Annotated in this window: 107 protein-coding genes, 2 tRNA genes, 1 other RNA gene and 1 riboswitch (2 of these 111 only partly in view); of the genes, 69 read left to right on the top strand and 41 right to left on the bottom strand. The window is 41.7% G+C overall.

Annotated features, from left to right (window positions below; all coding sequences use genetic code 11):
* Positions 1-387 carry the 3' portion of a bifunctional pyr operon transcriptional regulator/uracil phosphoribosyltransferase PyrR gene (gene pyrR / locus ACFOSV_RS01070; RefSeq protein ID WP_377902499.1) on the top strand. The gene continues 162 nt to the left of window position 1, outside the view, so only the last 387 of its 549 coding nucleotides appear in the window; the start codon falls outside the window, past its left edge; its stop codon occupies positions 385-387.
* A 1-nt stretch (position 388) separates the two neighbouring features.
* Entirely contained in the window at positions 389-1,312 is a 924-nt protein-coding gene (locus ACFOSV_RS01075; RefSeq protein WP_377902775.1) for an aspartate carbamoyltransferase catalytic subunit, read from the top strand.
* A gap of 47 nt (positions 1,313-1,359) precedes the next feature.
* On the opposite strand, the gene ACFOSV_RS01080 is transcribed toward ACFOSV_RS01075, so the two are convergent.
* Positions 1,360-1,977: an outer membrane beta-barrel protein gene (locus tag ACFOSV_RS01080; RefSeq protein WP_377902501.1), complete on the bottom strand. Its 618-nt coding sequence runs from the start codon at positions 1,975-1,977 to the stop codon at positions 1,360-1,362.
* Positions 1,978-2,074: 97 nt separating this feature from the next.
* On the opposite strand from ACFOSV_RS01080, the gene ACFOSV_RS01085 reads away from it, so the two are divergent.
* The 4 genes from ACFOSV_RS01085 (at position 2,075) to ACFOSV_RS01100 (ending at position 6,526) form a co-directional block, all read left to right on the top strand.
* Complete coding sequence (locus ACFOSV_RS01085) at positions 2,075-2,797, top strand: ABC transporter ATP-binding protein (RefSeq protein WP_377902503.1); 723 nt, start codon at positions 2,075-2,077, stop codon at positions 2,795-2,797.
* The gene (locus tag ACFOSV_RS01090) at positions 2,784-4,415 is read left to right on the top strand and encodes a putative ABC exporter domain-containing protein (protein WP_377902505.1); all 1,632 of its coding nucleotides are present in this window, start codon (positions 2,784-2,786) and stop codon (positions 4,413-4,415) included. The genes ACFOSV_RS01085 and ACFOSV_RS01090 overlap by 14 nt, the downstream gene beginning before the upstream one ends.
* 89 nt (positions 4,416-4,504) lie before the next feature.
* Complete coding sequence (locus ACFOSV_RS01095; protein ID WP_377902507.1) at positions 4,505-5,872, top strand: pyridoxal-phosphate dependent enzyme; 1,368 nt, start codon at positions 4,505-4,507, stop codon at positions 5,870-5,872.
* 3 nt (positions 5,873-5,875) lie between these two features.
* Complete coding sequence (locus tag ACFOSV_RS01100) at positions 5,876-6,526, top strand: hypothetical protein (RefSeq protein ID WP_377902509.1); 651 nt, start codon at positions 5,876-5,878, stop codon at positions 6,524-6,526.
* A gap of 12 nt (positions 6,527-6,538) precedes the next feature.
* Here the strand turns inward: ACFOSV_RS01100 and ACFOSV_RS01105 are convergent, their stop codons facing one another.
* A complete protein-coding gene (locus tag ACFOSV_RS01105; protein WP_377902511.1) occupies positions 6,539-7,270 on the bottom strand; it encodes a lysophospholipid acyltransferase family protein in 732 nt (243 codons plus the stop codon).
* 298 nt (positions 7,271-7,568) lie between these two features.
* Between ACFOSV_RS01105 and rpsA the strand changes: the two genes are divergently transcribed.
* Positions 7,569-9,335 carry a 30S ribosomal protein S1 gene (gene rpsA / locus ACFOSV_RS01110; protein ID WP_377902513.1) on the top strand — a complete coding sequence of 589 codons (1,767 nt, stop codon included), beginning with the start codon at positions 7,569-7,571 and terminating at the stop codon, positions 9,333-9,335.
* Positions 9,336-9,602: 267 nt separating this feature from the next.
* Here rpsA and ACFOSV_RS01115 read toward each other — a convergent pair.
* Positions 9,603-9,673: transfer RNA gene (locus ACFOSV_RS01115), tRNA-Cys, on the bottom strand.
* 407 nt (positions 9,674-10,080) lie between these two features.
* On the opposite strand from ACFOSV_RS01115, the gene ACFOSV_RS01120 reads away from it, so the two are divergent.
* The 24 genes from ACFOSV_RS01120 to ACFOSV_RS01235 all read left to right on the top strand — a co-directional run bounded on the left by ACFOSV_RS01120 (position 10,081) and on the right by ACFOSV_RS01235 (position 39,448).
* A complete protein-coding gene (locus ACFOSV_RS01120) occupies positions 10,081-11,292 on the top strand; it encodes a c-type cytochrome (RefSeq protein ID WP_377902515.1) in 1,212 nt (403 codons plus the stop codon).
* A gap of 39 nt (positions 11,293-11,331) precedes the next feature.
* Positions 11,332-14,418 (top strand): TAT-variant-translocated molybdopterin oxidoreductase, encoded by a 3,087-nt coding sequence (locus ACFOSV_RS01125; RefSeq protein WP_377902517.1) that lies wholly within the window; start codon positions 11,332-11,334, stop codon positions 14,416-14,418.
* Positions 14,419-14,435: 17 nt separating this feature from the next.
* Entirely contained in the window at positions 14,436-15,800 is a 1,365-nt protein-coding gene (gene nrfD, locus ACFOSV_RS01130; protein WP_377902519.1) for an NrfD/PsrC family molybdoenzyme membrane anchor subunit, read from the top strand.
* Between the two features lie 2 nt (positions 15,801-15,802).
* Positions 15,803-16,333 (top strand): DUF3341 domain-containing protein, encoded by a 531-nt coding sequence (locus ACFOSV_RS01135; protein ID WP_377902521.1) that lies wholly within the window; start codon positions 15,803-15,805, stop codon positions 16,331-16,333.
* A gap of 13 nt (positions 16,334-16,346) precedes the next feature.
* Complete coding sequence (locus ACFOSV_RS01140; RefSeq protein ID WP_377902523.1) at positions 16,347-17,036, top strand: c-type cytochrome; 690 nt, start codon at positions 16,347-16,349, stop codon at positions 17,034-17,036.
* 2 nt (positions 17,037-17,038) lie between these two features.
* Complete coding sequence (locus tag ACFOSV_RS01145; protein ID WP_377902525.1) at positions 17,039-18,331, top strand: quinol:cytochrome C oxidoreductase; 1,293 nt, start codon at positions 17,039-17,041, stop codon at positions 18,329-18,331.
* Between the two features lie 18 nt (positions 18,332-18,349).
* Positions 18,350-19,381: a cytochrome c oxidase subunit II gene (locus ACFOSV_RS01150; RefSeq protein WP_377902527.1), complete on the top strand. Its 1,032-nt coding sequence runs from the start codon at positions 18,350-18,352 to the stop codon at positions 19,379-19,381.
* A 16-nt stretch (positions 19,382-19,397) separates the two neighbouring features.
* Positions 19,398-21,281, top strand: a complete 1,884-nt coding sequence (locus ACFOSV_RS01155; protein WP_377902529.1) for a cytochrome c oxidase subunit I — start codon at positions 19,398-19,400, stop codon at positions 21,279-21,281.
* Positions 21,265-22,335, top strand: coding sequence for a COX15/CtaA family protein (locus ACFOSV_RS01160; protein WP_377902531.1), 1,071 nt, complete (start codon positions 21,265-21,267; stop codon positions 22,333-22,335). The genes ACFOSV_RS01155 and ACFOSV_RS01160 overlap by 17 nt, the downstream gene beginning before the upstream one ends.
* An 8-nt stretch (positions 22,336-22,343) precedes the next feature.
* Complete coding sequence (cyoE, locus tag ACFOSV_RS01165) at positions 22,344-23,249, top strand: heme o synthase (RefSeq protein WP_377902533.1); 906 nt, start codon at positions 22,344-22,346, stop codon at positions 23,247-23,249.
* Between the two features lie 8 nt (positions 23,250-23,257).
* On the top strand, positions 23,258-23,839 hold the full coding sequence (locus ACFOSV_RS01170; RefSeq protein WP_377902777.1) for a cytochrome c oxidase subunit 3: 582 nt from the start codon (positions 23,258-23,260) through the stop codon (positions 23,837-23,839).
* Between the two features lie 26 nt (positions 23,840-23,865).
* A complete protein-coding gene (locus ACFOSV_RS01175; protein ID WP_377902535.1) occupies positions 23,866-24,642 on the top strand; it encodes a cytochrome c oxidase subunit 3 in 777 nt (258 codons plus the stop codon).
* Positions 24,643-24,659: 17 nt separating this feature from the next.
* Complete coding sequence (locus ACFOSV_RS01180) at positions 24,660-24,989, top strand: cytochrome C oxidase subunit IV family protein (RefSeq protein WP_377902537.1); 330 nt, start codon at positions 24,660-24,662, stop codon at positions 24,987-24,989.
* A 73-nt stretch (positions 24,990-25,062) separates the two neighbouring features.
* Entirely contained in the window at positions 25,063-25,731 is a 669-nt protein-coding gene (locus ACFOSV_RS01185; RefSeq protein WP_377902539.1) for an SCO family protein, read from the top strand.
* Positions 25,718-26,272, top strand: a complete 555-nt coding sequence (locus ACFOSV_RS01190) for a DUF420 domain-containing protein (protein WP_377902541.1) — start codon at positions 25,718-25,720, stop codon at positions 26,270-26,272. Before ACFOSV_RS01185 ends, ACFOSV_RS01190 begins: the two co-directional genes overlap by 14 nt.
* A gap of 12 nt (positions 26,273-26,284) precedes the next feature.
* On the top strand, positions 26,285-26,536 hold the full coding sequence (locus tag ACFOSV_RS01195) for a hypothetical protein (protein WP_377902543.1): 252 nt from the start codon (positions 26,285-26,287) through the stop codon (positions 26,534-26,536).
* Positions 26,537-26,590: 54 nt separating this feature from the next.
* Positions 26,591-30,295, top strand: a complete 3,705-nt coding sequence (locus ACFOSV_RS01200; RefSeq protein WP_377902545.1) for a sensor histidine kinase — start codon at positions 26,591-26,593, stop codon at positions 30,293-30,295.
* A gap of 42 nt (positions 30,296-30,337) precedes the next feature.
* Positions 30,338-33,802, top strand: a complete 3,465-nt coding sequence (locus ACFOSV_RS01205) for a hypothetical protein (protein WP_377902547.1) — start codon at positions 30,338-30,340, stop codon at positions 33,800-33,802.
* 64 nt (positions 33,803-33,866) lie between these two features.
* Entirely contained in the window at positions 33,867-34,571 is a 705-nt protein-coding gene (locus ACFOSV_RS01210) for an SDR family oxidoreductase (RefSeq protein ID WP_377902549.1), read from the top strand.
* A 2-nt stretch (positions 34,572-34,573) separates the two neighbouring features.
* Positions 34,574-36,556, top strand: a complete 1,983-nt coding sequence (gene ispG, locus ACFOSV_RS01215) for a (E)-4-hydroxy-3-methylbut-2-enyl-diphosphate synthase (protein WP_377902551.1) — start codon at positions 34,574-34,576, stop codon at positions 36,554-36,556.
* Between the two features lie 197 nt (positions 36,557-36,753).
* A complete protein-coding gene (locus ACFOSV_RS01220) occupies positions 36,754-36,945 on the top strand; it encodes a DUF6728 family protein (RefSeq protein ID WP_377902553.1) in 192 nt (63 codons plus the stop codon).
* Positions 36,946-37,014: 69 nt separating this feature from the next.
* The gene (locus ACFOSV_RS01225; protein WP_377902555.1) at positions 37,015-37,365 is read left to right on the top strand and encodes an MmcQ/YjbR family DNA-binding protein; all 351 of its coding nucleotides are present in this window, start codon (positions 37,015-37,017) and stop codon (positions 37,363-37,365) included.
* Entirely contained in the window at positions 37,362-38,315 is a 954-nt protein-coding gene (locus ACFOSV_RS01230) for an ABC transporter ATP-binding protein (RefSeq protein WP_377902557.1), read from the top strand. Before ACFOSV_RS01225 ends, ACFOSV_RS01230 begins: the two co-directional genes overlap by 4 nt.
* Entirely contained in the window at positions 38,315-39,448 is a 1,134-nt protein-coding gene (locus tag ACFOSV_RS01235) for an App1 family protein (RefSeq protein WP_377902559.1), read from the top strand. The genes ACFOSV_RS01230 and ACFOSV_RS01235 overlap by 1 nt, the downstream gene beginning before the upstream one ends.
* Here the strand turns inward: ACFOSV_RS01235 and ACFOSV_RS01240 are convergent.
* From ACFOSV_RS01240 to ACFOSV_RS01255, 4 genes are read right to left on the bottom strand one after another with little or no spacing between them, the layout of a single operon-like run.
* Positions 39,421-39,873: a c-type cytochrome gene (locus ACFOSV_RS01240; RefSeq protein WP_377902561.1), complete on the bottom strand. Its 453-nt coding sequence runs from the start codon at positions 39,871-39,873 to the stop codon at positions 39,421-39,423. The two genes, ACFOSV_RS01235 and ACFOSV_RS01240, sit on opposite strands and share 28 nt — an antisense overlap.
* 11 nt (positions 39,874-39,884) lie before the next feature.
* Positions 39,885-40,397 carry an FKBP-type peptidyl-prolyl cis-trans isomerase gene (locus ACFOSV_RS01245; RefSeq protein WP_377902563.1) on the bottom strand — a complete coding sequence of 171 codons (513 nt, stop codon included), beginning with the start codon at positions 40,395-40,397 and terminating at the stop codon, positions 39,885-39,887.
* A 5-nt stretch (positions 40,398-40,402) separates the two neighbouring features.
* On the bottom strand, positions 40,403-41,122 hold the full coding sequence (locus ACFOSV_RS01250) for a class I SAM-dependent methyltransferase (RefSeq protein ID WP_377902565.1): 720 nt from the start codon (positions 41,120-41,122) through the stop codon (positions 40,403-40,405).
* Positions 41,103-43,520, bottom strand: coding sequence for a YfhO family protein (locus ACFOSV_RS01255; RefSeq protein ID WP_377902567.1), 2,418 nt, complete (start codon positions 43,518-43,520; stop codon positions 41,103-41,105). Before ACFOSV_RS01255 ends, ACFOSV_RS01250 begins: the two co-directional genes overlap by 20 nt.
* A gap of 159 nt (positions 43,521-43,679) precedes the next feature.
* Between ACFOSV_RS01255 and ffh the strand changes: the two genes are divergently transcribed.
* Positions 43,680-45,017, top strand: a complete 1,338-nt coding sequence (gene ffh / locus ACFOSV_RS01260; protein ID WP_377902779.1) for a signal recognition particle protein — start codon at positions 43,680-43,682, stop codon at positions 45,015-45,017.
* Between the two features lie 108 nt (positions 45,018-45,125).
* On the opposite strand, the gene ACFOSV_RS01265 is transcribed toward ffh, so the two are convergent.
* On the bottom strand, positions 45,126-45,869 hold the full coding sequence (locus ACFOSV_RS01265) for a LytR/AlgR family response regulator transcription factor (RefSeq protein ID WP_377902569.1): 744 nt from the start codon (positions 45,867-45,869) through the stop codon (positions 45,126-45,128).
* Positions 45,866-46,939 carry a sensor histidine kinase gene (locus tag ACFOSV_RS01270; RefSeq protein WP_377902571.1) on the bottom strand — a complete coding sequence of 358 codons (1,074 nt, stop codon included), beginning with the start codon at positions 46,937-46,939 and terminating at the stop codon, positions 45,866-45,868. Before ACFOSV_RS01270 ends, ACFOSV_RS01265 begins: the two co-directional genes overlap by 4 nt.
* 261 nt (positions 46,940-47,200) lie before the next feature.
* Here ACFOSV_RS01270 and ACFOSV_RS01275 point away from each other — a divergent pair, with 261 nt between their 5' ends.
* Entirely contained in the window at positions 47,201-49,708 is a 2,508-nt protein-coding gene (locus tag ACFOSV_RS01275) for a TonB-dependent receptor domain-containing protein (RefSeq protein WP_377902573.1), read from the top strand.
* A 116-nt stretch (positions 49,709-49,824) separates the two neighbouring features.
* On the opposite strand, the gene ACFOSV_RS01280 is transcribed toward ACFOSV_RS01275, so the two are convergent.
* Entirely contained in the window at positions 49,825-50,802 is a 978-nt protein-coding gene (locus ACFOSV_RS01280) for a pyruvate dehydrogenase complex E1 component subunit beta (RefSeq protein ID WP_377902575.1), read from the bottom strand.
* A gap of 221 nt (positions 50,803-51,023) precedes the next feature.
* On the opposite strand from ACFOSV_RS01280, the gene ACFOSV_RS01285 reads away from it, so the two are divergent.
* The gene (locus tag ACFOSV_RS01285; protein WP_377902577.1) at positions 51,024-51,527 is read left to right on the top strand and encodes a metallophosphoesterase family protein; all 504 of its coding nucleotides are present in this window, start codon (positions 51,024-51,026) and stop codon (positions 51,525-51,527) included.
* A gap of 40 nt (positions 51,528-51,567) precedes the next feature.
* Here ACFOSV_RS01285 and ACFOSV_RS01290 read toward each other — a convergent pair whose 3' ends face one another.
* Entirely contained in the window at positions 51,568-51,711 is a 144-nt protein-coding gene (locus tag ACFOSV_RS01290) for a hypothetical protein (protein ID WP_377902579.1), read from the bottom strand.
* Between the two features lie 163 nt (positions 51,712-51,874).
* Between ACFOSV_RS01290 and hisS the strand changes: the two genes are divergently transcribed.
* Positions 51,875-53,236: a histidine--tRNA ligase gene (gene hisS / locus ACFOSV_RS01295; RefSeq protein WP_377902581.1), complete on the top strand. Its 1,362-nt coding sequence runs from the start codon at positions 51,875-51,877 to the stop codon at positions 53,234-53,236.
* Here the strand turns inward: hisS and ACFOSV_RS01300 are convergent.
* Positions 53,233-53,514 (bottom strand): hypothetical protein, encoded by a 282-nt coding sequence (locus ACFOSV_RS01300; protein WP_377902583.1) that lies wholly within the window; start codon positions 53,512-53,514, stop codon positions 53,233-53,235. The two genes, hisS and ACFOSV_RS01300, sit on opposite strands and share 4 nt — an antisense overlap.
* Before the next feature lie 196 nt (positions 53,515-53,710).
* Between ACFOSV_RS01300 and ACFOSV_RS01305 the strand changes: the two genes are divergently transcribed.
* Both ACFOSV_RS01305 and ACFOSV_RS01310 read left to right on the top strand, forming a co-directional pair.
* Entirely contained in the window at positions 53,711-54,046 is a 336-nt protein-coding gene (locus tag ACFOSV_RS01305) for a YbaB/EbfC family nucleoid-associated protein (RefSeq protein WP_377902586.1), read from the top strand.
* Positions 54,043-55,038: a glycosyltransferase family 2 protein gene (locus tag ACFOSV_RS01310; RefSeq protein ID WP_377902588.1), complete on the top strand. Its 996-nt coding sequence runs from the start codon at positions 54,043-54,045 to the stop codon at positions 55,036-55,038. Before ACFOSV_RS01305 ends, ACFOSV_RS01310 begins: the two co-directional genes overlap by 4 nt.
* Here the strand turns inward: ACFOSV_RS01310 and ACFOSV_RS01315 are convergent.
* A complete protein-coding gene (locus ACFOSV_RS01315) occupies positions 55,035-55,253 on the bottom strand; it encodes a PspC family transcriptional regulator (RefSeq protein WP_377902590.1) in 219 nt (72 codons plus the stop codon). The genes ACFOSV_RS01310 and ACFOSV_RS01315 overlap by 4 nt on opposite strands.
* 125 nt (positions 55,254-55,378) lie before the next feature.
* Between ACFOSV_RS01315 and ACFOSV_RS01320 the strand changes: the two genes are divergently transcribed.
* The 4 genes from ACFOSV_RS01320 (at position 55,379) to ACFOSV_RS01335 (ending at position 66,259) form a co-directional block, all read left to right on the top strand.
* Positions 55,379-57,103, top strand: coding sequence for a TPR end-of-group domain-containing protein (locus ACFOSV_RS01320; RefSeq protein ID WP_377902592.1), 1,725 nt, complete (start codon positions 55,379-55,381; stop codon positions 57,101-57,103).
* Positions 57,104-57,573: 470 nt separating this feature from the next.
* Positions 57,574-60,828 (top strand): SusC/RagA family TonB-linked outer membrane protein, encoded by a 3,255-nt coding sequence (locus ACFOSV_RS01325; protein ID WP_377902781.1) that lies wholly within the window; start codon positions 57,574-57,576, stop codon positions 60,826-60,828.
* A 50-nt stretch (positions 60,829-60,878) separates the two neighbouring features.
* Complete coding sequence (locus tag ACFOSV_RS01330) at positions 60,879-62,612, top strand: RagB/SusD family nutrient uptake outer membrane protein (protein ID WP_377902594.1); 1,734 nt, start codon at positions 60,879-60,881, stop codon at positions 62,610-62,612.
* A 122-nt stretch (positions 62,613-62,734) separates the two neighbouring features.
* A complete protein-coding gene (locus ACFOSV_RS01335) occupies positions 62,735-66,259 on the top strand; it encodes a VCBS repeat-containing protein (RefSeq protein ID WP_377902596.1) in 3,525 nt (1,174 codons plus the stop codon).
* Here the strand turns inward: ACFOSV_RS01335 and ACFOSV_RS01340 are convergent.
* A complete protein-coding gene (locus ACFOSV_RS01340; RefSeq protein ID WP_377902599.1) occupies positions 66,256-67,017 on the bottom strand; it encodes a creatininase family protein in 762 nt (253 codons plus the stop codon). The genes ACFOSV_RS01335 and ACFOSV_RS01340 overlap by 4 nt on opposite strands.
* Positions 67,018-67,092: 75 nt before the next feature.
* Between ACFOSV_RS01340 and ACFOSV_RS01345 the strand changes: the two genes are divergently transcribed.
* The 4 genes from ACFOSV_RS01345 to ACFOSV_RS01360 all read left to right on the top strand — a co-directional run bounded on the left by ACFOSV_RS01345 (position 67,093) and on the right by ACFOSV_RS01360 (position 70,944).
* Positions 67,093-68,073 (top strand): N(4)-(beta-N-acetylglucosaminyl)-L-asparaginase, encoded by a 981-nt coding sequence (locus ACFOSV_RS01345; protein ID WP_377902601.1) that lies wholly within the window; start codon positions 67,093-67,095, stop codon positions 68,071-68,073.
* On the top strand, positions 68,073-68,813 hold the full coding sequence (locus ACFOSV_RS01350) for a copper homeostasis protein CutC (protein ID WP_377902603.1): 741 nt from the start codon (positions 68,073-68,075) through the stop codon (positions 68,811-68,813). Before ACFOSV_RS01345 ends, ACFOSV_RS01350 begins: the two co-directional genes overlap by 1 nt.
* Entirely contained in the window at positions 68,813-70,363 is a 1,551-nt protein-coding gene (locus ACFOSV_RS01355; protein ID WP_377902605.1) for an FG-GAP repeat domain-containing protein, read from the top strand. The genes ACFOSV_RS01350 and ACFOSV_RS01355 overlap by 1 nt, the downstream gene beginning before the upstream one ends.
* A 119-nt stretch (positions 70,364-70,482) precedes the next feature.
* Positions 70,483-70,944 carry a CBS domain-containing protein gene (locus ACFOSV_RS01360; RefSeq protein WP_377902607.1) on the top strand — a complete coding sequence of 154 codons (462 nt, stop codon included), beginning with the start codon at positions 70,483-70,485 and terminating at the stop codon, positions 70,942-70,944.
* Here the strand turns inward: ACFOSV_RS01360 and ACFOSV_RS01365 are convergent, their stop codons facing one another.
* From ACFOSV_RS01365 to ACFOSV_RS01380, 4 genes are all read right to left on the bottom strand, one after another.
* The gene (locus tag ACFOSV_RS01365) at positions 70,945-72,117 is read right to left on the bottom strand and encodes a trans-sulfuration enzyme family protein (protein ID WP_377902609.1); all 1,173 of its coding nucleotides are present in this window, start codon (positions 72,115-72,117) and stop codon (positions 70,945-70,947) included.
* A gap of 84 nt (positions 72,118-72,201) precedes the next feature.
* Positions 72,202-72,303, bottom strand: a riboswitch (SAM riboswitch).
* Positions 72,304-72,360: 57 nt separating this feature from the next.
* Positions 72,361-72,921, bottom strand: coding sequence for an aminoacyl-tRNA hydrolase (gene pth, locus ACFOSV_RS01370; RefSeq protein ID WP_377902611.1), 561 nt, complete (start codon positions 72,919-72,921; stop codon positions 72,361-72,363).
* A 78-nt stretch (positions 72,922-72,999) separates the two neighbouring features.
* A complete protein-coding gene (locus ACFOSV_RS01375; protein WP_377902613.1) occupies positions 73,000-73,602 on the bottom strand; it encodes a 50S ribosomal protein L25/general stress protein Ctc in 603 nt (200 codons plus the stop codon).
* A 25-nt stretch (positions 73,603-73,627) separates the two neighbouring features.
* Entirely contained in the window at positions 73,628-74,554 is a 927-nt protein-coding gene (locus ACFOSV_RS01380; protein ID WP_377902615.1) for a ribose-phosphate pyrophosphokinase, read from the bottom strand.
* Between the two features lie 188 nt (positions 74,555-74,742).
* On the opposite strand from ACFOSV_RS01380, the gene ACFOSV_RS01385 reads away from it, so the two are divergent.
* Complete coding sequence (locus ACFOSV_RS01385; protein ID WP_377902617.1) at positions 74,743-77,736, top strand: hypothetical protein; 2,994 nt, start codon at positions 74,743-74,745, stop codon at positions 77,734-77,736.
* 110 nt (positions 77,737-77,846) lie between these two features.
* Positions 77,847-80,561 (top strand): M14 family metallopeptidase, encoded by a 2,715-nt coding sequence (locus tag ACFOSV_RS01390; RefSeq protein WP_377902619.1) that lies wholly within the window; start codon positions 77,847-77,849, stop codon positions 80,559-80,561.
* A 59-nt stretch (positions 80,562-80,620) separates the two neighbouring features.
* Here ACFOSV_RS01390 and ACFOSV_RS01395 read toward each other — a convergent pair whose 3' ends face one another.
* Entirely contained in the window at positions 80,621-81,484 is an 864-nt protein-coding gene (locus tag ACFOSV_RS01395) for a dienelactone hydrolase family protein (protein WP_377902621.1), read from the bottom strand.
* A 73-nt stretch (positions 81,485-81,557) separates the two neighbouring features.
* Between ACFOSV_RS01395 and ACFOSV_RS01400 the strand changes: the two genes are divergently transcribed.
* Complete coding sequence (locus tag ACFOSV_RS01400; RefSeq protein ID WP_377902623.1) at positions 81,558-82,274, top strand: EcsC family protein; 717 nt, start codon at positions 81,558-81,560, stop codon at positions 82,272-82,274.
* A 27-nt stretch (positions 82,275-82,301) separates the two neighbouring features.
* Here the strand turns inward: ACFOSV_RS01400 and ACFOSV_RS01405 are convergent.
* Positions 82,302-82,377: transfer RNA gene (locus ACFOSV_RS01405), tRNA-Gln, on the bottom strand.
* Positions 82,378-82,689: 312 nt separating this feature from the next.
* Between ACFOSV_RS01405 and ACFOSV_RS01410 the strand changes: the two genes are divergently transcribed.
* The gene (locus ACFOSV_RS01410; RefSeq protein ID WP_377902625.1) at positions 82,690-82,935 is read left to right on the top strand and encodes a hypothetical protein; all 246 of its coding nucleotides are present in this window, start codon (positions 82,690-82,692) and stop codon (positions 82,933-82,935) included.
* A gap of 55 nt (positions 82,936-82,990) precedes the next feature.
* Here the strand turns inward: ACFOSV_RS01410 and rplI are convergent, their stop codons facing one another.
* The 4 genes from rplI to ACFOSV_RS01430 form a co-directional block, all read right to left on the bottom strand.
* Positions 82,991-83,434, bottom strand: coding sequence for a 50S ribosomal protein L9 (gene rplI / locus ACFOSV_RS01415; RefSeq protein ID WP_377902627.1), 444 nt, complete (start codon positions 83,432-83,434; stop codon positions 82,991-82,993).
* A 36-nt stretch (positions 83,435-83,470) separates the two neighbouring features.
* The gene (rpsR, locus tag ACFOSV_RS01420) at positions 83,471-83,722 is read right to left on the bottom strand and encodes a 30S ribosomal protein S18 (RefSeq protein WP_377902629.1); all 252 of its coding nucleotides are present in this window, start codon (positions 83,720-83,722) and stop codon (positions 83,471-83,473) included.
* Positions 83,719-84,090, bottom strand: a complete 372-nt coding sequence (rpsF, locus tag ACFOSV_RS01425; RefSeq protein ID WP_377902631.1) for a 30S ribosomal protein S6 — start codon at positions 84,088-84,090, stop codon at positions 83,719-83,721. Before rpsF ends, rpsR begins: the two co-directional genes overlap by 4 nt.
* A gap of 146 nt (positions 84,091-84,236) precedes the next feature.
* Positions 84,237-85,163 carry a hypothetical protein gene (locus ACFOSV_RS01430; RefSeq protein ID WP_377902633.1) on the bottom strand — a complete coding sequence of 309 codons (927 nt, stop codon included), beginning with the start codon at positions 85,161-85,163 and terminating at the stop codon, positions 84,237-84,239.
* A 20-nt stretch (positions 85,164-85,183) separates the two neighbouring features.
* Here ACFOSV_RS01430 and ACFOSV_RS01435 point away from each other — a divergent pair, with 20 nt between their 5' ends.
* Complete coding sequence (locus ACFOSV_RS01435) at positions 85,184-85,765, top strand: SAM-dependent methyltransferase (RefSeq protein ID WP_377902635.1); 582 nt, start codon at positions 85,184-85,186, stop codon at positions 85,763-85,765.
* Here the strand turns inward: ACFOSV_RS01435 and ACFOSV_RS01440 are convergent.
* Both ACFOSV_RS01440 and apaG read right to left on the bottom strand, forming a co-directional pair.
* Complete coding sequence (locus ACFOSV_RS01440) at positions 85,762-86,544, bottom strand: O-methyltransferase (protein ID WP_377902637.1); 783 nt, start codon at positions 86,542-86,544, stop codon at positions 85,762-85,764. The two genes, ACFOSV_RS01435 and ACFOSV_RS01440, sit on opposite strands and share 4 nt — an antisense overlap.
* A 1-nt stretch (position 86,545) precedes the next feature.
* Positions 86,546-86,932 carry a Co2+/Mg2+ efflux protein ApaG gene (gene apaG / locus ACFOSV_RS01445; RefSeq protein WP_377902639.1) on the bottom strand — a complete coding sequence of 129 codons (387 nt, stop codon included), beginning with the start codon at positions 86,930-86,932 and terminating at the stop codon, positions 86,546-86,548.
* 55 nt (positions 86,933-86,987) lie between these two features.
* Here apaG and ung point away from each other — a divergent pair, with 55 nt between their 5' ends.
* A complete protein-coding gene (gene ung / locus ACFOSV_RS01450; RefSeq protein WP_377902640.1) occupies positions 86,988-87,650 on the top strand; it encodes a uracil-DNA glycosylase in 663 nt (220 codons plus the stop codon).
* 30 nt (positions 87,651-87,680) lie between these two features.
* On the opposite strand, the gene lepB is transcribed toward ung, so the two are convergent.
* The 7 genes from lepB to ACFOSV_RS01485 form a co-directional block, all read right to left on the bottom strand.
* Positions 87,681-88,754, bottom strand: coding sequence for a signal peptidase I (gene lepB, locus ACFOSV_RS01455; RefSeq protein ID WP_377902641.1), 1,074 nt, complete (start codon positions 88,752-88,754; stop codon positions 87,681-87,683).
* A gap of 14 nt (positions 88,755-88,768) precedes the next feature.
* Positions 88,769-89,491, bottom strand: coding sequence for a 4-hydroxy-tetrahydrodipicolinate reductase (dapB, locus tag ACFOSV_RS01460; RefSeq protein ID WP_377902642.1), 723 nt, complete (start codon positions 89,489-89,491; stop codon positions 88,769-88,771).
* Positions 89,491-90,030 (bottom strand): DUF5683 domain-containing protein, encoded by a 540-nt coding sequence (locus ACFOSV_RS01465; RefSeq protein ID WP_377902643.1) that lies wholly within the window; start codon positions 90,028-90,030, stop codon positions 89,491-89,493. The genes dapB and ACFOSV_RS01465 overlap by 1 nt, the downstream gene beginning before the upstream one ends.
* A 54-nt stretch (positions 90,031-90,084) precedes the next feature.
* Positions 90,085-90,996 (bottom strand): ParB/RepB/Spo0J family partition protein, encoded by a 912-nt coding sequence (locus ACFOSV_RS01470; RefSeq protein ID WP_377902644.1) that lies wholly within the window; start codon positions 90,994-90,996, stop codon positions 90,085-90,087.
* Between the two features lie 2 nt (positions 90,997-90,998).
* Entirely contained in the window at positions 90,999-91,781 is a 783-nt protein-coding gene (locus ACFOSV_RS01475; RefSeq protein WP_377902645.1) for a ParA family protein, read from the bottom strand.
* 172 nt (positions 91,782-91,953) lie between these two features.
* Positions 91,954-93,750 (bottom strand): membrane protein insertase YidC, encoded by a 1,797-nt coding sequence (gene yidC, locus ACFOSV_RS01480; RefSeq protein WP_377902646.1) that lies wholly within the window; start codon positions 93,748-93,750, stop codon positions 91,954-91,956.
* A 35-nt stretch (positions 93,751-93,785) separates the two neighbouring features.
* Positions 93,786-95,411: a CTP synthase gene (locus tag ACFOSV_RS01485; protein ID WP_377902647.1), complete on the bottom strand. Its 1,626-nt coding sequence runs from the start codon at positions 95,409-95,411 to the stop codon at positions 93,786-93,788.
* A gap of 272 nt (positions 95,412-95,683) precedes the next feature.
* On the opposite strand from ACFOSV_RS01485, the gene ACFOSV_RS01490 reads away from it, so the two are divergent.
* Both ACFOSV_RS01490 and ACFOSV_RS01495 read left to right on the top strand, forming a co-directional pair.
* Positions 95,684-96,433 (top strand): hypothetical protein, encoded by a 750-nt coding sequence (locus ACFOSV_RS01490; RefSeq protein WP_377902649.1) that lies wholly within the window; start codon positions 95,684-95,686, stop codon positions 96,431-96,433.
* A 78-nt stretch (positions 96,434-96,511) separates the two neighbouring features.
* Positions 96,512-96,916, top strand: coding sequence for a hypothetical protein (locus ACFOSV_RS01495; RefSeq protein ID WP_377902651.1), 405 nt, complete (start codon positions 96,512-96,514; stop codon positions 96,914-96,916).
* Positions 96,917-96,947: 31 nt separating this feature from the next.
* Here ACFOSV_RS01495 and ACFOSV_RS01500 read toward each other — a convergent pair whose 3' ends face one another.
* Together ACFOSV_RS01500 and ACFOSV_RS01505 are read right to left on the bottom strand one after the other, a co-directional pair.
* Complete coding sequence (locus ACFOSV_RS01500; protein ID WP_377902653.1) at positions 96,948-97,346, bottom strand: hypothetical protein; 399 nt, start codon at positions 97,344-97,346, stop codon at positions 96,948-96,950.
* Positions 97,343-97,915: an RNA polymerase sigma factor gene (locus tag ACFOSV_RS01505; protein ID WP_377902655.1), complete on the bottom strand. Its 573-nt coding sequence runs from the start codon at positions 97,913-97,915 to the stop codon at positions 97,343-97,345. The genes ACFOSV_RS01500 and ACFOSV_RS01505 overlap by 4 nt, the downstream gene beginning before the upstream one ends.
* 105 nt (positions 97,916-98,020) lie before the next feature.
* On the opposite strand from ACFOSV_RS01505, the gene ACFOSV_RS01510 reads away from it, so the two are divergent.
* The 4 genes from ACFOSV_RS01510 to ACFOSV_RS01525 all read left to right on the top strand — a co-directional run bounded on the left by ACFOSV_RS01510 (position 98,021) and on the right by ACFOSV_RS01525 (position 101,099).
* The gene (locus ACFOSV_RS01510; RefSeq protein WP_377902657.1) at positions 98,021-98,356 is read left to right on the top strand and encodes a DUF6249 domain-containing protein; all 336 of its coding nucleotides are present in this window, start codon (positions 98,021-98,023) and stop codon (positions 98,354-98,356) included.
* A 114-nt stretch (positions 98,357-98,470) separates the two neighbouring features.
* Positions 98,471-98,941, top strand: a complete 471-nt coding sequence (locus ACFOSV_RS01515) for a hypothetical protein (RefSeq protein ID WP_377902659.1) — start codon at positions 98,471-98,473, stop codon at positions 98,939-98,941.
* Positions 98,938-100,392, top strand: coding sequence for a CCA tRNA nucleotidyltransferase (locus ACFOSV_RS01520; RefSeq protein WP_377902661.1), 1,455 nt, complete (start codon positions 98,938-98,940; stop codon positions 100,390-100,392). Before ACFOSV_RS01515 ends, ACFOSV_RS01520 begins: the two co-directional genes overlap by 4 nt.
* Positions 100,389-101,099 carry a tetratricopeptide repeat protein gene (locus tag ACFOSV_RS01525; protein ID WP_377902663.1) on the top strand — a complete coding sequence of 237 codons (711 nt, stop codon included), beginning with the start codon at positions 100,389-100,391 and terminating at the stop codon, positions 101,097-101,099. Before ACFOSV_RS01520 ends, ACFOSV_RS01525 begins: the two co-directional genes overlap by 4 nt.
* A gap of 264 nt (positions 101,100-101,363) precedes the next feature.
* Here ACFOSV_RS01525 and ACFOSV_RS01530 read toward each other — a convergent pair whose 3' ends face one another.
* From ACFOSV_RS01530 to ACFOSV_RS01555, 6 genes are all read right to left on the bottom strand, one after another.
* On the bottom strand, positions 101,364-102,785 hold the full coding sequence (locus ACFOSV_RS01530; protein WP_377902665.1) for a S41 family peptidase: 1,422 nt from the start codon (positions 102,783-102,785) through the stop codon (positions 101,364-101,366).
* A 47-nt stretch (positions 102,786-102,832) separates the two neighbouring features.
* Positions 102,833-103,534, bottom strand: a complete 702-nt coding sequence (locus ACFOSV_RS01535; RefSeq protein WP_377902667.1) for a cell division ATP-binding protein FtsE — start codon at positions 103,532-103,534, stop codon at positions 102,833-102,835.
* On the bottom strand, positions 103,534-103,737 hold the full coding sequence (locus tag ACFOSV_RS01540) for a fructose-6-phosphate aldolase (protein WP_377902669.1): 204 nt from the start codon (positions 103,735-103,737) through the stop codon (positions 103,534-103,536). Before ACFOSV_RS01540 ends, ACFOSV_RS01535 begins: the two co-directional genes overlap by 1 nt.
* 44 nt (positions 103,738-103,781) lie before the next feature.
* Positions 103,782-104,441: a fructose-6-phosphate aldolase gene (fsa, locus tag ACFOSV_RS01545; RefSeq protein ID WP_377902671.1), complete on the bottom strand. Its 660-nt coding sequence runs from the start codon at positions 104,439-104,441 to the stop codon at positions 103,782-103,784.
* 70 nt (positions 104,442-104,511) lie between these two features.
* An RNA gene (ffs, locus tag ACFOSV_RS01550) (signal recognition particle sRNA small type) lies at positions 104,512-104,598 on the bottom strand.
* Positions 104,599-104,702: 104 nt separating this feature from the next.
* Positions 104,703-104,948 carry a hypothetical protein gene (locus ACFOSV_RS01555; protein WP_377902673.1) on the bottom strand — a complete coding sequence of 82 codons (246 nt, stop codon included), beginning with the start codon at positions 104,946-104,948 and terminating at the stop codon, positions 104,703-104,705.
* A 214-nt stretch (positions 104,949-105,162) separates the two neighbouring features.
* Between ACFOSV_RS01555 and ACFOSV_RS01560 the strand changes: the two genes are divergently transcribed.
* The 12 genes from ACFOSV_RS01560 to hisF all read left to right on the top strand — a co-directional run.
* Positions 105,163-106,572, top strand: coding sequence for an anthranilate synthase component I family protein (locus ACFOSV_RS01560; protein WP_377902675.1), 1,410 nt, complete (start codon positions 105,163-105,165; stop codon positions 106,570-106,572).
* Positions 106,573-106,574: 2 nt separating this feature from the next.
* On the top strand, positions 106,575-107,141 hold the full coding sequence (locus ACFOSV_RS01565; protein ID WP_377902677.1) for an anthranilate synthase component II: 567 nt from the start codon (positions 106,575-106,577) through the stop codon (positions 107,139-107,141).
* A gap of 20 nt (positions 107,142-107,161) precedes the next feature.
* Positions 107,162-108,172, top strand: coding sequence for an anthranilate phosphoribosyltransferase (gene trpD / locus ACFOSV_RS01570; RefSeq protein WP_377902679.1), 1,011 nt, complete (start codon positions 107,162-107,164; stop codon positions 108,170-108,172).
* Between the two features lie 6 nt (positions 108,173-108,178).
* Positions 108,179-108,994 carry an indole-3-glycerol phosphate synthase TrpC gene (trpC, locus tag ACFOSV_RS01575; RefSeq protein ID WP_377902681.1) on the top strand — a complete coding sequence of 272 codons (816 nt, stop codon included), beginning with the start codon at positions 108,179-108,181 and terminating at the stop codon, positions 108,992-108,994.
* A 1-nt stretch (position 108,995) separates the two neighbouring features.
* Entirely contained in the window at positions 108,996-109,637 is a 642-nt protein-coding gene (locus ACFOSV_RS01580) for a phosphoribosylanthranilate isomerase (RefSeq protein WP_377902683.1), read from the top strand.
* 8 nt (positions 109,638-109,645) lie between these two features.
* Positions 109,646-110,824 carry a tryptophan synthase subunit beta gene (trpB, locus tag ACFOSV_RS01585; RefSeq protein WP_377902685.1) on the top strand — a complete coding sequence of 393 codons (1,179 nt, stop codon included), beginning with the start codon at positions 109,646-109,648 and terminating at the stop codon, positions 110,822-110,824.
* Positions 110,825-110,901: 77 nt separating this feature from the next.
* Entirely contained in the window at positions 110,902-111,681 is a 780-nt protein-coding gene (gene trpA, locus ACFOSV_RS01590) for a tryptophan synthase subunit alpha (RefSeq protein WP_377902687.1), read from the top strand.
* Entirely contained in the window at positions 111,678-112,697 is a 1,020-nt protein-coding gene (locus tag ACFOSV_RS01595) for a bifunctional 3-deoxy-7-phosphoheptulonate synthase/chorismate mutase (protein WP_377902689.1), read from the top strand. The genes trpA and ACFOSV_RS01595 overlap by 4 nt, the downstream gene beginning before the upstream one ends.
* A gap of 249 nt (positions 112,698-112,946) precedes the next feature.
* Positions 112,947-113,732, top strand: coding sequence for a phenylalanine 4-monooxygenase (locus ACFOSV_RS01600; RefSeq protein ID WP_377902691.1), 786 nt, complete (start codon positions 112,947-112,949; stop codon positions 113,730-113,732).
* A gap of 92 nt (positions 113,733-113,824) precedes the next feature.
* Positions 113,825-114,421 carry an imidazole glycerol phosphate synthase subunit HisH gene (hisH, locus tag ACFOSV_RS01605; RefSeq protein ID WP_377902693.1) on the top strand — a complete coding sequence of 199 codons (597 nt, stop codon included), beginning with the start codon at positions 113,825-113,827 and terminating at the stop codon, positions 114,419-114,421.
* A 118-nt stretch (positions 114,422-114,539) separates the two neighbouring features.
* Entirely contained in the window at positions 114,540-115,259 is a 720-nt protein-coding gene (gene hisA, locus ACFOSV_RS01610; protein ID WP_377902695.1) for a 1-(5-phosphoribosyl)-5-[(5-phosphoribosylamino)methylideneamino]imidazole-4-carboxamide isomerase, read from the top strand.
* A gap of 65 nt (positions 115,260-115,324) precedes the next feature.
* Positions 115,325-115,343, top strand: the 5' portion of a protein-coding gene (gene hisF / locus ACFOSV_RS01615) for an imidazole glycerol phosphate synthase subunit HisF (RefSeq protein ID WP_377902697.1). Its footprint extends 737 nt past the window's final position; only the first 19 of its 756 coding nucleotides appear in the window; its start codon is at positions 115,325-115,327; its stop codon lies beyond the right edge, outside the window.

The following is a 115,343-nucleotide window of genomic DNA, read 5'->3' on the forward strand; positions in this document are numbered from 1 at the left end:
GAAATCTCAGGAATTCGAGTGCCTTCAGGCTATCTCGACGCCACCTTCCATAGAGATGATTTCCGTAGAAGAGACCTTCCCCTGAAGGCAAATGAAACCAAAATTGATTTCCTCATTGAAGGGAAAAAGGTGATTTTGGTCGATGATGTCCTATACAAAGGAAGATCCGTACGAGCGGCAATGGATGCCATGATTGCTTTTGGGAGACCTCAAAAAGTGGAGCTCATGGTTTTGGTAGATCGGAAGTTGACTAGAGATTATCCCATCATGCCTGATTACTTTGGGCTAAGGGTAAATACTCTCGAAAGTCAATATGTGATGGTGGAATGGCAGGATAAAGGTTTTGAAAAAGATGCAATTTGGCTCACCGAAAAAGTAAATGACTGATATGTCCCGGCTCAGCAGTAGACACCTCCTCGGAATCAAAGACCTCACTTCAGAGGATCTTCAGCTGATTCTCGAAACCGCCGCCAATTTTAAAGAAGTAATCAATCGACCCATCAAGAAGGTTCCTTCGCTTCGGGACATCACTATCGCCAACGTTTTTTTTGAGAATTCTACGCGTACCAAGCTTTCCTTCGAGTTGGCAGAGAAGCGACTCTCTGCAGATGTTGTCAATTTTTCCTCGAGCAATAGCTCGGTAAAAAAAGGGGAGAGCCTTGTGGATACGGTGAATAATATCCTGTCTATGAAAGTGGACATGGTGGTAATGAGACATTCAAGTCCTGGAGCACCTCATTTCCTTAGTAGAAATGTCAAAGCCAATATTATAAATGCTGGTGATGGGACGCATGAGCACCCTACACAGGCGCTGTTGGATTCTTTTTCAATTCAGGAAAAGCTAGGCGATGTAGCCGGCAAAAAGGTGGCGATCATCGGAGATATTCTGCACTCCAGAGTAGCACTTTCCAATATTTTTTGCTTGCAAAAACTTGGGGCAGAGGTCATGGTCTGTGGACCGATTACTTTGCTGCCCAAGCATATCGCGAGTCTCGGAGTGAAAGTGGAACTGGATGTAAAAAAAGCGCTCCAATGGTGTGATGTGGCCAATGTGTTGCGTATTCAGCTCGAACGTCAGCAGATCAAGTATTTTCCAAGCATGCGTGAATACTCTCTATATTATGGGATTGATAAAGCCATGCTCGATGAGCTGGATAAGGAAATCGTCATCATGCACCCTGGTCCAATCAATAGGGGAGTGGAATTGAATTCTGATGTAGCCGACTCAGAGCAGTCCATCATTCTCCATCAGGTCGAGAATGGGGTGGCCGTGAGAATGGCGGTTCTCTATCTTTTGGCTGGCGCGAATTAAAAAAAGCGATGATTTGATCATCGCTTCTCTTTGAAATTCAAGGCTTTTTATTGTTTCCATTGCCTCCATCTTCCTCCACCCACATAGAAGCCAAGGGTGAAAGCGAAATACTGATTGACTGCTTCTCCGATTACATTTCCTGCAGTGTCTTGTAGATTACTATTAGGTACAAAGTTGTATTCAGCTGCCATTCTAAACTTATTAAGTTCCACCCCAGCTCGGAGCATGGGAGCCCATTTGAAATCCGCTTCGAGGTTACCAATATCATCGATTTGATCGAAATCGCCGTTTTTGATATCAATACTGCTTAAGGCGAAATAGCCATAACCAACTCCTATGAATGGAGCTACATTGCTATTGTCCTTGTGAAAGTAATAGTCAAATGTACCTCCTACAGAAAGATTGGCGGATACCTCTCCTTCATAGTCTTCTGTAATATCAAAATAGGTCACATCTTTAGCCAAACCAGCAACTCCAAGGCGAATTCCTACACTCATGTTATCCTTGAGATTGACCTTGGGTTCTAAATACAGGACACCGCCTATGCCGCCTCCGTCTGGAATGGCGATACCTAAGTCCATTCCCATTCTGAATCTTCCTGCTTGCTGCGCTTGTGTGGAATGAAGAATCAAACCAAAAAGGATAATTGTGAATAGTTTTCTCATAATGTTTGGGTTAGTTTTGCTTTGGCACTTCAAAAAAGATTCCAAATATTCCCAAACTTTCATTTTTCTAGTAGGTTTACCAGATTAAAACTGAGCCATGCTATCAATCACCAATCTTGTCAAACGATACGGAAAGCAAAATGCCGTAGATGACATCACCTTTGAATTAGGAGGAGGAGAAGTTGTTGGCCTTCTTGGTCCAAACGGCGCCGGAAAGAGTACAACCATGAAATGCATTGTTGGTCTCTTGAGAAAAACTTCGGGAGAGATAATCATCGGTGGCCATGATCATCTCAGTGTAGCTGCAAAACGTCTTTTCAGCTATATACCAGAAACACCCTACGTTTATGATCTTCTGACAGTTCGTGAGCATCTTCAATTTATTGCTCAGGCATACGATGTCAAAGACTGGAAGGGTAAAGCCCAAGATCTGCTAGATCTATACGAGTTGGACGATAAGGCTGACAAGCTCGGGCGGGACCTCTCAAAGGGAATGCGCCAAAAGGTGTCCATCTGTTGTGCTTTGTTGCCGGACCCACAGGTTTTGTTTTTTGATGAACCCATGATTGGTCTGGATCCTAAAGCCATCAAAAATACTCGGCAGGTATTCCGAGATCTGAAAAACCAAGGGAAGACTATTCTTGTGAGTACTCACCTGATCGATAGTGTGGAAAGTATCGCCGATCGGATTATGATTCTGAAAAGCGGAAAAATAATTGGAAACGACACCATCGCCAATCTTAAAACTCAAATGATGCAAAGTGAAGCATCGACTTTGGAAGATTTGTTTTTAGAGCTGACCAAGGATGAAGGAAATTAAGCTGCTATTCCGAAAGGATCTTTTGATTCTTTGGAATAATATCAAAATGATCCTCAAGAATCCGCTAAGGCTTATTCCCTATGCGGCAATTGTGGGCTATTTCTTTTTTATCTACTGGCTAAGATTTGACAGCTTCGACGAGAAAAGTACAGCTGACATGCCCGAGATTGAGGGCATGCCTGAGGTTGATTTTGCCGTTCAGAATATTATAGGTGGTGCCACCATTTTAGGTTTGGTTCTACTTATTTACCAGCTCTATCGGGCCACGAAAAATAACGTTAGTTTTTTCAAAATGGCAGATGTCAATTTGCTTTTCACCGGCCCTGTGAAACCTGAAAATCTCCTGATTTATTACATGGGAAGGTCTATTCTCCCTTCTCTTGGTGGGGCCATCTTGTTTGTGGCCTATGGGGCAAGTCAAATGGCCGAGCAGTGGGATCTCACTGCTGCAAATGTGATTTTCCTGATTTTCGGATTTGCGCTTTTCTTTTTTATGATCTCTCCAATCCGCTTTTTGGTGTACACCCTACACACGAAATATGGGGTGATGGAGTACATTCGAAATGGTGTGATTTTGCTTGGTGTGGTACTATCGGCTATGATTCTGATTCCGGGACTGATGGCTGAAAAATTTTGGCAGGGGATGTTTAGCTGGATCGCCTCACCTTGGTTTGATTTCTTTCCTCTAGTGGGATGGAGTAGAGGCATCCTAAGTTACCTGTCTCATCAAAATGCTGTGCTTTCTCTTGCCTTTATCGGGATTTATGGAGTGGCTTATTTTGTCGTACTTAAGCTAGTGCTGCAGTATTCAGGGTATTATTACGAGGACGTATTGGAGGCAACCAAGTCCAATGAAGAGAAGCTCGAAAAGGTAAGAGGGAAAAAGGAGCAAAGCGAGGCCAACCTCTCGTTGAATACAAAAAAGAAACTTGCTCTTGAAAATTTCGGGACTGGGGGTACGGCTTTTTATTGGAGAAACTACGTGCATGCTTCCCGTCAGGACTACCATCCCTTGTTCGGACTATATGCCTTGATTTTTGCTGGTATTGGAATTATTTGTGCCGTCCTTTCACTTTTTGATTGGTTTTCGCATATCGTGGTTTACGTGTATATGCTCATTTTGCTCATGATCTATTTCCTCTCCGGGATCGGTCGTACTTCAGTTGGTGATTTGAAAAAGCCCTATTTTTTTTTGGTGCCGGCTAGTTGGAGTTCAAAATTTTGGAATACCATTAAACTGGATATCGTGCAGATTTTACTCTTTAGCACAGTGATGATCGTGCCTTCTATATTTATTGCTGGCTTGGATTGGCTCCTCATTCCTTCTTTTTTGGTTGCAATAGTTGCCTTCTACCTGACGGGTTTTGGAATCAATTTGATTCCTCAGATCGGCTTGGAGGAAAGCTGGGATAAGTTTTTGATTAAACCCTTGATGATCGGAGGAATTTTGCTTTTTGGCTTGTTGCCGGCTTTGGTGATTAGCATACTTGTGTTTGCCATTACCAAGCAATTTGTATGGACTATGCTGTCCATTTCTATCGCTATGAGCTTGGTAGCCTTGCTTTTGCTTCATGTTGCTTTAGATATTTTGAAGCGTTTAGAATTTAAAGAACTCTGATTTTCTTGAATTTTAATGAGGAAATACGGGTTGACTAAAATTGAGGGAAGAAAATTCTCTTAATTTTGGGACTCCAAATATGACTGACTATGATTTATAATTCCATCATCGAGACCATCGGAAATACCCCTATGGTTCGGCTCAATAAAGTAAACAAAGGAATCAAGGGAGAAATCCTTGTGAAAGTAGAATACTTCAACCCTGGAAACTCCATGAAAGATCGTATGGCGATCAAAATGGTAGAGGATGCCGAGAAGGCTGGTATTTTGAAGCCAGGAGGAACTATCATAGAAGGAACATCTGGTAACACTGGTATGGGATTGGCTCTGGCCGCTGTTGCCAAAGGCTACAAGTGTATTTTCACTATGGCTGATAAGCAGTCCAAAGAAAAAATTGACATCCTCAAGGCAGTGGGTGCTGAAGTCATCGTTTGTCCTACAAACGTTGCTCCAGAGGATCCAAGATCCTATTACTCGGTAGCACGAAAGCTCAACGCGGATATCCCAAATTCATTTTATCCTAACCAATACGATAACATGTCCAATACGGCTGCTCACTATGAGACCACTGGACCAGAGATTTGGAAGGATACCGAAGGAAGAATCACTCATTATGCAGCTGGTGTTGGTACCGGCGGCTCGATGTGTGGAACGGCTACCTATTTGAAGGAACAAAACAAGGATATTGTTACTGTGGGAATTGATACTTACGGTTCAGTATTTAAAAAATATAAGGAGACAGGGATTTTCGATGAAAAGGAAGTGTATCCCTATCTCACTGAAGGAATTGGAGAAGATATTCTTCCAAAGAATGTGAATTTTGACGTGATCGATCACTTTGTGAAAGTGACAGATAAAGATTCCGCGGTGATGACTCGCCGGATGGCTCGTGAGGAAGGGTTATTCATTGGTTGGTCTTGTGGGGCAGCGGTTCACGGGGCTCTGGAATGGGCTAAAGACAATCTGAAAGAAGATGATTGCATGGTCATTATTCTGCCGGATCATGGTACGCGATATCTAGGTAAAGTCTACAATGACGAGTGGATGCGCAATCATGGCTTCCTTGAGGACAGAACGTATTCTACTGCAAGAGATATTATCGCTCAGCGAAATGGAAGTTTCTCACTAGTTTCTACCCAAAAATCCGATTCTGTGAAAGAAGCGATCGGTCTGATGAACAAGACCAGCGTTTCTCAAATCCCGGTTTTAGAAAATGGAGAAGTGGTAGGTAGCTTAACGGATAATAAACTATTGGCCCGGATCATCGAAAACCCAACATTGAAGGATGCACACGTGTCGGATGTGATGGAAGATTCAATGAAGTTTGTCGCACTGGATAGCACCTTGGATGTGTTGTCTTCCATGGTAGAAAAGGAGAAAGCGGTCTTGGTTCGAGATGCTGCCAATCAAATTCACATCATTACCAAGCATGATATTCTAGAGGCATTCACGAATTAAGGAATGAATAGAGCAAAGCTTGAACAAATTATTGTACAAGGAGTGGATTTTGAAATTCGCGCCGCTCTTGATAATGGATGGAAACTATTTAAAGAAAAAGCCCCGCTTCACGTGGGCTTTACTTTTATCATTATCGTGATTCAAGTGCTTTTCACGCTCTATTTGGAAGACTTTCTATTCATTTTCTCGATTTTTTTATCTCCACCGCTGGTTATTGGGTTTTACCTAGCGGGAAATAAAATCAGTCAGGGAGAGTGGCTGGAGTTTTCAGATTTCTTTGATGGGTTTAAGTACTGGCTTCCAGTCGTAATCATCAATTTGGTCAGTAGCATTCTAGCTGTTTTAGGCTTATTTGCTTTGGTGATTCCTGGGGTGTATTTGCTGATTGGTTATATGTTTTCCCTTCTTTTCGGGGTATTTGGAGGATTTGAGTTCTGGGCCTCTATGGAGCTAAGTCGCAGGCTGGTGCACACCAATTGGTGGAAGTTTTTTGCACTTGGTCTTGTGCTTTTGTTGATCAACCTACTAGGTATCTTAACTCTGGGAATTGGACTATTTATTTCTATTCCCTTGACCTATCTTACGGTATATGCGCTTTTTGAGGAGCTGACTAGTGAAGCTGCCGAAGAACCTGCTCAGCCATCTCTAGATTAGGGATGTTGTGGGCTAGCTATTCGACAAAATCATTGCCTCAATCCTATTTCTTCCCATTTCTGTAAATTCTGCAATTGCCTTTTCATCGGCTATTTGCGGAGGTGTCATCGCCTTGGAAAAAATTACTTTCACTCTACCAGGAGATAGCCGCAGGGATCCCTTAGGGAGGATTTTATCTGCTCCAATGATTGCCATGGGCAAAATTTCCATCTGAGTTTCTACCGATAGTCGAAAGGCACCTCTTTTAAAAGGTAGTAGAGTGGCTTCTGTATCATTTCTGGTGCCTTCAGGGGCAATGAGGATAGATTTTCCAAGATGTGCAAGCTTTTTTACGGCCTCCAGGCCCTTCTTTCTGGATTCTGGATTACTGCGATCCACCCATATTGCCACGCGATCTACAATTAATCCGAATATTGGAATTTTGGAAAGCTCTTTCTTTCCTATGGCACGAACTTCTTTGGGTACGGTCACTGGAATGATCGGCGCATCTAAGAATGAGCGATGGTTGAAAATAAATATATAGGACTTGTCCTTGGCAATATGCTCTTGTCCTTCGATTTCATATCTGATTCCGCAAAGAAAAGACCATATACCTGCCCAGGCTCGAAAGAAGATAAATGAGATTTTATCGCCATTGGGACTGATGAGGAGTGGAATGATGATAAAAAGCCCAAATAGGAGCATCAATGCTATAAATAGAAGGAGGGCATACACCGAATAAATGGCTTGAAATACTTTAATCATAGAATGAATTTAGTACTTTTGGTCATTAATTTATTCTAACTCTTTGCTTGCAAGGCCCTGACATCGTCAGGGCTTTTTTTTGGCAACAGGTTCATGAGGGAAAGATAGAATATAATCTGATTTTGGAGCGATAGGATTTTCTCTTTCAGGATATTTTTTGAAATCTGATAAAAACAGTACCTTTGCAGTCCGTTCGAGTGAGCGGGCTGTTTGAGAAAAGTCTCAGGCTGCAATTACTAACGTAAAAATCAGCAATCGGATGACCCTAAGATTGTTGACTTTCAGGGTCTTAAATATTATGTCTAACACAAAAGAATTTGATTGGGAAAGCTTCGAAACCAAAGGTTTTGGTGAAGGCTATTCCAAAGCTGATCGCGAGAAGATGGAAGCTTTGTACGAAGGTACATTGAATGAAATCACCGAAAAGGAAGTGATCAAAGGAACAGTAGTAGGAGTGAACGATAAGGATGTGATCATCAATATCGGTTTCAAATCTGACGGATTGGTTCCAGTAAGTGAATTCCGCGACCTAGGTTCTATCAAGCCTGGGGACGTAGTGGAAGTATTTATCGAGGAGCAGGAAAATGCTTTGGGGCAGTTGATCCTTTCTCGTAAGAAAGCCAAAATCGTAAAAGCATGGCAAGATATCGAAGCAGCTCTTGCTGAAGATAATGTCATCGAAGGTTTGGTAAAAAGAAGAACTAAGGGTGGTTTGATCGTAGATATCTACGGTGTAGAAGCTTTCCTTCCAGGATCTCAAATCGATGTGAAGCCTATTCGTGATTTCGATATCTATGTAGGTAAGCAGATGGAAGTGAAAGTGGTGAAAATCAACCACGCAAATGATAACGTAGTAGTATCTCACAAAGTGTTGATCGAGAAGGATCTTGAGAAGCAGAAAGCTGAGATCTTGAATAACCTTGAGAAAGGCCAAGTACTAGAAGGTGTGATCAAGAACATGACCAATTTCGGTGTATTCATCGATCTAGGTGGTGTAGATGGTCTTCTTCACATTACAGACATCTCTTGGGGAAGAATCAATCATCCAGAGGAAGTATTGCAGCTTGACCAGAAGGTTCAGATTGTGGTTCTTGACTTTGATGATGACAAGAGAAGAATTTCTTTGGGCATGAAGCAGCTTACTGCTCATCCATGGGATTCTTTGGCATCTAGCCTTGAGGTTGGTTCTAAAGTGAAAGGTAAGATTGTAAACGTAGCTGACTACGGTGCATTCCTTGAGCTTGCAGCTGGCGTAGAAGGTTTGATTCACGTATCTGAAATGAGCTGGTCACAGCACTTGAGAAACCCAGCTGACTTCGTAAAAGTAGGTGACGAAATCGAGGCAGTTGTTTTGACCTTGGATAAGGACGAGCGGAAGATGTCTTTGGGCATCAAGCAATTGACTGAAGATCCATGGACTAAGGACGATATGGGTACTAAGTATGCCGTAGGTACTAAGCACAAGGGTGTGGTAAGAAACTTGACCAACTTTGGTCTTTTCCTTGAGCTAGAAGAGGGTATCGACGGATTGGTTCACGTTTCTGATCTTTCTTGGACTAAGAAGATCAAGCATCCATCTGAGTTTGTGAAAGTTGGTGACGAGCTTGAAGTTCAGGTTCTAGAGCTTGACGTAGACAACAGAAGATTGGCTCTTGGTCACAAGCAGCTTGAGGAGAACCCATGGGATACTTTTGAGTCTGTATTCCCAGTAGGATCTGTTCACAAGTGTACTGTTGTTTCTAAAAATGACAAAGGTGCTGTACTAGAGCTTCCATACGGACTAGAAGGTTTTGCTACGGTAAAAAATCTAGAGAAGGAAGATGGATCTCAAGTAGAAGTAGGAGAGGCGATCGATTTCAAAGTTGCTGAGTTTTCTAAGGATGACAAGCGAATCGTACTTTCTCATACTGCGATGTTTAAAGACGATATCAAGCCAGCTCCAAAGAAAGCAGCTAAGAAGAAAACTGAAAGTGGATCTACTTCATCAGCACCAGCTGAGAAGTCTACTCTAGGTGACTTGGATGCGTTGGCAGACTTGAAAGAGAAAATGGAAGGCAAGAAGTAATTCTACAATCCATTTAATAGATACGAAACACCGGTTGAGCAATCAGCCGGTGTTTTTTTTGTCTTAGTACCAATTGCTCGAATATCTACAGCGTATTTTAGTAAGTCTGAATCATTTCCCGAAGCTTTTCTCTAGACCATGTAACCTTTTTTGAGGTATGATCATCTGCAAAATGTTGGGTGTAAATAGATTTTGATTTCACCGTGGATCTAAACCAAAAATCAATCAGAATAAAAAAAAGCACCCTGAACTAGGATGCTTTTTGTGAGGTCGCGAGCGGATTCGAACCGCTGTACAAGGTTTTGCAGACCTCTGCCTAGCCACTCGGCCACGCGACCATTGTTTAAATGGAATGCAAATGTAGCTATAATCTTGTGTGGAGCAAATGAAGGTTCGAAAAAATACCGTAAAGGAGGCACATTTTTGAAAGGGATGCCTTAAGAAAATTTATGAGTTTAATAAGGAATTTCAAGACATTTCTAAAAAGTAAAAAATAGCTATTATTTATAAACGTTCTAAATAATTTTCCTTTGATAGAAAACCATATAAACGGCTATTAATCAATTAAATAAGTAGATGAAAATCGTTCGATAATGTACATTTAATCTATCTGAAGCAATATTTGAAAATAAGACCACGGGTAGTACCTTTGCAAGGGTTATAAAGAACCATCTTAACTATTTAATTAGCTTAAAATATGTTATCCAAAAGCTCGTTAGTTGGAATTCGGACGAATTTTCAAACAATGATCCTGCTGTTTTTCATGCTGATCTCAGGTCAGGTGATGGCAGCTGATCCGGCAGTCGTGGAAAGTGAAGAGGCTATTGCCGCTGGTAAGACCGTCTTCAACGCCAACTGTAAACAGTGTCACAAGCTTGACCAAAAGTATACTGGTCCTGCACTACGCGGTATCACTGAAAGACAAACCATCGAATGGGCCAAAAGCTTCATCGTGAATTCGCAGGCTGTAATTGCCTCTGGTGATGACTATGCAAACGATTTGTACGCCGAGTACAATAACATCGTTATGCCCTCTCACACCTTTTTGACAGATGATGATTTAAATAATCTTCTATCCTATATCGAATACGGTGATAAAGTAGATCCTGCAGCAGCCGCTGCGGCAGCTGGTGCAGTTGAAGGTGGTGGTGCTGGAGGAGGAATTCCTACCGAATATCTTACAGTGATCGTAGCAGTACTTGTTGTGGTGTTGCTTTTGATCTTGGTTGTACTAGGATTGATTATCTCGGTACTTACCAAGTATCTTCACAAGCAGGATCTCGACGAGGATGACAAGGAATTTGTAAATCAGAAATTAGATCTAGGAAAGGTTCTTAAGAGTGATGTGTTCGTGATCGTAGTTACCGCTTTGGTGGTAGCATTGGTTGCCAAAACAGCAATTGATGGACTTTATTCCGTAGGCGTTCAGCAAGGGTATGCACCAGCTCAGCCGATTGCATTCTCTCACGCTCTTCACGCAGGACAGTATGAAATCGCTTGTCAGTATTGCCATACAGGTGTGGAAATTGGTAAGTCTGCAAACATCCCTTCGGCTAATATTTGTATGAACTGTCATACACATATTCAAAATGTAGGTGGAAAAGAGGGAATCTCAACCGAGATCCAAAAAATCTACAATGCCGTGGATAATAACACTCCAATCGAATGGGTGAGGGTTCACAATTTGCCAGATCTAGCATATTTCAATCACTCACAACACGTAAAAGTTGGTGGTATCGAATGCCAAACTTGTCACGGTGAAATCCAAGAAATGGAAGTTGTGGCTCAGCATAGCTCATTGACCATGGGTTGGTGTATTGATTGCCACAGACAGACCGAAATTGCCGCTTCTGGCAACGAATATTACGACAAATTGGTACAGCTACACTCTGATTCTAAAGATGCCTTGAAGGTTAAAGATATCGGAGGTTTGGAATGCGCAAAGTGTCACTATTAATAAAAGAATCATTCAGCAATTTCATTTCTAGAATATAAAATGAAGGATACTAAAAAAACATACTGGAAAGGACTTGAGGAGCTCAACAACGATCCAGAGTTTGTAAAACACGCCGACAAAGAGTTTGTGGAACTTCCTTCCACTGTCGACCAAGAGGGTGGTTCTTCTCGTAGAGATTTCCTTAAAATGATGGGTTTCTCCCTTGCAGCAGCTACGCTAGCGGCATGTGAGGCGCCAGTTAGAAAGGCTATTCCTTACGTAAACAAACCAGTGGATATTAATCCATCCATTCCAAACTATTATGCATCCACTTTCACTTCAGGAGGTGACTATGCTTCGGTAGTGGTGAAAACAAGAGAAGGACGTCCGATCAAAATTGATGGAAACACGCTTTCTCCTATTAATAAAGGTAAAGTCAATGCAATTGTAGAAGGTTCTGTACTTTCCTTGTACGATAAAGCTAGACTTACTGGTCCTCAGATTGATGGTGCTAAAACCGACTGGGCGACTATAGACACTCAAGTGAAAAGTGCGCTTGCTTCCGCTGGAACGGTGAAAATTGTATCTAATACGATTCTTTCTCCTTCTACAAGTAAGGCTCTTGCTCAGCTTTCAGCTGCCTTCGGTGATGCAGAAGTGATTCAATATGATCCACTTTCAAGCTACGGAATCAGCAAAGCTGCAGAGACTTTCTACGGAGAAGCGATGATTCCATCTTATCACTTTGACAAAGCGAAGACCATCGTATCCTTCGATGCTGATTTCTTAGGAACTTGGATCTCTCCAATTGAATTTGCTGGTCAATACGCGAAGACAAGAAAGATTTCGAAAGAAAATCCTAACATGTCTCGTCATTATCAATTTGAGTCGAATCTTTCCTTGACTGGTGCCAATGCAGACTACAGAACTCCGATGAGAGCTTCTCAAAGTGGTTTAGCAGTTTTGGCTCTTTATAATGCATTAGCCAAAAAGGCAGGTGCGCAGACTTTCTCTGCACCAGCGGTAGAGGTAGCTCATCTCGAAAAGGCTGCAAACGATCTTTGGGCTTCAAAGGAAGCTTCTTTGGTAGTTTCTGGATCAAATGATCCAAACGTACAAGTAGTGATCAATGCGATCAATGAATTGCTTGGTGGGCAAGGAACTACTGTTGATTTCTCTTCTCCTGTCAATTTTAGAAAAGGAGATGACGCTAAAATGAATCAGTTCGTCACAGACCTGAATGCAGGACGTATTGGCGGTGTGATATTCTATAACTGTAATCCTGTATACGATCATCCTCGTGGTGAAGAAATCGCAGCAGGTATTGCCAAGGCTAAGGCTACAATCTCTACAAATGGTGTAGCTGATGAGACTGCTTCACTTGTGAAAATGAATGCTCCTGATCATCACTTCCTAGAGTCTTGGAATGATTTTGAGCCAAAAAGAGGTCATTTCTCTTTGGCGCAGCCTACTATTTCTCCTTTGTTTGATACTCGTCAAGCACAAGATTCTTTCTTGACTTGGTCTGGAATGAGTGAGTCGTACTATGACTTTATGCAGGCGCATTGGGAATCAGAGATTTTTACCTCAGTTGAGACGGGTGGAGAATTTCAGGAGTTCTGGGATAGATCCTTATATAATGGTGTACTAGCTATAGCTTCTGATGCAAACGCATCAATAAGCCCAATCGCAGATGCTGCGTCAGCCGCAGCAGCGGTAAGCAAGTCTTACTCTGCTGGTAATACCGGAGCTGAGTTGATTCTATATTCTAAAGTAGGAATTGGAAACGGAGCTCATGCTAATAACCCATGGCTTCAGGAAATGCCAGATCCGATCACCAAAGCTACCTGGGACAACTATTTGACTGTGTCTCAAAAGTGGGCATCTGAAAATGGTGTGAAGATGGTGGAAGGAGCTACCATGAAGGCAACGCTAACTGCCAACGGTAAATCGATCACTGTTCCGATTATGGTTCAGCCAGGTCAAGCCGATGGGACATTTGGACTTGCTGTAGGATATGGTAGAACCAAAGCTGGTCGTGTAGCTAACGGTGTAGGTGTGAATGCTTACATTTTTGCAAATTCTGCAAAGGGCTTCACTGACTTCACTGCGACATCCGATGTTCAAGTGGCAGTAACCACTGATACCTATAGAATAGCTAGAACACAGACTCACCATACCTTTATGGGTAGAGAGAATGTGATTCAGGAAGCTACATTAGCTGATTATAAGCAAGATGCTTCTGCAGGAAGATATAAGCCAGAGATTTATAAGGATGGCGAGTTTGTAACTCCATCTAAGATTTCTCTTTGGAAAGGACATCAATATAGCCAGCACCATTGGGGTCTAGCGATCGACATGAACTCATGTATCGGTTGCGGAGCTTGTACAGTAGCTTGTCAAGTTGAAAACAACGTGGCAGTAGTTGGTAAAGAAGAAGTGCTTAATCGAAGAGAGATGGCATGGATTCGTATCGATAGATACTACTCCTCTGATGCTCCAGCTGATGATTTGAGTGGAATGGAAGTAGCTGCTGAGAACCCAGAGGTTACCTTCCAGCCGATGATGTGTCAGCAGTGTAACAATGCTCCATGTGAGACTGTATGTCCGGTGGCTGCAACGACTCACTCGTCTGAAGGACTTAATCAAATGACTTACAACAGATGTATCGGTACAAGATATTGTGCAAACAACTGTCCTTATAAAGTAAGACGATTCAACTGGTTTAAGTACCATGACAACAAAGACTTCGCTGGAGTGAATATCGCTCAGAATGATGACTTGGGTAAGATGGTATTGAATCCGGATGTTACGGTACGTGTAAGAGGTGTAATGGAGAAGTGCTCCATGTGTGTACAGCGTATTCAGGCAGGTAAACTTACAGCCAAGCGAGAGAAGAGAAAGGTAGTGGACGGAGAGATCAATGTAGCTTGTGCAACTGCTTGTCCTACGGATGCCTTGGTGTTTGGTGATATGAATGATGCCAATAGCCAAGTATCTAAAATGCTCAAAATCAAGGAAAACTCTACTTCAGCATTGAAGGAAGTGAACGAGGAGAGAGCATACCATGTGTTGGAAGAGATCAACGTAAGTCCAAATGTTTGGTACTTCACGAAAATTAGAAATAAAGATAAAAACGAAGCCTAATATTAATTTTGTAAACTATGCAGGTTACTTCATCCGTTAGAGAGCCGTTAGTTACTGGGGGGAAAACCTACCATGACGTGACCCACGATGTGTCACGTCAAGTAGAGGGTAAACCATCATTATCTTGGTTCCTTGCTTTCCTTACTGCTGCGGGAGTATTAGCTCTTGGATCTATTGCACTACTTGCCACACTCTGGGAAGGGATTGGCATGTGGGGTCTAAACAAAACCGTAGGCTGGGCCTGGGACATCACCAACTTCGTATGGTGGGTCGGTATCGGTCACGCCGGTACGTTGATCTCCGCAGTTCTTCTTTTGTTTAGACAAAAATGGAGAACATCCATCAACAGAGCAGCTGAGGCCATGACTATCTTCGCCGTAATTTGTGCGGCTATGTTCCCAGTAATTCACATGGGAAGACCTTGGCTCGGAGCATATTGGGCATTACCGCTTCCAAATACATTTGGTTCGCTGTGGGTTAACTTCAACTCACCTTTGCTTTGGGACGTGTTTGCGATCTCAACCTATTTCTCGGTTTCATTGGTATTCTGGTACATCGGACTTATCCCTGATTTTGCCACCATCCGTGACAGAGCAACTGGTTTGAGAAAGACTATTTATGGTGCACTTTCCTTCGGATGGGATGGAGCAGCTAAAACTTGGATGAGATACGAATCAGTATCTTTGATCCTTGCCGGTCTAGCCACCCCACTTGTACTTTCTGTGCACACGATCGTATCTTTTGACTTTGCGACTTCAGTAATACCAGGCTGGCACACTACGATTTTCCCTCCTTATTTCGTTGCCGGAGCGATTTTCTCAGGTTTTGCAATGGTATTGACCTTGATGATTATTACTCGTAAGGTATTCAAACTTGAGGATTACATCACGATGGGTCATATTGAGTTGATGAATATCGTAATCATTATTACGGGTTCTATTGTGGGTATTGCCTACATCACAGAATTCTTCATCGCTTGGTACTCTGGAGTAGAAGCAGAACAATACGCATTCATCAACCGTGCTACAGGGCCTTATTGGTGGGCTTATTGGTCCATGATGACCTGTAACGTGATTTCACCACAACTTTTCTGGATTAAGAAAATCCGAACCTCAATTATCGCTACTTTCATCCTTTCTTTGGTAGTGAATATCGGTATGTGGTTTGAAAGATTTGTAATTATTGTGACCTCACTTCACAGAGATTATCTACCATCTTCTTGGGCGATGTTCTATCCAACATGGGCGGATGTGGGAGTTTACTTATTCACATTTGGTCTTTTCTTCACCTTGTTCTTCCTATTTGCGAAGTTCTTCCCAGTGATCAACATGGCTGAAGTAAAATCTGTATTGAAGTCTTCATCTGAAAAAGTATCCAAATAATTATGGAAAGAGATACAAATTTTATCCTAGGAGTATTTGACGACGAAGATGTACTCCTTCACGCTGTAAAGGATGTAAGATCCAGCGGTGTAAAAATTCATGAGGTGTATTCACCTTACCCAGTTCATGGTCTTGATGAAGAGCTTGGATATAGAAGAAGTCGACTTCCAATTGCAGCTTTCCTTTTCGGAATGCTTGGAACAAGCTTGGCCTTGACCATGCAATTCTACATGATGAGTTTTGATTGGCCAATGATTATAGGTGGTAAGGATTATGCTGCTTTTCCAGATTTTATTCCTGTAACCTTCGAGATGACTGTACTGCTGGCATCTTTTGGTATGGTGGGTGTATTTATGGTTTCGTCAAATTTGAAGCCTTGGGCGCAGCCTAGAATCTTTGATTTGCGAAGCACTGACGACAAGCACATCATGGCTATTGATATTGCTAACAATCCGACGATGGAAGAGGCAAAAATCAAAGAAGTATTGAAGGCTTCTGGGGCTACAGAAGTGAATAATAAAAGTTTTGACTAGTAACTTGATAGAAATGAAGATTGCTAATATTTCAAACATTTTAGGTTTAGCACTCACCGGAGCGTTGCTTTTTGGCTGTAAAGCCGATGGAGATAACCAAGGTCTAGAGTATGCGCCTCAAATGTACCATTCTGTAGCTTATGAGCCGTTGACTCAGATTACTGAGGAATCGGAGGGAGCTTGGCTTTCCACTCGTGAAGATGGAAAGGGAGAATTTTATAACAGTAATATCTACAACCCGCATAATATGAACATGCGAGAGCCTGTAGCTAACACTGTTCCTAGAAATCAGCAGGGATACTTGCCTTACAGATTGAAAGCTTTTGAACTAGAGAAAGCAGGAGAAACTGTAATGAATCCTGTAGCTCTCAATGATGAGGTGCTCAAGGAAGGTAAAGTGCTTTACGAACAGTATTGTAATGCGTGTCACGGTAGCAAAGGAGAAGGAGATGGTCTTGCGGGACAGGTGATTGGCGGAGTCGCTAACCTTACAGGTGGAGCCTATGTAGATTTGCCTGAAGGACATATTTATCATGTTATTACGAAGGGGAAAGGTCGCATGGGGGCTCATGGCTCTCAGATCACTCCTGAGAATAGATGGAAAATTGTTCATTATGTGAAACAAGAAATTCAAGGTGGACAAGGTGCACAAGGCACTGTTGCTGCTGCCGAAGTAACCGAAGTAGAAACTCCAGCTAATTAATTATGGCTCACGACGTACAAAATTTTAATCTGGATCAAAAGTTTGAATTCACGGCTGCGATCAAAAAGCCAATCATGACTGTATTGGTGATTGGAGCGATTCTTTTGGGCATTGGCATTGTAATGGCCATGTTTGGAGGGGGTCATGAAGAAGCAGGTGAAGCAAGTGGTCATGCCTTCCATTGGTATGAGCGTCTTTACGCAAATATTTGGATCAACAATGTTTATTTCGCGGGAATCGCCATCATTGGTGTTTTCTTCTTCGCTATCCAGTATGCAGCACAGGCAGGTTGGTCTGCACCGATTGTAAGAGTAATGCTTTCACTTGGTAATTGGCTTCCTTATGCAGCAGTTTTGATGATTGCAAGCTTCTTCTTGATGGGACATGATTTGTTCCATTGGTGGCATGCAGAATTATTTGATCCTGCTTCTGCCGAATACGATAAAATCATCGATGGTAAAGGAGCGTTTTTCTACTGGCCGATGGAAAAGGGAACTTTCCCAATTTTCTACATCGTCAGAATGGTTCTTTTCTTCGGGTTTTGGGTGTTTTTCTTCAATAAGTTAAAGTCTCTTTCTTATGCTGAAGATACCTTAGGAGGAACACAGTCTTGGTACAAGATTAGAAGCATGTCTGCTTTCTTCATCATTTTCTTCGCTGTGTCCTCATCGATTGCGGCGTGGGATTGGGTAATGTCTATTGACACCCACTGGTTCTCCACCCTTTTTGGATGGTATGTATTCTCTTCTTGGTTTGTGGCAGGTCTTTCTGCGATTACCTTGATTACGATTTTCCTTAAAGGACTTGGATACCTTGAAATGGTAAATGAGAACCACGTTCATGACTTGGGTAAGTTCGTCTTTGGTTTTACTATCTTCTGGACTTATTTGTGGTTTTCGCAGTTCCTTTTGATTTATTATGCCAATATTCCTGAGGAGTCAGTTTATTTCTTAGAGAGATTGGAGAGTGACGTGTATGGACCGTTCATTTTTGTAAATATCTTGGTAAACTTTGTGCTTCCATTCTTGGTTTTAATGACAAGAGATTCAAAAAGACATGGTGTGTTCTTGAAACTCGTTTGTTCTTTAATTATCGCTGGACACTGGATAGATTTCTTCTTGATGGTGCAGCCAGGTACTTTGGGACATAATGGTGGTATTGGATTTATGGAAATAGGTATGTTCCTGCTATATGGATCAGCAGTGACGTGGGTTGTGTTAGGAGGGTTGGCCAAAGGGAATTTGATTCCCAAAAATCACCCAATGCTCGAGGAGAGCTATCATCATCATATTTAATAGTAGAAAATTTAAGATATGTACGGATTTCTTATTGGTGTAGGGGTTTTATTGTTGCTGTCCATTATTTGGATGGTGTATAGAATCCAAACTTTGGTTTCTGTTGTAAAGGGCTCTGATAAAAAGGTAGCTTCTTCTAGCAACAAGGTGAATGCAATACTATTTGTATTGTTCATGTTGGGAGCGGGAATTTTAATGTTCTGGTATTCCATCAAAGAGTTTGATAATTATCAGTTGCCGATTGCGTCTGAGCACGGAATGGTTACTGACAATTTGTTTTGGGTGACTATGGCAGTGACTGGTGTGATTTTCTTGATTACACACGTGTTGCTATTCTGGTTCCCTTACAAATACCAGTACAATGAAAACCGCAAGGCATCTTTTTATCCAGACAATAATAAACTTGAAATCATCTGGACTACCGTTCCAGGTGTTGTTCTAGCTATTCTTGTTTTGACAGGATGGATGGCTTGGTCCGATATTACTGCACCGGCGCCTGAAAATGCACATGTAGTAGAAATCATGGGTTATCAGTTTGCTTGGGAAGTTCGCTACCCAGGAACAGATAATGTTTTGGGAGACTACGACTATAGACTCATTACGGCAACGAATTCACATGGTGTTGATTTCACAGACAAGAACTCTATCGATGATTTCCCATCTCCAAAGGTGGTAATTCCTAAGGGTGAGCCTGTATTATTCAAGATTAGAGCTAGAGACGTACTTCACTCTGTTTTCGCACCTCATATGAGATTGAAAATGGATGCTGTACCAGGTATGCCAACAAGATTCTGGTTTGTACCAACAAAAACTACGGCCGAGATGCGTGCCGAATTGAATGATCCGGAATTCGAATATGAAATCGCTTGTACGGAAATTTGCGGACGGGGACACTTCTCCATGAAGAAGGTAATAGAGGTAGTAGAGCCAGCAGAGTATCAGGCTTGGCTAGCAGAGCAAAAGTCTTTCATTCAACAGAATCCAGCCTTAGCTGAGAATCTTCCTGCGGAGTTGAAAGAGCTTGCACAAATTCAATTAGGCGAAAAGTAATTAACAAAGTTAGATTATGGCAACAGCATCAATCGCAAACCATGAAGCCGCTCACGATTCACATGAGCACGAGCATCATGACAATTTTGTAACAAAATATATATTCACCACGGATCATAAGATGATCGGTAAGCAATTCTTGGTTACTGGTATCTTTTGGGCAATCATAGGTGGATTCCTTTCTATTCTATTCAGACTTCAGTTGGGTTTTCCAGATATGGATCTGGAGTGGTTACGACCACTTCTAGGAGGCTGGATTGATGAAACTGGAGCTCTGGATCCTACATTCTATCTGGCCCTAGTCACCATGCACGGTACTATTATGGTATTCTTTGTATTGACTGCCGGTCTTAGTGGTACTTTCTCAAACTTCCTGATTCCTTTGCAGATCGGAGCTAGAGATATGGCTTCAGGTTTTATGAATATGCTTTCCTACTGGTTCTTCTTTTTGTCCAGTGTGGTTATGTTCATTTCCTTGTTCATTAAAACTGGTCCTGCTGGTGGAGGTTGGGTAGTTTATCCACCACTTTCTGCTCTTGAGCAAGCTATTCCAGGTTCTGGATTGGGTATGACCTTGTGGTTGGTAGCAATGACTTTCTTTATTGCTTCCTCTTTGCTGGGTGGTATCAACTATATCACTACAGTAATTAATTTGAGAACAAAAGGGATGTCTTTTTCTAGACTTCCATTGACCATTTGGGCTTTTTTCTTAACTGCTGTAATTGGTCTTCTTTCTTTCCCAGTTCTTTTCGCTGCAGCACTTCTATTGGTGTTTGATCGAAGCTTTGGTACTTCCTTCTACCTCTCTGACATTTACATTGGAGGTGAGGCTTTGCCAAATACCGGTGGTAGCCCTGTTCTTTATCAGCATTTGTTCTGGTTCCTAGGTCACCCTGAGGTATATATCGTATTGCTTCCTGCTTTGGGTATTACTTCTGAGATTATCGCAACAAACTCTAGAAAGCCAATTTTCGGATATAAGGCGATGATTATTTCCATGCTTGGGATTACAATTCTTTCCTTTATCGTTTGGGCTCACCATATGTTTGTATCCGGAATGAATCCATTCTTGGGATCGATTTTCATGTTCTTGACATTGATTATTGCGGTGCCTTCTGCAGTGAAAGTATTTAACTATCTGACGACGCTTTGGAGAGGTAACTTGATTTTCACTCCAGGTATGCTGTTTTCAATTGGTCTAGTTTCCTTCTTTATTTCAGGAGGTCTAACTGGTATCTTCCTTGGAAACTCTGCTATTGATATTCAGTTGCACGACACCTATTTCGTAGTAGCACATTTCCACTTGGTGATGGGATCTGCCTCATTCTTCGGCTTGATGGCTGGTGTTTATCATTGGTTCCCAAAAATGTTTGGTAGAATGATGGATGCTCGACTAGGTTATATCCACTTCTGGATGACCTTCGTGGGTGTTTATATGGTATTCTTCCCAATGCACTATATCGGAATCGCTGGTTTCCCAAGAAGATATTATTCTTGGACAAACTTTGCTTTCTCTGACATGTATACAGATTTGAACATGTTTGTCTCTGTAGCTGCTATCATTACTTTCGGTGCTCAGTTTATTTTCTTGTTCAACTTCTTCTACAGTATGTACAGAGGGAGAAAAGCGACTTTGAACCCATGGAGATCGAATACGCTCGAGTGGACTACACCACTTCACCCTGGACATGGTAACTGGCCTGGAGAAATTCCTACGGTATACAGATGGCCTTATGATTACTCTAAGCCTGGAGCTGAGGAAGACTTTATTCCTCAAACTGTTCCGTTGTCAGCTACTCCAGAATCTAACTTACCTCATGAACAAGAGCAAGTGAAAGCAGAGCTTGAAATCATGAAAGACGAAGAGGAGATTTTGGTTCCTAATGAGTCACAATCTTAATAATATAATCATCAGCTTTCGCCGTGTGAGTATGATCACGGTGATTGCTGTTTATTTCCTGATATGGGTCGGCGGTGTGGTGAGAAGCACTGGATCTGGTATGGGATGCCCTGACTGGCCAAAATGCTTTGGTAGCATCATCCCCCCAACAAGCGTAGATCAACTTCCCGACAACTATCAGGAAATTTATTTAGAGCAAAGATTAGCTAAGAACGAAAGGTTCGTAGCAACATTGAATAGCATTGGGCTTAGCGATACGGCAGATAAAATTGCTAATGATAAGTCCATATTAGTTGAAGAGGAATTCAATGCTACCAAAACTTGGATTGAATATCTCAATAGGTTGGTTGGTGTTGTAATAGGTTTGCTGATCATCCTTACCGTATGGAAGTCTTTTCCACTGTGGAAGCTAGATCGCAGGATACCAATCATTGCTGTTTCCTCCTTAATCCTAGTTTTGTTTCAAGGCTGGATTGGATCACTTGTGGTTTCAACTAATCTCATTCCTTGGATGATCACATTCCATATGATGCTTGCGCTTCTTTTGGTAGGCTTGCTTGTATGGATATATCATTTATCCAATGTGCTAAGTGGTGGGAAATCCGTGAAAATGGATGTGCCTGCTAAGGTTGAATGGATATTGATCCTTGGGATTGTGTTAATGCTAGTTCAAATAGTCTTAGGTACTCAAGTGCGTGAGCAAATAGATGCGGTGGCAACGAGTCTTGGGAATATGCTTCGAAATGAATGGATCGATCGCACGGGAATGATTTTCCTTATTCATCGATCTTTCTCATTAAGTATACTTCTGGTTCACATCTTGTATTTTGTTTGGGCATTTAAATACACTTTGAGGCGATCACAAATTAATCTGTGGTCTCAATTGTTGATGGCTTTTGTCATCCTTGAAATCGCTACAGGAATGGGTATGGCTTACTTCGGTATCCCGGCATTTCTTCAGCCTTTTCATCTGTTGATTGGATGTTTGATTACTGGTGTTCAGGTGTTGCTGTATTTGCAGCTCCGAGAGCAACAGCAATATAGTCTAAATTAAAAATTGAAATGAGCTCAGTAAACGTTGCAGGGACATCTTCATTAGAATGGGTTAAAACTAGAGTGAAGGCTTACATGGAGTTAATCAAATTCCGTCTGTCGGCTTTGGTGACTTTCTCTGCGGTATTCGGTTTTATACTCGGTGATTCATCAGTAACCTTCTCTTGGCCAAACTTTGTTGGTCTTGCCTTGGGTGGTTTTCTGATCACGGGTGCGTCTGGCGCTGCCAATGAAATCATGGAACGCGATCTCGATAAGCTGATGAAGCGTACCGAGAATCGTCCTTTGCCTTTGAATATCATTTCTCTTTCTGAGGCCTATTTGTTCACCACGCTGTTGGCTTTCTTAGGCATTGGATTTCTTTGGATTTTCACCAATCCGCTTACCACCTTCCTAGGAGTACTTAGTATGGCATTGTATGTTTTTGCATACACTCCGTTGAAGAGAGTGGGGCCTATTGCTGTGTTTGTAGGAGCTATTCCTGGGGCTATGCCTCCGCTTTTAGGTTGGACGGCTGCCACTGGCGCGATCACGTACGAAGCATTGATCATTTTCGGAATACAATTTATCTGGCAATTCCCTCATTTCTGGGCCATTGCCTGGGTAAGTGATGAGGATTATAAAAGAGCAGGATTTAAGCTATTGCCAAGTGGGGGAGGAAAGGATCTGAATACCGCATTTCAGATCATGATTTATACTTTGTTTCTACTTCCTTTGGGCTTGTTGCCAACTTACTTTGGGTTGACTGGTCTCAATTCAGGAATCATTGCTACAATTTGTGGTGTGCTCTTTTTAGCACAAACTTTCTCTCTGATGAGAGATGGATCGAGAAAATCAGCCCTGAAAATAATGTTTGGGTCTTTCTTGTATTTGCCAATTGTACAGATCTCCTATTTATTAGATAAAATGCCGTAAAAATGGAAATGGAGAAAGAATTGAAGTATGTAGACATGGTGGAGCAGCCCATCTCCATGCACCCAAAGAAATTTGCGCTTTGGTTGTTCATGGTGACAGTTGTGATGGTGTTTGCGGCCTTGACGAGTGCATACATTGTTCGTCAATCAGAGGGCAACTGGCTTGAATACGATCTTCCAGAGATCTTTTATTTTACTTCTGGTTTAGTGGTATTAAGTAGTGTTTTTCTGCAGTGGGGCTATATTTCTGCCAAAAAGGATAATCTCAATTCACTTCGGATTGCTCTTTACTTGGCGGTTCTGTTTGGTATTGCTTTCCTCGTGGGCCAATGGTACAGCTGGGTCGCTCTAGTGGATCGTGAAGTGTTTTTTGTTGGAAATCCAGCAGGGTCCTTTCTTTATGTTTTCACTGGATTGCATGCACTGCATTTGATCAGCGGTGTGATATTTCTGATTATTGTATTAATTTCAACCTTTAGATATCAAGTTCATTCACAATCTATGAATATCATGGAAATGGCCACGACTTATTGGCATTTCTTAGGTGGTCTTTGGCTATATTTGTTCATGTTCTTGCTATTGAATCATTAAAAAAACCTAGTTCTAATTTATATCTTATGTCTGCGCATTCTACTGCAATTGGTGTAAGCTCCAAAAGAGGAGTATGGGGAGGTGGTAACGAGCCTCTCAAAGCAAGCTATGGAAAACTCATGATGTGGTTTTTCTTGCTTTCTGATATTTTCACCTTTGCCGCCTTCCTGATTACTTATCTTGCTACTCGAGTAACCTATCCAGCCTATGCTGGGCCAGCTCAAGAATTTGTAGGATCCAATGAATATTGGCCTATTCCTGAATTGGTATTTGAAGCAGTTCCATTTTTGCACGGATTCCATGCCCCACTTGTGTTTGTGGGTATCATGACCTTTATCTTGATTTCTAGCTCAGTGACTATGGTTTTGGCGGTTGAAGCTGGACATAGAAATGATAGAAATGATGTAGTGAAGTGGATGCTCTGGACTATTGTTGGTGGAGCTACGTTCCTTGGCTGTCAAGCTTGGGAGTGGAATCACTTTATCCACGGTACAGATGCAGGCTCTGTGATGACCTATGTGAATAACTTGGGCCAGATCGTTACAGAAACGGTGTTTGGTGCGAATCTTTCGGTCAACGAGTACGGACCAGCAACTTTTGCGCAACTCTTCTTCTTTATTACTGGATTCCACGGATTCCACGTGACCATTGGTGTGTTCCTTCTTTTCCTTTGCTTTTACCAGGCAGCTGTAGGAGTATATGACAGAAGAGGTCACTATGAGATGGTAGAGAAAATTGGCCTATACTGGCACTTTGTGGATTTGGTTTGGGTATTTGTCTTTACCTTATTCTATCTTATTTAAGCTAAATATTTACTGAAATGGATATTCAACAAAATAAGTCTACTCTCGAGGTTACCCCTCGCAATAATGAGAAGATCAAGAAAATTTGGAAAACTGCATTGATCATGGCATTGATCACCGCAGCAGAATTCGTGATGGCATTCACCATGCCAAGAGGGATTTTACTTTATGTCTTGTTTATTTTGCTTACCATTTGGAAAGCAAAGTATATTATGATGGACTTCATGCACTTGGGTGATGAAGTGAAGCCATTGTTCTACTCCATCATTGTACCATTGATCTTCTTGGTCTGGTTGCTGATTGCGCTTGCGAAAGAAGGATCGGACATCTTTATGATGCGTTGGTAGGAAAGAAATCAAGTATTTTAAAAAAAAATAAGGTTGGAGGAAATACTTCAACCTTATTTTTTGTTACAAGACTATGAAAGGATTAAGATTACTTCAAGGGATGGTTTTAGTATGCATCCTTTTGATTCCCGTATTGATTTTCATGTTTCTCAAGAGCTTTGGGAACAATGAGTATGACCTTCCGGTATATTTCGAAAAAGGAGTTGATAATCCTTTTAGAGAGTGCCCCATTACCGATACGACTCAGCATTATATTCCTGAGTTTGCTTTTGCTAATCAAAATGATCAGTTGGTAGGGTCTGAAGACATGAAGGGAAAAATTACTATCGTTGACTTTTTCTTTACGTCTTGTCCAAGTATCTGCCCGGTGATGTCCAAGGAGATGGAACGGGTAAATGATATGTTTAGGGAGGAAGATCGCGTTCGTATTCTATCGATTAGTATAGATCCTGAATATGACACACCAGAAGTCCTACAATCCTATGCCGATGAGCATGGGGCGCAGGCGGGCAAATGGGACTTCCTAAGCGGTGATAAGCTTGAAACCTATCAACTAGCCCGCTGTGGATTTGTATTGCCTACGATAGACGGTATGGGTGTTCCTGATGATTTTGTTCATAGTGATAAATTTGTTCTAATCGATGAACAAGGAAGGATTAGGGGCTATTATTCCGGAACAAATAGGGAGGATGTGGACTTATTAATGTTAGAAACAAAAGTGCTTTTGCATGGAAAAGATTAATTCAGGCTTATTGGCAAATGAGAAAAAAGTAAAATCTGGTCTCATTGCAATTTCGATTTTAATACCTGTCGTAGTGGCTGTTTTATTATTTATGCCAACCAAGATTGGCTCTGGGGTGGAGTGGGTATATTTTCTTCCTCATTTAAATGCTGTGATTAATTCCGCTGCCTCCGTGGCTCTTGTGGCTGGCGTCATATTTATCAAAAATAAAAATATAGCCATGCACCGAGCAGCGATGACCACTTCTTTTGGTTTGGGGGCTATCTTTTTGGTTTCATACGTGATTTATCACGGTGCTGCAGAAAGCACATCCTTTGGTGGTGAGGGTTGGATTCGGCCAGTCTATTATTTTTTATTGATTACCCACATCATTTTGGCAGCAGTAGCACTGTTTCCAATTTTGTTTGCGTATTACTACGGATTGACTGATCAGCGGGAAAAACACAGAAAAGTGGTTAAATTTGCCTTTCCGATCTGGCTTTATGTCACCGTTACTGGGGTGGTGGTCTATTTGATGATCAGTCCGTATTATATTCATTAAACTGAAATGACTATGAAAAGAGTACTTGCAGTAATCGTCGTTTATGTGGTGGGATTCTTGACTCAGGCAAGCGTGCAAGCGCAATGTGCCATGTGTAGAGCGTCCGTGGAAAATAATGTGAGCAATGGAGACACTTCGATCGGTGCAGGATTGAATAATGGGATTCTCTATCTCTTTGTAATGCCTTACTTGATGGTAATGGTGGTAGCTTTTTTCTGGTATAGATCGGCTAAACGGAAAAATGCAAAACTCTCTCTGCGGTGAGGATAATTGAAGCAAAGTTTGAATGATGACTTTGCTTTTTTATTTTTAGCTAAAATGACGCACGATGTCCGACGCTGGATCATTCTAGCAAGTGTACTCTCCTTACTTCTAGTTCTAGTTCTCAACTTTTTCTTTTTCCAGAAAAATGATGAGCAGGTCTATTTTGAGGATCTCCAAGAGCGAGTGGACGATATTAGTGCCGAATTTGATCAAGATTTTATTTCAATTCTGATGATCGCTCGTCCCGAGGATTCGGTGACTTTTGAGACGGTCGGAAGAATAGAGCACAGCTACCCTTTCTTTTTGCTTGATGATGAAAATGAGGTTTTGTTTTGGTCAGACTTCACTTTTAGCTTTGATTTTTCCGCCGTAGACCGAACTCGAGACCATCAACTTATCGAAGACCCCTTCGGAATGTTCCTGGTCAAAACCCGCCAAATCTCAAGAAATGATAAGCAATATTGGCTTGTTCATGCCGTTCGCCTGGTTTTCCCGGGTAGTATTGCCAATGATTACCTGATCACTGGAGCTAATCCTCAAATATTCGGAAACGATCGCTTTGAACTTTTTACCGATCCAGCTGCCGGTTCTTATCAAATCCTTAATGCCAAAGGCGATCCGATTTTTGGAGTTAATTTCTTACTTGGTTATAGGCCAGCTGGGAAGCTTGGTAACCCGGTAATCTTACTATTCTTTACCTCGGTATTTTTGCTCTACTTTTTGTTGAGCTTTGACTTTGTACTGAAAGTATGGAAGTCTGGAAGGGGCTGGCGAGCCATTGGCTATGCGGTCTTAGTGGTATTGGCTTTTAGGCTGTTAATGCTATTACTTGACTTCCCGGGAGCGTTTTTTAGGCTAGAGCTTTTTGATCCACTGAATTACGCCTCCTCTTGGTTTAACCCAAGTCTAGGAGATTTGCTGCTGAATTCGATCTGCCTAGGACTCATTTTTGTCTTGATTTTGTTCAAGCTATCGTCTCAAGACATGCATGAGCGGATTAAGATTTTTACTTCTAATACGGAAGTAAATATTCTCTTTTCCCTCTGCTTTTTGATCTCTTCAATCTTTCTATATTTTTTTTGGCAGATCCCGAGGGACATTATCTTGAATTCCCAATGGGCACTGGATATTAAAAACTTTCCTTCGCTGGATGCCTTTCAAATATTCAGCTATTTGGTGCTATTTATCTGGGGTGCAGCCTATGTGTTGTTCACTGTCTCGCTTTGCAGCTTGATCGCAAGTATGAGGAGAGACTGGGCTAGGTACACCAAGTTGCTTTTGGCAATCGGGGTTCCTATTGCCTTAGTCTTGGTTGTTTTCCAGTTTTGGATTGCTCTAGTTTGGGTTCTTCACCTAGCCTTCTTCTATGTTGTTTTACGTTTTGAGCTTTCTAAAAATGTCTTCAAACTAGGTCTGAATACTTTTTACACATTCTTTTTTGCATCACTCATTGCGGCGGCCATCACAGGCTTCAGCACAAGAGCAACGGAACAACAGCAGCTTCTCAATGCCAAAAAACGCTTTATAAATCAGAATCTGATTGAGAATGATATCATTACCGAGTTTTTCTTGGGAGAAATTTTTTCGAGGATCAAATCAGATTTATTCATTCAAAATAGACTTGCCGATCCATTACTTTCAAAAGATCCCATAGAAACTAAAATCCGCAAGGTTTACCTGGACAATTACTTCGATCAATTTGAAATCAGTGTAACCATTTTTAATACTTCAGGCTCTCGAATTTCTGGTCCATTGAGCTCAGGTTCGCTTCAAGATATTCGTAATGAGGTGATCAAAAGTGATTATGCCACAGATGTGCGTGGGCTATATTTTATCCGTGGAGAGTCTGCCAATGATGGCAATCGATTTGTTGGCTTTGTGCCCATGAGTAAAGATGACTACCCACAAGGCACCATTTTGCTTGAGCTACGGCAAATGAATATTCAACCTACAAGTGTTTATCCCAAGTTGCTTTTGGATCAGAAGTATTCTGAGAAGCTCGATCCCACCCAGTTTGACTATGCCATCTTCACAGAAAACGAATTGGTATCAAGTGTAGGTAGCTTCAATTATTCAGGCGATAAATTCGTTTCCCTGCTTTCCGATCCCGATCTTCAGAAATCTGGGGTTATTGAAGGTGGGTATCATCATCTGGGATTAATTGATGGAAATAGGCTCATTGTGGTTTCGTCTCCATCTGTTCCATTTGCGTATTTCGCAGGGAATATTTCACTTCATTTCGTTCTTTTTGTCCTACTGACATTTTTTACGATTCTTATTAACACTCTGTTAAAAGGATACAAGAATTTTGTTTTTAACTATTCAACCAAGCTTCAGCTTTACCTGAATTTTGCCTTTTTCTTTCCGATTCTGATCATCAGTATTATTACCCTGGGCTTATTGGCCAATAGCTATAGGGATGACTTGGATCGGCAATACGTGCAGAAGGCTGAATTGATCCGAGGGAACCTCAATAGTTTTATAACCAACCTTAAGCTGGACAATAGCAACAAGGATGTCGTGGATGAAGAGGTGACTTATTTGGCTAACACTACGGGTAGCGAATTGCACCTGTATTCTTTGGATGGGCGCCTTTATTCAACCAATAGACCAAATATTTTCGAAAAGAAAATTCTATCCAATTTTATTAACCCAGCGGCAATTGCTGCCATTCAAGAAAACAACCTGAATAGGTTTTTGGCTCAGGAAAAAATTGGAAACCTAAACTATAAATCCGTCTATTTGCCGGTTTTGTCTGGCCAAAGGCAAGAACTAACCGGAATTTTAGCAGTTCCTTTTTTCGAATCTGAAGCCGAACTCAATGCAATTGTAGCTGACGTGCTGAGCAATATTTTCAATGCATTCGTGGTGATTTTCATCTTGTTTTTGATCGTTTCTTATTTCGTTTCGAAAAATCTCACTTTTCCTTTTAAACTGCTAACGCAAAAGCTTAAGGCTACGAATCTAGAAGACAATGAGCCTATGATTTGGTCGACTAAAGACGAAATCGGTATGCTCGTGAATGAATATAACAACATGCTTTTTAAGCTCGAACAAAGTAAGCAGGTGCTGGCATCCACTGAGAAGGAGTCCGCATGGCGAGAAATGGCAAAGCAAGTGGCCCATGAGATCAAAAACCCTCTGACGCCTATGAAATTAACACTTCAGCACTTGATGCGACTGGATTGGCAAGGTGAGACGGAGGAAAAAGAACGACTCAAGAAATCTTTAAATACGCTGATTCATCAGGTTGATGCCTTAAGTGGGATAGCCTCCTCATTTTCCACTTTTGCGAAAATGCCTTTACCCCAAAACGAGCTGATGAATTTTAAATCGGTGGTTTTGAAGGTGCTAGAACTTTATACCAATGATGACCGAGTAAACCTTCAATTCAAGGATGATTCCTATACCGAATACATCCCCATCATGGGTGACGATCAGCTCTTTGGGCGAGTGATTACGAATTTGGTGATCAATGGAATCCAATCTGTCGAAGAGGATACTATGCCTGTGATTAAGGTTTGGCTTTGGATGAGCGACTCCGCTGTTTTCTTGGAGATTTCGGACAATGGAAAGGGTATCCCAAAGGAATTACAGGATAAAATTTTCATTCCAAACTTTAGTACCAAAAGTCAAGGATCGGGCCTTGGATTGGCTATCGCAAAAAGTGGAGTAGAGACCGCAGGGGGAAAGATTTGGTTTGAAACGGAATCTGGTAAAGGAACGACCTTTTACCTCACTTTCCCTTTAGCGGAATAAGGTGCTTTTGTTTACCTTAGAAGCATCAGGCAGGATTTAGTTATGCGGATTTGGGTGATTACTTGTGTTTTGTGGCTGCTCTGGGCAGGTGCAGCGCATGCTCAGCAGAAGTGTCGATGGATTTCCACGTCTGAGCTCGGTTCATCCTTGGTTTTGGATTCGCTTTCCGTGGTGGAGGAGAGCATTACGATTCGAGATAAATCTGGAAAATCTTACGAATTCGCCTATCAACTAGAAGGGAATCGTCTCCAGTTAATGCAAGTGAAATCTGGCATGCCCGATTCATTGGAAGTTTGCTACCGTACCTTTGCAATGAGATTTGATCAGCCTACGGCAAAAAGATCTCTCAGTCGTGATTACGATTCTACGGCAGTTTTTCGGGACACCCGAGTGCTCCAAAGCGAAGGATTTGACTTTCGTGAAGAGCTTTTTCCCACTACAAATTTATACAAAACAGGTAGCCTGACCCGGGGGATTTCCTTTGGGAATACCCAAAACGTGTTTGTCAATTCTGCTTTAAACCTGCAACTGGAAGGAAATATCACCGATGAGCTAAAAATCAGGGCAAGTATTACTGATCAGAATGTTCCTTTCCAGCCGGAGGGGAATACTCAGCAAATTCAGGATTTTGACAATGTCTTGATTGAGCTTTATACAGATAAATTTCGGTTAGCTGCTGGCGATGTAGTCTTGCAGCAAAGACGTTCGGAATTTCTGAGGTATTACAAAAACGTACAGGGCTTGCAATTCACTTCAAATTATAAACTTTCGGATGACTGGACTGCAAGTAGCCAAGGCTTTGCTTCCATAGCCAAAGGGAAATTTGCTTCAATTCAGCTCCCGATTATTGAGGGAGTGCTAGGTCCTTATCTTATCAATGGCCCACAAAATGAGCGTTTTGTCATAATTATGGCAAATTCGGAGCGAGTGTTTCTGGATGGAAAGCTTTTGCAGAGAGGCTTTAATGAGGATTATGTGATTGATTACAATCAGGCCGAAATCACCTTTACCCCAAAGGTGCTGATCACGGAATATTCTCGAGTTCGAGTGGATTTCGAATTTGCGGAGCGAAACTATAGCCGGTCCATTATCGGAGCAAACCATTCACAAACTAATGGAGATGTAGAGGTCTATCTGAATTATTATCAAGAGCAAGACAATCGGAATCGACCTCTATTTACAGAATTCAGTCAAGAGGAATTGGGGCTTTTGGCGTCCGTAGGAGATCAGACCGAATTGGCACGAATCCCGAGAATTGACAGCATAGCCTACGATCCCAATCGGATTTTGTATGAAAAAATTGAGGAGTTTGACGAAGCTGGCAGACCATTCATCTATTACAGGTACTCCACAGATCCGACACGAGCTCATTTTGTCCTTTCGTTTTCTCAAGTTGGGCAGGGTAGGGGCGACTATCGCAGGCAGAGCCAACTCGCCAATGGAACTGTCTATGAATACATCCCTCGAGTAAACGGAGAGCCTCAGGGGAATTATTCAATCTTAACTCAGCTTCCGGCACCTGATAGCAAGCGAATGGTCACAGCGGGTACAAGGATTAAAATGAATCCGAATGAGTCAGTCTATACTGAGCTTGCTTTGTCCTCGGTGGATCAAAATCTTTTCTCCACAATAGACGATGAAAATAATCAGGGGCTGGGCTGGAAACTTGGCCTGAGCTCCAGAGACAGAAAAGTCGGTTTTTTGAAGGGCTATACCTTTAGCGGTGATTCTGAATTTGAGTTGAATTCCACCAATTTCAACTTTATCGATCGGTTTCGATACATCGAATTTGATCGTGACTGGGGATTGGACCCTCAGGCACTGGAAACACCTGCAGCGGAGCGACTTTTTAGGGCAGGATTTAGTTTGGAAAAGGACGCCAAAAACACCTTCCAATACGGTCTTTATTTGAGGAATAGGCAGGATGTTTTGACAGGATATCAACAGACAGCCAACTGGAAAATGTACCTCAATGAGCGATTTTTAGTCGAGCAAGACCTATTTACTTTAAATAGTAATCAGGTAGGCCTGCAATCTGATTGGCTACGCTACCAGGGACGATTGAGTTATACTTCAAAGATATTTGTCCCGGGCTATCAGTTTTCTACCGACCGAAATGCGCTGACCAATACTGAAACCGATTCGGTACTGAGTACTGCCATGAACTTCAAAGAGCATCTTTTTTTCTTGAAGAGTAATGATTCTTTAGATTTTCAGTTTTTAGTCGATGCAGCTTGGCGAGAAGATCGTGCGCCATTTCAAGGAGTTTTTCAGAATGATACCGAGGCTTTTACGAGTAATTTCACTTTTCGGAAAAACTGGAAAAATCACAATCTATCGAGCACCTTCACCTATAGGGAGCTTCGCTATGTTTTTCGTGATTTACCAACCGAATCTACGGTCATGGGAAAGCTGGATTATCAAGGCAGTCTAGGTAAAAATTTGATCCGAAATGATATTAGCTATGCTATTGGCAACGGTCGGGAGCTTCAGCGGGAATTCGTTTATATCCTAGCTCCCAATGGAGATGGTACCCACACCTGGCGCGATGATAATAAGGATGGAATTCAGCAGCTCAATGAGTTTTATCTGGCCATTAACCCAGAGGAAAAGCAATACATTAAAATTTTTGTGCCCACAGATATCTACGTCCAAGCCTACACAAGTTTGCTTAATTATAGATTTCAAGCCCGGTTTCCAGACACATGGAAGGACGCGGGCGGGCTAAGGCAGTTTCTGCACAGGTTTTCTAATACCAGCAGTTTGAGCGTTGAGAAAAAGGTGACCTCGGATGATTTTGGAGATCGGGTCAATCCTTTTATTGGCGGGATCAATCGGGAAGATATTCTTCGGCTGAGGCAGGTGATTCGATCCAGTTTTTTCTTCAACCGGGCTTCCGCCAAATATGGCTTTGACCTTTCGCTTTTTGATAGTCAATTCAAGCAATTACTTTCCGGAGGATTTGAGGATTTGATCCAAAAGGATTGGAAACTTAACCTTAGATACAATTTTAATTCAGTGGCTACTTTGCGGCTTCTGGGCTCAGTTGGAGACCGGGTTTCTGCCTCTGATTTTTTAGAAAATCGAAATTATACCATCGATCAATATTTGCTTGGGCCAGAATTCGCCTGGCAGCCAAGCCCGTATTTCAGAAGTACCTTTTCTTATTCTTTTGCCAATAAGCAAAATATAGCCAATCTGGAATTTGACGAAACCGCCCAAACCCATCAAGTGGGGCTAGATCTGCGCTATGCCAAAGCGATCAAAACTACCCTTACTGGTAATTTTCAGCTGATTCAGATTGATTACAACGGGATAGCAAATTCACCTGTGGGCTACGAAATGTTGCAAGCTTTAACGCCAGGAACCAATATCACCTGGAGCCTAAATTGGCTCCAAAAGATCGGCGAGGGTTTACAACTAAATATGGTCTATGAAGGCAGAAATTCTCAAGGACTTGATCGGATCGTTCACGTAGGAAGGATGCAAGTCTCGGCTTTATTTTGATAAAAAAATGTAACTTTGTTTCTGTTAGATAGTTGTCATACTAACTATTAAATCAACAACAATTATGCGAAAAAGCATCCTCGTAACTGGAGGAACTAAAGGTATTGGAAGAGCCATTCTAGAGCGATTTGCTCAGGAAGATTTTGATCTAATTACCTGCGCCCGAAATGAAAAGGAGCTAGCCACTTTAGCAACTGATCTTCAATCAAAGTTCCCGAAGAATAAGGTGCTAGCTTTCCGAGCTGACTTGTCTCGTAAGGATGAGGTTGAAAGGTTTGCCAAGGAAATATCCAAGGAATTTACTCCAGATGTGATAGTCAATAACACGGGAGTATTCTTGCCTGGTGCCATCCATGATGAGCCAGATGGAAACTTTGAATTAATGATGCAAACCAACCTTTACTCTGCATATTATCTGATTCGCGCCTTTGTCAAAGACATGATGAAGCGAAAATCAGGATATATTTTTAGTATGGGTTCCATCGCTGGGACCACGGCCTACCCCAATGGGGGAAGCTATGCAATATCAAAGTGGGCTATGCTTGGGATGACCAAGTGTCTTCGTGAAGAGCTCAAGCCCTTTGACATCAAAGTTACCTCGATTTTACCAGGTGCCACGTACACCGCAAGTTGGGAAGGGGTAGACCTACCAATTGAACGATTTATGAAAGCCGAAGACGTCGCAGCTTGCGTCTGGTCTGCTTATAACCTTTCACCACAGTCCGTGGTTGAAGAAATAACCATCCGCCCACAATTAGGAGACATTTAACTATGGATTCACCTACCCCCATTTCATCGATCCACTATTGCGATAGCCTCACCAAGTACTCCCGGAGGAAAACCATTCCAGTCCAAATCGGGGATGTGATCATCGGTGGGGACAATCATATTGTCGTCCAATCCATGACCACTGTGGACACCATGGATACCATGGGCTCCGTGGAGCAGTGTATTCGCATGATTGATGCAGGTTGTGAATTGGTACGAATTACAGCTCCAAGTCTGAAAGAGGCTGAAAATCTTAGGAACATTAAGGCTGAGCTTCGCAGGAGAGGATACAAGACTCCACTCGTAGCTGATATTCATTTCACCCCAAATGCGGCTGAAGTTGCAGCGAAAATTGTGGAGAAAGTACGGGTGAATCCGGGTAACTATGCGGACAAAAAGAAATTTGAAACCATAGAATATACCGATCAAAGCTATCAAGATGAGCTCGATCGAATCAGAGAGCGGTTTCTGCCTTTGGTGAAAATCTGCAAGGAACACGGTACAGCCATGCGAATTGGTACGAATCACGGCTCACTTTCCGACAGGATCATGAGTCGCTATGGGGATACTCCCCTTGGGATGGTCGAGTCGGCTTTGGAGTTTTTGAGGATTTGTGAAGATGAAAATTTTCATCAGATTGTTATTTCCATGAAGTCATCCAATACCCAAGTGATGGTGCAGGCATATCGATTGCTGGTACAGAAGTTGGATGAAGGAGGCTTTAAGCCCTACCCGTTGCATCTTGGAGTGACTGAGGCTGGTGAAGCAGAAGATGGTCGAATCAAATCCGCGGTAGGGATCGGAACTCTTCTAGAGGATGGCTTGGGTGATACGGTTCGAGTTTCACTCACCGAGGATCCTGAGTTTGAAGCACCTGTGGCACAAGCCTTGATCGATCGATACACGCACAGAGCAGGTCATGCAGCCATACCTGAGATGGAGGATTACCCAATTCATCCTTTTGACCACGAGAAGAGAAAAACTCATGAGGTGTATAATTTTGGGGATCACAATGTACCAAGAGTGATTACTGATATTTCCAAGATTGATCAAATCACTCCAAAGGAAATGAAGCAAGTGGGTCATTTTTACTTGCCAGAATTGGATAAGTGGAAAATGAATGATCAAGGCTGTGACTTTGTCTATTCGGGTAAAAATCCAATCCCATTTATGCTTCCCAATGGAATGAAGGAGATTCAGGATTTTGAAATCTGGAAAGCCCAAGCAGACCAAAACAACAAATTTCCTTTATTTACCCTCAGTCAATTCGGTGAAAATTCGGCTAGACACAAAGAGTTGAATTTCTTAGAAATATGGGATACAGAAATCCGAGAGGCTATTTCTATGGTGAAAAATGATTCCAAAGTGGTGATCATTCTAAATACCGCAAACGCTCATTCAATGCCGGCCTTGCGAAGGGCAATGATTAGCTTAATGCATACAGACTGCCACATTCCAGTAGTTTTCAAAGTGAGCTATCCGGATCAGACTGCCGATCAAACCATGCTCTATGCCGCTACAGATGTGGGCGGATTATTGATTGATGGTTTGGGCGATGGAATTTTTATTTCTCTGGAAAAGGAAAAAAATCATACTCGAGAGGAGTTCCTAGACCAGATCAAGTTGCACAACGCGACAGGCTTTGGTGTCCTTCAGGCCGCCCGTACAAGAATGTCAAAGACAGAATACATTTCCTGTCCGTCCTGTGGCCGAACGCTCTTTGATTTGCAGGAAACTACAGCGATGATTCGTAAGCGTACAGATCATCTAAAGGGAGTGAAGATCGGAATTATGGGATGTATCGTGAATGGTCCAGGCGAAATGGCGGATGCAGATTATGGATATGTGGGTTCTGGCAAGGGCAAAATCACACTATACAAAGGAAAGGAAGTGATGAAAAGATCTGTTCCTTCAGAACGTGCAGTGGACGAGCTGATCAATATCATCAGAGAAGACGGGATGTGGAACGAGCCGGAGGAGATTTAGTAGCAGTTGCAGAGTTTTGACTACGGTCCACAGTCGACAGACCACCGGGGATAAAGCAGTAGCAGTTCCTAGTGGCATTCAGCAAACAACCAACAACCAACAACAGGCGTAGCCGAGACAACTGACAATAGACAATCGACAACCATAAAATAAACTTATTCGCTGCTCATTCGGTTTACCAAACAAAGCAACACATTATGGCAGATTCTAAAGTAAAAGAGTTTTTCAAGCTAGGTGAAGTAGGAAATTACTTTATCAATGTCTTCAAAAAACCAGATCCAAATAAAAAGACGAACTTCAATCTCCGGATGATGCATGGCATCAATAAGATTTCCATTCTGGTCTTCTTGTTTGCACTTATTGTGTGGACGATTAAGCGCTTCATATAGGTAATCGCTGGAATTAGTGAAATTGAATTATGGGCTATTTTGTTAGCCCATTTTTTTTGATCTTTATCCATGACCTTAGCTTACCTCAGAGATTATTGTCTCGCCAAACCAGGAACTTCTGAAGACACCCCTTTTGACCCCACCACCATTTGCTTTCGGGTGGGAGGTAAAATTTTCGCCATTACCGATCTGGAAAATTTTGATTTTGTAAATTTCAAATGTGACCCGGACCGAGCCATTGAGCTGCGTGAACGATATGAGGGAATCACGCCAGGATATCATATGAATAAAAAAAGCTGGAACTCTGTTTCTGTACTCGGTAATGTGCCTGATAAGTTGATTCTCGAGCTGGTAGACCATTCCTACGAGTTGATTTTCTTCAGTTTGACTAAAAAACTCCAAGCTGAAATTCGCCCATGAGCTTTTTTAGAATTGAAAACGTAGCCAAAACCTTTGGTGAGCATCAAGCGCTACAGTCCTTCTCCATCGATCTTCCCAAAGGCCAGTTTTTAGCTATTGTCGGTGAAAGTGGGTCCGGAAAAAGCACTTTGCTACGAATCATGGCTGGATTGGAAGTTCAGGACTTAGGAGAAGTTTGGTTGGGAGATTTGCAAATTCTTAACCCCAAACAAAAGTTGGTTTCAGGATATGATCAAATCAAGTTGATCCATCAAGACTATCACCTTTATCCCAATAGCACGGTAGAAGAAAACATCTCCAGACCTTTGTTGAGTTTTGATCAGAGCTATCGCAAGAAGCGGGTGGAATCTCTCCTTAAGTTGCTGAAGCTAGATGCCCTCCGTACTAGATTTCCGAGGGAGCTTTCAGGCGGGCAACAGCAAAAGGTTGCTATTGCCAAAGCCATGAGTGTGGAGCCTGATGTTTTGCTTTTGGATGAACCATTTAGTTCCCTGGACCCTATTCAAACTCATGAGTTGATGGGTGAGCTCAAGCTTATTTTTCAGGCTTCTGGCACTACAGTGATCCTCGTGACGCATGACTTGGATCACGCGCTAGGTTTGACGGATAATCTGTTGATTTTGAAAAAAGGAAAAGTGGTCCAAAAGGGAAACTCAAAAAGCCTCTGCACAGCACCCAAAAGTGAATACGTGGCCAGACTTTTTTCGCCTATCAATGCTTTGTCTGGCGAGAAAAAGTCATTTATCCGCCCTTCAGATGTCAAGTTGAGGACCAGCCGAGGAGAACTTGCCCATGTAATTGACTCCAGATTTTTGGTCCATTACAACTCGCTTCAGATCAAAATTAAAGAGACCCAAGCCATCTGGGAGGCGGATGATCCACAGCGCAGATTTCAGGTTGGAGATCGCGTCTATGTGTCATGGGAGGAGGAAAAGATTTTGCGGTTTTAATGTCTGATTCACCCCCAAAAAATAGGCTTCTCCTCACGCTGATCTATGAGATCAAACTGAAATTCAATCAGGTAATTCTCTGGTTTTCGATCAAATTGGGATTTATTCGAGAGATCATCATCGTCCCTTTTAATGGTTTTGGTAACTCCTCTGAGATTTATTTGGTAGGCCGGGTACTGAAAAATAACCGAGTGACCAAATCCAATCCAGAGGATTCGGTATGGAGTAATGTCAAGAAGATGATCCGTCGCTTTCGCACCGTGATCATCCCCGGAGCTAAAGTTCAAGCGAGTATAGACGGAGAAAACTATGTGGTGGAGACGAATGAAGAAGGTTATTTCGAATTGACCATCAAGGGTGATTTTCAGCTTCAAAAAGAGCAATCTTGGCTGAGCGTGAGGTTCACTCTATTAGATCAGATTCTGAAAAATCAAGGGGTCGTCTCTGCTGAGGCCAAAGTCTTTATTCCATCCAAAAACGCTAGTGTTGGAGTGATTTCTGATATAGATGACACAATCATCCCGACAGGCGCTACGCGGCTATTGGAAATGCTCAAGACGACTTTTGCAAAAAACGCATACTCGAGAGTTCCATTTCCAGGGATTTCAGAGCTCTATTCCGATCTAAGGCGAGGTGCTTCTTGGCAAGACAATAATCCCTTCTTTTATGTGTCCAGTAGTCCGTGGAATCTTTTTGATTTTTTAATGGAGCTGTTGGATATCCATAGAATTCCCTTCGGTCCGCTGATGCTAAGAGATATTGGTTTGTCCCGGTCGGAGTTGATATCGGGAAGTCACCGGGCGCACAAAATGCAGCAAATTCGACACATCATAAGAGTGAGCGATCCGCTTCCTTTCTTGCTCATCGGAGATAGCGGTCAGGAGGATCCAGAGATTTACTTACAGATTGTCCGAGAGTTTCCGAGTAGGATTCTGATGGTTTTCATCCGGGATGTGGACGATAGTCGATTGGATTACGTGTCCACAATCACCCAAGAGATGGCTAAGTTGGGTGTCGATTTACGTTTTGGCAAGGACGTACAAAAGGCCAGAGAAGTTCTGATCCGTCATAGGTTATTGCCTGATCTTATTGAGCAGAAAAGGGATCAATTTTGTTCCAGTGAGAGAATATAGGTTGCCATGGCTTCGGCGTCAGATTGGGTCAAATCTGGATGAGGTGCCATCACTGGACGTCCCCAAGAGCCGAAACCTCCAGCGATGATCTTTCGGGCAAGAAGGTTGATATAGGTGGAGTTAGAGGGGTATCGTTTGGCAATGTCCATTAGAGCTGGGCCTTTTCCTCGCTTGTCCAAACTATGGCATGGACCACAATCAGAATAAGAAATCAATACCTCTCCTCGCTTGATGACTTCCTCATCTAAAATTTCATTTTTTCCAGGAACAACTCGGACATAGTCAGCATACTTTTCACTGGCCTCCACAGGTGTTTTGTCTTGTTGCTTTTGAGAATTTGTGCATCCCGAATGGGAAAGGATAATCCCCAAAAGAATCAGGACTAATTGATGGCCGGTCTTCGAAAATAGATCTTTAGACCTCACTGTTTTTTCGATTAGTTAGCTCCTTCCACCAAACCTGTGGCTAACTCTTCTTTGCTTGCATTTCGAATCGTCAAAACTTCCCCTTCGAAATGAAGGTCAAAACCGACCAACGCATGATTGAAATCGAGTAGTAATTCCGATCCCTGATCCTTCAGGATTTTGGCCTGCATGGGTTGCTGATTTTCATCCATGAGCGGAAGGAAATTTCCTTCTTGGAGCATTTCAGGGCTAAAGCCTCTTTCCTCCGAAAACTGACTCTTGGGAATACTCAAAATCAACTCCTCGTCTGCTTGCCCATAAGCTTCCTCTGCTTCCAAAACGAAAGAAAAGGATTGGCCTTTTTCCTTCCCATTCAATAATTCTTCAAATTTTTCTGGTAGACCGCTATTTCCAAACACAAAGAAAAAGGGATCGTCTTCATCTCTTACTTCCACGCTGAAAGGCACGGATTCTATATCGTCTTCGGTTTTACTTACTTTGAGTTCAAAGCTGATCCCGATGACTTTATTTTTTTCAATTTTCATAGTCTTTACTTTAAAATTCCGTGTCTTAGTCGGATGCGAATTCTTTCTTTCAGCACGGCCCATTTGCCTAAAGCATGTGTTTCGTCTAGATCTTTTGCGGAGCGAAAAACAAAGTATTGGTAATCTTTTTCATGGTAAAAAATGGAGTAGGTTTCCATTTTTTCCAGATAAAACCCGGCTTTGGTAATGCTTTTAATTAAATCCCCAGAATCAAGTGGCTGATCGATAACTTGTAATTTTTGGGGTTCGTTTTGGATCATCCATTCTAGAAATCTCGGAGCAGGGATATGTACAAAGATCACTGAGTCTGCATGCGCATGCTTTCGGACGGTCTTGAAAAGTGGAGCATGCTGATCCACAGGAATGTGCTCAAGAACATCTGGAAATACAAAGAAGTCGAAAGTCTGCCCTGACTTTTCGAAATCTGACATATCGGACACTTCAAAGTGGAGGTTTTGCTGATCTTTCCAGAGTTTTTTTGCTTTGGAGATACTCTCCGGCGAGATGTCTACTGCGAGCACTTCCCCTTTTTTCAGATAAGTGGCCAATAGATGGCTGACCGTCCCGATGCCGCAACCTACCTCGAGCACGCGATGATGAGGCTCGAGACCTGCATCCACCAATTTATCCAAAATCTGGAGATGTCTGGAATTGATTCCTGTCACCTCTTGCTTCTCGGCAAACTGATCGTAATAACTGACGATTTTATCCTTCGACTCTTCCATTAGATTCTCTGATTGTGAGGTAAACCCCTGCAAAAAGGGATAGAATAATCAAATATTGGAAAATGATCATCGGGGTTTTGGTGGCATAATAGGACTTGGGAGCAAACTCAAAAACTACCTCATGGCTTCCTTCAGGAATTTGCAATCCACGTAGCAAGTAGTTTGTTCTTATGATCTCTGATTCAGCTCCATCCACTGTCGCAGTCCATCCAACCGGATAGAAAATCTCTGAAAATACAACCAAACCGGTCTTCTCCATATTCACCTCATACACCAGTTTGTTGGGCTGATGAGACTTCAATTCCACCCGTCCAGCTCCTGCTGATATGTTCGGATACTCTAGGGTATTGATTGTTGCAGCAAAAGCAGCGTTCATCTCACCAATCACTTCCATTTCTTCCTCGTTGGTGTCGACTTTGATTATTTCCCGAGGCACCCAAGCCGCTCCATTTGCCTCTGGATTTTCAAAAACAGCATTTGCCGCATTACCTGCCATGATGTACTTGGTATTCAGCATGTTCAGAGAGCGTAGACTTTGGTAATCAAAGTCTCCTTCCTGGGCCTTAGCGATAAAGGCCGATAGCTCTGGGTTGATTCTATAATCAATCAGATCTTGGTATCGACGCATTTTAGCTCCATGATATCCTCCGATGGCATGGAATCGATAGGAAGCCTTTCCCGCTTGGGTGATTCCTTCATTAAGATCCAGTACGCGGTAGTATGAGTTGTCTTTCTGAATCTCCGCCTCGGCTGGAGTCTCTGCGAAATAGGCTTTGGAAGGGCTTTTTTGGAAGGAATCTTCATTAAGGTAAGGACGATTGATCATCCAAAGGTCCAGAAGTACCAAAACAAAAAGTCCTGCTCCGAGCACTAAATCGCTAATTTTTTCTTTTAGGGTGAAATAAATCAAAGCTAGTGCTGCTGCCATAAAACCTAAACTTCTCCAAGCACTTGCTTGAAGCATGGACTTTCGGTCTGCTCGTAAGGCATCCACCAGCCAGTCTGGATAGTTTTGATCTCCCATAGCCGAGAATCTAAAGAGTCCCGCTCCAAGCGCCAAGATCAAGATCAATCCACATGTAGAAGCTGAAGCGATAAGTAGTGGCTTGAGTTTTTTATCGGCTACTGTGCGCTCCAAGGCAATCATTCCCAAGACTGGAATAGCGAACTGCGTCATGCCCAAAGCCATGGAAACTGCTCGAAACTTATTGTAAGCAGGAAGATAATCGAACAAGAAATAATTGATACTGCTGAGATTTTTGCCCCAAGAAAGCACTAAAGAAAGGATGATGATACTTCCAAAAGTGATTAAGGTCTCTTTTGGCGCAGCCCAAATCCCTAAAATCGCTAAGAAAACCAATATCACTCCGCCATAAATTGGTCCGCCGGTGAAAGGTTGATCACCCCAATAAGTGGGTGCATTAGCTACAAAACTATTGATCTGGGAAGGGTCTATACCGTTGCTTCGCATAGCCTTTTCTAAAGCTGAACCTTCGGGAAGGGGAGTGGCACTGCCGCCTCCATAGAAATCAGGAACCAGAAGCGTGAGAGACTCAAGGATGCCATTTGACCAGCCAAAGGCATATTCTTTATCTAGTCCAGCCTCCTTGGTTTCCAATGTCACCGCCCCTCTGGTAGAATATGTGCTGTATTCATAGGCCGTAGCCAATCTACCAATATTGGCTCCGACGGATAAAATTGCTGCTATTGCCAAAAACCCGATGGTTTTGCCAAGGGCAGGAAGTCCTTCTTTTTTCCAATTCATTGCCATCCAAACCAGCACATAGATCAAACAAATGATCAAGGTATAGTAGGTGATTTGGACGTGGTTGAATTTGAACTGTAGCATTAGACCCAAAGCCATAATAGCAGACCCGAGGAGACGCTTTTTATTTAGTGCCAAATGAATCCCAGCTAGAATAACTGGAATCAAACATTCTGCCCAGATTTTGGCATTATGTCCAGCTGCCAGACTGAGAAAATTAAATGAGTTAAATACGAAGGCCACACTGCCCACAGCGGCAAATGCCGGACGTACCCCAAAACTCAAGAGAAGTACATACATGGCCACCATACCCAGAAAAAGGCCATTTATGGGATGAGGTAGTCCTAATGTAAGAATTGAAACTACGGCATTGGTGATGTCACCAGGAAAGTCCATACTAATAAAATAGCCTGGCATACCCCCAAACATACTGTTGGTCCATAGGCCTTCTTCCCCCGTGGCCTCACGAAAATCCATCAGCTCTTTTGCGGAAGCCTCCCATTTCAAAATATCCGTTTGGAAGATAACCTCATTATTGAACACCAAAGGCGAAAAATAGGCCACTATTAAGGCATAAAACACTGCCACGCTGATCAGGTGTGGAAGCCAGTCTTTTTTAAAATCTAGGGTCATGAATTAGGTTTTTCTGAGAATCCAGTTTTGGGAGCTGCAAATTAGGAATTAAAACCCAAATGGCATGAAAATACCCGTTTGACTGACAGGATTAGCTCACTTCAGACTTTCTATCTGGCGCTAAAATCATTACTTTTGCAGCAAATACTAGCAGATAGCATGTTTGATAATTTAAGTGTAAAACTAGATCGCGCATTTAAGACCCTGAAGGGTACAGGAAAAATCACCGAGATCAACGTGGCCAGCACAGCCAAAGAGATCCGTAGAGCCCTGATCGATGCGGATGTCAACTATAAAGTAGCCAAGGAAGTAACCGATAAAATCCGAAATGAAGCGCTCGGTCGAGACGTATTGATTTCGGTTTCTCCCGGTCAACTTTTGGTAAAAATAACCCAGGAAGAGCTTACTAAGCTTATGGGGGGAACCAAAGTAGATATCAATCTAACAGGTGATCCTGCAGTGGTTTTGATCTCTGGTCTTCAAGGTTCGGGTAAAACCACCTTCACTGGAAAGCTTGGAGCTGCGCTCAAAAAGCAAGGACGTCAGGTGCTTTTGGTGGCTTGCGATATTTACCGACCAGCGGCGATAGATCAGCTAAAAGTCTTGGGTGAACAAATTGGAGTGGAGGTCTATGCTGAGCCAGAAAATAAAAATGCGCTCGAAATCGCGAATAATGCCATCGCCTACGCTAAGAAATCTGGTAAAAAGACGGTCATCGTCGATACCGCGGGTCGATTGGCCGTGGATGAGCAGATGATGAATGAAATTGAGGAGCTGAAAACTGCCCTCAAGCCTTCAGAGACGCTTTTTGTCGTAGACTCCATGACTGGTCAAGATGCGGTGAATACTGCAAAGACCTTTGATGAGCGTTTGAATTTTGATGGAGTGGTCCTCACCAAACTCGACGGTGATACCCGTGGTGGTGCAGCCATTTCCATTCGCCACGTGGTGAATAAGCCGATTAAGTTTATCTCCACCGGAGAAAAAATGGAAAATCTGGATGTCTTCCATCCAGATCGTATGGCACAGAGAATCCTCGGAATGGGGGATGTGATTTCCTTGGTGGAACGAGCTCAGCAGTCCTTTGACGAGGACGAAGCGAAGCGTATCAATGCCAAAATCCGTCAGAACAATTTCAATTTTGATGATTTCCTTTCTCAGCTCGAGCAGGTCAAAAAGATGGGTAACCTGAAGGATCTGATGGGGATGATCCCGGGAATGGGCAAAGCCATGAAAGGATTAGACATAGATGACGATTCCTTCAAGCCTATTGAGGCGATCATTCGAAGTATGACTCCAGCAGAGCGCGCCAATCCAGATCTGATTGACGGAAGTCGAAGAAAACGATTAGCTGCAGGCTCAGGACGAACTATCGTAGAAGTCAATAACCTGATGAAGCAATTTGCCGACATGCGCAAAATGATGAAGCAGATGAATAAAATGGGCGGTGCGAAAGCGGCCATGGGCAAGCTGATGCCTGGGATGGGTAAGCGTTAAAAGAGAATTCAAATAAATATCTGATGGTTCGAGCTTGGCTGCATAGACGGTTGAACTCGAACCATTTTTTTTACTTCTACTAAAAAAGTTGTCTTTCAGATTTATGGCTCAACTCATCCACCGACTCATAAACTCTAAAAAAGCCGATTTGTAGTTTTCGCCGACATGAATGGAGTTTTGACCGATATTGATTTCATTTTTAGAAACAGAATCGATATGCGCCAAAGAGATAATAAAGGACCGGTGCACTCTCATAAACTGATCGGATGGCAGAAGTTCCTCCATGCTTTTTAGGCTAGTCAAAGAGAGCAAGGGGTTTGGTCGTGAAGCGAGATGAACTTTTACATAGTCCTTGTATGCTTCCACATGCGTGATATCGTCGAGTTTTACCTTGACTAGTTGATACTCTACTTTCAGAAAAATATAATCCGTTTGAGTTTCCTCGACTGTGTTGCTCTGGATCTTGGGTCTATCTATCCGCTCGAAATAGTTGTAGGCTTTGGTTACTGCCTTCAGAAATTCCTCGTAGCTGTAAGGCTTGAGCAGGTAGTCTAGAGCATCCACCTTGTAGCCTTCGATCGCAAATTGATTGTATGCAGTAGCAAAAATAATTCGGGTATCTGCTTTATCCTTTTTTCCGTCCAATACGCGGGCCAGTTCCATCCCAGAGAGATCTGGCATTTGGATGTCCATCAAGACGAGTTGGATATCATTTGCATTAATAAAGGCAAGGGCTTCTACCGCACTGGTAAACTTTCCCTCAAGCTTTAAAAAGGAGGTCTGCTCGATAAATTTACAGACTAAGTCCAGAGCTAGTGGTTCGTCATCTATTGCTACGCAAGAAATAATCATTCGAGTGAGATGGTCAGGTTTACCCAATACTCATTATTGGATTCGTCTTTACCAAATTTAATTCGATGTTTATTGGGATAAAGTAGGTCAAGTCTTCTGCGAGTATTGACCAATCCAATACCATTTTCTTTAGCTTCAGGGCTATCTGGATGAAGCGGGAAGATGTGGTTTCTTGTTTCAAAAAATAGGGTTTTTCCCATTAATTCCATTTTGATCAAGATTTCACTTTCCTTTTGGCCACTCACTCCGTGTTTGAAGCAATTCTCCAGAAAAGGAAGTAATAGCATGGGTGCAATCAGTAAGTCTTCGTTAGGCTCTTCGATTTGAAGGTTGAGATGTACTTTCGGAGAAAGACGCATTTTCATCAGTTCCACATAGTCATTGATAAAGCTGATCTCTTTATTTAAGGATGTTTCATCTTTTTGATTTTCATACAATACATAGCGCATCATTCTCGATAATTTGAGCAAAGCTTCTTGCGCTTTCTGCACATCGATATTAGTCAGCGAGTAAATATTGTTGAGTGTATTGAAGAAAAAGTGTGGATTGATTTGAGCCTTTAAATAGGAAAGTTCCGTTTTTATCCGCTGTTTGTCCAGCTCCACACGGAGAGCTTCATCTTTTTGCCATTTTTGCACTGAAGCCACAGAGGTGCTGACCCCTACAGATAGAAGATAAAGCATCAATACAAATAGGTCACCGAAGAACCATCTTCCTCTAGGTACATATTCCTTATCAGGATTGAATGCCTTAAACATCAATTCAGGAAGGTTACTGAGATTTTCAAAATAAATGGTAAGTCCCAGGAAAAAGACTCCACCGAGTATTACAACCAAGAGATATAATCCGACTTTATCTTTTAGAAGAATTCTAGGAACAAAGATGAGCATGTTGCCATAGAAAATAATCAGTAGGAGAATGGCTAGGAAGATTTGTTTAGCCCAGTAAACTGAAGGAAGATCCACACGATAGGATAGGGGAAGTAGCAGCAACAAGACCATACTCATAGTTACCCATCCTAGGATGTGGACTAATACGGAGACTCTTCTTGGAGATGTGATTGAGGTCATAAGCACTGATTAGAACTGAAAAGTAAGGATTTTGTGTCGGAGTGTGCGAGACTAATCGCCTGATCACCTCTCAGGATCGATGAATCCGAGGATTGACTAGACAAAAGCTACAAATTAGGTCGATTTAGGTTTCGTCTGCTGAGAATGGGGTTTTGTCGAGACAATCCACGAGACCGTCTATTAACTTATAAAGTAAGAAACAAAAAGACTGAGATTTGGGTCTTAGTGTTGGAAACCATAATCAACTATCGGAACCAAGTCATGAAAAAATCTACTTATCTATTTTTATTTATTTCCCTTTTTAGTTTGCAAACAGCCTTTGGGCAGAATGCAGCAAAAGAGGAAAAACCTGTTCGAATTGTGGGTGTTGCTGTCACCGGAGAGGCTGAAGAGCCAGTGCCATACGCTACTGCAGCACTTGTGAATCCTGAAGACGGAACTACAATAGCTGGAGCTGTGGCAGACGGAGAAGGTAAATTCTTTATCGCAGGTTTCGGTCTGGGTACTTATACCCTTCAATTGTCATTTATTGGTTTTGAGCCTATTTCTGTCAGAGGAATTGAAGTGAAGACCTTGACCGGCGAAATCAACCTTGGTAATATCAAAATGGAAGATGAGGGCGTGGCTCTCGAAGAAGTAACGGTGCAAGGTCAGCGTGATCTTATCGAGGAGCGAGTGGATCGAACCATTTATAAAGCTGAAAACGATAAAACCACTGCAGGTGGGGATGCAACTGACGTACTTCGCAGAGTACCGATGCTTTCTGTAGATTTTGATGGAAATGTTTCCATGCGCGGAAGTAGCAATATTCAGGTTTTGATCGATAATAGACCATCAGCAATCGCTGCAAGTTCTATTGCAGACGCACTTCGTCAAATTCCTGCAGACGAAATTAAGGCAGTGGAAGTGATCACGTCACCATCTGCAAGATTTGATGCAGAAGGAACAAGTGGTGTAATCAATATCGTCACCAAGAAAAACAATCTGACGGGAATGACCTTGAATGTCAACAGTGGTTTTGGACTCAGGGGATCAAACTTGAGCTTGAATGGTTCGGCTCGTACCAAAAAACTAGGTTTCTCAGTGGGTGGTTTTGGCCGAACAGGCTATAATATCAATGGTCGTTTTGAAAACGAGCAAATGTTCACTACTCCAGATAACTCTCTTGCTAGCGTTCTTCAGGAAGCCGATACGAGAAGAAATGACTTGTTTGGTAGATACAATTTCGGGGTCGATTATGACATTGATAAGTATAATTTCTTGACTGGTGCGGTGAATTTTGGAATCAGAAATTCAAACAACTATCAGGAAAATTTCTTCACCGAAAATTATCAAGAAGGACAATTAATCAACCGAGCGTTGAGAGAGACAGATGTGGTGGACGAATCAAATACGGTTGATGTCAGCTTGAACTACACCAAAACGTATGAGAAGAAGGGTAAGGAATTTAGTATTCTGACTCTTTACAGCAGAAATAAGCGTGAAAATTCCTTTACGAACATTCTTTTCGAGGATGATTTCCAGACAATAGATTCTAGACTTAGAAACGACAACCCAAGTAAGAATGAGGAATTTACTATTCAGTTGGATTTTGTAAATCCTATGGGAGAAGATGGAAATTCAATTCTAGAGTATGGAGCTAAGAACATTTTGCGACGTGCATTCTCTGATTTCTCATATCTCCAAGCTGATGGAGCGGACGGTGAGTATGTAGAAAATGAAAACCCTGCACTGAACAACGACCTGACTTACGATCAAAACGTTACTGCAGGATATGCTTCCTATACGTTCAATCTTTTGAAAAACTACACATTAAAGACCGGTCTTCGCTACGAGTACACTATGATCAATGCGGACTTCCGAGATGAGACAGAAGCTAACATTCCTTCTTACGGGACCCTTGTGCCAAGTGTGAATGCAAGTAGAAAATTGAAGAATGGAAATCTGATCAAAGCGGCATACAACAGAAGAATATCAAGACCTTCTCTACGTTTTATTAACCCTAACATTGACGCATCTAACCCAAGCCAGATTTCACAAGGTAATCCACTTTTGGATCCTGAGTTGACTGATAATTACGAGCTTGGCTACAGTACTTTCTTCAAAGGTTTGGTATTGAATTTTACAGGATTCTATAGAAATACTACCGGGTCTATTCAAGCAGTACGAACTGTGCAAGATGATGATATCATTTTCACAACGTATGAGAATATTGGTAGAGAGCAAGCGGTGGGTACTAATATGTTTACCAGTATCACACTTGGAAGCAAGCTTTCTTTCAATGGTGGATTTGATCTCTACTATGCGATGCTTGAAAATGGTTTGACTGATCCACTTCTAGCTGCGGAAAACCAAGGCTGGGTTATTAGCGGTAGAATGTTCGGTAATTATACCTTACCTAAAAACTGGCAGGTTCAATTGTTTACGTTCGCCAGAGGTAGAAGAGTACAACTTCAAGGTACCTCAGGTGGCTTTGCGGTCTACGGTTTGAGTTTGAATAAGCAGTTTGCAGAGAAGAGAGGAAGCATTGGATTCGGTGCCGAAAACTTCTTGGCCAAAGAGTTCATCATCAGAAATGAGTTGAGTACTCCAACTATCATGCAGAGCAGTACCAGTGCGTTGCGAAACATGAACTTTAAAGTGAATTTCAGCTATAGAATAGGTAAACTATCTATGGATGATAGACCAAGAAGAAGAAGAAAGTCTATAAACAATGACGATCTTAAAGAAGCTGGTGGAGGACAAGGGGAAATGAATCAGAATAGATAAAATAGACAAAAGGCCCTGAACATTCAGGGCCTTTTTTGTCTTTTATTAATACATAATAGATAGATTGAGTAACAAAAAACCCTGACTTGGTAAGTCAGGGCTTTTTTTTGATTCACTTATTTATAAGTCACTTTTTTAACTGCTTCAATAGTCCGCTTTATATTCGGAATGGTTGCTTCGATGTATGTGGGCGCATAACTCAATGGAATATCCATGGAGTTGACCCGAATAACTGGAGCGTCTAAGTAATCAAAAGCATGACGCTGCAAATGATAGGCGATTTCAGATGATAGTGCCGCAATTGGATTAGCTTCTTCAATTACCACCGCACGGTTAGTTTTTTTCAAAGATTCCACACAGGTGGCATAATCAATCGGACGCACAGTTCTTAGATCAATAACTTCTGCATCAATGCCATCTTTAGCTAATTCTTCAGCTGCCTCATTGGCAACTTTCATCATTTTGCCAAAAGAAATCAAAGTGACATCCGTTCCTTTACGAACTACGTCTGCCACACCGATTGGAATGAGATATTCACCTTCGGGCACATGGCCTTTATCTGAATACATCAACTCAGACTCCATGAAAATCACTGGATCTGGGTCACGTATTGCCGCCTTGAGCAGGCCTTTCGCGTCCTGTGGATTGGAAGGAACAATGACTTTTAAGCCTGGAGTATTGGCAAACCAGTTTTCAAAATTTGAAGAGTGAGTGGCGCCTAGTTGTCCAGCATTCCCGGTAGGGCCTCTGAATACCACTGGCACACTGTAGGCTCCGCCTGACATGGCTAGCATTTTAGCTGCAGAATTGATGATCTGGTCTATGGCCACCAAGGAAAAGTTAAATGTCATGAACTCGATGATTGGTCTCAATCCGTTCATGGCAGCTCCTACACCAAGACCTGCGAAGCCAAGCTCTGAAATCGGCGTATCATACACTCGATCCGGGCCAAACTCATCTAGCATCCCTTGAGAAACTTTGTAGGCTCCATTATATTCTGCGACTTCTTCACCCATCAAGAAGACGTTTTTGTCACGTCTCATCTCTTCGTTCATGGCCTCCCGAAGGGCTTCTCGAAACTGTAGTTCTCTCATTCGGTTTATACAAAATTTAGGGTGGTAAAAATAGAAAGGAATTGCCCAAAAGCAAAGGTATAGATTCTATTCTCCGTGGAATTAGCCTAAGTCGGATAGGGATTCTTTCGAATATCTAAGGCAAAGACTTGGGATAAGCTTATGGTTCAGGCCTATTTCTTCTCTACTTTTGTTGGATTAGCTTTGCCAGAAGGCAAACTCAAATCTAAAAGACGGTACAAATGTCTATCAAAATTGGGCTCATCTCAGACTCCCATAGCCATATTGATGAAAAAACTATTTCACTCCTAGAGGATGTGGATGAAATCTGGCATGCAGGTGATATCGGTGATATTCAAGTCATGGATAAACTGCCCAAAGGAAAGAAAATCAGAGCGGTCTGGGGAAATATTGATGACTCGCTTGCTCAAGAGCGATATCCAGAGTGGCAGGAATTTGAATTGGAAGGAGCGAAGATTCTTATGACACATATCGGAGGTAAACCGCCTCGGTATGCTAAGGGAATCAAGGCAAGAATAGTAAAGGGTAAGCCAAATGTTTTTATTTGTGGGCATTCTCACATTTGCAAGGTGGAATTTGATCAGGGTGCCAATTGCCTGTATTTAAATCCCGGAGCCATCGGAAGGCAAGGTTTTCACCACATGCGAACCTTCTTGAAATTTGAGCTGGATTCGGGACAGATAAAAAATCTGAATGTAATCGAATTAGGAAAAAGAGGACAATAAAAAAGGCGACCTAGGTCGCCTCAAAATGCTTTAGTAAAGCTTATTTTTCAAAAGACTTCTTAAGCTCTTCTACATCCACATTCTTAATCACCGGCTTTGCTGAAAGCTGCTTGATTTTGATGATGCGAGTGTTTTGACCTTGTCTCTTTCTCCTTAGTTTTCTCTTTAGCGTAGTGACTGCCATGATCTTATAGTTTGTATAGTTGCTTCGAATCGGAGGGCAAATGTAGGAAATCATATTTGTATACCCTATAAAATTGTCTAAAAAATACCAGAGAAAGGAGGCTCATCCGGCTTCGTTTCACAATTAATCAATAAATTTGACCTTCAAACCGATCAAAAAGTTCATGCAAAAGCCTTCTCTTCCAAAAGGAACCCGAGATTTTGGAACCCTCCAAATGGCCCGGAGAAACTATATTCTAGATACCATCCGTAAGTCTTTTGAATTGTTTGGATACCAGCAGATCGAGACTCCCGCAATGGAAAATCTCAGTACACTCACAGGTAAATATGGAGATGAGGGTGATCAATTGATCTTTAAAATCTTGAATAGTGGGGATTATTTGAAAAAGGTTGATGCTCAGGATATTTTGAAGGGGTATAAGGACACGCTTCCAAAAGTCGCTGAAAAGGGACTTCGATATGATTTGACTGTTCCCTTTGCACGATTCGTGGTAATGAATCGGAATGAGCTGACTTTCCCTTTCAAGCGTTACCAGATTCAGCCTGTATGGAGGGCAGATCGGCCACAGCGCGGTAGATATCGGGAATTTTACCAATGTGATGCCGATGTGGTGGGAACGGATAGTTTGGTGTGTGAGGCAGAAATTGTGCTTTTGATTCGTCGGGTATTTTCCCAGTTATCGATTAAGAATTATTCCATCAAACTGAATAACAGAAAGATCCTCACAGGCATTGCCGAGAGGATCGGAGCTGCGGGAAAGGAAGATTCGCTCTGCGTAGCTATTGATAAGCTAGATAAGATTGGTTGGGAAAAGGTGAAAGAGGAGTTGATCGGAAGAGAATTTTCGGATGATTCCATTCAGCAGCTTCAACCGATTATAGGTCTTGATGGGGCGACGACTGAGAAAATAGCTTTTTTAAAGGAGTTTTTACAGAGTAGCGAAACGGGCCTTAAGGGTGTTTCCGAATTGGAAGAGGTGATTCAAACCTTAAAATTCATGGGAGAGGGAGAGGAGCATCTAGACTTTGATGTGGTACTGGCTCGTGGTCTTTCGTATTATACAGGTGCTATTTTTGAAGTAAAAATTGATGGTGTTTCCGTTGGCTCAGTGAGTGGTGGAGGCAGATACGACGACCTGACGGGGGTGTTTGGACTCTCTGGAGTTTCGGGTGTAGGATTTAGCTTCGGTGTTGATCGTCTATATGATGCCCTGGATGAGCTCGATTTATTTCCGGAACAAGCCAGTGAAAGCACCAAGGTCCTTTTGGTCCATTTTGATCAGAAAGGCTATGAATATGGACTCGGTCTAGTACAGAGATTCAGAAAAGCTGGGGTCAAAGCTGAAGTTTTTCCCGATGTGGTCAAGGTCAAGAAGCAATTCGATTACGCAGCAAAAAAAGGAATTCCATTCGCAGGTATTTGCGGCGATAATGAAATTGAGAATTCTACTTTGGTGATAAAAAATCTAGAAACTGGCGAACAGGAAATCCTTTCTCCAGAAGCTGTGATCGAACAGCTATCTTAATGTACTGAATGAATAGCTCGAATAGGAATAGACTTTCCTCCCTTTAAGGAGATAAAATCTTCTCCTACCGCCCAGACAGTTGTATGAACCTGATGGAGGCTTCCGTCTCGAGTTTCGAAGGTGATGAATACTTTGGTTTGTAGGAGGTTGCCAAGAGTTTGGGCTCGCTGCAGTTCAGCAAATCTTTGCTTTCGCTGATCCGGAGTCGTCAAGACATCCTCCCTAGCAAACGAAAGCTCAGAAAGAAGTTCCTTTTCGATAATTGCTAGTGTTTTCATGAGTTTTTGGTTGATGTTGATTAAACAGAATCATTGGCTGCTAGGTTGCCTAAAATATTTTAATAATTATCATAAAAATAAATTTATCGGAATTTTATTTCGTTAAAACAAGTTGTTGCATTATAAAAATTTTATTTTGGTACTTTAAATCACGAACGCAATTGCCATATATTTGTCTGAAGCGAAAGAAAAAAATATGTTTGATCTAATGGGAATGATGGGCAAAGTCAAAGAAGCCCAAGCAAAAATTAAAGAAGTCCAAGCTCGTTTGGTCTATTTGACAGCAGAGGGAGAATCCGGAGCGGGCATGGTCAAGGTGACTGTGAATGGAGAGCGAAAAGTGGTGAGTATTGACATGGATGACTCACTAGTAAATCCGAACGATGCTGAAATGCTTCGCGATCTTATTGTCGCAGCCACAAATAAAGCCATGGAAGCCATTGATGTGAAAATCAAGGCTGAGATGAAATCTGCGACCGATGGAATGCTTCCAAATATTCCCGGGATGGATTTTGGTAATATGTTTGGATGAAATCCTGCGCCATTGTCATTTTGAACTTCAATGGGGAGAAGATTCTTCCCGTTTTTTTGCCTTCGGTGGTTTCCGAAAGTTCAAGTGACATATGGGTTATAGATAATGCAAGTACCGATGGTTCTATCGCACTCCTCCAAAATGATTTTCCTAAGGTAGGATTGATTCAGTTGAGTGATAATTTCGGTTTTGCAGGAGGGTATAACTGGGGTCTGGAACAACTGAAAGGCCAGTATCAGAATTACATTCTACTCAATTCAGATGTGGAGGTTACCCCTAGCTGGGACACCAAATTAAATGAGGCACTCGTCGCGCATCCGAATTATGCAGCCTTACAGCCGAAAATTCTCTCATGGAATAAACGAAGTGAATTTGATTATGCAGGAGCTGGCGGAGGTTATTTAGATGATTTGGGATATCCTTATTGTCGGGGTAGAATCTGGAATAGTATTGAAATAGATAAAAGTCAATATGATGACTTTGCGACAGTGGATTGGGCTTCTGGAGCTTGCATGATCATTCGTTCCGAGGTATTTCATGACTTAGATGGTTTTGACGCTCATTTTTTTGCTCACATGGAAGAAATTGATCTCTGCTGGCGGATAAGATCTCAAGGATTTCAAGTAGGATATATCGGAGAAGTAGAAGTCTATCATCAAGGCGGAGCTACTTTGCAGCGAAGCAGCCCAAATAAGTTGTACTTAAATATCCGCAATAGCCTTTCTATGCTCTACAAGAATCAGAGCTCAGGCAGATTTTGGCTTATTTTTATGCTTAAAGGCTTTTTGGAAAGCATAGCCGCATTAGGGTATTTAATTACGGGTAAAGCTTCTTCAGGGAAAGCCGTGTTTAAGGGATATCGTGATTTTTTGAGTAGACGCAAGCTCCTTGTGAAAGCAAAGTCATCTCAAGAGGTTAAAAGTATGGGACCTTCAAAAGTTATTTTCTGGGATTATTTTTTTCGAAAAAAAAAGACCTTCGGAAAGCTTTAATCAAAAAGTACTGGATTATTCATTTTTCTAAAATACTTTCGAATCTTCATCATCATGGCCATGCTCACATACATGATCACAGGAGAACCGAAAGTAATAAAGGAAGCGTAAATGAAAAAAAGGCGAATGCTATCAATCGGGAAATTAAGTTTTTCTCCAAGTCGAGAGCATACCCCAAAAGCGTGTTCTTCGAAGAATAGTTTTAGTTTTTCCATATCGATTGTCCTAATTTAAGCTGAATAATAAAAAATAGATGGTGTCACAATAAGTATAAATTATGCAAAGAACCGTTTTGTTTTTATTGTCCTTAATTTTTTTTATTGGCTTTGCTTCCCAAGGCATGGCAAAATTGATGCCTGAGTACGAATACCTTAAAGAAACCAAACTTCTTCCTACAAAGCTACAGTATCATCGGGACTCGGTCAAATTTGAAGTCTCAGGAGAGATCCCCGTCCTTTCGGTGCTACTTCCACGAAACCCGAAATTAAAGCTTGTCTTTAAGCATTCCGATAAAATTATTGATCTAGGTTGGTTGGAATTAAATAAAGGTGTCTCTTCATACACGTACAAATCAAGCTATTCCTTTGTCTATAAACCATGGATGGACACGGCGATCTTAGAATTGCAGTTTTTTCAAGGGAAAAAAGAGTCCGATCTGCCTTATGAGGTGAAGATCTTGGCTAGAGGAGTGATTACCTCACCACTTTTGGCCAAAGTAGGAAAGGCTCAAGCGAATGAACCTATCCCGGCTGTTGGGATGTACATTCCTACTGGCCTGCTCGATGTTGATTTAATGCAGTCCAAGTCTTTTAGTTTTTATTTCTCTCCTGGTGAATCCGAATTTTCGCCAAGTCTCAAATCAAATCGAGAAGAAATCGAAGCGCTGCAGCGATTTTTAATTGCCAATCCTTCGATTGAGTCTTTCAAGATCACCGGAATCCAATCTCCAGAACGTGAAGAAGGTAGGGATAGTAGACTTGGTAACGATAGGGCACAGGCTCTGTCCCAGTATTTGCTGGCGAATAAAATAATTCTAGACTCATCTAGAATGGACGTGACTAGCCGATGGAATGACTGGTTTGACTTTAGGCTTTTACTCAGAGAGTATACAGACTTGTCGACTAGTCAGCGAGATACCTATTATGATATATTATTGAATGGAGATCCTTACGAATCTCAGCGGGAAGCACTTAGCAGGCTAGCAAGCTTTCCCAAAGTTTCCCGAGCCTTGTATCCTCGCCTAAGAGTAGCAAAATTAGAGGTCAGCGCGAGGCCTGTACAAGGACTAAATGCCCAAGAAAGTCAGAGGCTTCAGAAAGCCTTGGCCGGAGACGGACTTAATTCTGAATTATCCATGCTGGATTGGGCTTTGGCAGGTGAGACTTCCCCTCGACTGGAGGATAAGGATAAGATTTATATCAAAATGACTGAGTTGTTTCGTACAGCACTACCTTATAATAACCTGGCCGTGGTGAAAATGAGGCAAGCACAGCGGTCTTTGATTGTGACCGAGAGAGATTCGTTGTTGCTGAGAGCGGAAGTATTACTGCGCCAAGCCGAGAGAATCGAAGCTAGTCCTTATATACTGCATAACTTGGGACAAATTCTAGTTTTGAAAGGGGAGTACTGGGAGGCGTACAAAAAACTATCAGATGCTACCACACTGACAAGGAGAGAAGATTTTCTCAAGATTAATGAGAGTCTAAGAGGCGCATTGGATATTATTCGAGGCGACTACAAATTGGCGACTTTGCGGTTTGATTATGAGTACTCCGAGCCAAAGGATTTTTTCAATAAGGGATTAGCCTATTATATGGCCAAAGATTATGCGAATGCTACTCTGTTTTTTGAGGAGTCGGTTTTTGCGCGGAGAGACTATGGCTATGGCTTTTATGGCTTGGCCATGGTAGCAGCGGCGAGTAATCAAAAGGAAGTTGCCTTAATTCATTTGACAAAGGCCATAGATTCAAACGAAGTGCTTTATCAAAAAGCTTTGGTAGATCCCATTTTTGAGGAACTAAGGAGTTCCCAAGAATTTTTTGAGATATTCAGAAAAGGCGAGTGAAAATTTTTCAAACAGGGGTCTGAGGTTAATTATTTGGATGGCTTTTTCATAACTTCCTTTTATACTGGTGTATACCATTGATTTTGCTCATTTGATTTATGATTTATCCTCGAAATCGATTGAAATGGCTTTTGAGTGATAAAAAAAAAGCAATTTTTATCTCGCTTTGAATTTGAAATGTGTTTTAGATTATTTAACATTGATAATTAAGATATTAACAAAAACCCAAAAAAAGTTGCCTATGACTCATTTCCCCTAGCTGTTTTAACACTCAAAAAAGCATCTAAGGATGCCTCAAACCTAAAAGGGTTTAGCCCTATTGTTGGTACGTAAGTACTTGGTTATAATGGCAATAGAGTTCTGAAATTCAGGACATAATCTGTTGCAATTATTTTGAGAATAATCGCAAACGATTGCACAAAATTATTTACGACAAGCATTTGAAACTAATCTTGTTACTCAATCTATCTATGTTTATGAAAAATGTTTACAAAAGTCTAAGCGCATTACTAATGCTCTTAGTTCTTACTGGAGCCACTGCCTTTGCGCAGAAAACGGTTACCGGTACAGTACTTGACGAGTATGATGTAGGCCTTCCCGGAGTTTCGATTCTGGTGAAAGGAACAACTACAGGTACCGCCACAGATATTGATGGAAATTTCTCCCTCAATGTTCCTAATGACAATGCCGTATTGGTATTCTCATTTATTGGTTACACACCTATCGAGCAAACCGTAGGATCAAGAAGTGTAATTGATGTAAAAATGACCCCTGACGAGCAAACACTAACTGAGCTGGTTGTGACGGGTTATACCATTGACTCTAGAAGAGAGACTACTGGTGCAATTGCAACAGTGGATCCTAAAGACTTGACCATTATCCCAACAGGTAATGTGGAGCAAACGCTTCAGGGTCGTGTTTCTGGTGTAACAGTCATCACAAACGGTCAGCCAGGTACTTCTTCTATCATTCGTGTTAGAGGATTTGGTGCATTTGGTGGTAATGAGCCACTTTATGTAGTCGATGGGGTGCCAGTAGGTTCTACCGATTTCTTGAATCCTGACGATATCGAGTCTACCACAGTTTTGAAAGATGCGGCAGCTGCTTCTATATATGGTGCTCGTGCTGCGAACGGTGTAATTATTTACACTACTAAGCGAGGTCGTCGAGGAAATCAAAAGATTCGTGTGGATTACAATGGTATGTATGGAGTAACTACTCCTGGCCAGGGTCTTGACATGATGAATCCTCAAGATTTTGCTGATTATACATGGTTGGCAGAGACAAATCAGGCTATTCTAGATGGACGTGCACCAGCTTATGGTCATCCACAGTTTGGATCTGGATCTACTCCCGTTCTTCCATACTATATCAATGTAGGAGGAGAGTCAGGTGTACCTGGGCCATTTACTCCAGACAGAATCGAAGCAGAAAGAGCAAAGTATAATATTGATCCATCTAAGGGTCCGATTTATCAGCTTGTGAGAGCTGCTACAGGTGAGGGAACTGATTGGTATGACGCTTTGACTCGTTCAGCGCCATTGAACAGACATTCAATTGGATTGAATGGTGGTTCTGAGACCTCTAGATTCTTCATTGGTCTTGGATTCCAGGAGCAAGCCGGTATCATGATTGGAAATGAATTTAAGAGATACTCATTGAGAGCTAACTCTGAGTTTGACGTAACCCCAAAATTGAGAATTGGTGAAAACTTCCAAGCTACTTATCGTCAAGTCCTAGGACAGCAAGGTGGTACTGGTGGTCGAGGTGTTTCTGATGATGAGAACGATATTCTTCAAGCTTTCAGAATGCCATCAATTATTCCAGTATATGATGAGTTTGGTGGGTACGGTGGTACTGCCGCAAGAGGCTTTAACAACCCAAGAAACCCTGTAGCCAACAGAGATGGTCAGGCAAATAACAGAAACTTCAATGCTAATATTTTCGGTAACATTTATGCTGAATATGATATTCTTGATGATTTAACTTTCCGAACTTCAATCGGTGGTCAGTATAACAACTACTATTTCTGGGGTTATTCTAGACTGCAGTATGAGAACTCTGAGAACAACTCAGCCTTTGGTTATAACGAAGGTTCAGGTTTTGAGTTTGGTTGGACTTTCACCAATACTTTGGCGTGGAAAAAGACATTTGATAAGCATGCATTCGATGTGATTTTAGGTCAGGAAGCTCTAAATACTGGAGCAGGTAGAGGGATGAGTGCTTCAGGGCAGAATCCATTCTCAACAGATCCAGACTTTGTGAATATTTCTAACCTTCCAGTTTCTTCACGTCAAGTGAATTCATTCTTGTTCAATGGTGTAAACTTTAACTCTTACTTCGGTAGAGTAAACTATACGTACAATGACAAGTATCTATTCAGTGCTGTTGTAAGACGTGACGGATCCTCAAGATTTGGTTCTAATGCGAGATACGGTACATTCCCTGCATTCTCTGCAGCTTGGAGAATTTCATCTGAAGGATTCCTTTCTGGCTCAACTTGGATTGATGATTTGAAAATCCGTGGTGGTTGGGGTCAAATGGGTAACTCGAACAACGTAGATCCAAATAACCAGTACTCTCTATTCGGAGGTACGGTAGGTGCTTCTTCATATGATATTGGCGGTACTAACTCTTCTGCGATTATTGGATTTAGAAGAACTCGAATTGGTAACCCTAATGCTCAGTGGGAAACCGCTGTTACAACCAATATTGGTTTTGATGGCACATTCTTCAACGGCCGATTGGATGTGATCTTTGACTGGTGGAAGAAAGATACTAAGGACTTGCTATTTACTGTACCAATTCCACAGACAGCAGGACCTAATGCTTCACCACCAGCAGTAAACATTGGTGAGATGTTGAATAGAGGTCTTGATTTGTACGTATCCACAAGAGGTAACCTTTCTAGTGAGTTTACATACGAATTGACCGTAACTGCAAGTACCTTGAAGAATGAAATCGTTTCATTGGCTCCAGGGTTGGAAATTATCACTTCTGTGAACCCAGCCTATAGAGGTATTCGTCCTATCAGAAACCAAGTGGGTGAGCCACTTTCGACTTTCTTCGGATACGATGTGGAAGGTCTTTTCAGAAATGCTGAAGATGTATCTAATCATGCAACTCAAGATGGAGCGGCTCCAGGTCGATTCAAGTTCAGAGATGCTAACGGTGACGGTGTAATTACTCCTGATGATAGAGTGGTTTTGGGTAATCCAGTTCCAGACTTTACCGGTGGTATGAACTTCACTGTTGGATACAAAGGATTTGATCTTTCTGCTTACTTCTATACTTCTATAGGAAATGAAATTTGGAACCAGTCTAGATGGTTTACGGACTTCTTCCAGACGTTTGAAGGAGCGGCTATTTCTGAGAGATTAAAAGATGCTTGGACTCCAACGAATCTAGATGCTGAAATTCCTGTCGTGGAGAAGACATCTAACTTCTCTACTTCAAATGTTGAGAACTCTTTCTATGTAGAAGACGGATCTTATCTTAGATTGCAGAACGTTACTCTAGGATATACTCTTCCAGCTTCTTTGTTGGAAAGATGGAGACTAGAGCGATTTAGAGTTTTTGCTTCGGCAAACAACTTGTTCACTATCACTGGTTATGAAGGCCTTGACCCAGCAGTGGGTGGAGATGCTGACTTGAGCTTTGGTATTGACGTAGGTAACTATCCGGTTACTCGTGGTTATACTTTCGGTGTTAATCTTAGCTTCTAAGAAACACTATTTTAAAAATCGAGTTATAGAAAATATAATAGATTAAACAGATGAACAATTTTAAATTAAAAATCGGAGCGCTAATGACATCGGCAGTGATGTTGGTAGCAGTGAGTTGTAGCGATGATTTTCTAGATGTGCCGCCGACAGGTTTACTTGCTGAGGCACAACTGACGTCACTCGCGGGTATTGATGCTTCGCTGATCGCGGCTTATTCTCAAGTCAATGGTCGGGGAAACAGATTAGGGTCTCCATCCAATTGGGTGTGGGGAAGTATTAGAGGGGGAGAAGCCAATAAGGGAACTGACCCAGGTGATTTTACATCAATAAATCCAATTCAAAGATTTGAGATTAATTCAGCCTCTGGAGATGTTGGTTCAAAATGGAATGTTTGTTACGAGGGAATTGCTCGTGCAAATAATGTTTTGAGACTTCTTGAGAGTGCTCAAGATGATGTAACTGATGCAGATAAAATTAGAATCTCAGCACAGGCGCGTTTCTTAAGGGCTCACTTCTATTTCGAATTGAAGCGGGATTATAACAATACTCCTTATGTAGATGAGACAGTAGATTATGGTAGTGGCCTTGAAGAGATTAGCAATACTCAGGACCTATGGCCTTTCATTGAGGCTGATTTCCAGTATGCTATTGATAATCTTCCTTCAACTCAACCACAAGTTGGTAGAGTGAATTCATGGGCTGCTAAGGCTTACATGGGCAAGGTACTTCTTTATCAAGGTAAGTTTGGTCCTGCTAAGGCAATGTTTGATGATGTAATTGCAAATGGTGTCACTAGCAATGGATTGAAGTATGGATTGGTTGAGTACTATGATGATATGTTCCGTGGAGCAAATGATAATCACCAAGAGTCTGTATGGGCTTATCAATCTGCGGCTAATACCGGAGCCGTTCAGAATGCAAACCCTGAGTTTGACTTGAATTTCCCATACAATACAGGTCCTTCTGGTCCAGGTAACTGTTGTGGATTCTTCCAGCCTTCATTCACTTTTGTGAATGCATTTAGAACTGATTCTAATGGTCTTCCATTGTTAGACAAGTCTTACAATGATCCTGCAAACCAGGTGAAGAGTGATATGGGACTAGTTTCTGCTGATCCGTTTACTCCAGATGCTGGTCCATTGGATCCTAGACTTGACCATACTGTAGGAAGAAGAGGTATTCCTTATCTTGATTGGCAAGATCATCCAGGCGCTGCTTGGATCAGAAACCAGCCAAATGGTGGGCCATACTCTCCTAGAAAGTATGTGTATCAAAGAGCTGAGCAAGGTTCCTTCCAGGATAACAGTTCTTGGACTCCTGGTTATACAGGCATCAACTTCATGATTATCCGTTTTGCAGATGTATTATTAATGTCTGCTGAAGCTGATATTGAAACTGGTAACCTTGAGACAGCTAGAGCTAAAGTAAATCAGGTACGTGAGAGAGCGATGAACTCCAAACTAATGAGAGAAGGTGGCGAAATGGCTGCTAACTATCAGATTGGAACTTATGATTCTCCTTGGACAGACCCTGGTTTGGCTAGAAGAGCTGTAAGAATGGAGAGACTTCTAGAACTTGGAATGGAAGGACATAGATTCTATGATCTAGTGAGATGGGATACAGTGAAAGAGGAGTTAGACTTCTACTTCGCACTAGATGGTCAGTTGCTTGCAGCTGCGCTAGGTGGAGCGTCTTTCACTGACCGTTATAAGCTAGTTCCTATCCCTCAAGATCAAATTGACTTGGTAGGATCTGATGTTTTGATTCAGAATCCTGGGTACTAAGAACAAATAACTATTGAAAAAGAGAGCCATTCGGCTCTCTTTTTTTTTGTCAAAAAACCTGGTAATCTTTCGCGAAAGAGCTAAAAATGGTAATTTCAAAGTCCCAGTAAATCACCCTATATATGAAGTTTAGTTCACATCGATTTTTTGTTCTATTTTGTGCCATTTTGATCTCATGTGACAAAAATGACACTTTATTTGAGCTAAGGAGCCCCAGCGAAACAGGTATTGAATTTTCTAATCAAATCGTTGAGAGTGATTCATTTAACATTCTCACCGATGAATATATCTTCAATGGTGGAGGAGTATCGGTTGGGGATTTCAATCAAGATGGTTTGCCTGATCTGTTTTTCACAGGAAACCAAGTCCCGAATGCCCTCTATCTTAATGAGGGTGGGTTTAAGTTTAGAGATGTATCTGAAGAAGCCGGAGTAAGATTTTCGGAAAAATGGAATACTGGATCGGTCATAGTAGATATCAATGGAGACGGACTTCAGGACATCTATGTAGCATCCGCAATGAAAAGAGGCGAGGGAGAGCGCGATAACCTATTGTTGATCAATATGGGACTGGGAACTGATGGCATTCCACGCTTTGAAGATCAAGCCAAATCTTATGGAGTCGCTGATGCGGGAAACAGTATGGGGGCGGCTTTTCTAGATTATGATTTGGATGGGGACTTGGATCTTTATGTATTAAACAATGAACAGAGTTCCATTACTCCGAGTAACTATCGGACAAAAATTACGGACGGTTCAGCAATAAATAATGATAGTTTTTATAGAAATGAGGGGAATGGAAAGTTTGCCAATGTGACTATCGAGGCCGGGATTACCATTGAGGGTTTTGGACTTGGCTTATTGGTAGCTGACTTGAATAATGATGGCTGGCCGGATCTCCATATCAGCAATGATTACGTGACTAATGATATCCTTTATCTGAATAATCAGGATGGAACCTTCACTAATCGCACCAAGGAAAAATTGAGACATCAGAGTCAATTTTCCATGGGGTCAGATATTTCCGATTTTAATAATGACGGACTTCCTGACTTGATCACCATTGATATGCTCGGTGAGGATAACTATCGTAAAAAGACCACTATTGGTAAGAATATGTATCAGACTTACATCAGTAATGAACAGTTTGATTACGAATACCAATACGTGCGAAATATGCTCCATTTGAATAATGGTGCAGAAATCCCTTTTAGTGAAATAGGACTTCTTGCCAATATGTATCAGACGGATTGGAGCTGGGCACCACTTTTTGGAGATGTGGACAATGACGGTTGGCGAGACTTGTTGATTACCAATGGTTTTCCTAGGGATATTACGGATAAAGACTTTGCAAATTATCGAGCGGATGTGGGAGGAATTGCTTCGGTCCGTCAGCTTCTCGATTCCATTCCTATCGTTAAAATCCCAAATTATTCATTTAGAAACTCTAAAGATTTGACTTTCCAAAATGTAGGTGAGGATTGGGGATTGAATATTCCTTCTTTTTCCAATGGGGCGGCATTGGTGGATTTAGATTTGGATGGTGATCTCGATTATGTGGTGAATAATATCAATGATCCTGCTTTTATTTTTGAAAATCGAGCTGATAAAAAGGAGACCAAAGGGAATTATGTCCGATTGAAATTGAATGGGCCCAAAGAAAATCCACAAGGACTTGGAGCCAAAGTTATTTTGGATTTTGAAGATGGTGGAAAACTCTTTCAGGAGCAGCAGGTAGTGCGCGGATATATGTCTTCCATAGAAGATATTCTTCATTTTGGTTTAGGAGAAAAATCATCAGTACGGAAAATTCATGTGATCTGGTCTGATGGAGGCGAAAACATCCTCGAAAACGTACCTGCAAACCAAGTGATTTCTATTGACTATTCAGCGCGGACAAAGACTGCCAGAGACAAGGCTGTACTTGACTTTGGTGAGGCAGAGATCCTTTTTTCAGAAGTCTCAGATAAACTTGGGGTGAATTTTGTTCATCAGGAGCAGGATAAGGTCGATTATAATTTGCAAAGGACCCTTCCTCATAAACTATCACAGTTTGGTCCTTCTCTCGCTGCTGGGGATATGAATGGGGATGGTTTGGAGGACTTGATTGTGGGTTCATCTTCAGGCTTTGACCCTAAACTTTTCCTTCAGTCCCCAGACGGTACATTTGAAGAACGTCTCCTGCTGCCAGGGGAAAATTCTAATTTCGAGGAACTCGGAATTTTAGTTTTTGACTTGGAAAATGATGGAGATTTGGACCTTTATTTGGTAAGTGGAAGTAGTGAATTTGCTCCAGAGTCTGCTGAATATGTGGACCGATTATACGTTAATGATGGTTTTGGAAATTTTTCTCTTAGTTTAGATTTACCTCAAGTAAAAGCTAGCGGAAGCGTAGTTCGTGGTGCAGATTTCAATGGAGATGGATTCACGGACCTGTTTGTTGGGGCCAGAAGTCCTATCGGTAAATTTCCTTATCCTGACCGTAGCTTTATCCTTCAAAATAAAGCAGGTGTTTTGACCGATGTGACCGCTGAGATTTTTCCTGAACTCAGTCAACTCGGAATGATTACGGATGCACTTTGGGCTGACGTAGATAGGGATGGAAAAGTAGACCTAGTCTTAGTAGGTGAACTGATGCAAATCACAATTTTGAAAAATACCGGTGAAGACTTTCAGAAGCTGAATGATACGGGGTTAGAAAATTATCTGGGCTGGTGGAATTCTATTGCTTCCGGTGATTTTGACCAGGATGGAGATACTGATTTTGTGGTTGGTAATTTAGGGAAAAACAATTCCCACCATCCGACAGCAGATCGTCCGGTAAAGCTTTATGCCAAAGATTTTGATAATAATGGAAGTGTTGATCCTGTGACCTTTGCCTACTATATTGATCGAGAAGGAACTTACAAATCTTTCCCTAGCCATTTTTGGGACGATTTGTACGGGCAAAGCACTTTATTTCGACGGAAGTTTGAACGATATAAAACTTATGCCCTAACAACGGAGAATGATATTTTCACCGATAAGGAACGAGAAGGTGCTTTGGTGCTTATCGGTAATTTCGATGAATCTGTTTGGGTTGAAAACTTGGGTGATGGGAAGTTTGCAGTTCACTCTTTACCAATAGAAGCTCAATTTGCTCCTATGAATGGAATAGTTTCAGCAGATATCAATGGGGATGGTTATTTGGATATCATGATGGTTGGTAATGATTATGGAAATGAAATTTTTATTGGGCGATTGGATGCTTCAGTAGGGGCTGTTTTCCTCGGGGATGGAACTGGTGGGTTTGAATCTGTTAGCTCTCGAGAAAGTGGATTTTTGGTTCCGGGAGATGCCAAGGCGCTGGTGAAATTGAATAGCACTCAAGGAGAATTATTTTTCGCATCTCAAAATAGGGGACCTCTTCGTGTTTTTGCTCGGAATGTTGAGACTGAAAATTCACAGATTTTCAATCCTCAATTCGAAGTCATGGCTGTTGAATTTGAATTATCAAATGGAAAGAAACAGCGGGTAGAAACTTCCTTAGGAGCGGGCTTTTTGTCCCAGTCTTCAAGGGGAGTGAATATTCCGAAGGGAACCACAAAGGCTACGGCGATTCATTATTCGGGTGAGCGGGTAGAATTGGATCTTAGCCAGTTGGACTAATGGTATAAACTGCCAATATCAGCGTCGCAGACATCTTTCATAAATTGCGCTATTTTATCTGTTACTGCATTAAAGTAGCGCGCTCCTTTCTCTGCACTTGCCTTTTTGGGATTTCCGATACCTGTATCTGCAGTGACTTGAGACCATTTGCGTTCTGCCCAAGCCCATTTTTCCTGTAGTGCCTTGATTTTGGCTTTCTTTTCGGTCCCGTCTCCGGCTTGATCCAAGGGCAGTACTAAATCAGGTCTAAAATGTAAAATTAGAGAAGTCTCTAGCTCATCTGCATGATCTCCACCTTCTTCAAAAAATTCAGATTTATCTAAGGCTTGAAACCAACTGCAGGTAAGTAGAAGCATTTCAGGAAATTGGAGTCCTAGCTCGCGAAGCATGGTTTTAAAATCATTACCACCATGACTATTAAGGATTAGAAACTTTTTGATGCCTTGTCGATTGAGCACTTCTAAGACATCTTTTAAAATGTAAAATTGAGTACTTGGATTCATGTTGATATCCAAATAAATGTCAGATTGGCCTGTATTGACCCCGAAAGGTATCGTTGGTAGAATGGTTAAATTCGCACCCATTTCCCAAGCCTTTCTACCCGCTTCAGCTCCTATTTCATCGGCTTCGTATACATCTGTCCCATAGGGCAAATGATAATTATGGGCTTCAGTTGCTCCCCAGGGAAGTACAGCCAAGTCAAAACGATGAGTCTTTAGACTTTTCCAGTTTGATTCTTTTAGTATGTAGGGTCGCATAGCAAAAGTTAGAGTTTAGAAGTTTAATTTAGAGGATACAATCAAATCTGATCTTCCTTTTTAAAAATAGTCTTTATGGGTGATAGAAGAAAATTTATAAAACAATCACTTTTAGGTTCTGCAATTCTTTATCCAGGCATAAGTCAGGCTTTGGGTAAGCCAAAACAAGAGATCGCTGCTGGGGAGAAACCCTTGATTTTATCAACTTGGAATCACGGTCTGCCAGCCAATGCCAATGCACTTGATTCATTACGAAATGGCGGATCAATTCTGGATGCTGTGGAAGTGGGAGTTAGAACTACCGAGCTCGACCTCGATAATTTATCGGTAGGTTTACAAGGACTTCCGGACCGGGAAGGAATTGTAACGCTTGATGCTTCGATCATGACAGGAGACGGTGCCTGCGGATCAGTGGCATTTTTACGTCAGATTAAGCATCCTATATCAGTAGCTCGAAAAGTAATGGAGGAGACTCCCCATGTCATGCTTGCAGGAGAAGGCGCAAGGCAATTTGCTATGGCCCAAGGATTTCCATTAGAAAAGGAAGAGCTTTCTCCGGGAGCCGAAAAGGCCTATGAGGAATGGAGAAAAACGAGCCAATACAAGCCCATCATTAATATTGAAAATCACGATACCATTGGTATGATCGGAATCGATGCCGATGGTAAAATGGCGGGTAGCTGTACTACGAGTGGCTTGGCCTATAAAATGCATGGCAGAGTAGGCGATAGTCCGATTATTGGGGCTGGGCTTTATGTGGATGATGAAGTTGGGGCAGCTACAGCTACTGGTCTTGGAGAGACCATTATCAGGATCTGTGGGAGCTTTTTGATTGTGGAGTTGATGAGACAGGGAAGATCACCTCAGGAGGCTTGTGAAGAGACCGTCAGACGACTGGTTGCTAAAACCAAAAATCCGAGTGATATTCAAGCAGGGTTTCTAGCCATCAATAAAGAGGGAGAAATGGGAGCCTTTGCAGTGCATCCCGGATTTAATTTCGCAAAGGGCTTGCTTCAATCGAATGATTTAATTGATTCAAAAAGCTACTTTTCGTAATGGGGAATATTATTCTGGAGGCTCCTGTTTTTAATGTTTCAGCCGCAATAGAAGCAGCCCAATACGGAATTGATCGTATTGAACTTTGTTCCAATTTTCCAGAAGGGGGAGAAACGCCTAGCCCTGGAATGCTTTCATTTTTGAAACGAGAGATAGATATCCCAATCTTTGTAATGATTAGGCCACGGGGTGGTGATTTTTGCTATTCTGATAAGGAGGTATCCATTATGAAAGAGGATATCAAAATTCATTTAGATAAAGGGGCTGACGGCTTTGTTTTTGGAGTTTTGGATTCAATGGGGAATGTCAACTCAGACGCCTGTGAGGCTCTTTTAAGGGCGACGGAGGGGCTTCCATGTACCTTTCACAGAGCTTTTGATGCAAGTCGAAATTTGAATGATTCTTTGGAACAGATCGTGTCATTAGGCTTTAACAGAATTCTGACTTCAGGTGGAAGAAATACCGTATCGGAGGCTTCTCAAACGCTCCTCGAACTCTTTGATCAAGCTGCAGATCGAATTATTATCATGCCCGGTGGAGGAAGTAAGCCTGAGCATATTGATCAGTTTTCAGTGAATTCATTCTTTACTGAAATACACGCGTCCTGTAAGACTTGGAAGAAATCCGCGAACCAATTTCAGCGGAAAGGGTTAATTTTTTCCGAAGAGCCTAAGGCATTTACACATTATTTGGGAGTCAATGAAGAGTTGGTTGCGGAGTTTAAGAGTAAGTTGATTTGATGCGAAATCTCAGAGTTATACTAGCCATTTTATTGGTGACCATGGCTTGCGAGCCTATTTCTGAAAGAAAGCAGCCTCCCCCAAGTCTTGAGCAACTAGCCGCGGATCAAAACTTAAATTTATCAGGAGGGCAGCTCGCAAAAGCCTATTGTGGATCTTGTCACATAGCCCCAGACCCTTCTGTTTTGGATCGACCAACTTGGGAAAGCAGTGTATTGCCTGATATGCGTATGCGTTTGGGTTTGATTATTCCTGAGGACTTTGGGCGAACGATGCCCGTGGATATGAATGTTCCCGAGGGGGTGTATTCACCTGTTCCACTGATCACTAGGCCAAATTGGGATAAAATAGCCGAGTACTATTTGGAAAATGCCCCTTCCGAGCCACTTCCTCAAAAGGTCAAGGCCAAACCAACTTTCGGACTACCTATTTTTAATGTTATACAGCCTTCGTTTCCAAAAAGTAACCCTGATTTAACCACACTTTTAGCATTTGATGAAAAAAGAGGAGATGTTTACCTTGGTCATCGATTTAAAACTCTTTTTATTCTAGACCCAAGTGACGGTTTTCAGGTCAAAGACTCGGTTTTCATTGGTTCTTCAGTCGTACAAATCTGCTTTGATGAGGAGTCTAATGGTTTTGAACTATTGACTATGGGTGGAATGGACCCTTCAAACGATTCTTTAGGTATTCTTACTCGTTATGACTTGCATGATTCTAGTAACTGGGAGTCTAAGATCATCATAAACAATCTGATGCGACCCGTACATACAACTAGAGGGGATTGGAACTCAGATGGGGTTGAAGATAGGGTAATCTGTCACTTCGGAAATCATATTGGAAAGCTATCCATGTATTTGTCTGAGGGAAATTCCTTTAGGGAAGTGGTCCTCAAGAATCTTCCAGGAGCTCGAAAGAGTATCCCTGTAGATTTTGATTTAGATGGGGATTTAGATCTTTTGGTGGCGATGACTCAAGCAAACGAAGGGATTGTTTTCTGGGAAAATGACGGTACTGGAAACTTCAAGGAAAGGCAACTTCTAGGGTTTCAGCCTTCATTTGGCTTGAGTGATTTTAGCTTTGAAGATATGAATGGAGATGGATTACCAGATATCATTACTGTCAATGGGGATAATGCTGATCAATCTCAAATTCTCAAAAACTATCACGGAGTTCGAATATTTTTAAATAGAGGGGAAGAGGAATTTGAAGAGACTTGGTTTTATCCAATCTACGGCGCAACCGGTCTTGAAGTAGCGGATTTTGATTTGGATGGGGACATGGATTTGTTTACGCTGGCCTTTTTTCCGGATCCTAACCAAAGTCCATCCCAATCGCTTATTTATTTTAGTCAAAGCTCGAGTTTACAATTTGACCCTTTTGTACCAAAACTGAGTACTAAAAATAAGTGGTTGACCTTGACAAAAGGGGATTTAGGGGGGGATGGTGATTTGGATATTGTCGTAGGAGAGTTTGATTTTGATGAATTGTATCAGGCGCCAAAGGATAATTGGCAGCCTATCCTAATATTCGAGAATGAAATAAAATAAAATACTTTTTATTTTAGATTTTATTATTTTTAATTCTGATAAATTTAAATTATTAGGTTTAAATTTTTATAAATCAATTTTTCTCCTTATTTTATTCTTCACTCTAAACCTAAATTACCATGGTAAAAAGTTTTCAAGGAGTAAGAATGGCTCCACCCAAAAAAACAACGGCTCAACCTTTATTAGTCAAGGATCATATGACAACCAAGCTGACTACATTCAAGCCGGATGATACCCTAGATCAGGTCATGGAAATCCTCACCAAAAAGAAGATTTCTGGCGCACCTGTTTTGGATGAATCCGGAGGATTGATAGGAATCATATCAGAAGTAGACTGCTTGAAAGAAATCATCAAGGGTAAGTACACAAACACGCCAAAGTTTCCATCCAAAGTGGAAGATCACATGACCAAAAATGTAATGACTCTCAGTCCTGAAATGTCACTTTTCGATGCAGCTGGCAAATTCCTTGAATTTAAAATCCGAAGGTTTCCTGTAGTTCAAAATGGTCAGCTGCTAGGTCAAATAAGTTTGAGTGATTTGATCCGTGCATTTCCTAAATTGAGACAAACTACTTGGTAATTATTTCGAAAGGTCGAGCGCACGATCAATATCATTAATAATATCCTCTGGATGCTCCAGCCCTACAGAGATTCGAACAAGCCCATCAGTTATTCCCACTCGAGCCCTTTCTTCAGGGCTCAATTTGCTATGCGTGGTACTGGCCGGATGAGTGGCAATGCTCCGACTATCACCTAGATTTGCGGTACGGGAAATCATCTCTAATGAATCGATAAAGCGCTTTGTTCTCTCAATTCCATTTTTCAAAGTTAGCGTAAGAATTCCGCCTCCTAGTCTCATTTGTTTTTTGGCTACTTCATATTGAGGATGAGAGGGTAAAAATGGATATTTCACACCTTCCAAATGCTGATTCCCTTCGAAGTAGGAAGCAATTTTCATTGCGCTATCACAATGTCGCTCCATTCTCACAGCAAGGGTTTCCATGCTTTTGGAAAGAACCCAAGCGTTAAATGGTGAAATCGCCGGTCCAGTATGTCTGGTGAAAAACTGAACATCCTTGATTAATTCGCTTTTCCCTAAAATCAATCCTCCCAATACTCGTCCCTGTCCATCAATGTATTTTGTTGCACTGTGGGTAACCAGATCTGCCCCCCATTTTGAAGGCTGTTGTATGTATGGAGTGGCAAAGCAATTGTCTACCACCAAGATTAAGTTATTCGCCTTGGCAAACTTGCCAGCCCATTCAAGGTCGATGATTTCGAGTCCTGGATTCGAAGGCGTTTCCAAGAAGAGCATCTTGGTATTGGGTTGGATCAAACTTTCCCAATTTTTATAATCTGAAATGTCTCCGTAGGTGCTAGTGATTCCCCACTTTGGGAAAACCCGAGTGAGTAGTTGATGGGTTGATCCAAAAAGTGAGCGAGAAGCAATGATATGATCCCCTTGCTGAAGCAAAGAGGCAATGGAGCCAAACATTGCCGCCATACCCGAAGCGGTGGCTATTCCGGCCTCAGTTAGCTCTGCTGCACAAAGCTTTTCGATGAGATCAGACGAATTGGGGTTGGCATACCTTGAATAAATGTTCCCTTCGGTCTCATCTGCGAATGTAGCTCTCGCTTCCTCCGCACTATCAAATGTAAAACTGGAAGTCAGGTAAATAGCTGAAGAATGCTCTTTTTGGTCTGACTTGCTTGGACTAATGCGAATGGCGTTGGTTTCGAAGTGTTTGCTCATGTTGGTATTTTAAATAGGGGCAAAATCCTTTATAAAGCACCTACCAAAAAAAGCAAACTAGAAATGATTCGTGGAGTTGAAGCCTATTTATAGTTCCCTGTTCGGGTAGGATTTGGCACCTTTCAATATGCTTGAGGGTTGCCAGAGGGTCACAGAGCCTATTCTCTCACCTCTTCTTTATAAATCAGTTGCCTGAAGAGTAACAAATAACGTTTGGACAATTTGTATTTCCAAATCCAAGCATTATTTATTGAAATTGTTCATGGTGCGTTCGATTCCTACAGAAGCAAAAGATAGAATCATTTCAATTGCCCGATCCATGATCAATGGGAGCTCCGCAAACTCTCCATCTGTAAACCGTCCAAGCACGTAGTCAACTTGCTTTCCTTTTGGGAAATCATCCCCAATTCCCATTCGTAGTCTGGGATAATTTGAACCTCCAGTGAGCATCTCAATATTCTTGAGCCCATTATGTCCTGCTGCACTTCCCTTCGCTCGCATCCTGAGTGTCCCAAATGGCAAGGCGACTTCATCTACCACAACAAGGGTATTTTCTTTCGGTATTTTCAATTCCTTCATCCAATAATTCATCGACTTCCCGCTGAGATTCATATAGGTGGTCGGCTTTATCAAATGGACATGCCGTCCCTTGTATTTGAATTCTGACTTGAAGGCTAGTCTCGAGCTTTCCCAAGTGCATTGCTGGGCGTCAGCGAGTCGGTCCAAAGTGAGAAATCCTATATTATGTCTTGTTAATTCGTATTCAGGACCAATGTTGCCTAGTCCTACGATTAAATATTTCATGGTTTATTCGTTCGATTCTAAGATAAAAAAAATCCTGTCAGGTTATGACAGGATTTTAAATGATCAGAAAAAGGAAGATTAATCTTCAGATTCCTCCTCTTCACTTTCGTCACCTGGCTGCTTGCCTCTTAGTGCTCTTGGGATACCTACCGTAACGATAGACACGCTAGGGCTAGTCAAGATTTCGAATCCTTCTGGGGTGATTTGACCCACTTTGAAAGACTTACCTAGATCTAGTTTAGAAATATCAATGGTGATATAATCTGGAAGATTTTCAGCAATACCTTTTACCTTAATCAATCGAGTTTTCATCTCCAACTTACCACCTTTGGCGATACCTGGAGAACGTCCCTCAACCTTAACTGGTATCTCGAATTTAATCGGGGTATCATCAGTATAAGCTAGGAAATCAGCATGAAGTAAAACTTCACTTACTGGATGGAACTGCGCATCCTTCAATACGGCTTTGATTTCAGTACCTTCGATATTCAACAATACTAGGTGAACGTCTGGGGTATAAATCAAATCCTTGAAAAGGATAGCTGGAGAGTAGAAGTGAATCTGCTCTTTGATGCCAGGACCATAAACTACGCAGGGAACATTACCAGAATCTCTGATTTCAGAGAGATTAGCACTGTCGAGATTTGCTCTTTTAAACCCTATAATCTCAAGTGTTTTCATATATACTTAATTTTAAAATTGGTTCTTAAATGAATAAAGAACTGATAGAGGTGTTGCCTGTGACTGCATGGATCGCTTTCGCATACAACTCTGCTACTGTCAGTACTTTAATTTTATCCGAGGGCCTTTTCAAAGGAATGGTATCTGTGATGACCAATTCTTCTAACATGGATTTTTCGATGTTTTCATAGGCTTTACCTGAAAGCACACCGTGAGTAGTAATTGCTCTGACAGTGTTTGCACCTTTCTCTTTTAAGAGTTCGGCTGCTTTGCACAAAGTGCCAGCTGTATCAACCAAATCATCTACTAAAACCACATCCATCCCTTCTACTTCTCCTATTACTTGCATGGATGCCACCTCGTTGGCCCTTTTTCTGTGCTTATCACAGACGACCATTTCTACTTCGAAATGCTTGGCATAAGCTCTGGCTCTTGCAACTCCACCTACATCGGGTGCAGCAAAAACCAAATTTTTAAGATTCAGCCTTTCCAAATAGGGCACAAAGATAGCTGATCCATTTAAATGATCCAATGGTAAATCGAAGAAACCTTGAATTTGTCCTGCGTGAAGATCACAAGCCATAATTCGGTCGGCACCAGCCGAGGTCAGCATGTTTGCAATCAGTTTTGCCGCGATAGAAACTCTGGGTCTATCCTTACGATCTTGCCTTGCGTAGCCATAATATGGGATCACAGCGCACACTTTGTATGCACTTGCCCGCTTAGCTGCGTCTATCATGAGGCATAGCTCCAAAAGATTGTCCGAAGGGGGATTGGTGCTTTGAATCAAAAAGACGGTACAACCTCGGATGGATTCATTAAAACTTGGGGACATTTCTCCATCACTAAACCTAGAAAGAGTCAAATCTCCTAGCTTTTTGCCATATCGTTTGGCTATTTTTTCTGCAAGTTCTTTACTGTTTTCGCCTGAAAAGATTTTGACTTCTGACATAGAGGTGGTTTTGAGACATTTTGGTTGGAAGAATAACTGTAAAAGTACAAATTTTTTAAAGTAGACCGCGCTAGTCGTAAATTCTATTCCAATAATCCCGGCCTAAATTTGAAAAAATGGTCAGGTAAGTCAATTTCTTTCTAGTACTAAATTTTCTTAAATTCCTTTCCCTCAAAAAGTTATAAGTTATGTGTGCCGCAAAAAATATAAAACTTAGTATCTCCCTGACTTCGGATGATGGGACCCCGCTATCCATTAAAACTATTCAGATCAACGGACAAATTTTTAAACCTGAATCAAGGGAGTTGGATTCGCCCGCAGTACAAGATAAGGCGGCTGTGATACCCGTTATTGCCTCGGTGGATACCATAGAGGAAAACTTGCACCCTAAGAAAGAGACGGATGTTCCATTGCCAAGATCGGAGGACTATGATACGCTGGAGAAATATGGAGGCAAGTCTATTTACAAGACTTTTTGGGGAAGCCTAACTTACACACCACTCGATGAAGGACGCTCCCAAGTTACTTTTGAGGGGGATGAGGATGTTTTTGATCCTGAATTGGTGGGTTGCTGGGTGGAACCTTCCAGAATCCATAAGTGTCCTGCGAGCTATCCCCACTCAGGAAGAAACTATTTTCCAAATGCTCTTTCAGTAGTCTATTCTCGTGTGATTGATTTTATTGATGGCAAAAATTTAATTCTGGATTTTGCCTATAACGGTGGCGAAAGGACACAACCCAAGCCAATAAGTCAACAGGACGGTATTTTTTTCTTTGACAATCGATTTGCACTTGAGAGTTGGGTAAACTCGCTAAGCAGGAAAGATACTCTAAAAGCCAAAGCTGGACAGATTTATGGGGTTTTGGGTATGCCTTCCATAATTGTAAAGCCAGATTCGGTCCTCAATTTTGAAAAAGAAGAAGAGGGGAAAAGTCCAGCCATACATTGCATGTGGTCAGATGCATTTACTGGAGACGCTGAAGGTAAAGGGCTAGATTCTCCAGGTAGCTTTAAAGAGACTTTTGGTGACAATGGGACATTTTTTCATTTGCCAGGCACAGGAAAAGTGGATATAAATTTCGACTGGCAATTTATCCCAGCTACATACAGCCAAAAGGTAGTTCAGTTTGGTAGTCCAAATGGAAGTTTTTTTAATGATGCATCCCCTTTATCTACTCAATACGGTTTGAAGCGTGTGGCGAATTATGATCAATTCAGACTAAAAGATGAAATGAAGGCTGCACTTGGTTTTGTGAGGGAAGGGGTAACCTTTTCCATGCCAAATCAGGGGTATTGCAATGGTGGAGGAATCCACGATGGAAGGGACATTTCTCAATTTTGCACCTATCGCTTTGAGGGAGATTGGGTAAGTAAAAACCCAAATAACATGAAGGCACGCACTAGCGGGGGACTGCGGATAGAGTGGGTTGGTTTTCCTGATGGAAGACTCGGTAATTTTATAGAAATGGAGTCTGAAAAGGCATCACGATTTGATAACCTAAATCTAAGATTTATTTCCCCGAATAGGGTGGAGGTTGATTCGCCGTACTTCACTTGGCATCATTTGGCTTCACAAGAATTTACCGGAGGCACTAGTACCGGTAGTGAAATGCAAACTTTGATCATTTCAGGCTTTTCCATTGGGATGAATACTAATGGTGATTTTTGGTTAATCAATGGCGATGAGGATACATTGGGACGAAGTTTTTCATCCAATCAAATGAATATTTTTGATAAAATTCCGAGAAGGAATGAGGTCATTTCACAAAATTTGACCGATCATAAATCCAACGGACTCATTGGGAAAATTGATGATCAGACATTTGAGATTTGGGGTTGGTCCATTCAGAAAGGAGATGTGCTCAGCTTCGGAGGACAGAATTTAACGGTCACCCAAACGCAGCGAAAATGGAAAACTTGGCAACAGTATGGTGCTCAATTCCCATCTCCTGAACCTCGCCTAAATAGGTCTGATCGAAGGATTACCTACACAGAAATTAAAATAGATAAGCCGATCCCAAATTCTGTGGGAGAGGTTTCTTTCAAAATTGAGCAGTCGAAACTTGAACCCTTATTGGATGGAGCATTTCGAAAGGGATGTAGTGCAATTTGGGGGGACGGAAAGGAGGCGCCTGGACACCTATTGTATACAGATTACAATGTAAATCTGGTAATGAAAAATATTCAGACCCATGGCTTGATTCGAAGCACAGCTCGGCCACTATATGCTGAAACTACCGCTCCGCTCAAAGGGAATATTTCCTCAATTCCAGTTGGTAATCTTGGTTCCAAAATTTGGGGAAAAGGATGTAAACTTCAACTTGCCCATCCTGAAACAGGTATTAAACAAGAAGTAGAACTGATAACTTCATTTTCAGGTAACTCAGGAAATCTTCTAATCAAGCCAATTGGATTAACTCAGGAATTTCCTGCAGGTTCAATAGTAGTAGGTTTGTTTTCGCTTTGTTCCGAAGCAAGCTTTGAAAATGTTTATTTTGTCAATGAGGACGGGTCGCCAAGTTATTCGGAAAGAATAGATTATCGACCTCAGGGCTTGAGGCTCCGACAGCTGCTATTATCAGATGACCGATATAGAGTAAAAATCCATTCAGGCCGAATAAGCTGGTATAGTAATTTGGATAACCGCTTCGAACCAGAACTTGAATTCACCGGTCATCCTCATTTAGTCAACCCAAAATCAGTCGTCCCTGTGATTTTAAACCCAGTTTTTCCAGATAGAAAAGGCGCGAAATTTGGGTTTCAGCTAAAAGAGGAAGGAAAAGAAGAGATTTTTATTACGAGTAGGGTTGTGGCAAAAGATGGAAAGGAAATTCATTTGGACAACTCCGAGTTGGGATCGGATTTAACTTTGGAAGGAAACGGCACTTTTATTATCGATAATTTGAAATCTGGCCAATTTGTGACCCGTGGAAAAAAAGAGAATTATGGGTTTAATCTCCGTTTTCAAGATCGCTTTCTAAAAAGCACTTCCTTGAATATTCATGGCAAGAATGGAAAGGCGGGCTTGATTATCGATAGTCCTTATGCAATCGGGGACTTTACCTTAAAATTAGTAAACTGGGAGCTGTTCCCGGGTATATTCAATGGGGGAGGTTTTCAGACCAAACAGGATACGCAACACCCAGAGTACGGTTCTTTTGTCAGTATTCAGACAGGCTAAATCGTACTTTTTCTACCAACCCTGTAAAAATCGAACAAAGCGGTTTGAGTGGGTTCTTTTCCTCAGTTTTTCCGATTACATTGATTGACCAAAATCAGATATTTTATTTCATGAGAAAGTTTTATTCAAGTTTATTCTTCTTCGTTTTCTTCCTCGGAATTACAGGCTTTGGCCAGAATATTCCGACACCAAAATCACATTTTGGTTTTGATATCGGTGATGACTACATGTTGGCCAATTTTACACAATCGGAGGCCTATTTTAAAAAGGTAGCCGAAGCGAGTGATCGAGTTCGATTGGTGTCGATAGGACAAACCGAATATGGGAGAGAGCAGCCCATGATGATTATCACAGCTCCTGAGAATTTCCCAAAACTCGAACGATACAAGGAAATTTCCCAAAAACTAGGCCGGGCAAGGATGAGAAGAGAAGAAGCCGAAAGTTTGATTTCAGAGGGTAAGCCAGTCATTTGGATCGATGGAGGACTTCATGCCAATGAGGTGGTTGGGCCACACCAATTGATTCAAACCCTCTATGAACTCGCCTCTCGAACGGATGAGGAGACCATGAGGATTCTGGATGAGGTCATTATTCTATTGGTACATGCAAATCCCGATGGGATGGAAATCATGTCTGACTGGTATATGCGCAAGGAAGATCCAACCAAGCGCGATCAAAATATTCCCATTTTGTATCAAAAGTATGTGGGTCATGACAACAACAGGGATTTTTACATGAATAACATGAGCGAGGCTGAGAACATGTCTCGCCAGCAGTATATCGAGTGGATTCCTCAGATCATATATAATCACCACCAGTCAGGCCCAGCAGGTACCGTCGTGGCAGGTCCTCCATATCGAGACCCGTTTAATCATGTATTTGATCCATTGATTATCACTAGCCTAGATGCGGTAGGTGCTTCAATGATCAATCGACTACATCAGGAAAACCGTCCAGGTTATACTCGTCTAGGAGGATCCGTTTTTTCTACCTGGTGGAATGGTGGGCTTCGAACCACCCCATATTATCATAATATAATTGGGATTTTGACAGAAATCATCGGAAATCCCACGCCTTCAGAAGTGCCTTTGGTACCAGACAGATTGATCCCTAATAATGCTAATCCATTTCCGATCACTCCTCAGGCTTGGCATTTTAAGCAATCCATAGATTATTCTGTTTCGCTCAATTATGCTATTTTGAACCATGCCGTAAGGAATGGAGATGACCTTTTGCGAAATATTTACATCATGGGAAGACGCTCCATCGAAAAAGGGGGGCGAGATACTTGGACGATGTATCCTAAAAATTCGCAGGCCATTCAGGAAGCCTATGAGGCATCAAGAGATAATGGTTCCAATGCTAATCGTGGCTTTCGGTCTGGAGTGCCAACAGAATTTTATGATAGTGTTTTTCAAGATCCTGAAAGAAGGGACCCTAGGGCTTATGTTCTATCTGCAGATCAAAAAGACTTCCCTACTGCACTCAAATTTTTGAATGCACTTATTAAGTCAGGAATTGAGGTGCATCGGGCGACGGATAATTTCTCTTTGCAAGGTAAAAACTATCCTAAGGGTTCTTATCTAGTCAAAACAGCACAAGCCTTCCGTCCACATGTTTTGGATATGTTTGAGCCACAAGATCACCCTAATGATTTTCTGTATCCAGGAGGCCCTCCAATTCGACCTTATGATGCTGCAGGTTGGACTTTGGCCTATCAAATGGGAGTAGAAGCAGACCGAATAATGGAAGACTTTGATGGTCCATTTAACGCTGTACCTGTTGGCGAATTATTGGTCCCAGAGGCAAAACCTCTCGCCGATGCCAGCGGGTATTTGCTAGATGTCAGAGCGAACAACAGCTTCATGGCAGTGAATGATCTTCTTAAAGCTGGGATTCCGGTTTTTCAATTAGGTAGTGCGCAAGGGGATTTGCCAGCAGGCTCATATTATGTTCCATCCGAAGGGAAAGATGTTTTGGCCACTGCAAGTTCATCTTACGGGGTGTACCCTCAGACAGTCTCTACCAAACCAACCGATAGCAAGGCTATCAGTGCTTCCAGAATTGGCCTTTTTGATTATTACGGAGGCTCCATGCCTTCAGGATGGGTTCGATGGATGCTCGAGCAATTTCATTATGATTTCAATCTAATTTTCCCCAGAGAAATCGATGGGGGTAATCTCAATGAAAAGTATGATGTGATTTTGTTTATTGGTCCTGGAGTTCCTTCTGCGGACGGTGGTCTGTCTAGATACTCACGTGGGCAACCAAGTGCCTCTGAAATCGATGAAAAGTACCATTCGATGCTGGGGAGAATTACCGCTGAGAAATCCATCCCCAAGTTGAAGGAATTTGTTGAAAAAGGAGGGAAAATTATCTCCGTAGGTGATGCGACTGATTTGGCTTATCACTTCGATCTTCCGGTGAAGGATGCATTAGTAGAAATGGGAGCTGATGGGAAGTCGAGACCTCTAAGCACTGAAAAGTATTACATTCCGGGATCTGTTCTAGAAATGAAGGTGGATACCAGCCATCCAAGTAATTATGGGATGGACGAAACAGCCAATATTCTCTTCAATCGTAGTCCAGTATTCGAATTGTCTCCTGCTGCACCAAATGCTGGAGTGAAACCATTGGCTTGGTTTGGAGAAGAACCTCCACTCAAAAGTGGATGGGCCTGGGGACAGTCTTATCTCAGCAATGGAGTGACGGCTTTTGAAGCCAAAATGGGAGAAGGGTACTTTTATGCCTACACACCAGAAATCACTTTCAGAGCCCAATCACATGGAACCTTCAAATTACTTTTTAATCATTTGTATCAATAAGTAAGGGTCGTCCGGGATGAATTGAAGTCTAGCCTTCATAGCATCCCGGACGATTTTCTTTATCCCTTAAATTTCTTTTTCAAATAGTCCATGGCCATTGCGTATGCCTCAGCGGTGGCTTCTTTATCATGTCTTGGATTGCTTGGGTTAGCAAAGCCATGTGCTGCAGGGAAAATTTTATAAGTCAAGTCTTTACCGGCATTTTCCATATTTTCCGCGAATGTTTCGATGATTTCCTTCGAAATGTACTCTTCGGTCGCAAAAAGACCTAAAACATCGGAATTTAGGCTTTTCAGGCGTTCAATGTCTTGAACTGGCATTCCATAGTACATCACAGAACCAATATTCTGATCTCCTATGAGCAAGGCGGATTTCAAGGACCATCCACCACCAAAGCACCAGCCTACATTCGCAATGCGAGCTTCAGTTCCAGCAAAATTTTTCGCTCCGATAACAATTGATTCCAATCTAGACTCCTCTACAGATCGCATGAATTGACCAGCTTCTTGTGGGTTTGTGGTCACCTTTCCATCATACATGTCCAAGGCTATCACATTTATTTGCTCACCTAGGTCCTGATGAAACTTTTCCGCTTGCTGTTTGATCTGATCATTGAGACCCCACCATTCTTGATATACAAACAGCCAATCCTTGGAATCTGGATTATTCGCAGGAAGGAAATAGGCTTTTGCTTTATTGCCATCAGGGGTTTCAAACTCGATCATGTCACCTGTCGGAGTAAAATTGATTAACTCCGGACTTGGATGCAATGCAATAAATCTGGGGTCCAAAGCAAATCGTGCCATACCATCGGGCTCTTGATGGCATACCGTAATATTCGCGAATGGATTAGTTTTCTCTTTCGGAGGATTTGAAGAAAGTAATCCAGCGATCAAAATGAATGAAATCAGAATTTTGTCCATAGTAGATCAAATTATTTTGGTTATTTATAGTACAACTTAATAAACTATCTGAAGTTTAGCGTTAAATATCTCCATGGATGCGTATTCACATTATGTTCGAGCAGAGCTGAATTTATGGCTTTTTCAAATGAAGCGACCCCCTGGAATAATGAATCGAATGACTCGTGGGGTTCAAAAAAAAATAAATGATCTCCTGCCCGATAAATTACATCAGGTAGTCACCTTGGCCATAGAAAATATGGTTAAGGGGGTGATGACTGGATCCGGCTGGGTTTTACCCAAATGGGATGAGACACTATCCCTGAAAGCAAGAGAAATGAAAGTAAGACAGCGCATCAAATGGTACAAAAATACAGCAAGTGCCGAGGGAGCCTTGACAGGTGCAGGTGGAATTCTGTTGGGCTTTGCAGATTTTCCCGCCTTTCTCACTATTAAAATGAAGATGCTTTTTGATCTTGCGGCCCTGTATGGTGCTGATTTGAAGAACAAAAAAGAAAGACTGTTTTTGCTGTTTATTTTTCAATTGACCTTCTCGAGTCAGCAAAGAAAGAATGACCTCATTGGCCTGATCGAAGATTGGCAAAATTACGAACCCGACCTACCCAACCATCTCGAGGACTTTGATTGGAAGACCTTTCAGCTTGATTACAGGGACTACATAGATCTTGCTAAACTGGCTCAATTGGTTCCGGTAATCGGAGCAGGAGTAGGGGCTTTGGCTAACTACAAGCTCACCGAGCAGCTAGGTAAAAATGCCATGAATTGCTATCGACTGAGGCAGATAAAATAAAAAAGCCTTTCGATTTCTCGAAAGGCTTGGTTGGTCTACTAGGGCTCGAACCTAGACTCTTCTGAACCAAAATCAGACGTGTTGCCAGTTACACCATAGACCAGTAAGATTAGAAATCTCTTCTGATTTCTTTAAAGTGTCACAAAGGTAGAATTTGCTTACTTTTTTTCCAAGCATGGTCTGAAAGATTTTGAATTAAATATTCACGCACCCTTTTCTCAGATCTTAATTCCTCCTGGTGAAAGAAAGTAAGGGGTGCTTTTTAGCACTAATTGCATGGATTTGGAGTATCATATTTTTACGCAATCGATTGAAAATTAGCTTTTTATTAAATTTTCTCCCAGAATGAATGAATTTTTGAAATAATTATTCACTTTTGTCGCAAATCAATCAAACCAACTAAACTTAATTAGTCATGGAAGTAGTAAAAATGGAAAAAACGGTTGCGGAAGTAATCAAAAAACTTGACAAGCTAAATGCAGGTGATACACTTGCTGCTGAATTATCTTGGTGCTGGGTAAGTTTCAAAAATGATAACAACCCTGCTGGTGTTCTCGAAAAAACTGAGAAGGCTCTTGAAGTATTGAAAGCTGAAAAGGAGAAAAACCAAAGAGCAGTTTCTAAGAAACTTATCGAGGATCTTGAAAAAGCACTTAACTAACAAAAAAAGCTCGCCATTTGGCGAGCTTTTTCATTTTTATACTTTTTAGCTTAGCTTACTCAGCTGATACTACGAAGTTCACATGAGTTTTTACTTCTCTGTGCAGATCTACTTCGGCAGCAAACTCACCAGCACCTTCTACAGGTACATTGATAGAGATTTTCTTTCTGTCGATGTTGAATCCTTTCTCAGTAAGTGCGTCAGCGATTTGAAGCGTAGTTACTTTACCAAAGATTTTACCAGAATCACCAATTTTGGCTTTGATCTCAAGTGTGATTGCTTCAAGTTGAGCAGCTGTATTTTCTGCTTCAGTTTTGATCTTCTCAGCCTTGTGAGCGGCTTGCCTAATATTTTCGGCTAGGATCTTCTTGTTTGAAGAAGTAGCCAAAACTGCAAAACCTTCAGGAATGAGATAGTTTCTTCCGTAACCTGGCTTTACATTCACCAAGTCATTTTTATATCCAAGACCTTTAATGTCTGTTTTTAGAATGATTTCCATTTGTAATGTGCTTTTGTGATTAGACGAAACAAGTTCTTATTTCAACCCATCGGTTACGAAAGGCAACAATGCTAGATGTCTTGCTTTTTTGATGGCCTGAGCCACTTTTCTCTGATACTTTGCAGAGTTACCAGTAAGTCTTCTTGGAAGGATCTTACCTTGCTCATTTACAAATTTCAATAAGAAGTTTGGATCTTTGTAATCGATGTACTTGATACCGTGCTTCTTAAAGCGACAATACTTTTTACGGATGTCTCCTCTATTGATTGGTTCGTTAACTAATGTCATTTGGCTTGCTCCTCCTTAGCTTCTGATTTTTTGTTAAATTCTCCTTTTCTTCTTCTTTCAGCATAGATAATTGCATGCTTGTCAAGAACAGTCGTTAGGAATCTCATTACTTTTTCATCTCTTCTCAGCTCGAGCTCGAACTTCTTGATGAGCGTTGGATCGGCCACGTACTCAACCAAAACGTAGAATCCTGTCGTCTTCTTCTCGATGGTATATGCCATTTTCTTAAGACCCCAGTTTTCCACATTAACTACATCTGCCCCCTCTTCTTTTAACAAGTTCACGAACTTGTCGACAGTATCCTTCATCTGAACATCAGACAAAACGGGAGTTAAAATGAATACCGTCTCATAATTTCTTTGGAACATTTCTTTAATGTGTTTAATGAATTTGAATAAACAGACCGCAAAAGTAAGGAAACTAGTGACTTATTCCAAATTCTCTAAGAATATAGATTGGGCTAGGGCAAAAAAAAGCCTTCAGGAAGAAGGCTTTTCAATTACTTTCACTTTTATTACTTCACAGTGAAGACTTTGCTGCCTACTTGGTAGTTGTCCACGAAGATTTTCACTTCATGATCTCCAGAGGTATAGTCACTGCCTTTTTCATAGTAGAAGGAAAGCTCTTCACCCGAATTATTGAAGATGATATCCTGCTTTACGGTGAAAAACTCTTCTACACCGTCCACCATAAATGTTCCTGATCCCTTGGCTACATCGAAGATTGGCTGCCCATTAGAATCGAGTATCTGCACATATACATTGCGTGGGCCATTAAGGGCTACCTTATTGTCTGCAAGGTTAAAACTCACCTTAATTCGCTCAATTTGTCGATTTTTGAAATCCTTTGTGGTTTCTTCTCTCTCTTTGCCTCTTCGATTGATGGCAGAGATGCTAATGTTCTCAGCTCGAAGTCTAGATGCCACATTCACTTTGGCCTGTAGATCTTCTTTCTGAATGTTAAGCTGAGCAACTTCCTCTTCAATTTCCGCTTGGGTAGTTTTCAAGTCTTGATTCTCTGAGAAAAGTTGCTGATTCATCGCTCGAAGTTCAAGAATCTCCTGATCCTTTTCTGTAATCATGGCATTGAATTGGTTGATTTTGGCATTCAATGCTGCAATTTCATTTGCGTTTCTTTGCTTACCTGCATTTCGCTCAGCAAGCAATTGATTTCTGGCTTCTTCAAGGCTTGAGATTTCTCCTCCTAGCTTTTCTACCTCTTGGATTCGCAATTCAAGTTGATAATAGACTGAATCTAGCCGCTTATTTAATTCATTGTTTTCTGTGGATAGAAGGAGAATTTCTTCCGTTTTCTTCGTTCGGTCAACATAATCGGTATAAAGTTTAATACCGCTGATGATCACTAGCAAAGCCAAGACAATTATGATAATATTTTTACCTTGGTCTTTCTTTGGTTCTTCTTTTGAGTACTCGCTGCTCATGGCAAATTGATTTAGATACTATGGGGTTTTTGGATGAGAGGTATTGGACAGATCGTTACAGTGCTGGCCAAACCGGTTGGGACATTGGTTTTGCTTCACCACCACTTACGCAATATTTAGACCAAATTGAAAACAAGGCCTTGAAGATTTTGATCCCTGGAGCGGGCAATGCATACGAAGCTACCTATGCTTTTGAACATGGATTTACCCAAGTATTCGTTTTGGATTTATCTCAAAGTCCATTAGATCGTTTTAAAGAAAGAAACCCTTTGTTTCCTGAAAGTCAATTGATTAAAGATGATTTTTTGGATCATAAAGGCGGTTATGATTTAATTTTGGAACAAACCTTCTTTTGTGCCTTAGATCCTAGTTTAAGAATGGATTATGTGAAAAAAATGAAAGAGTTAATAAATCCTAAAGGCAAATTGGTAGGGGTTTTATTCGATAGAGTCTTTCCTTTCGAAGGACCTCCATTCGGGGGGCATCTCGAAGAATACGAAAATCTCTTTCGAACTTATTTCAAGGATGGTTTTATTGCTCCTTGCTACAACTCTATTCCAGAAAGAATGGGTTCGGAAGCCTGGATCAACTGGCGAGCTTAGATGGCTAGAACTCGGTGTTCTTTTTTTTCTAAGGGAGAGTCAAAAAGCAAAACACCAGCTTCGTAAAAATCGAGTGATACCTTCACCTTGGGGTGAGACTTAATTTCTTCCCATGCTCGCTCCATTTCTGCAGACCAATGTATATCGGCTATCGCTACGATTGAAGTTGTGGAAAGGTGATCGATGAGTGAATCAAAACTGGATTTGGTGCCTTGATAGGTATGATTTGCATCAATTAGTACAAAATCAATGGTCGGATTTGTGGCTATAAATTCTGGTAGAGTTTCGGCCAAATCACCCAAAATGAATTCAATAGGAAGATCTTTTGAGTTTTGTTTTGCGATTTTTTGAATTTCTGGTGAGCCTTCGAAAGTGAAGACTTTGCCTTCACAAATGGAGGCTAAATACCGTGTAGAAATACCCATGCAGGTGCCGAGTTCCACGATAGTTTGGGCAGGAGTAAGGGATGCGAAATGTTGATACAGTTGGCAAAATTTACGGCCTGAGGTGCTATGACGCGTGATTTGGCTGATTTTCCGTACTGGTTCATTGACTTTTCTAGATCCAGCCCCTAGGTCTACCACAGGAATAGTTTTTTGGTTTGACAGGAGCGACTGTCTCCAGTCTTCTATTTCAAGGTCTGAAGACTTTCTTTCCTTTCGAAACTTTAGGAGCTCAGAGTAAAGATTGGAGAGAAAAGGGCCTTGTAAGGAATATCGATCCTCCCGAATCAGCCAATAATTGAAAAATGCCCAAAAACTAAAGAGCCGATCGGTCAAATCAATTTTGAAGGAAATTGGCGATCAATTGGAATTCGGGGACTTGCACTTCGATTCTTTTTCCGTCGAAGAGCTTTTCCATGGTATAGCTACCACTCATTTTACCCAAACCGGAAATCAGGTTGCAACCTGATATATAGCTATGCTTTTCCCCTGGTTCTAAAATTGGTTGTTTACCCACCACACCATCTCCAACAATGATTTTTACCTCCTCCGCTGCATCGAAAATTTCCCATTTCCGACTCAAAAGCTGATAGGTATGTTGGCTTTTATTTTCAATAGTTACCTTGTAGGTGAAAACAAAGTGGTGCTGATGAGGATTAGAAAATTCAGCCTGATAAGTTACCTCAACGCTCACTTGAATTCCTTGTGTGATTGCGGTTACCATAGTTGTAAAAATTTATTAGGTCGTAAAGATACAATCAATTAACGAAATACCAAGAATGGATGTAAAACTAGAGCCAAGCTGGAAGGAACTTCTGTCGGACACTTTTGAAAGTGAATACTTCCATAATCTGGCTTCATTTGTCAAAGACGAATATCAAAAAGAAAAAGTTTTCCCGCCTGGCAAACTTATTTTCAATGCTTTTTGGAAGTGTCCTGTTGATCAAGTCAGAGTAGTGATTTTGGGACAAGATCCATACCATGGTGATGGACAGGCTCATGGTTTGAGCTTCTCTGTGGTCCCTGGGGTGAGATTTCCACCAAGTCTGTTGAATATTTTTAAGGAGATAAAGAGAGACCTAGGAATAGATCTTCCTCCAAATGGGGATCTCACTCGATGGGCCAATGAAGGTGTTTTCCTTTTGAATGCGACTTTGACCGTGCGTGCACATGAGGCCGGTTCACACCAAAAGCAAGGCTGGGAAGAATTTACAGATGAGGTAATCAAGCGATTAGCAAAATCACGCGAAGGTATTGTTTTTATGCTTTGGGGTGCCTATGCACAGAAAAAAGAGGCCTTAATTCCATCAGGAAAGCATTTGATTTTGAAAGCACCTCATCCGAGCCCGCTTTCTGCCCATAGGGGTTTTCTTGGCTGCAACCATTTTAGCCTCGCTAATGACTACTTGCGAAGCCAAGGAATGAGTGAAATCAGGTGGTAAAAAATAAAGCCGGTTTAAACCGGCTTTACGTTAATTGATTGATTTAAAGAATCTATTCCAGCGAATTTTTCCGAAGAGTGACTCAAACTTATCTAAGGATAGCCATAAGAACCAGGCCTTACCCACGATATGATCTTCAGGGACAAATCCCCAATACCTCGAATCCAAAGAGTCATGGCGATTGTCTCCCATCATGAAGTAGTAATCTTGCTTGAAGGTATATTCTTCTACTTTTTGCCCATCGATGTAAAGAATTCCTTCTTTCATTTCAACATTTTCAAGTCCTTCATAATGCTGAATCGTAAAGCCATATTTGATCACATTTCCTGAATTCATCGGGATAGTCCATCCTTTTGCGGGGACTTTCAGTGGACCATAGTTGTCTCTATTCCAGCCTAGCATGTTGCCATCTGGGAAAATTCCATTTTCACCTCCCGCAGGCTGAATTCTCTTATTCACAGACTTTATTACAGGGGATGCCTTCAGTCGTTCTACTACCTGATCCGTGGCAAAAACCATGTATCCTGACCCATCACTAAAAGATAGGTAGTCATCTGGATTGATTCCGTATGTGGAGAAAAACTCTGCATTGAGGGGGCGTGATGCGATCACATCGTAGGAATACTGCATTTCTTCTGGGATCATGGCTGGCTCTCCATTCACGTTTAGCACACCTGCTTCGATCTTTAGTTCATCACCCGCAATTGCCACTGCTCGTTTGATGTAATTGGTCTTGAGGTCGGCGGGATATTCAAATTCAACCGGATAATTAAATACCACCACGTCATTTCTTTCCACATCACTAAAACCAGGAAGACGGTAATAAGGAAGCTGTATGGCATCTGAGTAGGAGGGGATTTCAGTTCCCCAAATCTTCTGATGTGTGAGCGGTACTTGTAAAGGAGTCTTGGGGATTCTGGTCCCGTAATGCATTTTACTCACAAAAAGGAAATCACCTACCAAAAGAGATTTTTCCATAGAAGCAGTTGGTATGGTGAACGGCTCTAATAATAACCAGCGGATCAAACTTGCGGCCACTACTGCAAACAGGAGGGCGTCTGCCCATTCTCTTGCTGCCGATTTTTTTGGTTTTGCTTTATTCATTTGTCAATAATAGTTCAGAAAGATAGAAAATCATTCATGGAAAGGACGCCTTTTTTATCAGTGATCCACTCGGCAACCAGTATGGCTCCTTTTACAAAGCCTTCTCTACTGTGAGCCGTATGGCTCAAAACAAGGTCATCCACTTTGGATTGGTAGGAAATAATATGCGTTCCCGGAGCTGGGTCTATTCTTTTTGAGATAATAGGTAGCTGATTTTCGAGTGCTGGAGTATCACCCTTTAATATCCAGGAATCCAAGTTTCCCATATTCTCAATAATACCCTCGGCGATGGTGATGGCTGTACCCGAAGGAGCATCCAGTTTGGCCGTATGGTGAATTTCTTCTACCGTGACGGAGTAGTCACTGACTTCGTTCATCAATTTGGCGAGGTATTGATTTACTTTAAAAAGCACATTTACACCAATACTAAAATTGGAGGCATAGAAAAACGTCCCATCATTTTCTTCAACAGAAGTAACTATTTCATCCCAGCGGTCCAGCCAGCCAGTAGTACCGGAAATCACAGGAATTCCACGTTCAAGGCCCCATTTAATATTAGAAATTGCTGATTCAGGTTGGCTGAAATCAATTGCTACGTCAATCGACTTTGGATCCAAAGAATCCAAGTCTTGGGTATTGTCAATGGAAATCTTAGCAGCGATCTGATGTCCTCTTTGCTCGCCCAGTTCTCCGATGAGTTTCCCCATTTTACCGTAGCCAAGTAATAAAATATTCATTATCTAAAATTTAATTTGAGGGAAACCCCCAAGCTGTTGTTATTGGCAGAAAAGCGTTCCATGTGTGGCTCGACTTTTAGTGCCAAATCATCAGAGATCTCAAACCCAGATAGGTGTGCATCCACATTTGCGTCAATAATATTCAGTGCATAGATGGCACCCATGAGCAAAATACAGATGTCTCGATTTCTCCTCCAATAGTCAACATTCCTCACTAATCCATCACGGTTCAGGGTTGGAAAGTCGTTTGGCTCACCTTCATCAAAAGCAAAAAGGGCATCTCTGAAGGATTGGTATCGCTTGTTGTTGAAGCCAATGAAATAGGCATCTGTGATGATCCCTCCATAGATTATCGGCACCTTCCATGCCTTTTCATTATAGACCTGACCAGCACCCGGAAGTATCGCTGAAAGGATGGTGGCCTTTTTGGGATTCTTTGGCAGTGTAGTGGTGGTCTCGATATTATTTTCTTCGATAATCAAATCGTCCTGAGCTTTTAGGTTCAAGTTGATACCAAAGCAAAAAAACAAAAGTCCCATGATGAAGCATGGGGCTTTAGGAAATATTAACCTTATGGACGACACTCGTCTCACCTAGATAAGTTCAAGGATTTCTAAAATGCGATTTAGATCGCTAGATGAGGTAAATGGGATTTTAATCTCCCCTTTATTTTTAGCATTGGCTTTCAAAGATACTTTCGTCCCAAAGTGAGAAGCAAGTTTTTGCTGTAGCTTGTTGATCTCGTATTTCCTTACCGGGTCTAGGCTAGGGGTTTCGGCTTTGCTTGGTCGAGGTTCGCTAAGTGCTTTAACCAAGGCTTCAACCTTTCTCACACTCAATTCTTCCTCGAGTGTCTTTTTGAAGATAGCTAATTGATCTTCGATGTCTTCCACATTGATCAGGGCTCGCGCATGTCCCATACTGAGCTTTTGCTCTTTGATGGCGGCTTGAATTGATGGAGGTAGCTTAAGTAGACGTAAATAATTATTTACTGTGGTTCTATTTTTCCCTACTCGATCACCTAGCTGCTCTTGCTTTAAATCACATTCCGAAAGCAAACGCTGATAAGAGTGGGCTATTTCTAGAGCATTAAGGTTTTCTCGTTGAATATTTTCGATCAGGGCCATTTCCAGCATTTGCTGATCGTTAGCTGTACGCACATATGCAGGGATCGCTTCGAGACCGGCTAGTTTTGAAGCTTGAAATCTTCTTTCACCGGAGATCAGCTGATATTCATTGGCATCAAGCTTTCTAACAGTGATAGGTTGAATGATCCCTTGTACGCGAATAGACTCAGCCAGCTCCTCAAGAGCTTCCTTATCAAAATGTGTTCTAGGCTGAAAGGGGTTGACACTAATCTGCGAAAGCAAGATATCAGCAACTCCCGTTTTATTTACTTCTGGTAAAATGTCTTTCTTGCTCTCCTTGGCTGGGCTATCTTCAAGTAGTGCCCCTAGACCTCTTCCTAATGCACTTTTCTTACGTGTTGGTTTTTGATCAGCCATAATTAATTAGTCACTTTGGTAATGCCATTTTTCTCAGCAATCTCATTTGCCAGATTCAAATAGGCTATGGCACCTTTACTTGTTGCATCAAAGGCGATTACCGGAAGTCCAAAACTTGGTGCCTCACTCAATTTAACATTTCTAGGGATAATCGTCTCAAAAACCATATTCTTAAAATGGATTCGAACTTCTTCTACCACTTGATTAGATAGGCGGAGGCGGACGTCATACATCGTGAGAAGAATACCTTCGATTTCCAGCTTTGGATTCAAACGTGTTTGAATGATTTTGATCGTATTCAAGAGTTTCCCTAATCCTTCGAGCGCGAAATATTCACACTGAACCGGGATGACCACTGAGTCGGCAGCAGTTAAGGCATTGATAGTAATCAACCCTAAAGAGGGAGAGCAATCTATGATGATGAAATCGTAGTTTTCTTTGATTTTACCCGTCACCTCTCTCATTTTCTCCTCACGGTTTTCCAGATTGATCATCTCCACTTCCGCTCCAACGAGATCAATATGTGATGGAATCAAATCAAGGAAAGGAATCTCAGTGGTGATAATGCAGTCTTCTACTTCGGCATCACCCACCATGCATTCATAAATGCTGTTTTCTATAGACTTCGGGTCATGTCCTACTCCCGAGGTTGTATTTGCCTGAGGGTCTGCATCAATTACCAAGGTTTTGAATTCAAGCACTGCAAGACTCGCAGCCAAATTCATTGCGGTGGTTGTTTTTCCCACCCCTCCTTTTTGATTTGCAATGGCTATGATTTTCCCCATGGTTTGATTTATAGGCTTACGGTTGTTCAATATTAATCAAATTCGAACCTTTTTCTGTGCCAAAGACCCGATTTTTTAAGACTATTTGTGACAACGTGATCTAGGGTACATTAGTCGGTTTTCCGGGTAATTTATTTCTCAAAAAATGAGCTCCCTGAAGGAGCCCATACTTTTATTTTTTCCGATTGTTGTCTGCAGCTTTCATCGCATCTTCCAGTTTTTGCTGAAATTTGGACTTTTTCTTGTTCGCATTCTTGATCTTACTTTCTTCTACTTTCTTTCTGATTTTTTCATCATCAACGAAAAGCTTGATCAATGCTTGCTGTCCGAATGTCACCATATTAGAGACGAAATAATAGAAACTCAATCCTGCTGGATAACTATTCAATACGAACATAAACATCACAGGCATGATGTATCCAATGTTTTTCATCGGACCCGTTGCTGTGGTCAGCTGATTATTGAAATGCGTGTAGGCAATTTGAGAGACAGTCATCAATAAGGTGAACAAACTCACATGTGAACCATAAAACGGAATGGTAAATGGCAATTTGATGAATTCATCGTAAGTGGAAAGATCCTTTGCCCAAAGGAAACTTTCGCCTCTCAGCTCGATTGCATTCGGGAAGAAAAAGAACATCGCAAACAAGAAGGGCATTTGAAGTAAAAGCGGTAAACAACCTGAAATAGGACTTACTCCCAGTTTTGAAAAGAGCTTCATTTGCTCCTGTTGCATCTTCGTTGCATCCTCACCATACTTCTCTTTCAACTCATCGATCTCAGGCTTGATCACTCGCATTTTGGCCATGCCCACATAAGACTTGTATGTCAAGGGAAAGAGAGCGAGTTTAATGATCAAGACGATCAAAACAATGATTACCCCGTAGTTATTGAAGAAGTTTTCAAGGAAAGCGAAAAGGTTGACAATGATGTATTTGTTTACCCAGCTCACGAAGAAATACCCCATGTCCACGTTGTTTTCAAACCCTTCAGTCACCTTTTTCAGTCCTTTGTAACTGTCTGGGCCGAAATAGTAATTTAGGGAATACGCACCGTTGATGAATGGGATTTGTAAATCCGCTTGCATACTTCTGACCGTACTGCTATCCGCCGGAGTGCTTTGTGAGACCGTTACATTTTGGAAGGTGGAGTCAGCAATAATTCCAGCGGTAAAAAAGCGCTGGCTAAAACCAATCCATTTCACAGGCTCTTCGGCAGTTTCAGTTTCTAAATCATCAGCTACTCCGAGGTTTTCAAAACTTCCGCTGCTGAGATAGTAAGTAACTTCTGTTTTTCGTCGAGACTCAGCCAAATCTTTTTCATGAGCCTTAACTTGATCTTTCCAGCTTAGATTAACCGTATTTCCAGTAAATACCCCTTGGTATCGGTCTACGGAAAACGATTTGCCCACTTCGTATTTGCCATCAGCAAGTGTGTATTTTACACTAATGGATCCACTTTCAGTGGCTCCTGAGAAGGTTAATGTCTGCACCTTGCCTTCTTCGGTTTCTTCAGAGCTAAGACTAGGTTTTAGGTACAGACTGCTTAGTGAAAGTTCGCCTCTGGAAGTCTGGATTCGGAAATCCATGGAAGACCGATCTTCCGAAAGTAAGTCTAATGGCTCACCGTCTGAGCTTGTGTATTCTTTTAAAATGACTTCTTTGATGGTTCCACCTTTGGACGAAAAGGTAACCTTGATCTTGTCATTTTCAAGCACTGCTGTTTCTTCTTCACCCTGAAGGTAGACTCCAAGAACTCCATAATTGGCTCTCTGAATAGAATCCATTTCTGGAGAATAGACTTCTTGAATCGGTGCGATTGCCGGCTGAGCACTTTGAGGCGTGTCCGCCATCTCGGTCTCAGTGGGTATTGGTTCAATAGGCTCCTCTGTAGTTTGGGCAAAAAAGATCGAATAAATCAGAATTACCGCAGCAAAGAGAATGAGTCCTGTTGCTTGATTTCTATCCATAATAATTGGCTTGCTCTAAATTAAGGGGAGCAAAGTTACTTTGATTTTTTGTTTTGACTGTCGATAGCCGCAAGAATAAACTTCACGAACAATGGTTGGGGGCTCAATACGGTGCTTTTGTATTCAGGATGGAACTGTACACCCACAAACCAAGGGTGTTTTTCTATTTCTACAATTTCCACTAACCCTGTATCTGGATTGATTCCTGAAGCAATCATGCCATTCGCTTCAAATTTTTCTAGATACTCGTTATTAAACTCATACCTATGGCGGTGTCTCTCTTCGATGCTAGCTTTTCCGTAAGCAGCGTAAGCTTTACTTCCTTTTTTCAAATCACAGGCATAGGATCCTAGTCGCATGGTTCCTCCCATTTGATCTATTTTCTTTTGCTCTTCCATCAGACCAATCACGGGAGAAGGAGTATTTGGGTTCATTTCGGTGCTATTTGCGTCCGGCAGACGGAGGACATTTCGAGCAAACTCAATCACGGCTACCTGCATCCCTAGACAAATTCCTAAGAATGGAATTTTCTTTTCTCTAGCATACTTTACTGTTTCTATCTTTCCTTCAAAACCTCTTTCGCCAAATCCAGGAGCGACAACGATGCCGTCTAGATCCTTTAATTTGTACTTGATATTGTCTTTATTGATCTCTTCTGAAGAAATGAGCTTTAAATTCACTTTGCATTCTACAGAAGATCCAGCATGTGTAAAGGACTCAATGATGGATTTGTAAGAATCAGGAAGTGAAACATACTTCCCTACCAATCCGATGGTTACTTCTTCAGTTGGGTTTTTTAGACGGCCAAGAAAATCTTTCCAGTTTTCGAGCTCGGTATTTGTCTTGGAGCTCAACTTCAATTTAGTGATCACCCGCTCATCTAGTTTTTCCTTTTTCATAAGGAGCGGCACATCGTAGATGGATTCAGCATCCATAGCTTCTATCACATTATTCAGCTGCACATTGCAAAAGAGTGCAAGTTTCTTTTTGACTTCGGCAGGAAGATGATGCTCAGTCCTGCAGACCAAAATATCTGGCTGAATACCTGCTTCAAGAAGTTGTTTGACCGAATGTTGGGTAGGTTTGGTTTTCAGCTCCTTTGCAGCGCTCAAATACGGGATCAAGGTCAAGTGAATCACCAAAAAGTTATTTGGACCTAAGTCCCATCTGGCTTGTCTTACTGCCTCGATAAAAGGTAAGGATTCGATATCACCAACACATCCTCCGATCTCAGTGATCACCACATCATATTTACCTTCTTCTCCAAGTTTATAGAAATTGGATTTGATTTCATCTGTTATGTGAGGGATCACCTGCACAGTCTTACCTAAAAACTCCCCTTTTCGCTCCTTGGTGATGACGTTATTATATATGCGGCCAGTGGTGATGTTATTATTTTGAGAGGTTGGTACGTTCAAAAAACGCTCATAATGCCCCAAATCCAAGTCTGTTTCCGCCCCATCATCAGTCACATAGCATTCTCCATGCTCATAGGGATTGAGAGTTCCAGGATCAATGTTGAGGTAGGGGTCAAACTTCTGAATAGTCACGCTGAAGCCACGAGACTGTAGCAGTTTGCCCAAAGACGCCGCAATGATGCCTTTGCCAAGGGAGGATGTAACTCCGCCTGTGATGAAAATGTATTTGGTGGATGAGGCCATAAGAAGGGGGTGAGCTGAAAATTATTGATGTTCTTATGGGGTTCAAAGGTAGATAATTTTCCCGAGAGAATATCCAGAAATCTGGATTCCTCAACTTCTTTCTTTCTCTGACTCCGTGTGCCTTGCAAAAGTATTTACTGACAACTTGTGACAATTAATTTAATATCAAAATTTGATTCTACATCTTTGAAATAGAAAGATGGATATAAAAGGCTGATCACGCTCAAGGCAATTAGCTAGTTCTATAGTGTTAAACCAAAAATAGATTAGATATGAAAAATTCTAAAAAATCAATTTCGTTTGTTGACTGGATACCAAGTCTGGAAAAGGTGCGAATCAAAGAAAATCTAGGTGATGTTTATTTTTTTGATCCTAATAAAATAGAGAGCAACGGGTTCTCCTGGTCACGCATGGGGGAGGATTTAAAAACGCTAAATGCGGTATACGGAGAATTGTTTGATGAGGTGGTTGTCAAAGGGAAAAACCTAGTTTGCTATTGGCCTAATTTAGATTTTTCACCTAGCCAGAAATATGAAATAAGTAAATCTCTGAAAAGCTCGGGAGTCGAGATGAATTTATTCCTTAAAGAAAAGAGAGGTGTATCTGAAACTCTATCTTTTTCATACTCTCAGATGGAGGATTGGAAGGAATTAGTGATGACATTAATTGAATCTCTATGCGAAGATTTGCAATCTAATGAGTGTTTGGAGGAAGTGATGACGATAAAAAATGAAACTATTCAGATTGAAGTAATCAAGCTTGTAGAGGCGGGAGAGGTTAAATTTGTATACTTCTTAAGAGAATCTATAGTTATTAATCAGCCTCAAGAAACATATACTGAAAAGGTTTTTGACTCTTTCTCTTCTTTAGTTATAGACTTGCTGTCTACTTTTCAATTGTCAAATTTCGGCTATTGCTTCAAGATGTCTGAATATGAAAAATTGTTTTATAAAGAAATGCTGCAAGGGGATGCATATGATAATCTAGTATTATCATGGGAAAAACTCTTGAATCAAAATTAGATATATAGATAGTCTTATATTATTTCAATTGAGGAATTTTTATAAATTGCATGTCCAATTGTTAAAAATAAATCTAGAATGAGAGATCTAATTAAAGAAGCTATTGCAGACTTAAAGAAAAGTGATGGTTTTATCTATGTAACTTCTGAAGGAAATCGTATTGATTTGCTTGAAGCGGCAAAACAAGGAGTGGCAGTAACTCCTATGGACCCAAAGGCCACTGTGATTAAAAAATTGGCTGATGCAGGTCTTGATTTGACAGACGGTCGTTTTGTAAATGAGTTGAATGAACTCATCGGGCTAGTGAATGGTACAGCTCCATCTGCCAAATCTGGAAAGCGTAGGACTTTCAGCGCTGCCGAGAAGCGTAAAATCGTAGAAGAGTGGGCTAAAGTTGAAGCTGCTGGTAAAAAGACCAAGGCAGCTTTCGCTCGAGAAATAGGAGTAGGATATCAGACGTTTATTAACTGGCTCAGAAGCTAAACTTTAAAAAGCAGCCGTGAGGCTGCTTTTTTTATGTCGTTTTTTTCAACTGCCATTGGTAAATGAAGAAATTGAAAAGACAAAATATTCCAAAGGCATAGATTGCAATATTTAGTGACATTGGGAAGTTTTCTAATTTGAGCTGTGGGATTTTCCAATCCGGAGTAGACCATGTCAAAAGTTTATTTTGGTCAAAATAATTTACTCCATCTTCGGGAATCATAAATACTATTCCTATGAATATAATCAGTAAACCTCCGAGTATTATTCGCATTAAAAGGGGTGAAATAAGGGGTTCATAGATTACCTTGGGCTTCTTAGCAGCCAGTGTCGATAAAACATTTTTCACCATCATGTCGGAGGGGCTTTCGTGTCCGAGTTCCTCAAAATGTCTGAATAACGAGTCGTCTTTTAGTTCCTTTTTACTCATAGCGATGGACTGATTTCTTTGTTAGTTTGTCTTTGCAGTATACTATAGAGATTTTTCCTTCCTCGATGTAATAATACTTTAACCTGTGAATTTGATTGGGCCGTAATATCTTCGATTTCTTTTATACTCAATTGATCTAAATAAAATAAAGAAAGTATAGCTGACTCAGCGGGTTTTAAGCTGTCCAATCCAGCTCGAAGTATTTCTTTCCGTTCATTTCGGTTTAGAATTTCAAAGCCATTTAAATCTTCTGAAATGATGGCGATAGAATCTTCTAATTCGTCCATTTCTTCAAAGTATTTTCTTTTCCTTATTCTTCCTATCGCTTCTCTGTAAACAATTGTATATAGCCAAGTGGTAAACTTTGAGTTACCCTCAAAATCTTGAATGGCTTGAAAGGCTTTCACAAAAGCATCTTGCGTAGCTTCCTCGGCTTCCTGTCTATTTTTTAAAATGCGGACTGCGAGCGTGAGGGCATAGGTTTGATACTTGAGTACCAAAGCACCAAAGGCCTGTAAATCGCCATTTTTTGTTTTTTCTATATAAAAGGAATCTTCTTCCGTGCGCATTGACACTCATTAGATGCTGTCCATGTCAAATAAGTTACAAATTATTTTTTGTAACCTTTTTTGTCCTCAATACATCCAAGGATTAACAAACTAAACAAAACAACAATGGAAGAAATTTTGATACCCTTCTTTTTCTTTGCTTCAATCTTTGGAGTGGTCTACGTTTACCTTACCTCTAGAAATAAGGAAAGAATCGCATTGATAGAAAAGGGCCTCGATGCCACAATTTTCAATTCTGGTAGTTACGCATTTGGACATGTCGTGATGAGTATAGCGCTCTTAGGCATAGGTGTAGGAGTAGGAGTGCTTTTTGGTTTTCTTTTGAATTCAATGGGAATGGAAGAAAGTGTAGCCTACACTTCTTGCATTTTTATTTTTGGAGGGCTAGGTCTATTGATCAGCTTTTTTGTCAATCGAAAAATGATGCAGTCAGACAAATAATACAGTTGTGTGTGAGATGTGAAAAGCCTCGTCAGCCGACCGAGGCTTTTCCTTTTTTTATAAATAGAGTCTCCTCTCAAAAAACTCCTTATTTTTGTGTGAAAATCAAGAAAATTGGATCACGCAGCGCTAGTAAAATTATATCGGGATAAAGGAAAATTGACCCTTGCAGACGGCAATAAACGTCAAATCGCCCTATTGGATCCTACAAAATGGTCGATTTCAGATGGAGCCAACTGGATTTATTTACTTTTTGATATGTTTCAGATCCGAGCCATTGCTCCTCAATTTTCGGAGGTGTCATTGGACTTAGTGGAGTTTGCAAATAAGCCGACCATTTACCGCACACTCCCAAATTTTCAATCTAAAAATGGGCCTTTGATCGATGGAAAGATCAAATTTTCCATGCTAAAGGAACCTAATTGGCACAAATTGCTTTTCCAGATTTCTCAACCTGTACTCGTTCAATTGGATACCAAATCAAAAGTGGATTTCAATGTGGATATACTTTTTCCACTATTTAGTCCAAATTTGAAAGAGCTTTACCTAGGCCCAGAGGGAGACGTTAAAATCATCAAAAATTGAATTTTACTGAGCAGCTGAATCAAGAGGATATTTTCAGACGAGTGGCGAAGGCGAGCCAATCACTGGGCATAGCTACTTACGTGGTGGGTGGATATGTACGTGATCTGGTTTTGGGAAGGCCGAGTAAAGATATTGACTTCATGTGTGAAGGGAACGGAATAGCCTTAGCAAAGGAAGTCGCCAAATCTTACGAAGAGCATGTGCCGCTTTCTGTCTTCAAAAATTTCGGTACAGCTATGCTCAAATTAGATTTTGGCGAAATCGAATTTGTGGGAGCTAGGAAGGAATCTTATCGCTCGGATTCACGGAAGCCAGAGGTGGAAATAGGGACATTCATGGAAGACATGGAGCGAAGAGATTTCACCATCAATGCGATGGCAATCTCGCTCCAGCAGGCTGATTTCGGTGAATTGATCGATCCATTTGACGGACTTGGAGATTTAAAGCGGAAAATGATCCGCACACCCTTAGATCCAGAAGTGACTTTTTCAGACGATCCCTTACGGATGCTTCGGGCAGTGAGATTTGCTGCTCAGCTTCAATTTGACATTGATCCGGATACCTTCTTTGCCATTATTCGCAATGCACCTAGACTTCAGATCATCTCTATGGAGCGGATCATTGTGGAGTTGAATAAAATTATAGCCTGTGATAAGCCGTCCTATGGATTCAAACTTCTGTTTGCAGGAAAGCTTTTGCATGAGTTCTTTCCTGAAATGGTCGAATTACAAGGCGTAGACTCAGTAGATGATAAGTCGCACAAAGATAATTTCTATCATACACTACAAGTGCTGGATAATGTGTGTGCTACAAGTGACAACCTTTGGCTTCGATGGGCTGCTATCATGCACGATATTGCCAAACCAGCCACTAAGCGGTTCAATAATAAAGTAGGATGGACATTTCATGGTCATGAGGATAAGGGAGCAAGGATGACTCCAGGTATTTTCAAGCGGCTGAAGCTTCCTCTAGACGATAGAATGAAGTATGTACAAAAACTTGTACGCCTCCATCTGAGACCGATTGCCCTGGTCAAAGATGAAGTCACTGACTCTGCTTTAAGACGCTTACTCATGGATGCAGGAGATGATATCGATGACTTGATGAAGCTTTGCCGTGCCGATGTTACTTCCAAGAATAATAGAAAAGTGAAGCGATACCTTGAGAATTTCGATAAGGTCGAGCTGAAGCTAGCCGAAGTGGAGGAAAAAGATCAATTAAGGAATTTTCAGCCTCCTATTTCAGGAGAGGAAATTATGGAATGTCTCAATCTTTCCCCTTCCAAAGCGGTAGGAGAGATCAAGGAAGAAATCAAAGAAGCAATTTTGGAAGGTAAAATTGACAATAACCATCAGCAGGCTAAGGAATTAATGTTTATTATTGCCGAAAATAAAGGGCTGGTGTCCAAAAGCAGTCCCAATCACTTAGAAAACAAATCCAACACCAAATGAAACAAATATTATTTATACTCCTGTTTTTTATGGGAATTACAGCTTTAAGAGCCCAAGAAGCAGATTCTGTCCCTCCTAAGCTAGACCCAAATACTAAAGCTGCTTTAAACTTTGCCGATCTCAACGTTTACCAACTCGCATTGAGATACAATGATTTGAATGTGGCGAAGTCAAAGCTTTATGAATTGATTTTGCGAAACCCAAACAATCTAAAGTATGCCGAATTGCTATCGAGTATGTATTTCGAGCTTGGGCAGTCAAGCTCCGCTGCTTTGGTTGCGCTAGACATACTTGAAGGAGATGGCAATAATTTGGTAGCCCTCGAAATTGCTGCCTATTCATTAGAATCTTTGGGAGCATTGGATCGCGCACTTCCACATTTCGAGAGCTTGCATTTGCTAACTGGTGACAATTTTGCGTTGTACAAGACGGCTTTTCTTCAATACTCTTTGAAGCGATATCAGGAAGCATTGAATTCGACTAATATGTTGGTGAAAAATGCCAAAACTGATGAGAAGATCGGCTTCCCCAAAAGTGCGACTGAAACTCAAGAAGTGAGTATGAAAGCAGCAGCATTGAATCTTAAAGGGATGATCTATTTAGACCAAGGGTCAAAAGAGGAAGCAAAATTAGCTTTCCAAGAAGCAATTCAGCTCGATGCTGAATTTACCACGGCAAAAGAAAACCTCCAGAAAGCGAATCAGTAGAGAGGCTTAAGCACATAAAAAACCAGTGAAGACTGGTTTTTTTTATGTCAAATGACCAAAACTGAAAATAGGAGTAGAGTGGGAGGAATCGCCGAACCGAAGCTAATTCCTAGGATTTTCGCATGGTTGCTTGCTATAATTTCTCCTTTGTCATTCAAAGAGATCGGTCTTATAAAAGACTGGGTAATAGACAAACTACCTAAAAAATAAACCCCCAAAATTAAAATAAAGCTCAACACGCTTTCCATGATACTTCAATGACTTTTAGTGCAGCATTAGATTCTTTTCTTTAATGATTTTGCTAATGCGGTCCTCGATTAAGATACCAGAATTAATTTTTCTATCCAAGGTACTTCCTATGTCCAAACGTTCTAATTGCTCAAATCTACCTGAAGGAGCTTCACCGGTTATTTGCTGGATTGCCGTACGAAGGAGTAATTCATTGACATCACCAAGAGGAAGAAGTCTTTCAGTCCGCTCAAGGGCTATAATATTTGGCGTAAAGCCTTCTGAATAGTCCGACTCATCAAGACTGTTCAAGCTCTGTGTAACGATGGGTAAAATACCATAGCTATTTGACGGATTGTCCTCATCCTCAAAGGGAATAGACCCAACATTTTTTCCTGTTGTCTGATCTCCTATAATAAAAACGTCCATGTAGGGTCTCAATCCATTGATAATCAGCTCAGAAGCTGATGCTGTACGTTCTGATGTCAGAATGTAAACCCTGTTTCCAGATAATGTATTTCCAAGATTTTGAGCTTTAGTTCTGAAGAAATTCTGAACATTTTGAAGCTCTTCAAATTGCATCAGAAAATCATTGTATCGGGTCTTTGAAAAGACATTTTGATCTGTCACACCTGGGGCAACTAAACTGGCCAAATTGATAGCGGAGCTTACAAAACCTCCTCCATTATATCTAAAGTCTATGATGAGATGATTGATTCCGGCTGATCGGAAAGACCCGAAAATTTCATCCATTTCATCATCATAGGCCGTCGCTCCTATGGCTGGGCCTGGGTTGAAATAATGATAGACCACATAACCTATTTTTTCATTGTCTATGGTGTAAACGGTATCCAGGAAGTTAGGATTTTCCACCAATTGTACTGGAGTCAGACTAAGCTCGCCACGATCTTCATAGGCATCTGCTGTTTCATTGAAACTTCGATAAGTAATCGTATGAGGCTGATCAATTTGTCCAAGCAGGTCTCTAAAATTGTCCACAGTTAGGGTGGTACCATTGATTTGAGTAATAATATCTCCTCTGACTAGGCCGGCACTGGACGCTGGGCTCATTTTTTTGACATAAGAAATCTCCGCGATCACATCATCACTTCCTGGAGCTGCCCTAAAAAGTGTAAATTCATAGCCAGCCTCTAAGGTCACTCCAGTTAGAGATCCGATCAACTCATCATAGTCTGGGAAGATCGCTGAAAATCTATCTGTGGGTCGATTAAGTAAGGATTCAAAATAGTCTTCTGGATCTGACGTATCTGCGATTGGCGTTCGAATATCATCCAACCAAAAATAGACTTCATTCATCACTGCAGATATCCATCGATTCGCAGCCTCATTGGAGCCGGGATCAACAGGGGGAGGTGCGTCATCATCATTGTTGCAAGCATATCCGAGGGACATGGCAAGGGCGATAACGAAATAGGGGATTATTTTCTCGATCTGCATGATGTACTATTTTCTTTCAAAAACGATGTGAAATTCAACTTGTTTGACTAACCAAAGGAAACGTCGTGGACTTTACTATCGAGAAGCTTCCCGTTTTCGCATTTCAAGACACGATACGGATACTTTTTTAGAAGATCATGATTGTGGGTAGCCATCAATATTGCCGTTCCTTTTTTGTTGATTTCCTGAAAAAGTTTGAAAATCCCGTCTGCTACATCTGGGTCCAAGTTTCCAGTCGGCTCATCGGCGAGTAAGATAGAAGGCTCATTGATCAAGGCCCGTGCAATCACCACACGCTGCTGCTCTCCACCTGAAAGCTGATGTGGCATTTTGGTGGCCGCATTATTCAAGCCCACTAGCACAAGTACTTCAGCCATTCGTTCTTTGATTTTGGCTTTGTCCTTCCATCCAGTAGCCTTCATGACGAAGGAAAGATTTTCCGCAACCGTACGATCTCCAAAGAGCTGAAAGTCCTGAAATATGATTCCGATTTTTCTTCGTAAGAAGGGGACTTCCTTGGAAGTGATTTTGGTCAAATCAAATCCAGAAATCTCAATCTGACCACTCTGAAGTGCTAGATCGGCATAAAGGGTCTTAAGTAAAGAGCTTTTGCCGCTTCCAGTCCGTCCAATAAGGAAGACGAACTCATGTTGCTCCACTGAAAAGTTGACTTCAGAGAGTACTGGGTCCAAGCCTTGGAATATCGTCGTATTTCGAACTTGTAAAACTGGTTCAGTTTGGAAATCCATCAGAGGTCTAATTTTTGAAGTTTGCCAAATGGGAGTCCCTGAATTAACGTAGCGAGTTCTTCTTCCTTTCCTTCGAGTCCAAATTTCTCAATATTTTTCAAGGGCCGATCGGCTCGGAAGTACGCGACGAGGACAAAATTTTCATCCCGGATTTGGATATAATCAGGGATTTTGGCTTTCCCTTTCACTTTAATAATATACATGCGGAAAGATAAAAAAAGACCGGCAAATGCCGGTCTTTTACGCTTTATTTTCCTGATGCTTTCGCATGATCGGCTAGAAATTTCTCTAGGCCCGAATCTGTAAGTGGATGTTTTAGTAATCCTGTGATGACATTCAGCGGGCATGTAACTACATCCGCACCAATCTCAGCACATTTAATCAAGTGCATGGTATGGCGTACTGATGCAGCGAGTACTTCGGTTTCGAATCCATAGACATTGTAGATATGGACGATTTGCTGGATAAGTTCGAGTCCGTCAAAAGAGATGTCGTCCAATCTCCCAATAAATGGAGATAGGTATGTGGCACCTGCTTTAGCGGCTAGGATGGCTTGACCCGCAGAAAACACAAGTGTACAATTCGTACGAATTCCTTTCTGACTGAAATATTTGATGGCTTTGATACCGTCTTTGATCATTGGGATTTTTACCACGATCTTATCATCTATGGCAGCAAGTGATTCGCCTTCTCGGATCATGCCTTCAAAGTCGGTGGAGATGACCTCAGCACTAACTTTATCATCAACGATGTCACAGATGGCTTTATAATGTGCTCTCACATTATCGTCTCCTGTGATGCCTTCTTTGGCCATTAAAGAGGGATTTGTGGTTACACCATCTAGAACACCTAGGTCGTAGGCTTCTTGAATTTCTGCAAGGTTTGCGGTATCAATAAAAAACTTCATGCTCGTTTTAGGTTTAAGTTGTCTAGCAAAGTTAAAAGATAAAACGAGGGAACCCTGACGTGGGGAAAAAAAAGAAGCGGCATCGCACCGCTACAACCACCTACCCTTGCTTCCTTCCGGACCTGGGGGATTCAGCAGGAGCTGGTCGTGCCGCTAGGCCACAAAGGTAAAGCAAAAATTACGCTTTGCAATGCTGAAGTTGGGAAAATGCCCCTTTATTTTCTCTGCGACTGATTGTCAGATAAATAAGTGAAAGTCGTCTTATTTGACTTTGGACAGCAAGAGTTGGAATTCCAAAGCAGAAGCATGGATAAAGTCATCTTCCGCGAGATCTTCAAAGATTTCTTCGTCAAATTCCATTTCGGTTTTCTCGATCTTTCCATCAGGATGTACAATCAATTCCACCCCCGTAAAATTATTTGGATTCACTTGTACGTAAATTTCGTAGGTCTTTAGCTTTCGTTTGAAATATTGAGAAATGGCCATGCTTTTCGTTTTTCTTTTCAAAAATATGTGGATTTTTTCTAAGTTTCTCTTTGTGATATCAAACCCCTTTCTAAATTTGTCGCTATGAAAAGCACTAAAGCAAATTATTGGTGGTGGCATACTGTATCTTTCCAAAGGGAAGTTCGGAAGGCTCATGGCTGATATTTGTTGAAAAAATATCAAATGGCTTACTGGAATCCCGGTAAGCCTTTTTTTATGTTCAAATTTTTGAAAAATGAATAAAAACGAATTTAAGTTAATCACCAGCTATAGAAAGCGTCTCGCTGATACAATCACCCCCGTGAGCATTTACTTGCAGATCAGGGATCGCTTTGCCAATCCGATTTTGCTGGAGAGCTCAGATTATCACGGTCAGGAAAATAGCTTTTCTTATATCTGTTTTAACCCCTTGGCTACGTTTAGCTTTAATAATGGTAAGGTGACAGAAACTCTCCCAAGCGGTACCATTCAATATTCTATAAAAGGAGAGGAGAAGCTCGTCGACCACCTGCGCACTTTTGGGAATCGATTTTCCGTCCCAGAAGATAATTTCAAATTCAGTTCCAATGGGGTGTTTGGCTATATACAGTATGACACGGTATCCTATTTTGAGGATATTAAGCTGGAGTCCACCATACCATCAGAGACCCCAATGATGCATTACTCGGTATATAAAAATATCATCGTAGTGGATCATTATAAGAATGAATATCATCTTTTTGAACATCAAGTGGAAGGTCAAGAGGGGCCAGATAATCTGGATGAAATCGAGACTCTACTGAACAACAAAAATATTCCATCCTATAAATTCAGCCTTTCGGGAGAGGAATCCTCAAACTATACTGATGAAGAGTTCCTTAAAATCCTCGCTGAAGGAAGAGACCACTGCTTTAAAGGAGATGTTTTTCAGATCGTTCTCTCCCGCCAATTTAGGACCTCGTTCAAAGGTGATGAATTCAATGTTTATCGCGCGCTTAGATCTGTAAACCCCTCGCCATACTTGTTTTATTTCGACTATGGAAACTTCAAAGTTTTTGGGAGTTCACCAGAGGCTCAGATTGTGGTTCAGGACAAAAAAGCAACGATTTACCCGATTGCGGGCACATTTAGACGTACCGGGAATGATGCTGAGGATGCAGAACTGGCTCGAAAGCTGTATGACGATCCAAAGGAAAATTCGGAGCATGTCATGCTGGTGGACCTAGCGAGAAATGATCTCTCGAGATCTTCCGAAAAGGTCAGCGTGGATGTGTTTAAGGAAATCCAATACTACTCACATGTAATTCACTTGGTTTCGAAGGTCACAGGTCAATTACCTGAAAATGCAAATCCACTTCAACTAGTTGCAGATACCTTTCCTGCAGGCACCCTTTCCGGTGCTCCAAAGTACAAAGCCATGCAACTCATAGATCGATTGGAAAACCGGCCGAGAGAATTCTACGGAGGAGCTATTGGTTTCTTAGGTTTCAAGGGGGATTTTAACCATGCTATCCTGATTCGATCTTTCGTTTCGGAAAAGAACGAGCTCCGATTCCAAGCAGGTGCAGGGGTAGTAGCGAAGTCACACATCCCTTCAGAATTGCAAGAGGTGTCAAATAAATTGGAAGCGCTAAGAGTTGCATTAAGAGCGGCTGAAAAAATATAAGTATGCGAATTTTAGTTTTAGACAATTACGACTCCTTTACCTATAACTTGGTCTATATCCTTCGGAGTTTGGGGTATGGAGATCGCATGGATATTTATCGAAATGATAAAATCGATTTGGAAACCGTAGACCAATATGATAAAATTTTGCTTTCTCCAGGTCCAGGCGTGCCTTCGGAGGCAGGAATCATGCCTGATTTGCTGAAAGCTTACGCGGACAAAAAATCAATTCTTGGGATTTGTCTTGGTCATCAGGCTATCGGTGAAGCTTTTGGTGGAACATTGACCAATCTCAAGGAGGTCCTTCATGGAGTAGGTACCTCCGTGAAAGTAGAGCAAGACTTGTTATTTGAGGGGATTACCGATACTTTTAATATTGGGAGATATCACTCTTGGGTCATCAACGAATCCACCCTTTCGCCAGACTTAAAAGTGATTGCTCGAAGCCAGGATAATCAGATAATGGGAGTTTGCCATCGAACCTTCGATGTTCGCGGTTTGCAATTTCACCCAGAAAGCATCCTTACCGAACATGGAGTAAAAATCATTGAAAACTGGGTGAAAAAATAACATCCAGAAAAGATAGAAGCATGAAAGAAATACTGAATTTATTGATATCACATAGCACTCTGGACAAAACCCAGGCGAGAGAGGTGTTGAGAAATATAGCCACGGGAGAATACAATTCCAGTCAGATTGCCGCATTTATGACTGTGTATCTCATGCGGAGCATCACCGTGGAGGAGCTCAGCGGATTCCGCGAGGCGATGCTCGATCTTTGCGTGAAAGTGGATATCGCTGAATATGATGCCATGGATCTCTGTGGCACTGGAGGAGATGGTAAAGACACTTTTAATATTTCCACCTTATCCTCTTTTATCGTGGCGGGAGCCGGTCAAAATGTGGCCAAACATGGAAATAATGGGGTTTCATCCATTTGTGGATCCTCCAATCTTCTAGCTTATTTTGGCTACGAATTTACAAACGATATGGGTGAAATCAGGCGAAGTCTTGATGAGGCGGGCATCTGTTTTTTGCATGCTCCCCTTTTTCATCCAGCCATGAAAAATGTGGCACCTATCCGCAGAGAACTAGGCGTAAAGACGTTTTTCAATATGCTTGGCCCCATGGTAAATCCGAGTTTTCCAAAGAAACAACTCGTTGGGGTTTTTAGTCTTGAATTGGCGCGCTTATATGGCTATTTGTATCAAGGAATGGAAGGCAATTTCTCTATTTTACATGCTTTGGATGGGTATGATGAGATTTCCTTGACTGGGCCATTTAAGATGATCTCAAATCAGGGTGAAAAGGTATATCTACCAGAAAATATAGGATTGAGTAAACTTGATGCCCAGTCTATTGTTGGAGGAGAGACAATCAAAGAATCGGCGCAGATCTTTCAGTCCATTTTGAACGGAAAAGGAACCCAAAGCCAAAATCAAGTTGTAATTGCAAATTCGGCCGCAGCACTATTCACGGCAGATCCTTCCTTGACATTTCAGTCAGCGGTGGAAAAGGCCAAAGAGTCTTTGCTAAGCGGCAAGGCTAAAAAAGTATTTGAAAAATTAGTTAACCCAAAGACATCCGTGTCATTTGCCTAATCAATCATGAATATCCTAGACAAAATACTCGCTCATAAAGCAAAGGAAGTAGCGGAGAAAAATAGCTTAGTACCGGTAAAACTGCTTGAGCAAAGCATCTATTTTGACAGCAAAGTAGTTTCGCTTAAAAAGTATGTACAAGACCCTGAAAAATCTGGAATCATCGCTGAGTTCAAAAGGAATTCGCCTTCAAAGGGTACGATCAATGGATCTGCAAGTCCTGAAAAAGTAAGTATTGGATACATGCAGGCAGGAGCTTCGGCACTTTCGATTCTTACTGACAAAGAGTTTTTCGGTGGATCAAATGAAGATTTGAAAACTGTTCGAAAATTCAATTATTGCCCCATTCTTCGAAAGGATTTCGTACTTGAGGAGTATCAGATTATCGAGGCCAAGTCCATTGGTGCAGATGCGATTTTATTGATTGCGGCTGCATTGGAACCCCAAAAGCTGAAGTCCTTGGCCTACTTTGCAAAGAGTTTGGGTTTGGAAGTTTTGATGGAAGTACACGATGAAGAGGAATTAGATCGAAGCCTTTGTGACGGGATAGATTTAGTGGGGGTAAACAATCGGAACCTTAAGAATTTTGAGGTAAACATCGATACTTCGCTAAGCCTTGCGGATAAGATTCCCAGTAGCTTTGTAAAAGTATCCGAAAGTGGAATTTCCAAGGTAGAAAGCCTGATTGAATTGAAAAAAGCTGGATTTGACGGGTTTTTGATTGGAGAAAACTTTATGAAAACCAGCCGTCCAGAGCAAGCGGCCTACACCTTTATCAAGGACTTTCAGCGCAAATTGCAAGCTGAGAAATTGAACGCCTAAGATGGAGATCAAGGTGTGTGGCATGCGAGAGATTTCAAATATGCAGGATTTGATTCTGCAGGTCAGCCCAGACTGGATGGGACTGATTTTCTATTCGAAATCTCCACGATTTGTCAAAGACGAGTTGAAAGGCGAAGTGAAAAAAATACAAGTCCCCAAAGTGGGTGTCTTTGTCAATGAATCAATAGATTATGTTCTAGACAAAGTTCAAAAATATGATCTCGCGGCGATTCAGCTTCACGGCAAAGAAAGCGTGGGATTTGTGGCTGAATTGAAAAACCAAACCACAGCGGAGATTTGGAAAGTGGTTTCGGTGGGAGAAGATTTGAATTGGGAGGAATTGAAGGCTTATGTGGGCCAAATTGATCGGTTTTTATTTGATACGGCAACAAATACCCATGGGGGAAGTGGGAAGAAATTTGACTGGGGCTTACTAGATAGCTATCCTTTCCAAGTTCCATTCATGTTGAGTGGAGGTATTGATCTGGAAAGCGTCAAACGAGTGAAGGATTTGAAAAAGGCTTGTCCTCAGCTGATCGGGGTGGATCTGAATTCTAAATTTGAAACAGAACCAGGAATTAAGGATGTAGCGATGCTACGGAATTTTAAAGAAGAATTACTTGGACTTCGGTCCGTAAACTGATACAAAAGATGATACGAGTAGATGAAAAGGGCTTTTATGGAAAATTTGGAGGGGCATATATACCAGAAATGCTTCATCCCAACATTGAGGAGCTAAGAGAAAATTATGAAGCCATCGTGGCTACACCGGAGTTTCAAGAAGAATTTCAGATGCTTCTAAGAGATTTTGTGGGAAGACCCACGCCCTTATATTTTGCGAAGCGCATGTCTGAAAAATATGGTGCGAAGATCTACTTTAAGCGGGAGGATCTCTGTCATACAGGGGCGCACAAGGTGAACAATACGATTGGTCAAATCATTCTGGCTAAAAAACTGGGTAAAAAGCGAATCATCGCCGAGACCGGTGCAGGTCAGCATGGGGTAGCCACGGCTACGGTGTGTGCCTTGATGGGGATGGACTGCACGGTATATATGGGGGAGCTCGATATTCATAGACAAAAACCCAATGTGGAGCGTATGAAGATTTTGGGAGCCAAGGTGGTTCCAGCGACATCAGGCTCTAAAACCTTAAAAGACGCCACAAATGAAGCTATGCGTGCTTGGATCAATAATCCTGTAAACACGCATTATATCATCGGCTCCGTGGTGGGACCACATCCATATCCCGAGATGGTGGCAAGATTCCAATCCGTAATCTCGGAGGAAATGAAGTGGCAGCTTTTGGAGAAAGAGGGTAGGGAAAATCCCGATGCGGTGATCGCTTGCGTAGGTGGAGGTAGCAATGCTGCTGGGGCGTTTTACCATTACTATAACACCCCAGAAGTGCGATTGATCGCGGCTGAAGCAGCTGGGTTGGGAGTGAGTTCGGGTAAGTCAGCCGCAACTACTGCGCTTGGCACGCCTGGTATTTTGCATGGCTCGAAGACACTACTGATGCAAACACAAGATGGACAGGTGGTCGAGCCACATTCGATCTCTGCAGGATTAGATTATCCTGGAATTGGACCGGTTCACGCGCATTTGTTTGACATAGGCCGTGGAGAATTCGTGGCTGTGGAGGATGAAGACGCGATGAAAGCCGGAATCGAACTCAGCCGAATGGAAGGGATTATTCCAGCCATCGAAACTGCTCACGCTATTCATGCCTTGAACCTGATCGAGTATCGCAAAGATGATGTGATCGTGATCAATCTCTCCGGTCGTGGAGATAAGGATTTGGATACGTATATCAAGTGGGGAAACTATTAAGCTGGAAGAGGGAAGACTGGAGACCGAAGTAAAAGTCTCTCGTCTTCCGTCTCCTGTCTTCAGACTTTTAAATAAACATGAACCGAATACATTATTTATTCAATCAAAAAAAGGAGCGAGTCCTCTCGATCTACTTTACAGCAGGTTTTCCCAAGTTAGAGGATACAGTTCCAGTGATGGAGGCTATTCAGGCAGGCGGAGCGGATATCATTGAGATTGGCGTACCTTATTCCGATCCGATCGCCGATGGGCCTACTATTCAAGATAGCAATCTGATTGCCTTGGAAAATGGAATGAGCATGCGAAAGCTTTTCGAACAATTGATTGGCTTCCGATCTAAAATTCACATTCCGGTAGTATTGATGGGCTATTTGAATCCCATTATCCAGTTTGGTATGGAGGAGTTCTGCCAGAAATGCAAAGAAGTGGGGATCGATGGACTGATTCTGCCTGATCTACCCATGCAGCAATACCTAGATGAATACAAGGAGGTTTTTGATCGCTATGGGTTGGTCAACACATTCCTGATCTCCCCACAGACTTCTGAGAAGCGAATTCGTGAGATCGACGAAAACTCTGATGGATTTATCTACGTGGTGTCCTCTCATAGTATCACAGGAGCCAAAAAAGGGATCACAGCCGAGCAGATGGCTTATTTCAAAAAGGTGGAAGATATGGGCTTAAAAAATCCACGCTTGATAGGCTTTGGAATTTCTGATGCCGAAACCTTTACCACTGCATCTAAATTCAGCCAAGGTGCCATCATCGGTTCTGCTTTTATTAAAACAATGAAAGATTCAAAAAACCTGAGTGAAGACATTCGGCAATACATACAATCTGTAATCAACCAACTATGATTATTCAATTACAACCTGATATTTCGGCTTCGCAAAAAGAAAAGCTGAATGACCAAGTCAATGGTATCGGCTATAAAACAACTTCAGTAAAGACCCAACTAGGGGAGTATATTATTGGTATTGGAAAAAGTGAATTCGATATCCGTAAAATCGGTCAATTAGATGGGATTAAGGACATCCACATCGTTTCTGACGAATACAAGTTGGTTTCCAAAAAATGGAAGGCCAAGCCAACCGCCATTGATTTGGGTGATGGGGTAGCTATCAAGGATGGGGAAATGGCGATTATCACAGGTCCTTGTTCGATTGAGTCGGAGGAGCAAATCCGTAAAGTCGTGCAACACTGTGTGGACAATGGCATCAAAATGATGCGAGGTGGGGTGTTTAAACCACGTAGCTCTCCCTACGCGTTCCGAGGCTTAGGGCTGGAGGGGTTGAAATTGTGGTATGACATCGCACATGAAGCCGGGATCAAGATAGTGACGGAGGTAATGCAGACTTCGCAGATTGAAGAAATGTATCCTTACGTCGATGTTTATCAAGTAGGTGCTCGAAATTCCCAAAATTTCAATCTTTTGGATGAACTCGGGAAAGTCGACAAAGCGGTGATGATAAAGCGAGGAATCTCTGGCACGATCGAGGAGCTACTTCAATCGGCAGAATATGTGTTTTCTGGAGGAAATGAAAAGCTTATCCTTTGTGAGCGCGGAATCAGAACTTATGAAAGAGCTTCCAGAAACACCTTGGATCTCAACGCGATTCCGATCTTGAAGGCCAAATCTCACCTCCCGGTGATTGTGGATCCATCACATGGCATAGGTTTGAGGGCTTATGTGCCTCAAATGGCTTTGGCTGGAGTGATGGCAGGTGCAGATGGTATTATTTATGAATCTCATGAGATTCCAGAAAAAGCTTATTCTGATGGCCAGCAGACCTTGGATTTTGAACAAAGCGCTCGACTAGCGGCTTGGATTCGAGATAGTTTTGCAATGAGAAAGAATTTCGACCTTTTATAAAATAGCATTGTAAGACCAGTTTTCTGTTTGTATTTTAGCAACATGAATCCAACCCCAAGAACATATGTACATCATTCTCACTATCGACTTCAATGAAGGAGTAGGATGACTATGTGTTTTTGGTAAATCATATAAAGACCTGCTCCAACAAGGAGCAGGTCTTTTTGTTTTCAGATAAAAATACTGCATTAAATCTAAAATGCGCAAAATGTATAAACTAGATTAGTATCATATAAACCCGAATAAAACATGAACTCTAAGCCAAAAGATTGGGTCTTTACGGACCCGCGACTTCAGGATCTCAAACAGGATTACGCTGCTTACACTGAGGAGGACTTTAAAGTATGGAAGATTCTCTTTGAGCGGCAAATGCCAAATCTTCCCACAGCGGCTTGTGAGGCCTATTTGAAAGGAGTGGAGACCGTGAAATTTAATGCGGATGAAATCGCAAACTTTGAAAAACTAAACAAGATTCTAGCAGATACTACAGGTTGGCAAGTACAGGTGGTTCCAGGACTGATCGACGATGATTTGTTCTTTGGCTTGCTCAACAATAAGCGTTTCCCCTCGTCGACATGGCTTCGCAAAATGGAGCAGCTCGATTATTTGGAAGAGCCAGACATGTTTCATGACGCCTTTGCACATATGCCTCTACTCACTGACCCGCATTATACTGGGTTCTTGGAGGATATTTCAGGTATAGCATTGAAGCATATCAAAGATCCATATGCGATTAATTTACTCAGTAGAATTTACTGGTTCACGATTGAATTTGGTTTGATCCGGGAAAAAGGAGAATTGAGGATTTATGGGGCAGGTATCTTGAGTTCCAAAGGAGAAACTAAATTTAGCCTCTCTGACGAACCAATCCACTTGCCGTATGACGTACGCACGATCCTGAATCAGCCTTATTGGAAGGATAAATTCCAGGATCGCTATTTCATTATCGAAAGTTTGGAGCAGCTTTATGGTTCCTTGCCAGAGATTGAAGAAGTCCTAGAGGAAATGCTAGCTGAAAAAGAAATAAGAAGCTAGAAACAAGAAAAAAGAAAAATGGTCAGATGCAAGATGACCGATGTCGGATGCAATTCATCGGACATCGGACATCGGACACCGGACTTCTACACATGAAAATAGCAGTTATCAAATACAACTCAGGCAATGTGCAGTCGGTGCTTTATGCCTTAGAGCGATTAGGTGCAGGGGCTATCTTGACAGATGATCCTGATGAAATCAGAACGTCGGATAAGGTGGTTTTTCCTGGTCAGGGAGAGGCTAGTACGGCCATGCGTTATCTGAAGGCTAAGAAACTGGATACACTTATTAAGGAAATCAAACAGCCTTTTTTGGGAGTTTGCCTAGGCTTGCAACTGCTTTGCGAGCATTCCGAAGAAAATAATACGGATTGCTTGGGGATTTTTCCTGTGAAGGTGAAGAAATTTATTCCTGAAAATTCACAGGAATTTAAAGTGCCACATGTGGGTTGGAATGAACTGGAAAATCTCTCCCATAATCCACTTCTAAAAGGACTTCTGGCTAATCCATTTGTTTACTATGTGCACAGCTTTTACGCGGAACTAGCAACAGAAACCATTGCCACTACGCATTACATCCACGATTTCTCCGCTATGCTTCATCGCGATAATTACTATGCCATTCAGGCCCATCCGGAAAAGAGCGGATTAGTAGGAGAGAAGTTGCTGAGTAATTTTCTTTCATTATGAAACTACACTTCGACTTCGCTCAGTGTGACCAAAGTCTGTGTCAGGCTGAGCGAAGGTGAAACCTTATTAGTAATTTAATTTACCAATATTCTAATTTTAGAATCTTTCAATTCAAAAAATGCACATCATTCCCGCCATCGACCTTATTGGAGGCAAATGCGTCCGACTCAGCCAAGGGGACTATTCCAGCAAGAAAGAATACCATGATGATCCTGTCGAAATGGCCAAACGATTTGAAGGAGCTGGGATCAGCCGATTGCACCTCGTGGATTTGGATGGTGCTAAAGCTAAAAAAATAGTAAACGGATCTGTTTTAGAAGGAATCTGCACAAAGACCAATTTGCAAGTAGATTTTGGTGGAGGGATCCAATCAGACGAGGAAATTGAAAAAGCTTTTGCACTAGGAGCCAAACAAGTGACTGGAGGTAGTATCGCGGTGAAAAACCCTGCGCTTTTTCAAGAGTGGATCCGAAAGTATGGTAAGGAGAGAATCATTTTAGGAGCAGATGCAAAAGACAGGAAAATTGCGGTTGGAGGCTGGGAGGAAACTACCAAAGTAGATTTGATTCCTTTTATTAAGGATTATGTAGCCAAGGGAATTAGCTATGTGATCTGCACCGATGTGGCGAAAGATGGACTGTTGCAGGGGCCTTCGGTTGATTTGTACAAAGAGATTTTAGAGGAACTTCCAGAGCTGAAACTGATCGCCAGCGGAGGTGTTTCGTCTATGGAAGACCTAGAGAAACTGGAGAAAATCGGCGTCTATGGAGCAATTGTAGGCAAGGCGTATTATGAAGGGAAGGTGACTTTGGAGGAATTAGCAGAATTTAATCGATAGACTAACTTTGCAACCTGCCAACTTTCCAAACTGATTTTCCAATTTTAAAATTTGCCAATCCGAAAATGCTTACAAAAAGAATAA

Origin of the sequence: Algoriphagus namhaensis (assembly GCF_042649705.1) — a bacterium.
Lineage (GTDB): Bacteria > Bacteroidota > Bacteroidia > Cytophagales > Cyclobacteriaceae > Algoriphagus > Algoriphagus namhaensis.

What these genes read in the sequence shown, in the direction of transcription:
- ACFOSV_RS01075 (WP_377902775.1), top strand. Translation starts at nt 389, where the DNA reads ATGTCCCGGCTCAGCAGTAGACACCTCCTCGGAATCAAAGACCTCACT.
- ACFOSV_RS01080 (WP_377902501.1), bottom strand. Translation starts at nt 1,977, where the DNA reads ATGAGAAAACTATTCACAATTATCCTTTTTGGTTTGATTCTTCATTCC.
- ACFOSV_RS01085 (WP_377902503.1), top strand. Translation starts at nt 2,075, where the DNA reads ATGCTATCAATCACCAATCTTGTCAAACGATACGGAAAGCAAAATGCC.
- ACFOSV_RS01090 (WP_377902505.1), top strand. Translation starts at nt 2,784, where the DNA reads ATGAAGGAAATTAAGCTGCTATTCCGAAAGGATCTTTTGATTCTTTGG.
- ACFOSV_RS01095 (WP_377902507.1), top strand. Translation starts at nt 4,505, where the DNA reads ATGATTTATAATTCCATCATCGAGACCATCGGAAATACCCCTATGGTT.
- ACFOSV_RS01100 (WP_377902509.1), top strand. Translation starts at nt 5,876, where the DNA reads ATGAATAGAGCAAAGCTTGAACAAATTATTGTACAAGGAGTGGATTTT.
- ACFOSV_RS01105 (WP_377902511.1), bottom strand. Translation starts at nt 7,270, where the DNA reads ATGATTAAAGTATTTCAAGCCATTTATTCGGTGTATGCCCTCCTTCTA.
- rpsA (WP_377902513.1), top strand. Translation starts at nt 7,569, where the DNA reads ATGTCTAACACAAAAGAATTTGATTGGGAAAGCTTCGAAACCAAAGGT.
- ACFOSV_RS01120 (WP_377902515.1), top strand. Translation starts at nt 10,081, where the DNA reads ATGATCCTGCTGTTTTTCATGCTGATCTCAGGTCAGGTGATGGCAGCT.
- ACFOSV_RS01125 (WP_377902517.1), top strand. Translation starts at nt 11,332, where the DNA reads ATGAAGGATACTAAAAAAACATACTGGAAAGGACTTGAGGAGCTCAAC.
- nrfD (WP_377902519.1), top strand. Translation starts at nt 14,436, where the DNA reads ATGCAGGTTACTTCATCCGTTAGAGAGCCGTTAGTTACTGGGGGGAAA.
- ACFOSV_RS01135 (WP_377902521.1), top strand. Translation starts at nt 15,803, where the DNA reads ATGGAAAGAGATACAAATTTTATCCTAGGAGTATTTGACGACGAAGAT.
- ACFOSV_RS01140 (WP_377902523.1), top strand. Translation starts at nt 16,347, where the DNA reads ATGAAGATTGCTAATATTTCAAACATTTTAGGTTTAGCACTCACCGGA.
- ACFOSV_RS01145 (WP_377902525.1), top strand. Translation starts at nt 17,039, where the DNA reads ATGGCTCACGACGTACAAAATTTTAATCTGGATCAAAAGTTTGAATTC.
- ACFOSV_RS01150 (WP_377902527.1), top strand. Translation starts at nt 18,350, where the DNA reads ATGTACGGATTTCTTATTGGTGTAGGGGTTTTATTGTTGCTGTCCATT.
- ACFOSV_RS01155 (WP_377902529.1), top strand. Translation starts at nt 19,398, where the DNA reads ATGGCAACAGCATCAATCGCAAACCATGAAGCCGCTCACGATTCACAT.
- ACFOSV_RS01160 (WP_377902531.1), top strand. Translation starts at nt 21,265, where the DNA reads ATGAGTCACAATCTTAATAATATAATCATCAGCTTTCGCCGTGTGAGT.
- cyoE (WP_377902533.1), top strand. Translation starts at nt 22,344, where the DNA reads ATGAGCTCAGTAAACGTTGCAGGGACATCTTCATTAGAATGGGTTAAA.
- ACFOSV_RS01170 (WP_377902777.1), top strand. Translation starts at nt 23,258, where the DNA reads ATGGAGAAAGAATTGAAGTATGTAGACATGGTGGAGCAGCCCATCTCC.
- ACFOSV_RS01175 (WP_377902535.1), top strand. Translation starts at nt 23,866, where the DNA reads ATGTCTGCGCATTCTACTGCAATTGGTGTAAGCTCCAAAAGAGGAGTA.
- ACFOSV_RS01180 (WP_377902537.1), top strand. Translation starts at nt 24,660, where the DNA reads ATGGATATTCAACAAAATAAGTCTACTCTCGAGGTTACCCCTCGCAAT.
- ACFOSV_RS01185 (WP_377902539.1), top strand. Translation starts at nt 25,063, where the DNA reads ATGAAAGGATTAAGATTACTTCAAGGGATGGTTTTAGTATGCATCCTT.
- ACFOSV_RS01190 (WP_377902541.1), top strand. Translation starts at nt 25,718, where the DNA reads ATGGAAAAGATTAATTCAGGCTTATTGGCAAATGAGAAAAAAGTAAAA.
- ACFOSV_RS01195 (WP_377902543.1), top strand. Translation starts at nt 26,285, where the DNA reads ATGAAAAGAGTACTTGCAGTAATCGTCGTTTATGTGGTGGGATTCTTG.
- ACFOSV_RS01200 (WP_377902545.1), top strand. Translation starts at nt 26,591, where the DNA reads ATGACGCACGATGTCCGACGCTGGATCATTCTAGCAAGTGTACTCTCC.
- ACFOSV_RS01205 (WP_377902547.1), top strand. Translation starts at nt 30,338, where the DNA reads ATGCGGATTTGGGTGATTACTTGTGTTTTGTGGCTGCTCTGGGCAGGT.
- ACFOSV_RS01210 (WP_377902549.1), top strand. Translation starts at nt 33,867, where the DNA reads ATGCGAAAAAGCATCCTCGTAACTGGAGGAACTAAAGGTATTGGAAGA.
- ispG (WP_377902551.1), top strand. Translation starts at nt 34,574, where the DNA reads ATGGATTCACCTACCCCCATTTCATCGATCCACTATTGCGATAGCCTC.
- ACFOSV_RS01220 (WP_377902553.1), top strand. Translation starts at nt 36,754, where the DNA reads ATGGCAGATTCTAAAGTAAAAGAGTTTTTCAAGCTAGGTGAAGTAGGA.
- ACFOSV_RS01225 (WP_377902555.1), top strand. Translation starts at nt 37,015, where the DNA reads ATGACCTTAGCTTACCTCAGAGATTATTGTCTCGCCAAACCAGGAACT.
- ACFOSV_RS01230 (WP_377902557.1), top strand. Translation starts at nt 37,362, where the DNA reads ATGAGCTTTTTTAGAATTGAAAACGTAGCCAAAACCTTTGGTGAGCAT.
- ACFOSV_RS01235 (WP_377902559.1), top strand. Translation starts at nt 38,315, where the DNA reads ATGTCTGATTCACCCCCAAAAAATAGGCTTCTCCTCACGCTGATCTAT.
- ACFOSV_RS01245 (WP_377902563.1), bottom strand. Translation starts at nt 40,397, where the DNA reads ATGAAAATTGAAAAAAATAAAGTCATCGGGATCAGCTTTGAACTCAAA.
- ACFOSV_RS01250 (WP_377902565.1), bottom strand. Translation starts at nt 41,122, where the DNA reads ATGGAAGAGTCGAAGGATAAAATCGTCAGTTATTACGATCAGTTTGCC.
- ACFOSV_RS01255 (WP_377902567.1), bottom strand. Translation starts at nt 43,520, where the DNA reads ATGACCCTAGATTTTAAAAAAGACTGGCTTCCACACCTGATCAGCGTG.
- ffh (WP_377902779.1), top strand. Translation starts at nt 43,680, where the DNA reads ATGTTTGATAATTTAAGTGTAAAACTAGATCGCGCATTTAAGACCCTG.
- ACFOSV_RS01265 (WP_377902569.1), bottom strand. Translation starts at nt 45,869, where the DNA reads ATGATTATTTCTTGCGTAGCAATAGATGACGAACCACTAGCTCTGGAC.
- ACFOSV_RS01270 (WP_377902571.1), bottom strand. Translation starts at nt 46,939, where the DNA reads ATGACCTCAATCACATCTCCAAGAAGAGTCTCCGTATTAGTCCACATC.
- ACFOSV_RS01275 (WP_377902573.1), top strand. Translation starts at nt 47,201, where the DNA reads ATGAAAAAATCTACTTATCTATTTTTATTTATTTCCCTTTTTAGTTTG.
- ACFOSV_RS01280 (WP_377902575.1), bottom strand. Translation starts at nt 50,802, where the DNA reads ATGAGAGAACTACAGTTTCGAGAAGCCCTTCGGGAGGCCATGAACGAA.
- ACFOSV_RS01285 (WP_377902577.1), top strand. Translation starts at nt 51,024, where the DNA reads ATGTCTATCAAAATTGGGCTCATCTCAGACTCCCATAGCCATATTGAT.
- ACFOSV_RS01290 (WP_377902579.1), bottom strand. Translation starts at nt 51,711, where the DNA reads ATGGCAGTCACTACGCTAAAGAGAAAACTAAGGAGAAAGAGACAAGGT.
- hisS (WP_377902581.1), top strand. Translation starts at nt 51,875, where the DNA reads ATGCAAAAGCCTTCTCTTCCAAAAGGAACCCGAGATTTTGGAACCCTC.
- ACFOSV_RS01300 (WP_377902583.1), bottom strand. Translation starts at nt 53,514, where the DNA reads ATGAAAACACTAGCAATTATCGAAAAGGAACTTCTTTCTGAGCTTTCG.
- ACFOSV_RS01305 (WP_377902586.1), top strand. Translation starts at nt 53,711, where the DNA reads ATGTTTGATCTAATGGGAATGATGGGCAAAGTCAAAGAAGCCCAAGCA.
- ACFOSV_RS01310 (WP_377902588.1), top strand. Translation starts at nt 54,043, where the DNA reads ATGAAATCCTGCGCCATTGTCATTTTGAACTTCAATGGGGAGAAGATT.
- ACFOSV_RS01315 (WP_377902590.1), bottom strand. Translation starts at nt 55,253, where the DNA reads ATGGAAAAACTAAAACTATTCTTCGAAGAACACGCTTTTGGGGTATGC.
- ACFOSV_RS01320 (WP_377902592.1), top strand. Translation starts at nt 55,379, where the DNA reads ATGGCAAAATTGATGCCTGAGTACGAATACCTTAAAGAAACCAAACTT.
- ACFOSV_RS01325 (WP_377902781.1), top strand. Translation starts at nt 57,574, where the DNA reads ATGTTTATGAAAAATGTTTACAAAAGTCTAAGCGCATTACTAATGCTC.
- ACFOSV_RS01330 (WP_377902594.1), top strand. Translation starts at nt 60,879, where the DNA reads ATGAACAATTTTAAATTAAAAATCGGAGCGCTAATGACATCGGCAGTG.
- ACFOSV_RS01335 (WP_377902596.1), top strand. Translation starts at nt 62,735, where the DNA reads ATGAAGTTTAGTTCACATCGATTTTTTGTTCTATTTTGTGCCATTTTG.
- ACFOSV_RS01340 (WP_377902599.1), bottom strand. Translation starts at nt 67,017, where the DNA reads ATGCGACCCTACATACTAAAAGAATCAAACTGGAAAAGTCTAAAGACT.
- ACFOSV_RS01345 (WP_377902601.1), top strand. Translation starts at nt 67,093, where the DNA reads ATGGGTGATAGAAGAAAATTTATAAAACAATCACTTTTAGGTTCTGCA.
- ACFOSV_RS01350 (WP_377902603.1), top strand. Translation starts at nt 68,073, where the DNA reads ATGGGGAATATTATTCTGGAGGCTCCTGTTTTTAATGTTTCAGCCGCA.
- ACFOSV_RS01355 (WP_377902605.1), top strand. Translation starts at nt 68,813, where the DNA reads ATGCGAAATCTCAGAGTTATACTAGCCATTTTATTGGTGACCATGGCT.
- ACFOSV_RS01360 (WP_377902607.1), top strand. Translation starts at nt 70,483, where the DNA reads ATGGTAAAAAGTTTTCAAGGAGTAAGAATGGCTCCACCCAAAAAAACA.
- ACFOSV_RS01365 (WP_377902609.1), bottom strand. Translation starts at nt 72,117, where the DNA reads ATGAGCAAACACTTCGAAACCAACGCCATTCGCATTAGTCCAAGCAAG.
- pth (WP_377902611.1), bottom strand. Translation starts at nt 72,921, where the DNA reads ATGAAATATTTAATCGTAGGACTAGGCAACATTGGTCCTGAATACGAA.
- ACFOSV_RS01375 (WP_377902613.1), bottom strand. Translation starts at nt 73,602, where the DNA reads ATGAAAACACTTGAGATTATAGGGTTTAAAAGAGCAAATCTCGACAGT.
- ACFOSV_RS01380 (WP_377902615.1), bottom strand. Translation starts at nt 74,554, where the DNA reads ATGTCAGAAGTCAAAATCTTTTCAGGCGAAAACAGTAAAGAACTTGCA.
- ACFOSV_RS01385 (WP_377902617.1), top strand. Translation starts at nt 74,743, where the DNA reads ATGTGTGCCGCAAAAAATATAAAACTTAGTATCTCCCTGACTTCGGAT.
- ACFOSV_RS01390 (WP_377902619.1), top strand. Translation starts at nt 77,847, where the DNA reads ATGAGAAAGTTTTATTCAAGTTTATTCTTCTTCGTTTTCTTCCTCGGA.
- ACFOSV_RS01395 (WP_377902621.1), bottom strand. Translation starts at nt 81,484, where the DNA reads ATGGACAAAATTCTGATTTCATTCATTTTGATCGCTGGATTACTTTCT.
- ACFOSV_RS01400 (WP_377902623.1), top strand. Translation starts at nt 81,558, where the DNA reads ATGGATGCGTATTCACATTATGTTCGAGCAGAGCTGAATTTATGGCTT.
- ACFOSV_RS01410 (WP_377902625.1), top strand. Translation starts at nt 82,690, where the DNA reads ATGGAAGTAGTAAAAATGGAAAAAACGGTTGCGGAAGTAATCAAAAAA.
- rplI (WP_377902627.1), bottom strand. Translation starts at nt 83,434, where the DNA reads ATGGAAATCATTCTAAAAACAGACATTAAAGGTCTTGGATATAAAAAT.
- rpsR (WP_377902629.1), bottom strand. Translation starts at nt 83,722, where the DNA reads ATGACATTAGTTAACGAACCAATCAATAGAGGAGACATCCGTAAAAAG.
- rpsF (WP_377902631.1), bottom strand. Translation starts at nt 84,090, where the DNA reads ATGTTCCAAAGAAATTATGAGACGGTATTCATTTTAACTCCCGTTTTG.
- ACFOSV_RS01430 (WP_377902633.1), bottom strand. Translation starts at nt 85,163, where the DNA reads ATGAGCAGCGAGTACTCAAAAGAAGAACCAAAGAAAGACCAAGGTAAA.
- ACFOSV_RS01435 (WP_377902635.1), top strand. Translation starts at nt 85,184, where the DNA reads ATGGGGTTTTTGGATGAGAGGTATTGGACAGATCGTTACAGTGCTGGC.
- apaG (WP_377902639.1), bottom strand. Translation starts at nt 86,932, where the DNA reads ATGGTAACCGCAATCACACAAGGAATTCAAGTGAGCGTTGAGGTAACT.
- ung (WP_377902640.1), top strand. Translation starts at nt 86,988, where the DNA reads ATGGATGTAAAACTAGAGCCAAGCTGGAAGGAACTTCTGTCGGACACT.
- lepB (WP_377902641.1), bottom strand. Translation starts at nt 88,754, where the DNA reads ATGAATAAAGCAAAACCAAAAAAATCGGCAGCAAGAGAATGGGCAGAC.
- dapB (WP_377902642.1), bottom strand. Translation starts at nt 89,491, where the DNA reads ATGAATATTTTATTACTTGGCTACGGTAAAATGGGGAAACTCATCGGA.
- ACFOSV_RS01465 (WP_377902643.1), bottom strand. Translation starts at nt 90,030, where the DNA reads ATGGGACTTTTGTTTTTTTGCTTTGGTATCAACTTGAACCTAAAAGCT.
- ACFOSV_RS01470 (WP_377902644.1), bottom strand. Translation starts at nt 90,996, where the DNA reads ATGGCTGATCAAAAACCAACACGTAAGAAAAGTGCATTAGGAAGAGGT.
- ACFOSV_RS01475 (WP_377902645.1), bottom strand. Translation starts at nt 91,781, where the DNA reads ATGGGGAAAATCATAGCCATTGCAAATCAAAAAGGAGGGGTGGGAAAA.
- yidC (WP_377902646.1), bottom strand. Translation starts at nt 93,750, where the DNA reads ATGGATAGAAATCAAGCAACAGGACTCATTCTCTTTGCTGCGGTAATT.
- ACFOSV_RS01485 (WP_377902647.1), bottom strand. Translation starts at nt 95,411, where the DNA reads ATGGCCTCATCCACCAAATACATTTTCATCACAGGCGGAGTTACATCC.
- ACFOSV_RS01490 (WP_377902649.1), top strand. Translation starts at nt 95,684, where the DNA reads ATGAAAAATTCTAAAAAATCAATTTCGTTTGTTGACTGGATACCAAGT.
- ACFOSV_RS01495 (WP_377902651.1), top strand. Translation starts at nt 96,512, where the DNA reads ATGAGAGATCTAATTAAAGAAGCTATTGCAGACTTAAAGAAAAGTGAT.
- ACFOSV_RS01500 (WP_377902653.1), bottom strand. Translation starts at nt 97,346, where the DNA reads ATGAGTAAAAAGGAACTAAAAGACGACTCGTTATTCAGACATTTTGAG.
- ACFOSV_RS01505 (WP_377902655.1), bottom strand. Translation starts at nt 97,915, where the DNA reads ATGCGCACGGAAGAAGATTCCTTTTATATAGAAAAAACAAAAAATGGC.
- ACFOSV_RS01510 (WP_377902657.1), top strand. Translation starts at nt 98,021, where the DNA reads ATGGAAGAAATTTTGATACCCTTCTTTTTCTTTGCTTCAATCTTTGGA.
- ACFOSV_RS01525 (WP_377902663.1), top strand. Translation starts at nt 100,389, where the DNA reads ATGAAACAAATATTATTTATACTCCTGTTTTTTATGGGAATTACAGCT.
- ACFOSV_RS01530 (WP_377902665.1), bottom strand. Translation starts at nt 102,785, where the DNA reads ATGCAGATCGAGAAAATAATCCCCTATTTCGTTATCGCCCTTGCCATG.
- ACFOSV_RS01535 (WP_377902667.1), bottom strand. Translation starts at nt 103,534, where the DNA reads ATGGATTTCCAAACTGAACCAGTTTTACAAGTTCGAAATACGACGATA.
- ACFOSV_RS01540 (WP_377902669.1), bottom strand. Translation starts at nt 103,737, where the DNA reads ATGTATATTATTAAAGTGAAAGGGAAAGCCAAAATCCCTGATTATATC.
- fsa (WP_377902671.1), bottom strand. Translation starts at nt 104,441, where the DNA reads ATGAAGTTTTTTATTGATACCGCAAACCTTGCAGAAATTCAAGAAGCC.
- ACFOSV_RS01560 (WP_377902675.1), top strand. Translation starts at nt 105,163, where the DNA reads ATGAATAAAAACGAATTTAAGTTAATCACCAGCTATAGAAAGCGTCTC.
- ACFOSV_RS01565 (WP_377902677.1), top strand. Translation starts at nt 106,575, where the DNA reads ATGCGAATTTTAGTTTTAGACAATTACGACTCCTTTACCTATAACTTG.
- trpD (WP_377902679.1), top strand. Translation starts at nt 107,162, where the DNA reads ATGAAAGAAATACTGAATTTATTGATATCACATAGCACTCTGGACAAA.
- trpC (WP_377902681.1), top strand. Translation starts at nt 108,179, where the DNA reads ATGAATATCCTAGACAAAATACTCGCTCATAAAGCAAAGGAAGTAGCG.
- ACFOSV_RS01580 (WP_377902683.1), top strand. Translation starts at nt 108,996, where the DNA reads ATGGAGATCAAGGTGTGTGGCATGCGAGAGATTTCAAATATGCAGGAT.
- trpB (WP_377902685.1), top strand. Translation starts at nt 109,646, where the DNA reads ATGATACGAGTAGATGAAAAGGGCTTTTATGGAAAATTTGGAGGGGCA.
- trpA (WP_377902687.1), top strand. Translation starts at nt 110,902, where the DNA reads ATGAACCGAATACATTATTTATTCAATCAAAAAAAGGAGCGAGTCCTC.
- ACFOSV_RS01595 (WP_377902689.1), top strand. Translation starts at nt 111,678, where the DNA reads ATGATTATTCAATTACAACCTGATATTTCGGCTTCGCAAAAAGAAAAG.
- ACFOSV_RS01600 (WP_377902691.1), top strand. Translation starts at nt 112,947, where the DNA reads ATGAACTCTAAGCCAAAAGATTGGGTCTTTACGGACCCGCGACTTCAG.
- hisH (WP_377902693.1), top strand. Translation starts at nt 113,825, where the DNA reads ATGAAAATAGCAGTTATCAAATACAACTCAGGCAATGTGCAGTCGGTG.
- hisA (WP_377902695.1), top strand. Translation starts at nt 114,540, where the DNA reads ATGCACATCATTCCCGCCATCGACCTTATTGGAGGCAAATGCGTCCGA.